This is a genomic window from Plantibacter sp. ME-Dv--P-095 (assembly GCF_030209365.1).
Lineage (GTDB): Bacteria > Actinomycetota > Actinomycetes > Actinomycetales > Microbacteriaceae > Plantibacter.
On sequence record NZ_JARVSB010000006.1, the window covers coordinates 1 to 108011 of the forward strand.

Below are 108011 nucleotides of genomic sequence, written 5' to 3' on the forward strand. Positions count from 1 at the left end.
TGTCGAAGGGTTCCTCGTGCGCACTTCGACAGGCTCAGTGACCGGGGCGAGGTGTGCTCAGTGATCGGCGGAGGTGTGGCCGGATCAGCTCGGTCCCTGAGCTCGTCGAAGGGCGGCAAGCCTGCCCCTGGACTCCCCAGCCTGCCGCCGGCGTCAGGTCACCAGACGGACGAACCGCTACCGTCGACGACCTCACTCGGACGCCGCACCTCGGCGAGCCGCGACGTCCGCAGCGGCGTCGTCTCCCACCACGCGTCGAAGGTGCCCGCCGCCGGATCGACGACGAGATGCATCCGATGCGGAGTCTCGACGAAGATCACCTCGACCCGCAGCACGCCACCGTCGGCACCCCACCCGGCACTCGCCACGACCGGCCCGTGCGTCCGCCACTCGCCGAAACCGGGGACGACCTCCACCCGGTCATCACCCTCCTGCACGACCAGCAGCACCTGACCGCCGTCGGCCGACGCCACCTCGAGGGCCGTCAGCTGCGGCAGGGCGGAACCGGGATCGGCAGCGAACGTCCGCCCGACCAAGTCGCGCAGTGACGCCTCAGCTGCGCCGTTCTCCGCGGCAGAGCCGCCCTGATCTGCCGACACCGGCGGCAGCGCCAGGCCGGCGAGTCGCTCGAGCAGCGCCTGATCCGCGTCCATGTTCGCGTCCGCGTCCGTGCTCACGCCCTCCACCGACTCGGCCTCATCACCACGCCCGAACGCCGGCAACAGGTGCTCCCACGCGGCGTTCAAGACGGCCTGCATGTCGAGGCTCTGACCGGTCACCGCCAGGACGACGTCGTGTTCCGGCAGCACGACGCAGTACTGGCCGTACGCACCATCGCCTCGGAACCCGTGGCGCGCGATCCAGAACTGGAACCCGTACCCCTGCGCCCAATCCGACTCCGGGTCGTCACCGTTCGCGATGTGCGACCTCGTCGCCTCGGCCACCCAGGACTCGGGCAACAGCTGCCGCCCCTCCCAGACACCGCGCTGCAGGTAGAGCTGCCCGAGCGACGCGATCGCCTCCGTGCGCGCGTGCAGCCCGCTGTAGCCGAGCTCGAAACCCTGGTCGTCCCGCTGCCAGTCGAAGTCACCGATGCCCAGTGGGTCGAGCAGGCGAGGACGCAGGTAGTCGGTGAGCGTCCCGCCGGTGATGCGCTGGATGATCGCCGCGGCCGTGTAGGTGCACGGCTGGTTGTACGCGAAGACGGTGCCGGGGTCCTCGTCGGGCGGCAGGAGCAGGAACCCGCGGACGAGGTTCGTCGGGTCGATCGCCGCCGCCCGCATGATCGTCTCCTCCCGGTGACCACTCGCCATCGCGAGCACATGCCGCACGAGCATGGCGCGGCTCCGGGGGTCGGTCACCTCGGCGTCGAGTTCCGGGAAGTGGCTGATCACGGTGTCGTCGAGGCTGAGGAGTCCCTCCTCGACGGCGAAGCCGACGGCGGTGGAGGTGAAGCTCTTACTCAACGAATACAGCAGGTGCACGCGCTCCGCGGAGTACGGCGCCCACCATCCCTCCGCGACGACCTGGCCGGACCGCAGCAGCATGAGGCTGTGCGGTTCGACGTTCGGCAGGTGCTCGAGGGCGTCGATGAAGGCTTCGATCCCGGAGGCGTCGATGTGCTGGGCTGACGGAGTGCTTCGCTGCAGGCTCATCCCTCTATGCTGCCACTTGCCGCCACCTGTCGCGCAGCTGCCGCGCTCAGTCCTCGACGGCGTCGAGCCGATCCTGCAGTCCCCGATTGGCGTCCTCAAGGTCGAGCACCCGGGCGATCCCCGCGATGTTGACCCCGTCGTCACGCAGGTCGGTCACGCGTTTGAGTCGCTCGAGATCGTCCTCGCTGTACCGCCGCGTGCCGCCCTCCGTCCGCGACGGCGTGAGCAGTCCCTTGCTCTCGAACAGCCGCAGGGTCGCCTCGGGAACGCCCGCGAGTTGGGCCGCGACGGCGATGCCGTACACGGGTGTCGTCGAGTCACGCTCAGCCATGCTTGAGATCTCCTGAAAACGGGTTGCAACGGAATCTGCGTTCGATGTATAAAAAATCTACACCACGAAGTGCAGATCCAAAGCCCCGGATCTCCACCTCCTGGACAGCGACAACCGATGAGCCCGACCGTCATCGGGCGACAGGGAAGGAGAACACTCATGGCAATGACCCTCGATCCGATCAGTCAGCTGGACCGCTTCGCAGCCTCCGTGCTGGACTCCGTCCGCGCTCCCCGGCCAATGCCGGTGGACCTCTACCGCGACGGCGACCGCTACGTGATGCTGGCCGACCTCCCCGGCATCGACCCCGGTTCGATCGACGTCGACGTCGACGGCGGCCAGCTCACCATCCGCGCCCAGCGCACGGCCGACAGCCGCGAGGGCGTGCGCTGGCTCGCCCGTGAGCGAGGCGGCGGACACTTCCTCCGGCAGTTCACGCTCGGCGACGGCCTCGACCTCGACGGCATCACGGCGTCGTACGACAGCGGCGTGCTCTCCGTGATCATCCCGGTGAGCGAGCGGGCGAAGCCCCGGAAGATCACCGTCGACTCGGTCGACCACCCGGAGGCGATCAACGCCTGAGCGGCGACCGGCACTCGTCCGAACGAACGGCCAGAACGCCCCACCCACAGCTCCATGGGTGGGGCGTTCGTCTGTCCAGGGCCCGACGCTCGCCATACTGGTGGCATGTCCCGTGCCAAGCGCATCGTCGCAGCCTCAGTCCTGCTCGTGATCGCCGCGCTCGGTCTGCTCGCCGCGGCGATGCAGATGACCACGACGTACTACCTGCCCCCGGCGGACGACGACAGTTTCGCGACCGAGCGCGTCGTCGCGTTCGAGCCAGGCGTGGTCGGTACGGTCATCGGCGCGGTGGCGGTCCTGGCGCTGCTGGCACATCTGGTCGTCGTGATCCGGCGGGCGGCACCTCGGATCCAGTGGTTCATCGCCGTCGCGGTCACCATCGCCGCCGTGGTCGGCGCTGTCGTCGTGTCCTTCGCGGACCGCCCCACGGGCTAGCGCGCGTCGGGTCTCGCGCGTCGCCCTCAGCCGAGCAGTTCGGCCAGCAGGGCGCGCGTGGTCTCCGCGCCGGCTCCGGGTGCCCGGAGGCTGACCCAGTCCTCGCCGCGCTGCGCCGTCTCGGACGAACCCTCGTCGTCGGCCGACCCCGATCTGGCGCCGGCGATCGGAGCGTCGTCGCGGAACAGCCACGCACCTCCGGGCAGCACGGTGAACCGGAGCAGCTCGCGCGAGTCCGCGGAGAGCAGGCGGCAGTCGAGGCCGCCGACGCGGGTGAGGGCGTCCTGGGCGAGGTGGTAGCTCGGGGTCGCGGTGCTGACATAGCTCGCGCCCCCGGCACTCGCGCCGAGGATCGCCTGCACCGATGCCTCGGGCAGCGCGGCTGCGCACGAACGCGAGCCGGTGCCGGTGCCGGTGCCCGAGCCGGACGCCACCGGACGCGGGGTCGGTGCCGGCGCCGCCGCGAGCGCGGCCCGGGCGATCTCCTCCGTGCGCTGCCCGTCCGGGTCGTCGAGGCCGACGGTGTCCACCTCGATGAACCGCTCCCCGTCGAGGGCATGGACCGAGCAACCGTCGTCCGAGCACCTGGTCCCGGTGATCTCGCCGACGGTGTCGGTCCAGTCGGTGTGTTCGTACCAGTGGTTGAACGCCGCCCAGTGGTCGACACCCTCACCGACGAGGCGGATCGTCAGGGCCGCGCCGGTCGCCTCGTCCGACCATGCGCACACGGTGCCGCCGTCCTGGAGGACAGGCGCCTCCGCGATGGACGCCGCCACCGTGGCGGCGCGGTCGCCGAGGAGCGCGGCGACGGCGTCAGGCTCGGCGAGTTGCTCGCAGGCGAGCCCGGGGAAGTCGGCGACCGGTAGGTCCGGGAGGTCGCTCGACGGCGGCTCCGAGGGAGTCGAGCCTGCCGTCGGGCCCCAGGATGCCGGGTGTGGCGACGGCCCGACGCACGCCGTGAGGACCGCGAGGGTGATGCCAGCGACCAGGGCCGCCCGTCCGAGACGTCCCACACGCCCGGCCGCCACGAGCCTCCTGGTCCGCTCGCCGCTCATCCTCGCCGGAACAGTCCGCGCTTGCGGCGGTGGAACGGCGGGACGCCCTGCAGCAGGTGCTTCGCGCCCGGCGCGGCGTACATCACGTCGATCGGCACACTCGCCGAGTACGTCGCGAGCGCCCGGGCGAGGGCGCCACTGACGACCTCGCGTGCGTTCGGAGCGCCGACGATGACGAGCAGGTAGCTCTCGTCGAAGGAACCGCCCTCCTGCGGGGTGACCTTCCAGCCCAGGATCGCTTCGTCGACCTCGCGGTACTCGGCGAGGGCCGCCGTCAGTGCCTCGGTCATCCCCGGTGGGACGCGGGCCGGCTGTCCCACCATGACCTCGGTCTCGCGCTCGACCACGCGTGGGGTGAGCACCGCCTCGCCGTCGAGCAGCTGGGCGATCTCGCCCGGGAGGAACTCCTTGCCGTGCGCGGAGTGCGGGTTGAGGACGAGCCTGCGGCCTCGGGTCATCTGCCAGAGGACCCGGCAGGGCAGCGCGAGGATGTTGCGTTCGAAGGTCGGAACGACCTGGAGCGTCTCCTGGAAGCGCTCCTTCGAGGTGTAGAACGGCTGCACCGAGCTGCCGTCAGCGTCGAGGAGGTCAGCCAGGGTCGCCATGCTGTCGTCGGTCACGGTCCCCGCGACGATCACCGTGCTCTCGAGCAGTGCCGTCACGAAGGCCGGCGCCTGCGAACGGTCGGTCGCCGCTGCGGCGAGGAGGGCTTCGATGTCGGGAGCGTCTGCGGCGTCGGCTGCTGGCATGAGTGCAGGCTATCCCGCCCCGGTGACGTCTCGCACGCGTTCAGCAGCAGTCGCAGGCGTCCGAGCCTTCCGAGGTGAGCGAGGAGACCGGTCGCTTGCACGCGTCGCCTCGCCACGCTTCGAGCCCCTCCTTGACGGCGAAGACGGCGATGACGAGGGCGGCGACGGCGTCCGCCCAGGCCCAGCCGAGGGTGCTGTTGAGCACCAGTCCGATGAGGACCGCTGCCGACAGGTAGGAGCAGATGAGCGTCTGCTTCGAGTCGGCGACGGCGGACGCGGAGCCGAGCTCGTTCCCGGTCCGGCGCTCGAACAGCGAGAACGCCGGCATGATGACGACGCTGATCGCCGCGAGGACGATCCCGACGGTCGAGTGCTCGGCGGTGGACAGGCCGACGAGTGATCGGACCGCGTCGACCGTGACGAAGGCCGCGAGGCCGAAGAACGACACGGCGATCACCCGGAGGGCGACTCGTTCGCGACGATGCGGCTCCGGGCTCGAGAACTGCCAGGCGACCGCTGCGGCGGACAGCACCTCGACGATCGAGTCGAGCCCGAATCCGATGAGTGCCGCCGAGGACGCAACGGCCCCGGCGGACAGGGCGACGACCGCCTCGACGACGTTGTACGCGATCGTCGCTGCCACGATCCACCGGATGCGCCGCTGCAGGGTCGCACGTCTGGCGGGGGTCAGCTGGGCCCGGAGGCGGGGGCTCGGCAGACCGACGGCGCTCATGCGCAGGTGCACTGCTCGCCGGAGCAGCAGTCGGGGTCGACGACCAACACGAGGCGCAGGAGGTCGTCGAGCGCCGGCGCGAGATGCGGGTCCGCCAGGCGGTACCAGGTGTTCCGTCCCTCACGGACGCCTTCGACGAGCCCGCAACCGCGGAGGCAGGCGAGCTGGTTCGACATGACCTGCCGCGAGACACCGAGTGCGTCGGCGAGATCGGACGGGAACGCCGGGGCCTCTCGGAGCGTGAGCAGGATGCGGGCCCGTGTCTCGTCCGACAGGGCGTGCCCGAGTCTCGCGAGCGCAGCGGTGTGCGTCAGGGTCGCGGTCGGTGTCATGGTGTCGGTCACGGAGAAAACAGTACACGCTTGGCTGTATTGACAACAGCTCACGGTGGCCCGAACTGCCGCGTTAGGCGACCCGAAACGCTGACAATCACGCACCTCGGCTTGCCGCTCACCTGTCGCCCTGGCAACGTTGACGGGTCCTCGAGGCGCCCCGCCCGACCACGGTTCCGCGTGCAGGACGCCCCGCAGAGAAAGACCCCCGCGACATGACGTTCTGGCCGCTCCTCCTCATCGCGCTCGGCGTCTCAGCCGACGCCTTCGCCGTCGCCCTCACCAAGGGCCTGCACATGCGACGATTCAACGTGCGTCACGCGCTCGTGATCGCCGGCACCTTCGGACTCTTCCAAGCGGTCATGCCGCTCATCGGCTGGGTGCTCGGCACGCAGTTCGCGCGGTACATCACGGAGGTCGACCACTGGGTCGCCTTCGGCCTGCTCGCCCTCGTCGGCGGGAAGATGCTCTGGGAGGCGTTCTCGAGCCACGAGGACACCGAGGTCGACTCCGACCGCATCGACGTCCGCCGACTGCTCGTCCTGGCACTGGCGACGAGCATCGACGCCCTCGCCATCGGCATCACACTCGCCTTCCTCCCGGGCTCGATCATCGAGGCCGTCGTCCTCATCGGACTCACGACCTTCGTGCTCGCCTTCCTCGGCGTCTTCATCGGCCGCCGGGTGGGGGAGCGCTTCGGGAAGCCGGCCGAGATCGCGGGCGGTGTCATCCTGATCCTCATCGGCACGAAGATCCTGATCGACCACCTCACCGCCGGGTGAAGATCGCCCCCGTCGTGACGTCCGCACCGAGCGCCTCGAGGCTGCGCCCACGGGTCTCGGGCACCTGGGTGGCGACGAACAGGAGCGCGAGTACCCCGACGCCGGCGAACAGGAAGAAGGTGCCCGTGATGCCGAGCCCGTCGACGAGCGACGGGAAGTACAGCGACAGGAATCCGTTGCCGACCCACAGCATGAAGATTGAGACGCCCATGCCCAGGCCGCGCATCCCGAGCGGGAACACCTCGGCCAGGTAGACCCACACGGCGACGTTGAGGAACGTCTGCATGGAGCCGACGAACACGACCACGAGGAACAGGATGACCCAGGGGCGGGCCGGGTCGCCCGGCGCGAGCAGCATCGACGCGCAACCGATGAGCAGGTGGCAGGCGGTGGTGAGGGAGAACCCGATGATGAAGGTCTTCCGTCGGTCGAGTCGGTCCATGTAGGTGAGGGCGATGAAGCCGCCGATCACGGCGATGATCCCGGGGGCGATGTTGGCGATGAGCGCGCTGCTCTCGTCGAAGCCGGACTCCACGAGCACGGTCTGGCCGTAGTACATGATCGAGTTGATACCGGTGAGCTGTTGGGCGATGCCCACCCCGACGCCGACGAGCAGGATGCGGACGAGCCACGGGTTGCGGAGGACGGCCCGCAGCCCGATCCGCTGTTCGTTCCGGTGCTCGATCGAGGCCGCCTCGACGTCCTCGAGTTCGGCAGCTGCGCGCTCGTCGGAACGGACGGTCCGCAGGACCTCAAGTGCCTCATCGCGGCGTCCGTGGTCGACGAGCCACCTCGGCGATTCGGGCATCCGCAACATCCCGACGAAGAGCGCGACCGCGGGGAGGGCGCAGACGGCGAACATGATCCGCCACACGCTCGGGTGCTCGCTGAAGACGTTGCCGATCACCGCGTTGACCACGAAGGCAGACAACTGGCCGATGACGATCGCGACCTCGTTCCGGCCGGTGATGGACCCGCGGATCTCGTACGGGGCGAGCTCGGCGAGGTAGACCGGGACCACGGCAGACGCGCCGCCCACGGCGAGGCCGAGGAGGATACGCCCGGCGACGAGCAGTTCCACGTTCGGCGAGCAGACGACCGCGAGCGTGCCGATGAAGAAGAGGACGGCCAGCGCGACGATGCTCGGGCGGCGGCCCCACGCGTCGGACACCCGACCGCCGAGCAACGCGCCGACGGCGGCGGCGAAGACGAGTGAACTGGTGACGACGCCCTCGGTGAGCGGGGTCAGCCCGAGCTCCGCGGTCATCGGACGCAGCGCCCCGTTGATCACGCCGGTGTCGTAGCCGAAGAGCAGCCCGCCGAAACAGGCGACGATCGAGATGAGGCCGAGGTGTCGCCGGTGCGGGCCGGGGGTGAGGGGCGGCAGCGTGCTCGCCGTCCGTCGAGCTGTGGGGGATCCGGCCATCGCACTTCCTCGTCTGCTGGGCCCGCACGCCGAACGGCGTCGTGGACAGGACGACAGTACCGGTTCAGCCGTCGGCGCCTGGCCGGAGCAGGGTGCTCAGTCGTCGGCGCCCGGCCGGAGCAGACCGCTCTCGTACGCGAGGATCACGAGCTGGGCGCGATCGTGGGCGGCGACCTTCGTCATGATGCGGTTCACGTGGGTCTTCGAGGTGTGCGGTGAGATGACGAGTTCGTCGGCGATCTGCTGGTTGGAGCGTCCGCGGGCGACGAGGAGCAGTACTTCGAGTTCCCGCTCGGTGAGCAGCGTCAGTTCGGCTGGGACCGTGCGCGGACTCGACGGTCCGTCTCCAGCGACGACGTACCTGGTGATGAGACTCCGGGTCGCCGCGGGGGACAGCAGTGCGTCCCCGGCGTGCACCGCGCGCACGGCTCGGACGATCTCCTCAGGCTCCGAGCCCTTGCCGATGAACCCGCTCGCGCCGGCCCGCAGCGTCGCGATGAGGTTCTCGTCCTCCTCGAAGGTGGTGAGGATGAGGACGCGCGTGTCCGCGAGCCCGGGGTCCGCGCAGATCGCGGCGGTCGCGCCGATGCCGTCCAGCACGGGCATGCGGATGTCCATGAGCACGACGTCCGGTCGCAACTCCCGGGCGAGCGCCACCGCCTGAGCGCCGTCCACGGCTTCGCCGACGACGTCGAGGTCGGACTCCGACGCGAGGATGTCGGAGACGGCCTGTCGGATGAGCGACTGGTCGTCGACGACGAGCACGGTGGTCATGCGGAGGACTCCTCGGGGTGCGTCGGATCGGTGGTCGGGAGCGTCGCGGACAGTCGCCAGCCACCAGGGGTCGCGCCGACGTCGACGGTCCCGCGGACGGCGGCGACACGTTCGCGGATGCCGAGGAGCCCGTGCCCGGTGGTCGGCGTTCCGTCGAGCTGCCCGCTCGGGACGCCGGGAGCGGTCGGGTTGCTCACGCTGACGACGATGCTGCCGTCGCCGCTCTCGACGAGCACGTGCGCACGACGCTCGGGACCGTGCTTCAGGGCGTTCGTCAGCCCCTCCTGGACGACGCGGTACGCGACCGTGTCTGTGGCGGTCGACAGCTTCGGTGCGTCGGGGGTGATCCGTGTCGTGATGTCGAGGCCTGCGGTGGTGAACTCGGCGATCAACGCGTCGAGTCGGTCGAGTCCCGGCTGCGGCAGCGTTCCACGGAAGCCTGCGCCAGCGTCCCCGCCGTCGTTCCGCAGGACCTCGAGCAGATCGCCGATCTCGCCGAGCACCGTCCGCGACGCCCGTCGGATCGAGACGAGCGCCTCCTTCGCCTTCTCCGGCCGCGACTCCAGAGAACTCGACGCCACCCCGGCGTTCAGGCTGATCACCGAGATCTGGTGGGCGACGGTGTCGTGGAGGTCGCGGGCGATGCGGAGTCGCTCCTCGGTCACCCGACGCCTCGCCTCGGCCTCGCGGGTCTGCTCGGCCCGCTCCGCGCGCTCGGTGATCGCCACGATGTACGCGCGGCGCGAGCGTGTCCCGTCCCCGGCCGCAGCGGCGAACGCGATCATCACCGCGAACTGGACCGTCCGCGGATCGAAGCTGCCGATCGACGCGAGCAGGCTGAGGAGGGCGACGGCGACCATCGTCGCGACGGCCGTGATCAGGGTCGTCCGCCGCGCGGAGCGCACGGCCACCCCGAACATCGCGATCGCGGCCGCGATCACGACCCCGGGAGCGAGGGTCCCCGTGATCGCCGCCGCCCCGTAACAGGCGATGACGGCCGCGAGCACCGGGATGGGCCAGTGTCGGCGAAGGGGGAGCAGGAGCGCCGGCGCGACGACCAGGGCGATGACGAGTGGGCTGCCGGGCCGGAACTCCGCATTCGGGAACGGGATGAAGGCCGAGGCGATGATGAGGACCGCGGCGACCACGTCGCCCACCCATGCCGGAGGTCGAGGACGCGGATCGCGCACCCGGCGATCCTGCGTCGCGGTGGTCATGGCCCCAGTCTGCCGGGAACCCGCGCCAGGCGACTCCTCCGCACGTGCCATTCCGCGGTACCACGGACGCGGTACGCGGGTGTCCGCCGGTGGGGGACGCGTCAGACGGGCGTCGCGGCGAGTCTGGACTGGTGCCGGAGCACCCGGCCCCAGACGAGGAGACACCATGCAGAACACCACAGCGCCGCCGATCATCTCGGTCCGGGACGTCCGGCGTTCCTACGGTCGCGGACAGAACCGGTTCGACGCGCTGAAGGGGGTGAGCTTCGACATCCACGCGGGCGAGAGCGTCGCGATCGTCGGGAAGAGCGGCTCCGGCAAGTCCACGCTCATGCACGTGCTCGCGCTCCTCGACGCACCGAGCTCCGGCACCGTCGAACTCGAAGGGGTCGACACGAGCACCCTCCGTGGTCGCCGCCTCAACACGACCAGGAACAAGACCTTCGGGTTCGTGTTCCAGCAGTTCTTCCTCACCGCCAACGCGACGGTGCTCGAGAACGTCCTCCTCCCGATGAAGATCGCCGGCGTCCGTCGCGGTGACCGACGTCGCCGGGCGCTCGCCGCACTCGCGCAGCTCCAGCTCGAGGACAAGGCGCGGAACCGCGCGGTGAACCTCTCCGGTGGGCAGAAGCAGCGGACGGTGATCGCCCGCGCGCTCGTGAACAACCCGCGGATCATCTTCGCCGACGAGCCGACCGGCAACCTCGACACGGCGACCGGCGCCGTCGTGGAGGACATCCTCTTCTCCCTCAACCGGGAGAACGGCATCACGCTCATCGTCGTGACGCACGACGAGGAGCTGGCGGCACGCTGCGATCGGCGGATCCTCATCCGCGACGGACTGCTCGTCGAGGACGAGGCGGTGGCCGCATGAACACCATCGACCTCATCGGGACCGCCGTCGCGAACACCTTCCGATCGAAGACCCGCACCATCCTGACGATCCTGGCGATCTTCGTCGGAGCGTTCACGCTCACGCTGACGAACGGGCTCGGTACCGGCATCAACGCCTACATCGACGACACGGTGTCGAGTGTCGGCGCGTCCGACACGATGACCGTCACGAAGACGGCCGACACCGGGTCGGGCATCGGCGCGGCCACGAGCGGGCCGAAGGAGTACGACCCGGACGCGGTCGCCACCACCGGTGCCGGAGCGCCAGGATCGACCGTCGTGGCCCTCACGCCGGCGGACCTGGACGAGCTCGGCGGGATCGACGGCGTCCTCGACGTGCAGGCGGTGAAGTCGATCTCGACCGATTACATCGAGGCGGGCGGCGGTACGAAGTACGTCGTCGGCGTCGGCGGACTCATCTCCGGGCAGAGCGTCACCCTGCTGGACGGTGCACAGCCCGACGACGACTCCGACACGCTCCAGCTCGTGCTCCCCACGTCGTACGTGGAACCGCTCGGCTTCGGAAGCGACGCCGACGCGGTCGGGAAGACGGTCACGGTCGCGATCACCGATGCGCAGCGCACGCAGCACACCGTGGACGCGACCGTCGTCGGGGTCGCCGAGGAGAGCCTCGCCTCGCCCACCGGTGCCTCGATCGTGCCGAACGCCGCGCTCACCGACCTGCTCTACGAGACGCAGAACATCGGCGTCCCGTCCGACCAGGTCGAGCGGTACGCGCAGGCGTCCATCCGGTTCAGCGCGGACGCCACCGACGAGCAGGTCACGGCGTTGAAGGACCGACTGGCCGACGCGGGCTACACGGGAACGACCGTCGCGGACCAGCTCGGCACCATCAAGACGGTGATCGACGGCATCGTCCTCGTCCTCAACGCCTTCGCGATCATCGCCCTCCTCGCCGCGAGCTTCGGGATCGTGAACACCCTGCTCATGTCCGTGCAGGAACGCACCCGCGAGATCGGGCTGATGAAGGCGATGGGGATGGGCAGTGGGAAGGTCTTCGGGTTGTTCAGCCTCGAAGCCGCATTCATCGGCTTCCTCGGCAGCGCGATCGGCGTCGGCATCGCGGTGCTCGCCGGCACCGGCATCAGTGCTGCGCTCTCCGGATCGCTCCTGGCCGACCTGCCGGGCCTCGACCTCATCGCGTTCGACCCGGCGTCGCTCGCGATCATCGTCCTGGTCGTCATGGTGATCGCGTTCCTCGCCGGAACCCTGCCCGCCGCCCGTGCCGCGAAGGCCGATCCGGTGGAGTCGCTCCGCTACGAGTGATGCGCGGATGACCGGCGCCGGGTGACGGCTGTGGGGCGTGGCGGAAGCGACGCCCCACAGCCGCGCCGGCGCCAGGTTGAGGAGCAGCGCCGGCACAGACGTTCAGGTCTCGTCTGCGACGTCCACGCTACGACCGCCGGTCGACGATCGTCCAACCTTGAGGACCTTCGACCGCTGCCCTATCCTTCGCGCGCTGGCTCGGTGACGTGCTCGGGCCGGAGCCCGATCCCGATGAACCTCGCCGCAAGCGGTCGGACGAGGGGGGTCGCGAGCCGCAGGAGTCGGATCGCCCACCGCGGTGCGATGCGCTCGCCGGTGGTGGTGCGGGAGATGACCCGATGCCCGGCCCGCTGGATGCGCTGCATGATCCTGACCGGTCGCTCGCGGCGGCGTTGGACCGCAGCGAGCACCTCGGACGGGGCGTCTCCTGCGGCGAGGCGACCGGCGAGAGGAACCCTCCCCGGTCCCTGAGCCTGTCGAAGGGCCAAGCCCCGGTCCCTGAGCTTGTCGAAGGGCCCACGAGTGGACGTCCGCAACCAGCGCAACTCAGCATCTGGAATGTCAGTGGTCCATGGTGGACTTGTTCCCTGACCGAGAGCACCACGTCCGGAGTTCGAGCTGGCGATGCGTACGCCGCGCAGCTCGCGGAGTTCTCGGATGAGTGGGCTGAGATTCACCGGCAACAGGCCGTTCTGGACGCACGCAAAGCGCGCCTCCTCGCCCGCTCGGCGGCGCACGCCGACGCCCTCGCCGACTCCGTGGTCCCGGCCGTGTACCCGCCCGCGGAACGGCAGGCGCTCTCCCGCCGGTCGACCTGTGCAGCCCTTGCGATGGCGACGCGGACGCCCGAGCAGACCGTCCAGCGCGCGACGAACGACGCGGAGCGTCTCGTGAACGAAGCCCCGTCCGTGCTCGCATCGCTCGAGGCGGGTCGCATCTCCGCCCAGCACGCGCAGACCATCATCGATCAACTCAGCGACGTGCCAACCGCCGGGCGGGCGGCGTTTCTCGAGGCGGTGTTGCCGGTCGCGGAGCAGCTGACCAACGCCAACCTCCGGAAGCGAGCCCGCGTCCTCCGCGAACGACTCCACCCCGAGTCGATCACCGCTCGCACTATCCGCTCCGAAGCCGACCGTCGGGTGGAGTTCGAGCCCGCGACGGATGGCATGGCGTGGGTGCACCTGTTCACCACCGCACCCATCGCGCAGGGCATCATCGAGCGGGTCGAAGCAGCGGCCACGGAGTCGCGCAAGGCCGGCGATACGCGCAGCTGCGCCCAGCTGCAGGCGGACGCCCTCGCCGCACTCGCCCTCACTGGAGTGACCCCCGACGACGTCATGTCGAGCCCGGTGGTGCCGCATCCGATCGAGGTCCAGGAGCACATCACGCCGACCGTGCAGATCACGGTGCCGGCGCTCAGCCTGGCCGGTGTCTCCGACGCACCCGCCACGCTCGACGGCTACGGGCCGATCGACCCTGAGACCGCAGCTCGCATCGCGGTCAACGCGCCCAGCATGACTCGCATCCTCGTCCAACCCGAGACCGGTGCCGTCCTCTCTGTGAGCCGCGACCAGTACCGGGTCCCGACCGACCTGCAACGCGCGGTCCGTCTCCGAGACGGCACCTGTCGAGCACCCGGCTGCGGGAGACGCGCCAGAGCGTGTGACCTCGACCATTCGGTCGCGTGGGAAGACGGCGGCACGACGGATGTCGGGAATCTCGCGTGCCTGTGCCGACATCATCACCGGATGAAGCACTTGCCGGGATGGAACCTCGACCACGGGCCCGGTGGCGTCCTGGACTGGACGACACCCGACGGCAAGCGCCACCGAACTGAGCCGGACCCTGCGCCGTTCTGACCACCCCCGGTCCCTGAGTGTCGGAGGGTTCTTCGTGGGCACTTCGACAGGCTCAGTGATCGGAGGGGGCACCAGACGCGCTTCGGTCCCTGAGCTTGTCGAAGGGTTTCTCGTGCGCACTTCGACAAGCTCAGTGACCGGAGGAAGTTCGCCGGACGCGCTTCCGGGACCGCCTCCGCACCCCGCCGGGTAGGCTCCAACGGTGGGCACCGACGAAGACCAGATGCTGTCACTCGTGTACGCGAGCACGGCGACACAGCCGTTCAGCGACGAGGACCTCACCGCCATGCTCGCCACCAGCCGCGAGAACAACGCCCGCAGCGGGCTCACCGGCATGCTCGTCCACCGCGACGGCCGGTTCCTGCAGGTCCTCGAAGGACCAGAGGCCGCCGTCCGCGGGCTCATGGACACCCTCAGCGCCGACCCCCGCCACACCGGCATCCGGGTGATGTTCGAAGAACCCATCCGCGAACGCCAGTTCGCCGACTGGACCATGGGCTTCGAACGCGCCGACAGCGGATCCGCCGCCGACCTCGACGGCTACCGCGACACCTTCGACGACCTCGACCGCGACGACCCGACTGCCACCATGCGCGCCCTTCGCGAACTCGCCCGCTGGTTCCGCAGCCGCGCCAGCCGCTGAACGAGACGGTGGCGACGGCGCCCGCTACGCCCTGAGCTTGCCGATCGGGCTGTCCTCGAGGTTCGCGAGCAACTCGGCGACGTCACCGTAGACCGCGACCGCACCCGCATCGCGCAACTCCTGCTCGCCGAACCCGCCGCTCCGCACCCCGATGCACTCCACACCGGCCCGCGCCGCTGCCTCGATGTCCCAGACGGCATCGCCGACCATGACGGCCCGCGACGCCGGCACCCCTGCGCGGTCGAGAGCGACCTCGACGATGTCGGGCTCCGGCTTCGCGGTCTCGACGTCACCGGAGGACGTCGCGGCGAAGACCGCCTCGTCGACGTCGAGCAGCTCCCGCAGGATCTCCAGCTCGTTCTCCGGCGCCGAGGTCGCCAGGACGACCGCGATACCGCGCTCAGCCAACTCGCTGAGCAGCTCGCGCGCCCCACCGATCACCCGCAGCCGGGACGTGTTCTGCAGGTAGTACTCGCTGTGCAGCTCCTTCGCCCGCTCGCCGTACTGCTTGACCTCCTCGGAACCGTCCAGCAGGGACTCGAGGAGCTCACCGCCGTCCTTCCCGATCGACCGGTGGATCCGCCACGCGTCGACGGGTCTGCCGGCATCGGCGAACGCACGATCCCATGCGTCGACGTGCAGGTAGTTCGAATCGACGAGCGTGCCGTCGATGTCGAAGAGCACCGCGATGCGGTCGTCGGTGTTGTCGGGGACGTTGGTGTCGGTGGTCTCAGTGGTGTCAGCAGTATCGGACATGCGCCCAGTCAACCCCGCTCCATCCGTGCTGGGAAGCGGTGGCGGTCCGCCGGAGAACGTGCTCTCGTGCGGGCCCGGTCGGACCTGACCCGGCCTCGCCGCTACTGGAACCGGCTTGTCAGGATCACGGTCCGGGTCGCGTCGTCGAGGACCACGACCGTCGAGCGCCCGTCCACGGAGAACGCGTCGTCGATGGCCTGCGAGCGCACGAACGGCCTACTCGGCAGCGCGTCGTCGAGGCCGGGGTCGAGCTCGGGGAGCTGGGCGTCCTCGTCGAGTTCCGTCGACCCTGCCTCCGCGCGCACCGCGGCGTAGCTCGCCTCGTCGAGGGTCACGACGGCATCGATCCAATACGTGCTGGGCCCGGGTACCCGGTCGTCGCCGAGGGTCCCCGACATCCAGGTCGCGTCCGTCGCCCCTTCGAGCTGCGGGAACCGCTCGGTGAGCGGGGCGAGGTCGTGCCGGATCTCCCCGGTGCCCGAGCGGGTGGCTGCATCCGACGCCGATGCGGATGGCGCGGTCGTGCGGTCCGGCGACGGCGATGGCGCGCATGCGGACAGCAGACAGCTCAGCGCGACCGCCAGGACGGCCCCACGCAGGGCGAAGCGACGAGTGGGAGCATCCATGCCAGCAGCCTAGAGGTCGTCGACGACTGTCCATTCGGCCAGGCGTGGACTGGACGTCGGGCGGGGGTGCCGGAAGCCGCCAGCGCGGAGGCTGAAGACATGACCACGACACACCCCCATTCGATCGAGGCGCGCGGGCTCCGGAAGACCTTCCACGGCAGCCCCCGCGTCGACGACGTGTCCTTCACCGTCGACCCCGGACGGGTCGTCGGACTCCTCGGCCCGAACGGTGCCGGGAAGACCACCACCATTCGCCTGCTGCTCGGCCTCGCCCGCGCCGATGCCGGAGAGGCCCGCATCCTCGGCCGACCGTACCGCGAGCTGGACCAGCCGGCGCGCGCCGTCGGAGCCGTGCTCGACGCCGGTGGGCTCCACCCCGCCCGCACCGGGCGGCAGCACCTCCGCATCGCCGCAGCGCGCATCGGAGTCGACGCCGCCCGGATCGACGCGGTCCTCACCGAGGTGGGGATGAGCCGCGACGCCGACCGCCCCGCCGGCGGGTACTCGCTCGGCATGCGCCAGCGCATCGCGATCGCCGCAGCACTCCTCGGCGAGCCGGCCGTGCTCATCCTCGACGAGCCCTCGAACGGCCTCGATCCGGCCGGCATGCAGTGGTTGCGCCTCCGGTTGCGCGCGTTCGCCGACGCGGGTGGAACGGTGCTGCTCTCGTCGCACCTCCTCTCCGACGTGCAGGACATCGCGGACGACGTGGTCGTCATCGCCGAGGGGCGCGTCCTGGCCCAGTCGTCGATGGACGAGATCCTCGCCGCAGCGGAAGGCGACCTCGAGGCGTACTACCTCCGGGTCACCGGAACCGCCCAGCTCGCCGGGAACGGGGAGGTGCGCTGATGCTCCGCGCCGAACTCCTCGGGCTCGTCACCACGACCGCCACGAAGGTCACCGCCCTGGTGGCCGTCGTCGGACTGATCGTCACCCAGCTCGCCTTCGTCACCCTCATGCCCGCCCTCGCCGACGGCGACATCGGGCCGGGGCTCGACGCCCTCGGCAGCGACTTCCCCGTCCTGGACCTCGCGTCCCGAGCCGTCCAACTCGACGCGCTCAACCCCCTCGGTGCGTCGATGGGCAACGGTTCCATCGGCGTCGCGCTCCTCGCGATCACCCTGTTCGGTGTCCTCGCCGGCACGAGCGACGACCGCTACGGCGGCATCGTCGGTGCCGTCCTCGCCTCGCCGAAGCGGTTCCGCATCGTCGCCGCGAAGGCGGGTGCGGTCGCCCTGATCGGCGCCGCCCTCGGCGTCGTCCTCGCCCTCGTCAGCCTCGTGACGTTGCTGATCACCCTCGCCACCTCCGGGACGCCGTTCGTCCTGGGGTTCGCGGACCTCGCAGCACGGTTCGGGCTCGGCATCCTCGCGGTCACCGCCCTGGCCGTCATCGGCCTCGCGATCGGACTCATCGTCCGCACGCAACTTGCCGGCGTCCTGACGATGATCGCGATCCTCATCCTCGAACCGGTCGTCGTCTCCATGATCCAGCTCATCACCGGCGGGGTGCTGCCGGTCTGGACGCAGTTCCTGCCCGTCGCCCTGGCGCAGGGCGTCATCCACGGCGGCGCGGCCGGGCTCGGACCGTCCGTCGTCATCATCGCCCTCGTCACCCTCACCGCCGCCCTGACCGCGGCCGCATCCGCTGCACTCTCGCGCCGCGACATCTGAAAGGACCCACCCACATGAACGCCCAGAACCAGACCCAGAACCAGACGCAGACCCCGAACCGTCACCGCACCCTCATCGCCGTCTCGGCCGCCGCGGCGCTCCTGGCCGGAACCGTCTCCCTCAGCGCTTGCACCGCTGTCACCGAGCAGGCCACCGACACCGGCTCGGAGTCCGGCCCGCTGCAGGACCGGATGCAGTCGCTCGTCGACGCCGGCTACCCCGCGGCGCTCGCCTCGGTGATCGGACCGGATGGCACCGCGATCGACGTCGCGGCCGGCATCGGCGACCTCGCGACCGACGAGCCCGCCCAGGTCGACGGTGAGGTGCGGATCGCGAGCAACACGAAGATGTTCGTCTCGACCGTCGTCCTCCAGCTCGTCGAAGAGGGCAAGGTCGCGCTCGACGCCCCGATCGACACGTACCTCCCGGGGCTCATCACCGGCGACGGCGTCGACGGCACCCGCATCACCGTCCGGCAGCTGCTGCAGCACACGGCTGGGCTCCCCGAGTACGCCGACCAGATCGCCGCCGATGCGTTCGCCGCCCAGGAGCGTTACACCTCGCCCCGCGACATGCTCGACATCGCCCTCGCGAAGCCGGCCGTGTTCGCGCCGGGGGAGCGGTGGGCGTACAGCAACACGAACTACCTCGTGCTGGGGCTCATGATCGAGAGTGTCACCGACCGGGCGCTCGGCCAGCAGATCGACGAGCGCATCGTCAAGCCGCTCGACCTCGAGCACACCTACTTCCCGGCGCCGGGCGAACGCGAGCTGCGCGGCGAGCACCCCAAGGGGTACCACGCGAAGACCGTCGGCGAGCTCGTGGACTTCACCGCCCTCGACACCTCGTTCGCCTGGTCCGCCGGCGCGCTCGTCTCGACGCCGCACGAGCTCAACGTCTTCATGAAGGCGCTGCTGGACGGCGAGCTCCTGAACGAGGAGACCCTCGCCGAGATGCAGACCACGGTCCCGGCGGGCGACGAACTCTGGCCGGGAGCGGGCTACGGGCTCGGCTTGCAGAGCTACCCGCTGAGCTGCGGCGGCGTGGCCTGGGGTCACGGCGGCGACATCCCCGGAACCCAGACGCGTAACGCGGTCGGCCCCGACGGCACCGCCGTCACCATCGCCGTCACCTCGCTGCCGTGGGCGGTCGTCTCACCCGACGACACCGAGCGACTGATGGAGCAGTACCGGATCGTCGTCGACGCCCTCGACGCGAGCCTCTGCGAGCGATGACCGTCTCCCACCGGCAGCCGAGCGTCGACCCCCACCGGGGTCGGCGCTCGGCGTGGTTGACTCGACCCATGACCTCCTCCGCACGGCCCGCACCTGTCGCGGCCCGGCTGCGCGCGGCGCTCCCGCCGGTCCTGGTCCTCGCCGGTGCGGTGGGGTACCTCGGGGTCGTCCCGTGGGTCGACGAGCTGCACGCCGTGCCGGGACAGGTGTCGCCGTGGGCGCACGCGGCGCTGGTCGTGTTCCAGGCCGTCGCCCTGCTCTTCCGGCGGCGGCACCCCGTCGCGGTGTTCGGTGTGGCGGTCCTCCTCGACCTCATGATCCTCGGGTCCAGTGGTGGCGAACTCGGGATCGGCTCGTTCGGCGTGATCCTCGCCACCTATGCGCTCGCCCGTCACGAGGAGCGTCGGACGGTGATGACCGCGCTCGTGACAGGCGCGGTGGCCACGACGGTCGTCGGCGGCATCGCCATGGCCTTCGGGTCCTCTGAGCAGCCGCTCATCCTCGTGTTCGCAGCCGTCGCGCGCATCGTGTTGCAGTACGTGCTCCCGGCCGGCGTCGCCGAATACACCAGGGGTCGCGAGCGGTTGCTGTCGGCGATCGAAGACCAGGCGCGCATGGCTGAGAACGAGCGTCGGATCAGCGCCCTGAACGATCTCCGTTCGGAACGCACCGCCCTCGCCCGGGAACTGCACGACATCGCCGGGCATCACCTGTCGGGGATCATCGTCAGTGCACAGGCGGCGACCGCTCTGATGGAGCGCGACCCGGAACGTGCTCGGGCGATGCTCCAGACCGTGCAGTCCGACGCCCGCACCACCCTCGTCGACCTGCGGCGGACGGTCGGCCTCCTGCGCAGCGACGATGCGGACTCCCTGGGCGGCGGCGACGGATCGACCCTCGGGCCGGCGACCATCCCGACGATCGCGGCGATCCCGGAACTCGTCGAGGCGGCGCGGTCACGGGGGCAGCACGTCGCGTACACCGTGACCGGCGAGCCCCGTGTACTGGGCCCGCTCGCGGAGACGGCCGCGTACCGGACCGTCCAGGAGTCGCTGGCGAACGCCGCCCGGCATGCGCCCGGAGCCACCGCTCACGTCGTGGTGCGGTTCGAGGCGGACGCGATCGAGCTCACCGTGACGAACGCCCCGTCGTCGCAGCGGCCAGCGTCGCCGTCCCGTGACGGGTACGGCCTGTGGGGCATGCGCGAGCGGGCCGAGCTCATCGGAGCGCGATTGACCTCGGCGCCGACGGACGGCGGCGGGTGGCGCAACCGCCTCACCATCCCCGACGAACAGCGTCCCGACCAGCCCCGGAGTGACACATGATCCGCCTCCTCATCGCCGACGACCAGGCCGTCGTCCGCGCCGGCCTTTCGGTGATTCTCGGTGCCGAGCCGGACATCGAGGTGGTGGGCGAGGCCATCGACGGTGCGGACGCGGTGCGGTCGGCGAGGGAGCTGCGTCCGGACCTGATCTGCATGGACATCCGCATGCCGGGCACGGATGGGATCGCGGCGACCCGCACGATCACGGCCGACCCGGAGCTCGACGCCGACGTCCTCATCCTCACGACCTTCGACGTCGACGCGGACGTCTTCGCCGCGCTCGAGGCCGGGGCGGCGGGCTTCCTCCTGAAGGGCGCGGACGAGGCGACCTTGCTCGCGGCGATCCGGTCCGTCGCAGCGGGGGAGGGCACGCTCGACCAACGCCTCACGCGCCGCATCCTCCGCGAGTTCTCGGAGCGCCGCAGCACGACCGTGCCGGCCACCGCGGCTCCGGCCGAGTCACCGCTCACCGACCGCGAGTTCGACGTCCTCCACTTGCTGGCGGAGGGTCTGTCCAACGCGGAGATCGCGGACCGGCTCTTCGTCGAACCCACCACGGTGAAGTACCACCTGGCCGGTCTTCTGCAGAAGACCGGGGCGCGTGACCGCCTGCAGGCCGTGCTCTGGGGCATCCGAGCGGGGCTCGTCGACCCGCGGTGAGGGGCGGGCGCGGGTCGTGCGCGCACGTCGGTGTCCTGTCGTATCGACCCAGGGGGTGATACGGAGAGACCGTCGGGGTAGTCATCCAGAGGCGGGCGGCTTTCGAGCCACCCCGTTTTCATGCCCGGCATCCGCGTCAGTCTGAGCGCACCGGTAGGGTCGAACCATGAAGAACACACTGGTCGTCGTCGCTCTCACGTCCATGTTCGTGTCTCTGGTGCTTCGGCTTGTGTGGCCGCAGGTGGAATTCCTCGCCGGGCTGTCGCTCGCGCTCCAGATCAGTGGAATCATCCTGCTCGTGATCTACATCGCCGGGTACGCGCGCGGCCGCGCTCGATCGCGGGCCTGAGACACCGTCCGCCGCGTCACACGCGCTGGCCGGCCGATACTGTTGGGCAATGCCCCACGCGACGTTCGACACCGTCTTGATCAACGGCAGCGTCGGCACCGGGAAGACGACCACCGCCGAGAGGCTTGGTGGCGAGCTGGAGCGGTGCGGTATTCCCGGCGCGGTCATCGATGCCGACTGGTTGCGCCGATCTTGGCCTGCGCCCCCTGGCGATCCGTTCCGGACCGACCTGAGTCTCGAGAACATGCACGCGATCGCCTCGAACTTCCGACGCGCCGGCGCCCGCGTGGTCGTGGTCGCCACTGTTGTCGAGTCTCTCGACGAGCTGCAGCGCAGCGCTGCTGCGCTGGCCTCAAGAAGGCTGTTGCATGTTCGTCTGACAGCGACTTCCGATGCAGTGCTCCCGCGATTGACCAGACGACACGATGATGACGAGGCGGCGCTGCAGTGGCACACACAGCGTCACCCCGAATTGGCCCGCACTCTCGACTGAGCCGGCTTCACCGATGAGCTGCGCATCGACACAACCTGCAAGCAAGCCCCGGAGGTCGCGCGAGAGATCCTCGCGGCCATCGTCGGATGAGCTACAGCGAGGCTCGGAGGACCGTACAGGGCCGATTCGCCCCCACCAGTCAGGTAAGGCTATCCTTCCTAGGTCCCCGCCCTGAACGAAGGAGTCGACGTGCACCAGCGCGCCGCCAGCAGTCTCGCCCTCGCAGCCGTCCTCGCCCTCGGACTCTCCGCCTGCGGCGCCTCCGAAGCCGTCGAACCGGCGTCCACCGCCGCCGCAGGGCAGGGCGCGACGGAGTACCCGCTCACGCTCGACAACTGCGGCGCCGAGGTCACCATCGACGCCGCACCGCAGCGGGTCGTCTCACTCGACCAGAACTCGACCGAGATTCTGCTCTCGCTCGGCCTCGAGGACCGCATCGTCGGCACCGCCTCCTGGACGGACCCCGTCCTCGACTCGCTCGCCGCCGCCAACGCCGAGGTCCCACGCCTGGCCGACAACGCCCCCACGTACGAGGTCGTCCTCGGAGCCGACCCGGACTTCGTCACCGCCTCCTTCGGCCGCCACTTCAACGAGGGTGGCGTCGCCCCACGCGACCGCTTCGCCGAGACCGGTGTCGCCAGCTACCTGTCGCCCACCGACTGCGACAACGGCACGAGCATCAACGGCGGCGGCACGCGCACGACGCCGCTCACCATCGACGCGCTATACCAGGAGATCACCGAGATGGGCGAGGTCTTCGACGTGTCCGACCGCGCAGCAACACTCGTCGCCGATCTGCAGGCCAGGGCCGCGAAGGCGACCGAGGGTGTCGACTTCGACGGCACGACCGTCGCGTTCTGGTTCGCCGACACGAAGACGCCCTACGTCGGTGGCGGACTCGGCTCAGCCGCGCTCCTCGCCTCGACCACGGGCCTCGAGAACGTCTTCACCGAAGCCACCGACGACTGGCCGGCGACCACCTGGGAAGACCTCGTCGACCGCGACCCGAAGGTCCTCGTCCTCGGCGACCTGCAACGCGACCGGTTCCCCGGTGACCGCCTCGACGACAAGATCGCGTTCCTCGAGTCCGACCCGCTCACGAAGACCATGGACGCGGTCCGCAACCAGCGGTACATCGCCCTCCACGGCGCCGAGTTGAACCCGTCCATCCGCTTCGTCGACGGCCTCGAGAAGATCAAGGCGTGGTGGGTCGAGCACGAGGACGAGCTCTGAACCCCCACACGGTGACGAAACCGGATACAGCGACGAACGTCGACACCGCCCGGCGGCCCGCGCCCCGAGCCCGCCGCGCGGTGATCGCCGGACTCCTCGTCCTCGTCGGCGTGCTGCTGCTCCTCATCTCGGTGGGGGCGGCCATCACCCTCGGCCCGGCCGACATCCTGCTCGTCAACGTGCGTGACATCGTCACGAACCACCTGGGGATCACCGACATCCCGGTGAAGCTGTCGAAGGACGCGATCGTCTGGGAGGAGCGCCTGCCCCGGGCGTTCGTCGCCGCCGCGTGCGGAGCCGGACTCGGACTCTGCGGCGTCATCATGCAGTCGCTGCTCCGGAACCCCCTCGCCGACCCGTTCATCCTCGGCATCTCCTCCGGTGCATCGACCGGTGCGGTCGCCATCGGGATCCTCGGACTCGGCGGCGCATCGATCGGGCTCTCGGGTGGCGCGTTCATCGGAGCCCTCGTCGCGTTCGGACTCGTGCTCCTGCTGGCCCGGCTCTCCGGCGGCGGCACCGATCGGGTCGTGCTCGCGGGCGTCGCCAGTACGCAACTCTTCTCGGCGCTGACGTCGCTCGTCATCTTCGCGTTCGCCGACTCCGACGAGACCCGCGGCGTGATGTTCTGGCTGCTCGGCTCACTCGAGGGCGTGCGCTGGGACGACGTGATCCTGTGCGCGATCGTCGTCGTCGCCGGCTCCCTCCTGTGCCTCCGGTACGCCCACGCGCTCGACGCCTTCGCATTCGGTGAAGACGTCGCCGCGTCCCTCGGCATCCACGTGGGCCGGACGCGCGCGATCCTCCTCATTGCGACCGCGCTCATGACCGCGACCCTCGTGAGCGTCGCGGGGGCGATCGGGTTCGTCGGCCTCGTGCTCCCGCACGCCGCCCGCCTGCTCGTCGGACCGCGGCACGGCCGGCTCATCCCGGCGACCGCGATCATCGGCGCCATCTTCATGGTGTGGGTCGACGCCGGCTCGCGGGTCGCGTTCTCGCCGACACCGCTGCCGGTGGGCGTGGGGACGGCACTCGTCGGGGTGCCCGTGTTCATCGCGCTGCTGGCACGGAGGAGGAGGCGCGGATGACGCTGCACGCGGAGAACGTGACCTGGAACCGCGGCGGTGCGCTCGTCGTCGACGGCGTCACCCTGCACCCCGAGCCGGGACAGACTGTGGGACTCCTCGGGCCGAACGGCTCGGGCAAGTCGTCCCTCCTGCGAGTGCTCCACGGCCTCGTGAAGCCGACCGCCGGGCTCGTGACGCTCGACGGCGTCGACCTCGCCTCCGTCGGGCGGCGGCGCATCGCGCGTTCGGTGGCCTCGGTGACCCAGCACGCCGAGACCGACGTCGACATCACGGTGCGCGACATCGCCCGGCTCGGACGGATCCCGCACCGCTCGGGACTCGGCGGCGACACCGCGGCCGACGACGCCGCCGTGGAGCGTGCGCTCGCGCATGTCGGGCTGCTCGACCAGGCCGGGCGCCTCTGGCACACCCTCTCCGGAGGTGAACGTCAACGTGCGCAGATCGCGCGGGCCCTCGCCCAGGAGCCGCGCGAGCTGCTCCTCGACGAACCGACGAACCACCTCGACATCCGACACCAGCTGGAGCTCCTCGACCTCGTCTGCGCGCTCCCGCTGACCACCGTGATCGCCATCCACGACCTCAACCTGGCCGCGATGTACTGCGACAGCGTGGTCGTGCTGCGGGCCGGTCGGGTGGTCGCCGCCGGCGCACCGAGCGAGGTGCTCACGGCGGAACTCATCGCCGACGTCTACGGCGTCGCGGCCGAGGTGACGCTGGACGCGGAGCGCGGGTACCCGGTGGTCACCTTCACCCGATCGGGCTCGCCGTCCCGGACACGGTGATGCCGCCGGTCGCCGGCACGTCGACCGTCAGCAGACTGGGCGCACCGACATGGTGGCCCTGCCGCACGAGGATCCGCGCCAGAGGGGTGAGGAGACCGAGCGCACGCAGGTAGCCGCCGAGGGAAGCCGCTGCGGACCCGGTCGCCGGGTCCTCGGTGATGTCGCCGACGGGGAAGAGGTTGCGCGCCTCGACGTGCAGGATGCCGCCGTCGTCGAAGCCGTGGCTGTGCACGACCGTCGCGGTTCCGGCCCACCCCTGCTCGTCCATCAGCCCGCGCAGCGTGGCCGGGTCGAAGGTGAAGTCGTCGAAGACGTCCTGCTCGCGGACCGCGACGACCGGGTGCCGGTTGCCGGCGAACGACTCGCGGAGCGGCCACCGCTCGTCGAGGTCCGACCGCTCGAGCCCGAGGATCGCCAGCAGCCGGTCGGCGACCTCCGGGTCGAGATCACGCACGGTCGGCTCCACGCTCGTGAACGACGCGGTGATCGAGCGGGTCTCGGGGTCGTTCGTCGTCTCGACGACGAGGGGTCCGACGTTCGTCTCCAGGGTGAACCGACCGACACCTCGGCGTTCGGCGAGCACGACGGCCGTCGCGATGGTGGCGTGGCCACAGAACGGCACCTCGGCGCCGGGGGAGAAGTAGCGCATGCGCACGTGGCGGTCGTCGCCGTCGATTGCCGGGTCGACGACGAACGCCGTCTCGGGGTACGCGACCTCGGTGGCGATCCCCTGCATCTCGGCGTCCGACAGCGCAGAGGCGTCGAGGACGATTCCGGCAGGATTCCCACCACCCGGTTCGGCGGCGAAGGCCGTGAAGCGCAGGATCTCGGGAGGTGCGGTGGTCGACATCCGACGATGCTATCCCGCGGCCTGCGACGCTCGTCGGTCAGGCGCGCTTCCCTCCCCGCAGGGCGAGGAAGTACCAGGCGAGGATCGCCACGACGTCGGCGACGAGGGCGCCGAGCAGGAGGCCGCCGAAGGGGTCGTCACCGTCGATGGCGTCCAGCTCGCGGATGCCGAGCACCATCGCGGCGACGAGCGCCGCCGGGGTCAGCCACCGCACCGCGTCACGGAGGAGCCCCGGCTCCCGCACCCGACCACGGCCCCGCACGGTGCCGATCGCGCCGATCACGCAGCCGAGGATCGAGACACCGGCGAAGAGGAGGGTGAGGAGCCCGGGTGCCAGCGCCGCCGTCCGAGCCCAGGCTGCAGCACCGGCGTCAGTTCCGGCGACCGTGCCGGCCGGGAGGTCGAGGGCCACGCCGAGATCGTCGGAGCGGGCGTCGAGCGGCCACCTGCCGTCGTCAGGCACGAGGTCGAGCGTCGCCGTCTCCTGCCCGGAACCACCCTCGGCCGCCGCCGGTCGCCAGGCCGCGGCCTCGGCGGGGGTCCAACCGGCGGTGACGGCGTCGTCGAGGAACGCGGCGTCGGCGGTGAAGCTGAACCGGAACGGTTCCGGCGGGTCGTCCTCGTCGAATTCGGTGCTGCTCGACCAGCCGTCGAGGAGGGCGACCCAGTGGATCCGGTCGACGTCGCGGCCGTCGATGGTCGCGGCGACCGCGGGCTTCGTGGCGGTCGTCCGGATGACGACGTCGTGCAGTCCGGTCAGCACCTCACCGAAGGTCGTGCGGAGCAGCAGCCGCCCGTCCTCCTGTTCCGTCGTGAAGGGTGCGTCCTCGCCGTCGATCGTCACGGAGTCCACCGCGAGACCCAGGTCCTGTCCGTCGACGACGGCGGGCCACTCGCGGACCACCTGTCCGGGCACCGCACCCTCGTCGGAGAAGTCGACGCCGAGCCGTTCGGTCGTCCGCAGTCGGGCCCGATCGCCGTCGGCGCGCTCCAGCACGGCGTCGAACTCGGCCGAGGCGACCCTCGTGAGGGTCGATCCGGCGATGTCACCGGTGTAGGAACGGGGCGTCTCGGACTCCGTCGAGGGGGCTGGGAGGACGTTCACCGCGACGATCGCACCGGCCACGAGGAGCAGGGCGAGCACGCGGACGGCGATGCGCGGCGCGGTGAGGAAGCCGGTCCGCGATCCCTCGGCACGCGAGGCACGATCGGCCGCGGCCGCCGGCATCGTGATCTCCGGGGCGATGAGCGCGGCCACCCGTCGGCCGGTCGCGCGGGGCGGCGCGCCGAGCACGGCGTAGGGCAGGAGCCGGTCGCGGAGGCTGGTGCGGTCGAGCAGCTGCGTCCGCTCCGCGAACACCCGGATGCCGAGCAGGTGCTGCTTCACGAGCGCACCCTTGCGGGTCAGCGGCCGGGCGGTCAGCGCGATCGCGAGGACGATGACGGCGAAGACGGTCGAGAGCGCGACGAACGCGAGCGGCCACCACACCACCGCGAGCACGGTCTGATGCGACAGCTGCCGGACGATGCCCCACTGGAGGAGGGTCAGCGCGATCGGTGCGGCGATGAACCAGTCGCGGACGAAGCCCTTCGGCACCCGCCGCAGGCCCTCGCGCACCTGGCCGGCGCGTTCCGGCCCGGTGAGGTACCGGCGCAGGGCGCGGGGGCGGTCGCCCAGACGACCGGCCCGCTTGGCGGCACCCGCCGTCGCGATGAGGCGCGCCTGTCGCTTGGCCTGCTGCTTGGTTCCACTGATCGCCGCGTCTTTCAGGCGTTCGGCGAGTTCCATCGTCGCGGGCGACCGGAGGAGGTGTGCGGCGGTGCGCGGCGAGATGCCGGCAGGCGGTTCCGACTGGGCCACGTACCACGGGCGTCCGCGGGCGTCGCCCCACGCGACGGCCCGCGCCGCGAACGACAGGAGGAGCGTCGCGGCGAGGACGAGCATCGGGAGGACCGGACCGAAGGTCTGCAGCCAGAAGATCCACGACTGCGGGGGCATCGTGATCGATCCCGCCTCGAACGGCATGGTGAACCGCGCCTGCGAGTGGGGCGGGGCCGTGTCGTCGACCGTGAAGCCGTAGGTGACCTCGCCCGGTGCCGCGTCGGGCTCGGGGGTGAGCCACTGCCCGGCACCCACGAGAGTCCAGGCGAAGGAGCCGCGCGGCTGCCGGACGAGCCGGTCGTCGAGCTCCTGTGGGATGGTCACCCGCACGTCGAGTTTCGCGACGGCCTGCTGCAGGTCGGGTCCGAAGACGTCCCACCGGAGCAGGTCGACGGGCTGCCCGGTGGCGGTGTCCTGGGTGACGTAGGCGAGGTCGGAGAGCCGGTACCGGATGACGAGGTCGTGATCTCCCGTGAGCCGCTCGCCGGGTTTCACGACGAGTCGCAGGAAGACCGCCGCCCGCTCCCGGGTCACGTCCTGCTCCACGCCGTCGAGGGTCACCGTGATGCCGGACGGGTCGAGGGCGTGCCCCTCGTACTCGGTGGCGAGCACCCGTTCGATGGTGGAGTCCTCGAGGTCCTTCGGGAAGAAGGCGTCGATGCGTTCCTCGACGTCGGTGACGAGCCGACCGTCCTCGTCGGTGGTGACGTGGTAGTCGGCGGAGAAGGAGCGGGCGATCCAGCTGTCCGTGACGTCGGACGCCTCGTCGGTGAGGTCGTCGAGGGTCAGCGGCGGGTTGATGACCGGGCCGACGAGGAGCAGGATCCCGCCGATCGCGACGAGCCCCCAGAGCTGCCACAGCACGCCCCGCAGGCGGGAGCCGCCGCGGGACTGCAGCCAGCGTTCGACGCGCAGCAGCCAGGCGGACAGGACGGTCCACAGTGGCGTGTGCTTCGGGGCCGGGTCCGCGATGCGGGTGTCGGTGCCGTCAGGTGCGTCGGTGCTCTCAGGTGTGCCGGGCTCGCCCGTCCCGTCCGATCCGATCACGTCGTCGAGTGTATCCGCGAGACGCCTAGTGGCTGGTCGCGAGGGCCTCGTCGAAGTCGAGTTCCGGGTCGTCGAGCATCCGGACGGTGGCTCGGGCGTGCGAGCGCGCCGGCTCCGGGGTGGTGTCGGTGGTCGCCGCCTCGGCCGCGTCGCGCCCGAGCTCGCCGATGGAGAGGAACGCACGGGTCAGGCTGAGTCGCACGTCACGGTCGCCGCGCCCGAACTGGCGCGCGAGCAACTCGGAGAGCGCCGGCGCCTCGCGCTCGGGGACGACACCTGCGGCGGTGCGCCATGCGGCTCGGGCGACCTGGTCCTCGTCGTCCTCCAGGAGTGCGAGGGTGATCGCCGACCAGGTGCGCGGGTCGCCCGTCTTCGACAGGGTGTGGAGCGCTTGGCTGCGGGCCTGCGGGAACACCGAGCCGAGTTCTTCGACGAGGCGTGGCACGGTCACCTCGGGGTCGTGCCGCACGAGGGCCCAGGTGAGCATGTCGCGCACGAAGAAGTCGGGTTCGACGGCGCACCGGTCGACGAGCACCTCGATGTAGGAGGGCTTGGGCGTGGTGCCGGCGGCGAGCGCGGCCTGGAGTCGGTCCGAGGAGGCCGGCACACGCAGGGCGCGGGCGAGCCCGTTCGCGGCCGCGTCGTCGTACTCGGAACTCATCTCGATCACCTTCCGTGGCGTGCTGGGGACCGTTCCAGCGTAGGTGTCGGGCGGTCCCGCGGGCCCCGTATGACGACGGTCGTCGGGGAACCGCCAGACTGGGACGCATGATCACCATCCACCTGCGCTACCGGATCGACCCGGAGCAGCTCGACACCTTCACCGAGTACGGGCGGCGCTGGATCCGTCTCGTCAACCGGCTCGGCGGTGATCACCACGGCTACTTCCTCCCCGCGGAGGGCGACAACGACGAGGCGTTCGCGCTGTTCACCTTCCCGTCGCTCGCCGCCTACGAGCAGTACCGCATCGCGGCCGAGACGGACCCCGAGTGCATCGAGGCCTACGAGCTGGTCCGCGGTACGGGCTGCATCCTGCGGTTCGAGCGACGCTTCCAGCGGCCGCTGTTCGGCGACGAGCGCGATGAGGAGGTGGAGGCATGACCGTTCCGACGGTGGACACCTCGAAGCTCGCGGAGCTCGACATCCTCACGACGTCGCGGCTCCGGTTGGTCCCGCTCGGCCCGGTCCACCTCGAGCCGACCCTTCGCGGCCTGGCCGACCCGGAGACCCTGCGTCTCACTGGGACGCATGGACCCATCCCGCGCGAGGCGATCGAGCGGCACCTTGCGACCGTCGGCGCGCGGGACGACCGGGCCGACTGGGCTATCACAGCGAGCGATTCGGGCGAGTACCTCGGTGAAGTGGTGCTCAACGAGCTCGACGAGGACAACGCGTCGATGAACTTCCGGATCGCGCTGGCTCCCGGCCGGACCGGGCAGGGCTTCGGGACGGAGGCGACGACGGCGGTGCTCGACCACGCGTTCGACGTCCTCGGGCTGCACCGGGTGGTCCTCGACGTGTACTCGTTCAATCCCCGGGCGGAGCGGTCCTACCTCAAGGCAGGGTTCGTGGTCGAGGGGCGTCAGCGCCACACCCTCCACTGGGACGGCGAATGGGTCGATTCGATCCTGATGTCGGTGCTCGCCACTGACGACCGCGCGAGCACCCGCTAGTACGGAGCGCGGAACGTCAGGGTGAAGGAGGTGGGCGCGTCCTCGGTGAGGAGCGTCCCGTTGAGGAGTTCCGCCCGCTCGGTGAGGCCGACGAGCCCGTGGCCCGCCGACGACCACGTGGTCCCCGCCGACCGCGCCGGACGAGCGTTCCGGATGACGACGGTGACCTCGTCGGGTGAGGCACTGGCCCGGAGCTCGACGGGCGCTCCCGGGGCATGCTTGCGGGCGTTCGTGAGGCCCTCCTGCACCGTCCGGTAGATCGCCCGCTGCAGCGGCGCCGGAAGCCCGTCCGGCAGCTCGATCCCCGTGGTGACGTCGATCCCACTGTCGGCGATCAGCCGGCTGAGGTCCTCGACCGTCGGTTGCGGCGCCAACGGTGCATGCCCCGTCTCCGCGCGGAGCAGGGTGACCATGTCGCGGAGCTCGTCGAGGGTGCGCGAGGCGAGGGAACGGATCGTGACCGCCATCCGCTTCGTCCCCGGCTCCTCGGTCTGCACCTGGATCGCCCCAGCCTGGACGGCGATGAGGCTGACCTGGTGGGAGACCACGTCGTGCATCTCCCTCGCGATGCGCGTGCGCTCCTCGACGAGGACGTCGGAGGCGATGCGCGCGCGCTCGGTCCGGCGAACCTGCTCGAGATCGCGGATCCGGTCGAACAGCTCCCGTCTGGTGCGCACGAGCAGGCCCAAAGCGATCGGCGCCGCCGCGTACAGGCCGGCGTAGACGATGGACAGGATCGTGTAGTTGGCGGAGTTCCACCCCCACCACGGCACGGCCGCGAGGACGAAGACGACGATGCCCGTCGCGACGAGCCGCCAGCGTCGGCGCTCCCGGACCGCGACGGAGAACAGCGAGGCGAGGCCGGCGAGGGTCGCGAGGTTGAGGGTGAACGCCGGCACGGCGAAGAGGAGCGCGATCCACGGCCACCGTCGCCGGAAGATCAGTCCGACCGCCGCCGCGATCGCCAGCCCCGACTCCCAGGGCGACGCCCATTCGAGCGTCGCGAGGCTCTCGACGACGGCCGCCGCGATGATGGCGAGTTCGATGAGGACCGACCAGAGCCGGGATCGGCGGGTCATGCGTGATCCGTCTCGTCGACACGGACACCGGCGCGCTCCGCGATGATCGCCGCCTCGAGCCGGGTGGTGACGTCGAGCTTGCCGAGGATCGCACTCACGTGGTCCTTCACCGTCGCCCGGCTGAGATGCAGCGCCTCGCCGATCTCCGTGTTCGACGCACCCGTCCGCAGCGCCGCCAGCACGTCCTGCTCGCGGCCGGTCAAGCCGGACAGTCGCCTGGCCGCCTCGCGGTCGGCGCCCCTGGCGAAGCCGCCGACGAGGGTCCGGGACACCTGCGGCGAGAGCACGATGCCGCCTGCCGACAGCGAGCGGAGCAGCATGGGGAGCTGCTCCGGGTCGGTGTCCTTCACGAGGAACCCCGCGGCGCCACTGCGGAGGGCGCGCGCGATGTAGTCATCGGAGTCGAAGGTGGTCAGGATCGCGACGACGGGCGGGTCGTCCCAGGTCTGCAGTTCGTCGAGGATGTCGAGCCCGTTCCGGCCGGGCATCCGGACGTCGAGGAGGACGACGTCGGGACCACTCGCGCGGATGGCGTCGACGGCCGCGACCCCGTCGACCGAGGCGACGACCTCGATGTCCTCGACCGCGCCGAGGATGAGTTCGAACCCGGATCGCACCAACGCCTCGTCGTCGACGACGGCCACTCTGATCACGGGGTCTCCTCAGCTCGACTCTCACCCTACGAGCCCACGGGATGGAGCGGTGACGGTCCGGCTTCGGAACCCGCCAGGTGGCGGGGGTGGAGTAGCCCGCAGCAGGATGTGGGCCGATCGACGCGCGACCGATACTGGAGCACCCGGGCGGGCTCCAACGTGCCCGGTGGGTCGGTGCGAACCGCCCGATCGACATCCGGGGGGATCAGCATGAGGAACGACACGTGAGCGCAAGACGACGGGACGGTGAGCGTCGCGCGACCGTCGAGGACTCACCGACGGTCGGCATCGGGATCATCGCCACCATCGTCATCGTCGCGGTCGTGATCGTCGCAGCGGTCTTCATCGTCGCGCTGCTGCTGGGTGGCCGATGATGGCGGAGGTCGGGATCTCGCCGCGCATCCCGCTGTCGAAGCCCTACCGTGCCGCCGGTGAACTCGCCCAGCTCGAGCAGGTGCTCGCCTCCGACCACGTCCACGGCGACGGCCGGTTCACGGCATCGGCCTCCGACCGACTCCGGCACCTCACGGGCGCCCAGCACGTCCTCCTCACCACCTCGGGGACCCACGCGCTCGAGATGATGACCCGGCTGATCGGCGTCGGGCCCGGTGACGAGGTGATCCTCCCGAGCTTCACATTCCCCTCGGCGGCGAACGCGGTCGTCCTCGCCGGGGCGACGCCGGTCTTCGTCGACAGTGACCCGACGACGGGCAACCTGGACCCGCAGCACGTCGCCGACGCCATCGGGCCCCGCACCCGGGCGATCTCGGTCATGCACTACGGCGGCGTCCCCGTGGACGTACCGGCCTTCCTCGGTCTCGCCGCCGAACACGGACTGCACCTGCTCGAGGACAACGCGCACGGCCTCGGCGTCAGCGGCGCTGGTGTCCGGCTCGGCACGGTCGGGACGATGGCCGCGCAGAGCTTCCACGACACGAAGAACGTGCACTGCGGCGAGGGTGGTGCGCTGCTCATCAACGACGAGTCCGTGCTGCTGCGAGCCGAGATCATGCGTGAGAAGGGGACCGACCGCGCCCAGTTCCTCCGCGGCCAGGTCGACAAGTACAGCTGGGCGGACCTCGGCTCCAGCTACCTGCCGAGCGAACTGAACGCCGCGGTGCTCGACACCCAACTCCGCGACTTCGTCGTCATCCAGGCGCACCGGCACCGGATCTGGGACCGGTACGCGGTCGAGCTCGCCGAGTGGGCGCACGATCGTGGCGCGACGCTCATGGACCCGCCCGGCGGCGTGCACGCCGCACACCTCTTCTTCCTGCTGCTGCCGGACGCCGAGGTGCAGCAGGAGTTCCTCCGCCACCTGCAGGCGCACGGCATCGGTGCCGCCTTCCACTACGTGCCGCTCCATTCGAGTGCGGCCGGTCGGCGATACGGTCGGGTGGTGTCGGAACCGCAGCACGCGGTCCGGTTCGCCGAACGCCTCGTCCGGCTGCCGCTATGGCCGGCGATGACCGACGCCGAGGTGGACCGGGTCGTCGCCGCGGTCCGCGCGTTTGGGGCGAACTCCGACCTCACGACGGCGACCACGGCATCGACGGGACAGGATTCCATATGGGCATGATCGAGCAGGGGCTCCGCGCCATCCGTGGCGAGGGTGTCCGGTCGACGCTCTGGCGTGCCGCGCACTTCGCCGACGGACGCTTCAACCCGATGCGCCGGAAGCCCACCGACCTCTACCCCAGCGACGCGATCGCCGCCGACTGGACGGTGCCGCGGCACTTCAACGTCGCCGAGTTCCCCCGGCGCCCCTACGACGTGGCGTGGTTGATCTCACCGCCGAGCCGCACCTCCGGCGGGCATCAGAACGCGTTCCGCTTCATGGAGTTCCTCGAACGCGCCGGTCACCGCCTCACGATCTACCTGTACCAGGCGTCCGCGCAGCCCGCCGTCGACATCGCCGGGATCCGCGCGATGATGGCGGCGAGCAGCGCCTACCCGGAGCTGCAGGCCGACATCGTCCGGTACGACCCCGTCACCGGCATCGCGCCAGGGGCCGACGTCGTCGTGTCCTCCGACTGGCAGACGGCGTACCCCGCGTTCCGCTACCAGGGGCCGGCGAAGCGGTTCTCCTTCGTGCAGGACTTCGAACCGTGGTTCTACCCGGCCAGCAGTGAGTACGTCCTCGCTGAGAACACCTACCGCTTCGGGTTCCACGGGTTCTCGGCCGGACCGTGGTTGGCCAGGAAGGTCGCCGACGAGTACGGCATGAGCTGCGACCACTTCGACTACTCGGTCGACAAGCAGCACTACTCGCACGTGAACGACGCACCCCGCACCGAGATCCTCTTCTACGCCCGTCCGCCGACGCCACGGCGCGGCTGGGAGATCGGCGAGCTCGCGCTGACCGAGTTCCACCGGCTGCGCCCGGACATCACGATCAACCTCGTCGGCTGGGACATGTCGGGCTACGAGACCGGGTTCCCGTTCGTGAACCGCTCGGCCATGGACATCTCCGAGCTGAACGCCGTCTACAACCGCTGCGCCGCAGGCCTCGTGCTGTCGCTCACCGACATGTCGCTGCTCCCGCTGGAAATCATGTCCTCCGGGGTGGTGCCCGTCGTCAACGACAGCCCGAACACGACCGGGGTGCTCGACAGTCAGCACATCGAGTACGTGCCGCTGTCGCCCGCTGCGATCGCCAGGCGACTCGTCGACATCGTCGAGCGTCCCGACGCGATCGAGCACGCCAAGCGGATCTCGGCGTCGATCACGGCCGCCGACTGGTCCGACCCCGGCGCGCAGTTCGTCGAGCAGTTCGAGCGGGCGATGCGCTCGTCCCTCTGACGCGCAGCGCGCTCGGCTGACGCCCGCCGCGGCGTCAGCCCACCCGCGCCTGCCGACGGCGGGCGTCGAGGTCGGGGAGCATCTCCGCAACCGGCGGGGTGACCCGCCGCCCGTCCTCGGCCTCCGGTGGGGTGCTCATCGACCGCAGCGCGTGTTCGACCGCCTCGCGGATGCTCAGACCACTCGCGGTGATCGCGTGCAGCTGCGCCAACGCTTCGGGATCCACGATGACGACGGAGACGGGCGTCTCCTGCTCGGGTGCGTCGACGCCGGAGCCGGCCCGCGCCCGTCGGGTGGCGAGTCCGTGCGCGATCCACGCACGGTTGCGCTCCACGTCGACCTTCAACAGGCGGGTGTTGCGCCGCACCCGCTCGGCGATGAGCTTGCCCTCGTGGATGTCCGAGTACACCTGCCAGCGCGGGTACAGCAGCCGGGTCGCGAGGTCGGACGGACGGGTCGGGACCGGGAGGTCGTCGATGAAGTCCTGCACCACGGCATCGGAGAGCGCCTCGCGCAACCCACGTCGTTGCACGCTGTCGTCGGACGACGGAACGGGGAACGTCAGGGTCATGGGGATCCGGTGGTCAAGGGGCGGGTGGTCGATCGGAACAGCAAAGACCGGATCAGTCTTGCGCCGAACCCTGGGCGCAAGGCGTCCGGCGGCTGGAAACCACCCCGGAACCAACCCTGCAAGTGCTTGATCGCGCGAGTCCCGTTCCAGCCCGGTGAGGCCGGATCCGGTCGAGCGCCCACCGGCGGGTCGCTGTTACCCTCGACGCACGAACACCACCGTTGAGGGAGGAATCGTCATGGGCAACGACGCCGGACGACAGGACCGAGCACGCGCAGGATCGAACCGGCGCGGAGCACAGCAGCCCGCCGGCGGGGGTGAAGCGGAACCCGTCGTGGTGCAGGATCCTGAGCTGCCGCCCACCGCGGTCGACGAGGCCGAGCACGCCCCTCGCTGGACCCCCGCCAAGGTGGTCCTCTGGGTCGCCATCGCCCTCCTCGGCGGGTTCGCGTGGACGATGCTGGCACTTGTCCGTGGCGAGACGGTCAACGCGATCTGGTTCGTCTTCGCGGCGGTCTGCACCTACCTCATCGCCTACCGCTTCTACTCGAAGCTCATCGAACGGAAGCTGCTCCGCCCCGACGACCGGCGGGCGACCCCGGCCGAGTACCTCGCCAACGGCAAGGACTTCGTCCCCACCGACCGCCGCGTCCTCTACGGGCACCACTTCGCCGCGATCGCCGGTGCCGGCCCCCTCGTCGGCCCCGTGCTCGCCGCGCAGATGGGGTACCTGCCCGGCACCATCTGGATCATCATCGGCGTGATCCTGGCGGGTGCCGTGCAGGACTACCTCGTGCTCTTCTTCTCGATGCGTCGCGGCGGCCGCTCCCTCGGCCAGATGGCGCGCGATGAGCTCGGCGTGATCGGCGGGACGGCGGCGATCATCGCGACGCTCGCGATCATGGTCATCATCGTCGCGATCCTCGCCCTCGTCGTCGTCAACGCCCTCGGCGAGAGCCCCTGGGGCGTCTTCAGCGTGTCGATGACGATCCCGATCGCGCTCTTCATGGGTGTGTACCTGCGGTTCATCCGGCCGGGCAAGATCACGGAGATCTCCATCATCGGCTTCGTCCTCCTCATGTTCGCGATCGTCGCGGGCGGCTGGGTCGCGGAGACCGAGTGGGGCGCCGCGGCGTTCACCCTCGACCGCACGGTCATCGCCGTCGGCATCATCGTCTACGGCTTCGTCGCCGCGATCCTGCCGGTGTGGCTGCTGCTCGCACCGCGCGACTACCTCTCCACCTTCATGAAGATCGGCACGATCGTGATGCTCGCCGGGGCGATCGTCCTCGTGCGGCCGGAGATCACGGTTCCCGCGTTCAGCGAGTTCGCCGGTGGTGACGCCGGCCCGGTGGTCAGCGGCTCGCTCTTCCCGTTCCTCTTCGTCACGATCGCGTGCGGCGCCCTCTCCGGCTTCCACGCGCTCATCGCCTCGGGCACCACGCCGAAGCTCGTCGAGAAGGAACGCCAGACCCGGTTCATCGGCTACGGCGGCATGCTCATGGAGTCGTTCGTGGCGATCATGGCCCTCGTCGCCGCCCTGTCCATCGACCGCGGCATCTACTTCGCGATGAACTCCTCCGCGGCGGCGACCGGTGGCACCGTCGAGGGCGCGGTCGCCTTCGTGAACTCGCTCGGGCTCGCCGGAGTGAACCTCACCCCCGACGTGCTCACGCAGACCGCCGCGAATGTGGGGGAGGAGTCGATCGTGTCCCGCACCGGTGGTGCACCGACGCTCGCCCTCGGCCTCGCGCACATCATGCAGCAGCTCATCGGCGGCACCGCGCTCATGTCGTTCTGGTACCACTTCGCGATCATGTTCGAGGCCCTGTTCATCCTCACCGCCGTCGACGCCGGCACGCGTGTGGCCCGCTTCATGCTGCAGGACACCTTCGGCAACATCATCCCGAAGTTCCGCGACCCCGACTGGCGACTCGGAGCCTGGATCTGCACGGCCGTGATGGTCGCGGCGTGGGGAGCGATCCTCATCATGGGCGTCACCGACCCGCTCGGCGGCATCAACACCCTGTTCCCGTTGTTCGGCATCGCGAACCAGCTCCTCGCTGCGATCGCGCTCGCGGTCTGCATGGCGATCGTCGCGAAACGCGGGAACTTCCGGTGGCTGTGGATCGTCGCCGTGCCGTTGGCCTTCACCGCGGTCGTGACGATCACCGCGTCGATGTTCAAGATCTTCTCGCCCGTCCCCGCCGTGGGCTACTGGGCGCAGAACGCGGCGTTCCGCGAGGCGCTCGCCGCCGGCGAGGACAGCTTCGGGAACGCACCGACGCGGGCGGCGATGGAGGCCGTCGTGCGGAACACCACCGTGCAGGGCGTGCTGTCGATTCTGTTCGTGACCCTCGCGATCATCGTCATCTTCTTCGCGATCCTCCACACCGTACGGTCGTTCCGCACGGGTGGTGGGCCGAGCTCGGAGGACCCGGCGCTCCCGTCGCGTCGATTCGCGCCCGCGGGGATCGTCGCGACGAAGGCGGAGAAGGCGCTCGAGCGCGAGTGGTCGACGGTGGACGCCGACAAGCGCCCAGCACGGTCGGGGCACTGATGTCCGGCACCGGGTCGGCGACCGGACCGGGAGCCGTGGGGCTCGCGGTCCGGCGGGGCTGGGCGTCGGTGCGGTGGTTCGTCACCTCGCTCATGGGCGACACCGCCTACGCGACCTATGTCGAGCATCATCGGCGCGTGCACCCGGACACCCCGGTCCCCGACGAGCGCACCTTCTGGCGGGAGCGCTTCGCGGAGCAGGACCGAACGCCCGGTTCGCGGTGCTGCTGAACTCCAGCACCGCCTGGGAGAATGGGGCCGGACCTCCACCACGCCCCATGCCGAAGGAACCCCCATGAGCATCGACGACCGCACGCTCGGCCGACGCGAACGCAACAAGCTCGACAAGCTCGCTCGCATCACGGCGGCGGCGGGCGAGCTGTTCGCCGAGCGCGGCGTCGACGACGTGACGACGCAGGAGATCGCCGACCGCGCGGACATCGGCACGGGGACGCTCTTCCTCTACGCGAAGACGAAGGGCGAGCTGCTGCTGCTCGTGCAGAACTCGACGTACGCCGACGCGCTCGCCGAGGGACGCGCGGCCGCCGCGGCCGCCGGGACGATGACGGACGGGGTCCTCGCCGTCATCCGCCCGGTCGTGGAGTGCAACCGCAAGCAGATCGACAACGGCCGCACCTACCTCCGGGAGATCGTGTTCGGCGACCCCGAGGAACCGCACCACCGTGTGGCGCTCGACCTCACCCAGCAGACCGAGGCGCTCATCGCCGAGGTCCTCGTCGACCGCGGCGGTGTCGCCACCGAGGTCGCGAGCACGCTCGCCCACGTCGTCTCCGCGATCATGTTCGTGAGCATGGCCGCGACGGTGAACGCGGCCCGGACGGTCGACGAGATCGTGGACGAGATCGCCGCGCAGGTCCGTGTGATCCTGCCTGATCCGGTGTGATCCAGCTTGATCCGGTGTGATCCGGCGGCCTAGGGGCGCGCCCGCCGTTTCCAACCGGTGAGCCGTTCGAACCGCTTGCCGTCGATCGGGACCGTCCGGTCGATCATCGAGACGGAGGCGTTGCGCGTCCCGCCCACCAGCTGAGCAGCCCGCTCGGCGGCGGCCGCGACCCGTTGCGCGACGAGGCCCACCGTCCCGCCGTCGCCGCGGAACCCCCAGACCGTCGTCGTGTGGAGGACGGAACCGTGCTCCGTCGCCCGGACCGCGACCGGTGCCGCGCAGCGGGCATAGGGCCGACGCACCCCGACGAGCGACAGGAGCGGGACGAGCTCCAGGGCGTAGGAGCTCAGGCTCGATGCGCGGTCGTCGCCGATGACGGCGTACCGGATGCTCCAGGCGTCGGCCGCGAACGACTCGGGTGCCACGGCGAAGCCGTCCGCCTGCAGTGCCGACAGCATGGCCGCCAGGGTGTCGGCCGGCGGGAGCGGCGAGACGATCTCCTGGAAGCGCACCATCGACCCGATGGCGAACGCGTGTCCGCTCATGCCCGTGCCCTCACTGGTCCACGGCGTGGACCGAGAGCACGACCTGCTCCTCGGGGACGAGCGCCTCGAGCGCCTTCCGCGCGGTCGGGTAGTCGCGACCCTCGGCCTCGATCGTCCGTGTGGCGACGGGCCGGTAGACGGCGGTGCCGACGAGGTCGCCGTTCACCCGTCCGCCACCGTGCAACGCGGCGAGCGTGTGGCCGGGCGGGGTGGCGGCGAGGACGGCCGCGCGCAGACCCGCGACATCGGGTGCGGCTGCTTCGGTGGTGATGGTCGCGCGGTCGCGGAGGGTGGCGATGAGCTTCACCCCTCAAGCCTACGGAACACCGCCGACGGCTCGGTAGCCTGGGCGGATGACCGAATCGATCAACGAACCGATCGCCGAAGCGCCGGGGCTCGAACTGCTCGCTGACGGTCTCCGGATCCTCGACACGATCTCGGCTCTCCCGCCTCGGCAGGCGGCGACGCACCCCTCGCTCTGGCCGCTGCTCGGTGTGCCGGCGATCGACCGGGGTGCGCTCGTGATCTTTCCCCTGGCCGTCGCCACGATCAGCGCGACGGACCGATCAGCGCTCGAGCGGCTGCGCGAGGTCTGCGCCGCCCTCCAACGCGACTGCATCCACGTCCACGGCGGCGACTTCATCCACGGGGAGACCACGCTCGACCCCGAGGAGGATCCGTATGGACGACGCCTCGCCGAGGTGGGCGCGCTCACGACCACACCCCGGGGCGTCGTGGTGTGGCGTGTCCGCGATCGCGGCGCGGCGCTCGTCCTCGTGGTCGACGAGGCCCGCGGCCAGGCGACGCTCGCCTTCCACCTGGTGCCGAAGGACTGGATCTGGAATGGGCCGTCCGAGCCCGCGACCAAGCGCGAGGCGTCCCGTCGCCGGACCGCGGTGAAGGAGCAGTCGGCGGTGGACGTCGTCTGGTCGTGGCCGGCGGCCGACCTGGCTCAGGTGCCCTGACCGGCGGCGGCTCCGCGCGGCTGGTCCGGTCGAGTCGAGCCATTCAGTGCCGCATCTCGTTCGGTGCCGCATCTCGTTCGGCGTCGGCGGTGCGAGCGGCGAAGAGTGCGAGCGACACCACGATGCCGGCCACCACAGCGAGGATCGGCGGGAACCAGAACGACAGATCATCGACTTCGGCGGCGCGGATCGCCATGCACACGAGGGCGACCGCCGCGAAGAAGGCGGTTCCACCGGCGATCTGCACGGCGCGGGTGCGGACGGCGCCGTGGTCGCGACGCCCGATGCCCCACTGGAGGAGGACGTTGATGAACGCGAGGCTGTAGCAGGCCGCGACGACCGGGAGGCCCGTCTCAGCGGGGAAGATGAATTCGCCCAGGTCGCCCGAGTTGCCGGTGCCTCGTGTCTCCGCCCGGGAGAAGGTGAACGGCGACATCCACAGCCACCCTGCTCCCGTGACGAGCCACATGACGGCGGTCACCGTGCCGAGCACCCCGATGCGTCGAAAGCTCTCGACGATGCTCGGCTGGATCCGCTGCGTCGACTGCTCGCGGAGCTGCTCGTACATGTCGTCGAACGCCGCCTCCTCGGTCGTGAACCATCGCCGGGTGGTCTCGACGGGGCTCGACGTATGGTCGGTCGTGTAGACCGTCCACCCACCGTCCATCGGGGCGAAGACCACCGACTGCGGCGCGATCGTGTCGCCCTCGTCGAGGAACAGCGCGTTCCCCCGGTCGGCAGCCGCGACGCCGAGCGCCGTCAACTGCTCCCGCTTCACGACTCGTCCGTCGGCGGTCGGCCCGTCACGACCGCGGAGCGTCCCGGGCGGGCATCGGCTCCACCGAACGCGGCGACGCGGTCCCACAGCCAGTCCGTCAGGCTGGACGCGATCTCCTCGTCGTCGCTGCCTGCGCCGCGTCGGTACAAGCGGCCACCGGCACCCTCGAAGAGGTAGGCGTCCGCATCGTCGGTGAAGAGCAGGGTGAAGTATTCGTGCTCCGCGTCCCACTGCGGCCATGCCGCAGGATGCTGTTCGATCGCCGCGTCCAGGGCTGCGACCTCGGCGCCACTGAGCAGTCGGAAGGGCCGACCGTCACCCCACAGGCCGCCGGATCCCGGACGCTGTCCGTCGCGCCAGGCGAGGACCTTGTCGTCTCCGCCGCTGGCACGCGCCGCATCACGGTCGAGGGGCGGGCGCAGCGACGCCGCCAGCTCCGCCGGCAGCAGCGGGTCCAGCGCGGCGAGCGCCTCGGCGAGCCCGGCTCCGAACACCTTGTCGCGCAGGATCCGCCACGCGATCTCGCCCATGCCGGCTCGTCGCAGGTCGTCCATGGTGCCGGCCCCGCGTTCGATGGGGTCGAGGAACCCGCGGGCGACGATCATCCCGCCCTGGGCGACCTCGTCCGTCGGGTCCTCGCGAAGCACGCGGGCCAGCAGTTCGGCGGCCTCCTGCGGACGGTAGTCGTAGAGGTAGGCGAAGGCCAGAGCGGTCGACAGGGTCGTCTCGCTCGGGTCGGCTTCGATCGCCTGCTGTGCGGCCACGAGGAACCGTGCCGGCGGGGCTCCGGTCGACAGGAAGTGGAGGGCTCGGAGCCCCAGCGCCCCGGCGTACGCCTCCGGCGCGGTCCGACCGGCCAGTTCGACGGCGCCGTCCATCGACGTCCAACCGCGCTCGGGGTCGTCGGCCATCGCGACGGCGGCCGCGAGGTCCATGTGGTCGAACCAGTCCGCGTCGGGATCCTCTCGGAGCACGAGTTCGCCGAGGCGCATGGCCTCCGTGAAGTCACCGGCGGACGCCTCGAGGTCGCGGAGTCGCCGGAGTGCCCCGAGGAACTGCCGGTCCCGGCGTCCGAGCAGCTCCCGCAGGAGCCGTCGGGCCTCCTCGACGTCGCCGCACGCCTCGCGGTGCATGGACAGCAGGATGATCATCCCGGTGAACTGCGGCGCCCGGGCCAGGACGCTCATCGCGAGTTCGGGGATCCGCGGGTGGTGCGGCTGGAACTCGAAGAGTTCCCAGGCGAGGTCGCGGTCGTGTTCGATGGCCTCGCGTTCGACGCCGACGGGCTCGCTCATCGGAGACCGTGCTGCACGCGGTAGGTCCGGAGTTGGGCGAAGGTGCCGTCGTCCACGCCGTATTCGAGCACGGGCGCGACCTGGTCGAACCAGGACGCCGTCGACGGGATGAGGCCGGCGGCGGCCTCGAGCAACCCCTCCGTGGTGACGGGCACGATCGCGCCCGCCTCCATCGACGCCGACAGTGACCGTTGCAGGGCGACCCGTGAGACCTGCGCGATGTCGGCACCGGAGAACCCATCGGTCGCCGCAGCCACCGCGATGACGTCGACCCCCTCGGCAGGTTTGCCCTCGAGGTCGCCCTGGAGGATGGCGGCCCGAGCCACGGCATCCGGCGGGAGCACGAGGACCGTCTTGTCGATCCGCCCCGGACGACGGAGCGCCGGGTCGATGTCCCAGGGACGGTTGGTCGCGGCCAGGAAGTACACGCCGTCGTTCTCGTTCGCGACACCGTCGAGCTCTTCGAGCAGCTGGGTCACGATCGTGCGCATCGACTGCGACCCGCCGCCCGAGGTGCGTCGGCCACCCAAGGCGTCGAACTCGTCGAAGAAGATGACGCAGGGCGCGGCTGCGCGGGCGTCGTGGAAGACGCTCTGGATGGCCTTCTCGCTGTCGCCCAGCCATTTGCTCAGGAGGTCGGCGAGGGTGACGTGGATGAACGAGGCGCCCAGGTCTCCGGCGATCGCCTTCGCGATGAAGGTCTTCCCGCACCCGGGCGGCCCGTACATGAGGAGTGACCCGCCCGGCTTCTGCCCGAACGCGGCGGCGAGTTCGGGGTTGCGCAGCGGAGCGAGGAACGTCGAGTCGAGGTGCTGCTTGACGTCGGCGAGACCCGCGACGTCGGCGAGGGTGATCGCGGGCCGCTCCGCGTCCCAAAGGCTCGGTTGCCCGATCCGGACGGGCGCCTGGTCGGGTGTCGACGCGTTCGGGACCGCCGTCGGCCGGTTCGGTGTCGACGAGCTCGCTGTCGGGTCGCCCCCGGGGGTCTCGGCGGGCGCACCGCCCGTCGTGCCACCGCGCAACCGTGCCGCCATCACCCGCGCTCGGAGCAGCCGCACGCGCGCGGGGTCCCCGCCGAACCGTTCGAAGGTCGACACCTCCTCGGCCGCGCGGTCCACGTCGTGCTGGAGCAGCAGCGTGACGAAGTCCTCGCGTAGTGCCGCGTTCTGTGGATCCTGCGCCACCTCGGCAGCGATCACCTCGAGGAAATCCCCGTCCTGTGTCATCTCGTCCCCCCCACGGTCCGTGTCAGATGCCGACCATCCTGCCAGCGGGACGCCGATGAGCGACAGGCGTCGGCCCGGATCGGTCCGGATCGAGCATGGGGAGGGGTGCCCATCCGTCACCCTGGGCTGGTGTACCGTCGACAGCGGGCCGAACCTGAAGGCGGCTTGAGGTCGGATCGAGGAAGGCGGGTGGTGCGACGTGCACCGTCCCGGCGAGCTGCTGAGCGTCGGCGAGATGAGCCGCCGCACCGGCGTCGCCGTCTCCGCCCTCCACTACTACGAACGCCTCGGCCTCATCGCCTCCGAGCGGTCGACCGGGAACCAGCGACGGTACCCACGACACATGCTGCGCCGCGTCGCCCTCATCTCGGTCGCGAAACGCCTCGGCATTCCGCTCGAAGACGTCGCCGAAGCATTCGCCGACGTTCCCCTCACCAGCACCCCCAGCCACGAGGACTGGCAACGGGCCTCACGTCGCTGGCAGAAGGTCCTCGAACAGCGCCGACGCGGCATCGAACAGCTCGAACGAGAACTCACCGGCTGCATCGGCTGCGGCTGCCTCTCGATGAAGGCCTGCACCCTCCTCAACCCGGACGACGAACTCGGCGACACCGGCACGGGCGCTCGCCGCATCCCGGTCTGAGCGCGCCGTCGGGCGGCACGCGCACCGCCTGAGCTCAGGCGTCGCCGCGCTGCCCGAAGGTGGCGGGATCGACCGGCCGCAGGCGCTTCGGCAGCCCCTCCACGACGAGGAGGTACGACTCCGTGACGAGGTCGTCGACGAACGCCGGTTCGAGCTCACCGTCCGGCTTGAGCGAGATCCAATGCCGCTTGTTCATGTGATAGCCGGGGATGATGTCGGGGAACGCCTCACGGAGGCTGCGGCTGTCCTCGGGGCGCGCCTTCAGGGTCACGATCGGTTCGCCCGTCGCGCCGGTCTGGAGCATGAACACCTTGCCCCGCACCTTGTACACGTCCCACTCCTCACCGAAGGGATGGGTGAGCTCCGCGCCCGGAAGCTCGTCGGCCCGGCGGGCGGCGCGCTCCTGCAGCTCGACACCGTGCATCGTGATCCTCCCGGGTGGACGGCTCAGCGCTGTTCGGACGCCGGACGGAACCGCGCCAGGTTCGGCAGCGGGACCCACGAGCCGAGCCGCGGGTAGTCGAGGGCCACGCCGACGACGCCGCGTTCGCCGAAGGCGAGGACCCAGTCGATCGCCGCAGGGATCGGGACCGCGAGGAGGGAGACCGTGGCGTCCGGGGGGACGAGGCCGTTCGCGTAGGCGGCCTCCTGGGCACGCGTCCCGCTGCTGTAGACGCAGAGCAGGTTCCCCGGCTGGGCGGCGAGCGCGTAGGGACGCGGTTCGTCGTCGGTGCCGCGGTTGATGAAGACCCAGCGGTCGAGGGACGCGACCGCCTGCCAGAGGCGGATCTGCGGGTCGATCTCATCCGGTGCTGCGCGGCAGGCGGCGTCGAGGGAGTCGAGCTGTGCCAGGACGTCGGGGCTCGGTTCGAGGGTGCGGCCCTGGTGCGGCTGGTCCGTGGCGTCGGGCTGAGCGTCGCTCGGGCCGGTTTCATTCGGGCTGGTGTCGGACGGGCTGCCGTCGCGGCGGAACGGGTTCTGCATGGTCACTTCCTCGTGGCTCGGCGTGCGGGTTCGGGACCCCGCCAACGCTAGCGCAGGCGTTCCGCGGGCGACCAGGGGCTCAGAACGCGCTGCCGAACGCCAGCGCTTCCGCTGCTGCCTGTGCGGGCGAGCCGAAGAACGCCGGCCCGTGCCCGGGCAGCACGATCGACGCGGGGAGCCCGGCCAGCTTCGTCAGCGACTGTCGGGCGCGCTGCAGGTCGCCGTGGAACATCTCCGGGAGCAGCTGCGGTCCGTCGTGCGGGCTCGTCGGGTGCGCGGTGATGAGGGCGTCGCCGGCGATGAGGACCCCGTGCTCGACGAGCAGGAATCCCAGGTGGCCGCGCGTGTGCCCGGGGAGGGGGATCGGCCGGATCTCGACACCGAGGGCGTCTCGGAGTTCGGGGACCGCTTCGACCGCCACGACCGCGGTGGGTGGTACGACTTCGAGTCCGCCGGCCTCCACGGCGTGGTTCAACCAGCTCGCGACGCCCGGACGCTCCAGGTGGGGCTGGACGTCGGCGAGCCCGACCTGTTCGAGCACGTCTCGTCGCACGTTGGGGATCTCGTCGTGGGCGGCGAGGACGTCGCAGTCGGCGAGTCCGGCGATGAACGCGGCGTTGCCGATGTGGTCGCCGTGTCCGTGGGTGAGGAGGATCGCCTGGACGTCCTCGACCGCGTAGCCGAGGGCGCCGAGGGTCGCGGTGACGGCGGCGCCGTCGCCCGGGTAGCCGGTGTCGATGAGGATCGGTCCGAGCTCGCCCTCGACGATGATCCAGTTCACGGCAGGGCCCTGGACGAAGTGGACGCCGTCGGTGACGGTGCTGCTGCGGGTGGTCGTGTTCGGCACGGCACCGGGGTGCGCTGCGTCGGGGTGCACGGCGTCGCTCTGGGACATGGGCGTCCTTCCGATTGCGGAGACGGGGTTCAGGGGAGGGTCAGTGCTCGGCCGGTCCGTTCACGAGCTCGTGCGAGGCGGCGGCGGCGGTCGTGGCCGCAGCGCCGGCCGGGTCGACGGTCGCGAGGATCGGGCGGATGAGCGTGATCAGTCGGTCTCGGAGCTCGGCCGCGTCGTCGTCGCCCACCGTCGTGGTGACGAGGCCGAAGCACGCGTCGAGCAGGACGTCGGAGACGCCGTCGAGGTCGGGCAGGTCGAGGTCGTGCGCGGCGGCCTCCATGCGGAGGTTCGTGCGGGTGTAGGCGCGCCAGTCGAACACCGTGTAGACCGGGTCGTCCATGCGGGGGAGTTCGTGCAGCAGCCGGATGGCGCCCATGGCGATCGGGGACCGCTGGGCCTCCCGAGCCGAGGCGAGGATCATCGTCACCCACCGGAGCGCGCCGTAGGGCACGCCGATGGTCGCGTCCGCCGCCTGCCATCGTTCGTCCTGCTCCGCGATGACGGCGTGCGCGAGGCTCCGCTTGGACGGGAAGAGATGGTACCCGATGACCGACTTCGGTTTGCCCATGACGGCGGCGATGCCGGAGAACGAGGTCCCCGCATAGCCGTTGCGCCCGAACTCGAGGCCGGCGGCGTCGATGATCTCGTCGCGGACCTGGTTCATCGCGTACTGGCGCAGACCGCTCACCGGCGCTCCTTCGAAGTGGGTGACCATCCGGTCTGGTGGGTGTCCGAGGCCTGATCAGACGATCGTCTGAGGAGGACGCCGTCCAGCTTAGACGATCGTCTGGGAAGAACCTGGGATGACGAAGGAGCTTGGAGTCGAGAAAACTGAGTAGACTCAGAAAAGCTGACAGCGATGGATGTCAGCCCCTACGAGAACAGGAAGACCGTCATGAGAGCGTTCGTCGTCTCGAGCTACAAGACCGCACTGCACGAAGCCGAGGTGCCCGAGCCGACCGTCGGCGACCACGACGTCCTCGTCCAGGTGCAGGCCGCCGGGCTGAACCAACTCGACGAGAAGATCCGCATCGGCGAGTTCAAGCAGATCCTGCCGTACCGCCTGCCGATCGTGCTCGGCCACGACGTCGCCGGTACCGTCGTCCGCGTCGGTGGATCCGTCCGCGCCTTCAAGCCCGGCGACGAGGTCTACGCCCGTCCCCGCGATCACCGCATCGGCACCTTCGCCGAGCGCATCGCGATCGACGAAGCCGACGTCGCCCTGAAGCCCGCGTCGATCACGATGGAGGAGGCCGGATCCCTCCCGCTCGTCGCGTTGACGGCCTGGCAGGCACTCGTCGAGATCGGGAACGTGCAGCCCGGTCAGAAGGTCCTCATCCACGCGGGTGCCGGAGGCGTCGGGTCGATCGCGATCCAGCTCGCGAAGCAGCTTGGGGCCGAGGTGGCGACCACGGCCAGCGCCGCCAATGCGGGATTCGTCCGGTCGCTGGGGGCCGATGTCGTGGTCGACTACCGTTCGGAGGACTTCGCCGAACGGCTGTCCGGTTACGATTTCGTGCTCGACAGCCTCGGTGGCGAGAACCTGGAGCAGTCGCTCCGGGTCCTGCGTCCGGGTGGCACGGTCGTCGGCATCTCGGGCCCTCCGACGCCGGAGTTCGCGAAGGCGGCCGGGCTGAACGCGGTACTGCGGCTCGCGATCGCCGCCCTCAGCGCGAAGGTCCGTAAGCAGGCCAAGCGGCTCGACGTGCAGTACCGGTTCCTGTTCATGCGGGCGAGTGGCGATCAGCTCCGTGAGATCACGGCGCTCGTCGAACGCGGCGTCCTCCGACCCGTCGTGGGGCGCATCTCCCCGTTCGACGACACCGTCCAGGCGCTCGAGGCGCTGGCCTCCGGTGGCATCCGAGGCAAGGCCGTCATCAGCAACCCCTGAGGGGGACTCGGCCGTCGGGGCGCTCCGCTCAGGCCGGGAGCGGCTCGATGAGGTGCGGCCCGGTGTTGCGGACGTTGTTCACGTCCCGCGTGACCTCGTAGTGGGTGAGGTCGTGGGCGACGGCGAAGGACTCGCGGTCGAGGAGCTGCAGCAGCTGGTCGGTGTCGAGGTGGTCGCCGAGCCAGTCGTCGTAGCCGTCCGGGGTGAGGCAGGCCGGCATGCGGTCGTGGACCTCACCCGGCGAGACGTGGGCGTCGCGGGTGATGATCGCCATCGACAGCCGCCACTTGTCGGGGTCGTCCTCGCCCTTGGTCGGGTCCGGCCAGGCGCTGATGATGCCGGCCATCGCGAGTTCCGCATCGGGGTCGTGGATGAAGTGCGGCTGCTTGCCCGTCTCGGTCACCACCCACTCGTAGTACCCGCTGGCCGGCACGATGCAGCGCGCCGAGGTGAACGCCTTCCGGAACATCGACGCCGTCGCGACCGTCTCCATGCGGGCGTTGATGGGCTGCGGCCGTTGCTTGGCGAAGTCCTTCGCCCAGCCCGGTACGAATCCCCATCGGGCCGCGGTCGCGGTCCGTTCGTCGTGACGGGTGCGGACGACGGTCACCGCCGTGGTGGGCGCGACGTTGTAGTCGGGCGCGGGCGCCTCGAACTCGGCCACGAGGTCCGCGAGGAGGGTGGACGTGGAATCGGTGACGACGAAGCGACCGCACATGCGCTCAGCATAGGAGTGCAGCTTCGGGCGGTCGAGCCCTTGCCGGTGACGGGAGGCGCGGTCAGGCGAGTCGCTGCCGCCGCCGTGCGAGGAGCAGGAGACCGCCGCCGATGAACGCGGCCGCCGTCCCCATGGTCAGGAGCAGCGCCACAGCCGACAGCCCGGTCGGCGGGAGGACGTCCGTCGCCGCCGCCCCGGAGTTCGGGGGCGACGACGGCGACGGTGCCGCGGACGCGAGGGCCTGCAGGCTCGCGCCGACGTCGATCAGGCCCGCGCCGACCGAGCGTTCGGTCGGGATGCTCGCATCCCACGGGATCGTGATGGTGTCGAGGCGGGCGTGGTCGGTGAGCGCTGTCCGCACCTGCTCTGGCGTGAGGTCCGGTCGGAGTTGGCGGACCAGTGCGGCCGCTGCGGCGACGGTGGGTGCGGCGGCGGAGGTGCCGCGGAAGTTCCCGGAGCCGGTGAGGACCGTCGTCGACACGGGCAGGTCGTCGACGCCGGCAGCGGTCGGGCCGGAGACGGTCACGGGCGCCTGGACGCCGAAGAGGATGGTCGAGGGTCCGAGAGAGGAGTAGGTCTCCAACGTCGAATCCGCGGCGTCGACCGCGGCGACCCGGAACGCCGCCGGGTACGCCTGGTGGCCGAAGAGTGCCGAGCCCACGGTGTCGGTGGCCGTCGAGCGGAAGTACTCCTGCGAGGACAGCTCGGGCCGATCGGGGAAGGGCAGCCAGGTCAACGCCACCGGAGGGGTGCCCGAGGTGGCGGTCACCTGGCGCACGACGCTGACCTGGACCTCCGACACCTCGGTCTCCGAAGGGTTCTGCAGCGGAGCCGTGCCGGTCGCGAGGTCCGGGTCGGACGGCGTGAACGGGATCGTGCGGTCCGCCAGCGACAGGACGTACTCGAACCGCGTCGCGACGGCGCCGTCCGGTTCGGCCCAGTCCAGGACGCCGAACATCAATGCGGCGGGTGGCAGGGTGACGCCCATCGTCGGATCGGCCGGGTCGCCGGGATCGAAGTCGAGGCAGTCGACGGAGGCGGCGGGGAAGAGGTCGGCGACGTTCTGCGGGCAGCTGGTCGGGCGGTACTGCTCGGTCGCCCAGGAGCCGATCGGGAAGCCGGCGCTCGGCGAACCCGGTGCGCCGGGGACGCCGAAGTTGCCGGTGGCGGTGGTGTAGAAGACACCGGCGTCCACCGCCCGCTGGATGGCCGCTTCGCCGGCTCCGGTCCGGTATCGGCGGTCGTCGCCGCCCTGGACGTCGTCGACGATGATCGTCGCGCCCGCCGCGGTGAGGCGGTCGATCGCGCCGGGGAAGTCGGACGTCCCGGAGGCGAACAGGAGCTCCGCCCCCGGCGCGATCCCGTGCACCAGCTGGGCCATCGCGCGGCCCTCGTCGTCTTCGTCCCCGGCCGGGTCGTCCACGAGCGTGACCGGTGTCCGGTAGCCGCACGGGTTCCCGGGCCCGGGCAGCAGGCCGGCCGTGACGTCGGCCGCGACGGCCTCGTCACCGGCGTTCCCGAAGGAGCCGGAGATGATCCCCACGCGGACGCCGGAGCCGTCGACACCGAACGTCGTCGCCGCATCACCCGCGTTCAAGAGCTCGACGGCGGGTGCCGGGAGTGAGCGACAGGCGGCGGTGGCTGCTCCGGCCGGTGCCGCTCCCGCACCGACGACGCAGCACGCGAGGGCGACCACGATCACCCCGGACATCCGGTCCCGCAGCACACCCATCGTCACTCCTCGTCGCGGTGGACGCCCCCGCGACGACCACCCTGAGGAGATCGTGGCAGAGGTGCTCCTCAGGGTGGCGGCCGTTTCGGAAAACGGATCGCCGGTGTCCGCGTCCCGTGCGGGAGGGTGGCGCCGGTTACTTCGCGAGCTGCGGGTACACGGCCTCGAGTGGCGCGCTCAGCCCGGCGCGGAGGTGGCGGGAGGTGTCGTCCGCGAGGACCTCGTACTCGTCGGCGGCCATCGCGTCGTAGACCTGGGTGACGAGCAGCGCCGGGTCGAGCTTCGCGTCCGTGGTGTGGGCCGCCATCGCGGTGTCGACGTAGCCGACGTGCACGCCGATGACGTGGACGCCCGCGGGCAGCAGTTCGAGCCGGAGCGAGTTCGTCGCCGACCACAGGGCCGCCTTCGTCGCACTGTAGATCCCGTTGACCGCGTACCAGCTGAGGGCCGAGTGCAGGTCGATGATGGTCGCGCCCTCGCGCCCCGAGAGCAGGGGTGCGTAGGCGCGGGCCAGGAACAGCGGGCCGAGGAAGTTGGTCTCCACGTTGCTGCGGATCTCCTCGTCCGTCTGGGTGAGGATGCCGGGGGTCGTGACGGCGACCCCGGCGTTGTTGATGAGCACGGTGACGTCGGGGGCCGCCTCGACGAGCGCGGCGATCGACGTCGGGTCGGTCACGTCGAGCGTGAGGGGGACCACCCGCTCGTCGTCCCAGGTGAGCGGATTGCGGGCGGTCGCGTAGACCTTCGCGGCGCCCCGGGCGAGGGCTTCGTGGACGAAGTGGGTGCCGATGCCGCCGTTCGCGCCGGTGACGAGGACGACTGCTCCAGTGAGTGAGGGCATGAGGGGGCTGCTTTCCGATCGATGACGACTGTGCTCAATACTGACTCTAGTCAGATATTGAGCACAGTCGCCCCGTAGCGGCGAGGTGCTGCGGATGCGCCTACTGCTCGAGGCCCGCCCGTGCGTCGCGGCGGGTCTTCGCGAGCGAGGCGACCGTCGCCACCGTGATGGTCAGTGCGATGAACAGTAGCGAGAACCAGATCGGGATGTCGGGGATCCAGTCGATGTGCTGCCCGCCGTTGATGAACGGCAGTTCGTTGACATGGAGGGCGTGGAACACGAGCTTCACACCGATGAAGGCGAGGATGACCGCGAGGCCCTGCGCCAGGTAGACGAGGCGCTCGAGCAGGCCGCCGATGAGGAAGAACAGCTGGCGCAGCCCCATGAGGGCAAAGGCGTTCGCCGTGAACACGATGTACGCCTGCTCGGTGAGGCCGTAGATCGCCGGGATGGAGTCGACCGCGAAGACGAGGTCGATGAAGCCGATCGCGACGATGGTGAGCAGCATCGGGGTGAAGAAGCGCTTGCCGTCGATCTTCACCGAGAGGCGGTCGCCGTGGTACGTGTCGGTGATGGGGAGGATGCGGCGGGCGAAGCGCACGAGCTTGCCGTTCGCCGGGTCGCTCTCATGGTTGCTGAACGCCTGACGGTACGCGAGGAACAGCAGCAGCGCGCCCATCAGGTAGAAGATCCAGGAGTAGTTCTCGATGAGGGCGGCGCCCACGGCGATGAACGCGCCGCGCATGATGAGGGCGATGATGATGCCGATCATCAGCACCTTCTGCTGGTACGCCTTCGGCACGGCGAAGCCCGCCATCACGATGAGGAAGACGAACAGGTTGTCGATCGACAGCGCCTTCTCCGTCAGGTAGCCGGCGAAGTACTCGCCGCCGTAGGTCCAGCCGGACACGAGCCCGATACCGACGCCGAAGAGCAGCGCGAGGCTGACGTAGAAGATCGACCAGCGGGCGGACTCGGCGATCGTCGGCTCGTGCGGCTTCCGCACGTGCGCGAAGAACTCGTAGACGAAGAACAGGATCGTGACACCGATGGTGATGATCCAGATGAGCGGGGTGACGGCCATGACGGCTCCAAGGGGTCGAGGGACACGAAGTTCCGGCGACGGCGCCGGAACAAGGTCTTCTCCACTCTCGATGAGAGCCGGCACCCCGGGATCCCGACGGTGGGTCCGTATTGACGAGCATGCCGCGAAGGAGTACTCCCCTTGCTCCGTCCATGGTACGGGCGGGATGGAGTCCGACCTCGGGTCGGAGGTCGGACTCTCCGGGGTTTCCCACCGGATTGCGGGTTCCTCCCAGGATCACGGTGGCACGACGATCGCCTTGCCGGTCAGCCGCCCGCCGCCGGAAGGCGTGATCGGCGGCTCAGTAGCTGAGGTCCGGGAGGAGCAGTCCGCCGACGACGGCGACGAATCCGAGCCCGACGAACGCGAGCGCGGTCATCCCGCTACCCGTGACGCGCGCGGCCGTGGCCACCCGACGGCGCGGGCGACCGTCGCTCGTGCCCGGTTCCGTCTCCGTTCCGCGCGCCGCGCGGACCGCCCGCCAAACGCTCGGGACACACCCGAGCACCGCGAGGGCCGTGAGAATCTGGGCGATCCGGATGACGACCGGCGACGGGGCTGGTCCGTCGGAGATGAGCGCCTGCGCGACGACCGACCAGAACGGTGCGGCGGCGATGAGCGCGAGCACCGATCCGCGCGTCCACCACGAGAGCGCGCGGTCCCGTCGGTCAGATGAGACGGGCCGAGAGGTCTCCGCCCGACGCAGCGCGCCGAGGGGCCACGCGAGCAGGGTGATCACGAGGATGACGAGCGAGCCGGCGGCGATCGTCGGGACCAAGGCCCGTTCGGTCGGCATCGGTTGCATGGTGAACGCCGGATCGAAGCCGACGGCGGTCACCGTGTCGCCATTGGTCGAGGCCGCTACCCGGCGTTGACCGTCGACCTCCTGCCAGACCCACGGTTCGACCTCGACGAAGCGGAGCGGCGTTCCTGCGCTGTCGGTGATCGCCGAGATCGTGACGACACCGTCCTGCTCGGCGGCGACCTCCACACTCGACAGGACGTAGAAGAGTCGGACGAACGTCGACTCGCCACGTCGCGACAGCTGATAGGTGCCGGCCAGTGCTGCGGCGTGCGCCGCGGCCGTCTCCTCGACGCGTGGGGCGGACCGCTCCTCCGGGAAGTACCGGTCGGCGAAGCCGGTGGTGACCGCGTCACGGATCGCCGTGCTCGAGTCGCCGTTCACGCCCGTGCTGTTCAGGGAGATGAAGATCCCGGCGTCGTCGTCGGGGTAGATCTCGAGCTGGGCGTGGAACGCGGTGAGATCGCCGGCGTGACTGAGGATGCGGTGTCCGTTCCGGTCCCGTTCGAAGAATCCGAGGGTCATCCGCGGACCGTTCGCGAGGTTCCCGAGGTGTTCCTCGTCGAGGGCCGGGGCGTGCATCCGCTCGAGGCTCTCCGGTGTGAGGAGGGTGCGACCGTCCGCCGACGGGTGGCCGAGCTGGGCGTTCATGAAGTTCGCAAGATCGCCGGCGGTCGCGCTGATCGCCCCTGCCGGTGCCGGACTGACGACCTCGAACGGCACCTCGGGTGACCCGGCGAAGCGGTACCCGGCCGACATGTCGCGTCGGCGTTCCGGCGACAGGGGTTGCTCGTACGTCGCGTCCGTCATGCCGGACGCCGTCAGGACGTGCTCGGTGGCGTACTGCTCGAAGGGTGTGCCGGTGACGCGCTCGACGACGTACGCGGCGAGCCCGTTGGAGTAGTTGGAGTAGGACGGCGTGGTCCCCGGCTCGAAGATCTGCTCGGGTGGGTCGATCGTGACCGTGTCGCGGAGCGGCTTCGGCTCTGCGGGCGCCGAGGCGATGAGTCCGGCGAGTTGGTCTTCGAAGCCGGCAGTGTGCGTCAGGAGATGACGGAGGGTGATCGGGGTCTCGAACGCCACCGGCAGGGTGACGTCGAGGTAGGACTGCACAGGTTCGTCGAGGTCGAGGACTCCGGCCTCGACCTGCTGCATCACGGCGGTCGCCGTCATGAGCTTCGACACGGACCCGATGCGGAAGAGCGTCCGGTCGACGTCGACCGCGGCCGGTTCGACCGTCGCGGTGCCCGCCGTCGCCAGCCCGTAGCCGCGCTCAGTGACGATCTCGCCGCCGCTCACCACCGAGACGATGGCGCCGGTGATCCCTTCGCGTTCGAGCGCGGCGGGCAGCAGTCCGTCGAGCCATGCCGTGGTGTCCTCCGGTGACAGGGATGCGGCCACCGTCCGGGTCGTCGTCGGCTTGGACGGCTCCGTCCCGGCGGCCGTCCCGGCGACGGCGAGTGGGCCGCAGACGATCGCGATCAGGGCCGCGAGGACGACGGGCGTCCGACCGCGGGATCGAGTGGCCGTTCGGGCAGGGCGGCCGGGGGTTTCGCGGCGACTGTCGTTCACAAAGTCAGTCGACCACCATTCGAGCGCATCGCCAAAACGAGCGCACCCGCTGTCCGCTATCCGAAGCGGTTCACCGCCGGGCTTCGAGGAGGGAGACGAACTCGTCGGCCATCGCGAGCTGCTGCTGGAGCTTGGCGCGGCGCTCGGCGGCGTCCGCGATGAACTCGTCGAGGATCGCCCGGGTGTCGTCGTCGGGCGCCGTGTCCATGGCGTCGATCACGCGGAGGAGTTCGGCCATCTCCTCCAGGGAGAATCCGAGCGGCTTCATGCGCCGGATGAGGATGAGCCGGTCGTAGTCGTCCTGGGTGTAGAGGCGGAACCCGCCCTCGGTGCGTGCGGATGCCGAGACCAGGCCGACGTCGTCGTAGTGCCGCAGGGTGCGGAGCGAGAGGCCGGTGCGCTCGGCGAGTTCACCGATGTGCATGGTGGTCGGTTCGCTCGTCACGATGGCCTCACTTCAAATCAACCCTTACGTTAGGGTAGAGTTACGGATGACGGCCGATGCGGCCGCAACCCCTCCATTCTTCCGCGCGCGACCGTTCCGCGCGGCCGGTGACGCGCGCCTCGCCACACCGGACCCCTGACGCACCCATCCGGTCCTCGCGCTGAGGGCCCCGACTCCGACAGGAGACCCATGGCCATCGGCCAGACACCCCTCACGCCCATCACGCCGCAACCGACCGTCCTCACAGCCCTCCGGAGCCCGCGGATCCTCACCCGGGAGGTGCTGGCCGGCCTCGTCGTCGCCATGGCACTCATCCCCGAGGCGATCTCGTTCTCGATCATCGCGGGCGTGGACCCGCAGGTCGGGCTGTTCTCCTCGTTCGTCATGGCCACCGCGATCGCCTTCCTCGGTGGCCGACCGGCGATGATCACCGCAGCCACCGGCGCGATCGCCCTCGTCATCGCCCCCGTCGCCCGGGAACACGGCCTCGACTACTTCATCGCCACCGTCATCCTCGGCGGGATCTTCCAGGTGGCCCTCGGCCTCCTCGGTGTCGCGAAGCTCATGCGGTTCATCCCGCGCAGCGTCATGGTCGGCTTCGTCAACGCGTTGGCGATCCTCATCTTCACCGCACAACTCCCGAACCTCATCGGGGTGCCGTGGCTCGTGTACCCGCTCGTGGCGGTCGGCATCGTGGTCATGGTCGTGATGCCGCGGTTGACGACCTTCGTCCCGGCTCCGCTCGTCGCCATCGTCCTCATCACCGCGGCGACGGTGGTGACCGGCCTCAACGTCCCCACCGTCGGCGACCAGGGCGAGCTCCCGAGGAGCCTGCCGGGCTTCCTCCTCCCCGACGTGCCGTTCACGATGGAGACCTTCGCGATCATCGCGCCGTACGCCGCCGCGATGGCGCTCGTCGGGCTCCTCGAGTCGCTCATGACCGCCAAGCTCGTGGACGACATCACCGACACCCCGTCGGGGAAGACCCGCGAGTCGCTGGGTCAGGGGATCGCGAACGTGCTCTCCGGCTGCTTCGGGGGCATGGGTGGTTGCGCGATGATCGGGCAGACGATGATCAACGTGAAGGCGTCGGGTGCGCGGACACGGATCTCGACCTTCCTCGCCGGCGTGTTCCTCCTGGTGCTCGTCGTCGCCCTCGGTGACGTCGTCGAGCTGATCCCCATGGCCGCCCTCGTCGCGGTGATGGTCATGGTGTCCGTCGCGACCTTCGACTGGCACAGCATCCGTCCCCGCACGCTGCGCGCCATGCCCATCGGCGAGACCGTGGTGATGGTGGCGACGGTCGTCGTGGTGGTCCTGACGCACAACCTCGCGATCGGCGTCGTCGTCGGTGTGGTCGCGGCGATGGTGGTCTTCGCCAAGCGGGTCGCGCACGTCGCCACCGTCGAGCGGACCGTCGACGAGGCTGCGGAGACGCCCACCGCTCGTTATACCGTCACGGGCGAGCTGTTCTTCGCATCGAGCAACGAGCTCACGACGTGGTTCGCCTACGCCGACGATCCGGAGCTCGTCGTCATCGACCTCTCGCAGTCGCACGTGTGGGACGCCTCGACCGTCGCCGCGCTCGACGCGATCACGACGAAGTACGTGCGCCACGGCAAGCGCGTCGTCATCGAAGGGATGAACGACGCGAGCACCCGGATCCACACGAGGCTCGCCGGCAAGCTCGGCGGCGGTCACTGACGGACCGCGGCTCCGTACCCGAGGAGGTGGGGGAGTCGGGTCGCGATCGTGACCGGGCCCCGGCGTGGATGCCGGTGATCAGGCCGTGGTCAGCCCGCGGAGGACGGCGGTGACGACCACGCGTTGCGTCGTGGACGTCTCGGCGTCCACCGGCGACAGGCCCACGGCGCCGACGTGCGCGGCGATCACGGCCTTGGCCAGGACGGACGCGTCGACGACCGGGGTGCGCCCGTGGACGGCGGCGAGGGCGGCGAACCGGCCCCCGAGTTCGGAGAGTCGTCGTCCTCCGTCGGTCATGATCATGTCCTGTGCGAACACCGGATCGGCGCCCGCCTTCGACAACAGGACGGTCCGCAGGGAGAACCAGTCACGGCTCGCCGGGAGTGCGTCGAGGAGGTGCCCGACCGCCTCGTCGAGGCTCCCTGCCGGGTGCGCTCCGAGCAGCTGCTCGTCCAGGGCGACGCTGAGTCGTTCCCACACCGCCGCCGCCTGCTGCTGGTGCAGGGCGAGGTAGAGCTGCTCGACCGAGGCGAAGTTCGAGTAGAACGCGCCGCGCGTGAAGCCGGCTCGACGCGCGATGTCCTCGACGCTCTGGGCGATGGTCCCGCTCGTCTCGAAGAGTTCCGCGGCGGCAGTGAGGAGACGGCGTCTGGTCTCGCCCCGGTTGCGCCCCGTCGACCCGCTGTCACTCATGCCCCCAGCCTATGGCCGGGTTGGTGCTCTCCTCCCGAACTCGATACGATCTGTATTCAATACACATCGTATCGAGGAGGATCATGCAGCAGCGCCGCCACAAGCCGACCTGGGTGAGGATCGGGGTACCGCTCCTCGGGGCGGGGCTGCTCGGCGCACTCGTCGCGTGGCTCAACGCCGCGCCGTGGTGGGGGTGGTTGCTCCTCGGCGGGATCCTGGCCTTGAGCGCCTTCGCTGCCCGGACCTGGCTCCGCAGGCCGTGGTTCGTCCGCGCCTCCGCCTGGCTCGTGGTCACCGGGATCGTCGTGGGTACCGCCTTCGCGGCAGGGCCGGTGCCGACCACGCGCACGCTGAGCGGGACGCACACGGATCCGGTGAGCACGGCGCAGGGAGCGGTCGTCGGGGTGCGGGACGACCGCGCTCAGGTCGACGCGTTCGCGGGCATCCCCTACGCGGCACCACCGGTCGGGCCCCTGCGATGGCGACCGCCGGCTCCCGCGCCGGACCGGGACTCGGTCTTGATCGCCGACGACTTCGGTCCGTCCGCGATGCAGGCGGAGCCGACGTTCCTCTCCCGGGCGGCGACCCGCCTGCTCGACCTCCCGCTCGAAGAGACCCTCCTCGGTGGATACCGGACGAGCGAGGACAGCCTGCGGCTGAACATCTGGCGCGCGTCGGCACCATCGACCACCGGACCGCGCCCCATCCTCGTGTACCTGCACGGAGGCGCGTTCATCGCCGGTTCGGGCGCGTTCCCCGCCTACGACGGCGCCGCGCTCGCTGCCCGCGGCGACGTCATCGTCGTGACGCTCAACTACCGACTGGGTGTCTTCGGGTTCCTCGCCGACGACGCGATCGGCGGCTCGACGCCCGGGAACCAGGGGCTGCTCGATCAGCTCGCCGCGCTGCGGTGGGTGCAGGAGAACATCGGTGCGTTCGGCGGCGATCCGACCCGCGTCACCGTCGCCGGCGAGTCGGCAGGTTCCGGGAGCGCCTGCATCCTCGGGGCGTCACCGCTCGCCGCGGGCCTCGTCCACGGCATCATCGGGGAGAGCGGCGGATGCCTCGGAACGGCAGGCGACCGCGACGCAGGCGACCTCTACGACGACCGGCCGACGGCGGGCGAAGCCGCTCGCGAGCTGCGTGCCGCACTGGGCGGGGCGACCTTGGAGGAGATGCGGGCGATGCCGGCGGAACGCATCGCGTCCGCGGCGGCCGAGCTGTCGGCGCACTGGTGGCCGTCGGTCGACGATGCCGTGCTCCCCACGACCCCGTCCGCGATCTACGCCGAAGGACGACAGAACGACGTGCCGCTGCTGCTCGGAAGCAACGCGGATGAGACCTCGCTGGACCAGGTGACCGGGGTGGACTCGGATCCGGAGACCTACCGCCGCGAGGTCCGGGCGGAACACGGCGCCGACGCCGACCGGTTCCTCGAGCTGTATCCCGGTGGGGATCCCGATCAGGTCGTCGACTCCCGCCTGCGTGCCGGTACCGACGAGTCGATGACCGCGCCCATGCGCGAGTGGGCGCTCATGGCGGCCCAGACCGGGCGTTCGCCCGTCTACACCTACTTCTTCTCCCACGTGCCACCGGCGAAGGGCTTAGAGAAATTCGGCGCATACCACGGCGCCGAAGTGATGTACGCCTACGGCAACCTGGGCGCCGACGGTGACGCCGACTACGGGGCCGTGGATCGACGGCTCGAGTCGGAGATGACCGCCTCCTGGCTGGCCTTCACCCTCCGACAGGACCCCCGCAATCCGACCGTCGAGCGCTGGCCGACCGTCCAGGAGTCTCCGGAGGTGGTCCTCGAGTTCGGTGATACGACGACGGTCACGCAGCGTCCGTCCCCGCGTGCCGTCGACTTCTGGTTGGACGCGTCGGCGAGGCACGCCCGATAGCTCGGCGGCGGTCACTGACCGCCGGAAGCTCCAGCGCCTTCGGTGTGCCGCTCAGTCGAGCGGGACGCCGAAGTCGCCGGCGATCCCGGCGAGGCCGGTCGTGTAGCCCTGCCCGACGGCACGGAACTTCCACTCGCCGTTGTGACGGTAGATCTCGGCGAACAGCATCGCCGTCTCCTGCGAGGCGTCCTCGGTGAGGTCGTAGCGGACGATCTCCTGCTGGTCCTGGTCGAGGACGCGGCAGAAGGCGTCGCGGACCTGACCGAAGTTCTGGCGACGGTTGTCGGCGTCGTGGATGGAGACCGCGATGACGATGCGCGAGACGTCGGCTTCGACGGTGCGGAGGTCGATCGTGATCTGCTCGTCGTCTCCGTCGCCCTCACCCGTGCGGTTGTCGCCCTGGTGCACGACCGAGCCGTCCGGCGTCGACATCTGGTTGTAGAAGATGAAGTCCGCTGGGCTCCGGATCTTGCCGTTCTCCGCGACGAGGATCGCCGAGGCGTCGAGGTCGAACGCCACGCCGACGGTGGTGCGCGGATCCCAACCGAGACCGACCGTTGCGATCGTCAGACCAGGACTGGTCTTCGTGAGGGAGAGGTTGCTGCCTTTGGAGAGGCTGAGGCCTGCCATGGGTTGTTCCTTCGGGAGTGCTCGTGTGGTGTTCGAACCTCCATCCTGCCGTGTTCCGGCTGAGAGTGGAGGGGGTTGCCACGGATTTCCCGCCGATGCCGCCCCGCGCAGTGCGGCGGACTACTCGTCCCCGGCCACCGGTGTGCTGCCGACGACCTCTTCGAGCGGTACCTCCTCGCGGGCGACCGCGGCGGCCACGTCACCGAGCCGTCGCTGCCGGGAGCGCGCGTACTGCCGGATCATCCCGAACGCGGTGTCCATGTCGACGCCCGCCGCACGCGCCAGGTACCCCTTCGCCTGTTCGATGGTGATGCGGGTGTCGAGGGCGCGCTGGAGTTGTGCGGTGGCGAGGGTCGCGCTCTCGATCGTCCGCTGCTGCAGGAGGCTGATCGTCGCGACGTCGGCCAACGCCTGGGCTGCTCGGGCGTCGGCGCCGTTGAGCGCGCCCTCGGTCTCGCGGAAGAGGTTCAGCGACCCGACGATGGTGTCGCGGAGTCGCATGGGGATGGCGTGGACACCGGCGTACCCGTGCTCGCTCGAGGCCTCCGCGAACCTCGGCCAGTGCGCGCGGAGGTCGTCGACGGTCTCCGCGGTCACCAGGTCGCCCGAGGTGACCGCGGTGATGCACGGGCCCTCGCCGGCGTTCAACTGGAGGAGTCCGAAGAAGCTGCTGCGCTCGCTCGTGGAGGCGACGACCTTGAGGGCGCCGTCGCGGTCGGCGAGGTGGATCGCCCCGGCCGCGGCGTCGAAGAGTTCGACGGCCCGATCGACGAGGATCTGCAGGACCTCGACGACGTCGTAGTCGTCGACGAGGCTGTCGGTGAGTGTCACGAACGTCTCGATGAGTCGTGCTTCGCGCGTGTCATCCATGGCTGGGTTCGTCCTCATCTGTCGAGTAGCGGATCAACCGTAACCGAGCCGGAACCCTTCCGTGGCACCGCGGGGACATCTCTTCCGGCCTGATTTGCATCGATCGCCGGGGCCGTCCTACGCTGAACGGGCGCTGCCCCAGACCCCGGTCGCCGGACAATCCCTCCACATCCGTCCATGCCCAGGGAGCATCATGCGCACGCACCGATCAGGCCCGTTCTCCACGCGCCGTCGGCGATCATCGACCTCGACGACACCGCCCGTCCACCTGGCGGAGCGGGTCCGGTGACGGTCGAACGCAGCAGCGGGTTCCGCAAGACCGGACCGAGCAGCACGCCGCGGGCCGGCGGTACGTCGAGTTACTCCGCGATCCTCGCGCAGGTGAAGTCAGCCGGTCTCCTCCGGCGGCGGTACCAGTTCTACTGGACCCTCTTCGCTGTACTCGTCCTCGCGACCGCCGGCTGCTGTGTGGCCTTCGCGATGCTCGGAGCGTCCTGGTGGCAACTGCTCGTCGCCGCGGCGCTCGGCGTGCTGTTCACGCAGTTCGCGTTCCTCTCGCATGAGGCCGCGCACCGGCAGGTGTTCGAGTCGCGCGCGTGGAACGACCGGGCCGGTCGCTTCCTCGGGACGTTCCTCGTGGGTCTCAGCTACTCGTGGTGGATGAACAAGCACACCCGTCATCACGGCAACCCGAACACCGTGGGCAAGGATCCCGACATCGAGCCGGACACGATCCGCTTCCTGCCGGAGGACGTCAGCGCGGTGCGCAATCGGGCCGCGAAGCTCTTCTACCGCCACCAGGGCTGGCTGTTCTTCCCGCTCCTCACGCTCGAGGGCCTCAACCTGCACTGGCTCGCGATCCGCTCGGTGGTGAGCGGCGTCGGGACGAGGGCCGGCGGCCGCGATCGCGCGATCGAGGGGGCGCTGCTCGTGGCCCGGTTCGGTCTCCTCCTCGGCGTCGTGTTCAGCTTCCTGCCGTTCGGCATCGCGTGCGCGTTCCTCGGCGTGCAGTTCGCGGTGTTCGGCGTCATGATGGGCGCATCCTTCGCGCCGAACCACAAGGGCATGCCGACGATCGCCCACGACGCGAACGTCGACTTCTTCTCCCGCCAGGTGCGCACCTCGCGGAACGTCACGGGTGGCCTGTGGGTGTCGTTCCTCATGGGTGGCCTGAACTACCAGGTGGAGCACCACCTGTTCCCGTCGATGCCGCGGCCCGCGCTGAAGGAGGCGCGACGGCTGGTGCGTGACCACTGTGCGGCGCTCGACGTGCCGTACACGGAGACCACGCTGCTGCGGTCGTACGGCATCGTCATCCGCTACCTCAACCGGGTCGGCCTCGGGGCCCGCGATCCGTTCGCGTGCCCGCTCGTCGCCGAGCTCCGCATACACTGACCCCCATCACCGAGCACCACCACCCCACGGAAGCAGGAACCCACGCCCATGCAGATCATCATCGTCCTCCTTGTCCTCTGGGCGATCCTCTCCGTCGTCGGGTTCGCGTTGAAGGGCCTGCTCTGGCTGGGCATCATCGGCATCGTCCTGTTCATCGGGACGATAGTGTTTGGTGCCATCCGCCGAGCTGCGAGCAAGCGCAAGTAGCGCTGAGGCGTACCGCGCCGAGCCGCACGGCGCAGGCCGGTCGGGTACGCTCTGCCGGATGCGGAACCTGGACTGGGACGGCCTGCGCAACCTGAGAGACCTCGGCGGCCTGCCGACGCCGTTGTCGTCCACCGGCGTGACGGTCAGCGGGCGGATCGCGCGAGGACCACGACGGGAGCTGCTCACCGAAGCCGGGTGGGCGGCGGCGACGCGATGGGGGCTGCGCTCCGTGGTCGACCTCCGCAGTGCCGACGAGGTCGGTGCCCGAGACGCCGACCCGGACGCCCGGCCCCCGGCGGATCTCGTCATCACGCTGGCGCCGACCGAGGACCAGGCGGATCCCGAGTTCCGTGAGGTCTGCCTGCCGATCCTCGATTCGCCCGAGTACTGGCAGCACAACGTGCGCATCCTGCCGGACCTCGTCCGCGTCGCGTTGGAGACGGTCGCCACGAGCGAGCCCGGGATCCTCGTGCACTGTGCCGCCGGACGGGACCGCACCGGCCTGATCAGCGCCCTCCTCCTCGCCAACGCCGGCGTCCCCGACGACGCGATCGTCGACGACTACGCGGCGTCGGTCCGGGCGATGGCGGGGGCTGCGCCGCACGGAGGACCGACGCACGATCGCCAAGCCACCTGGACGGCGGAGCAGGTCGACGCCTTCCTCGACGAAGTCACCCCGCATGTGCGCGCGTTCGTCGCCGAGGTCGACGGCGTCTTCGACCTCCTGGGTCTCGACGAGGAGGTTCGGACCCGCCTGCGACGGCTCCTCGTCGGGTGACCGGTTCCGGCCGACGCAAAGGCCGTCCTGCTAGGGTCCTGCCTGATCGTCACCCGATCCCGTCAGCCGCCATCACCCCCGGAACAGGAAACCCACACCCGTGCAGAAGTTCGCCGTCGTCATCGTCGTCCTCCTCGCCCTCTGGGCGGTCCTCTCCATCGTCGGGTTCGTGCTGAAGGGCCTGTTCTGGCTCGGCGTCATCGGCGTCATCCTCATCGTCGGCACCATCGCGTTCGGAGCCGTCCAGCGTTCCCTGAACAACCGGCGGTAGCGCTCCGTCGCACCGCGAACGGCGATGCTGCCATGATGTCCACTCGTGGCCGGTGGCGCGGAATGGGGTGGCATGATGCGATTCGAATCGTCGGAAGCGCTCATCGCCGCGCTCCTCGATCTCAGGGCGAAGGGTCGACCGGAACGCGCGTGCGCGCTCGTCCGGGCCTCCCTGGCCGCACTTGGGCACCCGTTCGCGGAAGAGTACTGGGAGACGTTCTTCGACCCGGAGGAGTCCTTCGCCAACGCGATGTATGACTGCGGCACCGCCCTGTGGGAGCTCGACTGGTCCGATCGGGACGACATCCGCCCGCAGGCGGCACTCCTCGCGTTGGAAGTGTCTGCAGCCGCTGGGCTCGACCTCGCCGGATTCGCCCTGGCACAGTCGCTCGACTGGCTCGGCGATCCTCGCGCCGAGGCGGTGCTCCGCGACTTCGTATCGCGCCACCCCGACTGGGAGGATCCCAGGCTCTTCGGAATCCTCGGCGGTCTCATCGCGGACCACTACGACGACGCGGAGCACATGGACGAGGCGCTCGCCTGTCTCGACCGTGTCGGGGACAGCGAGGACATCTGGGTGTGTTGGCGGGCGTTGGCGATCGCCAAGCTCGGCCACGTGGAGGATGCGGTCGCATTGCTCGGCGACCGGGTGGCGGCAAACGACTTGGACGCCTTGGCCGTGCTCGGAGACATTCACGACTGGGCGGGCGATGTGGACCGGGCGCAGGACGCCTACCTCCGGGCGATTGCCGTCGGAGATGCCCGCTCGGCGCGCATGCTCGGCAACCTGCTCCACACGCTCGGCGACGATGCTGCGGCGAGGCAGGCCTACGAGATCGCGGCAGCGCGCGGCGACGGGTACGCGACCGAGCTACTGCGCGATCCGCTGTGGGAGCTCCCCGGCTGACGGCGGAGGGTCCTGAGGGGAGTGGCTCTCAGTGCCCCGACCCAGGCATGCGTGTCGGCGCGGGTCAGAGCCCGTCGTCCCAGGGGACCGGCGTCGTCGTGCCCGACAGCCAGTCGCTGCGCAGCACGGCGTAGGCGACCGAACCGAGCGCAGGTCCACCGGCCACGGGCCAACCCTCGCGGAAATGGGCCTCCTTCACCCAGCCTGCCCTGCGGAAGGCGCGACGCATGGCGACGTTGTCCTCACGGGTCTGCCCTTCGAGCCTGCGGACGGACGGAAACTGCCCGAACACCTCGGTGACGATGGCCGGCAGCACCGCGGTGCCGACACCTCGTCCTCGGGCGTCCGCCGCGAGCCGAAGGTCGATCATGGCGGTGTCGTCCTCGAGGTCCTCGAGCATGACGATCCCCACGGCCTCGCCGTCGGCGAGCACCCAGCAGCCCAATGCACCCGGTCCGTCGATGATGCCCGAAGCCAGTCGGGCGCGTGCATCCTCCGCCGTCGGTCGCGTCTGCACGTGCAAGGGGAACTCGTGAGTGCTCAGGAACGCGACGAACGCGTCGTCGTCACGAGGGCGCTCGATCGTTCGCAGGGTCAGGGCAGGCATGGGTTCAGTATCGCAAAGCGGCCGCCGCGCGCACCCGGCCAGGGGGCTCCCGAAAGCCCTCGCTGTCCAAAGAACGCAACAGCCCGTCCCGCTTCCGGCTCCGTGATTACGCTGATGCCGACAGGACCCTTTCGCCCTGTCGGGGTTCCCGGCCGACGTTCCCTCGATTTCGGCCGGGACCCACCCCGCCGCGAAGACGGTCGTCCGGGTCAGTCGGGTTGCTCGGCGCTCGCCGCGAGCAATCCACTCGCTCCGGCGACCATCGCGGCCTCGGTCCGGGTCGACACACCGAGCTTCCGCAGGATGGCCGAGACGTGGACGCTGGCCGTCTTCGCACTGATGAACAGGCGCTCACCGATCTGCGGGTTGCTGAGGCCCTCCGCGACGAGCTGCAGCACCTGGCGTTCGCGCGCGGTCAGCTCCACGGACCCGCCCGAGGTGCGTGCCCGAGGTCGGCCGTCGAGGTTCAGTGATGCCCGCGCCGCCAACGCCCGTGCACCGTCGAGGACGAGGCCGGCGCCGAGTGTCGTCGCCTCCGCGACGGCGGTGATGAGGGCGTCCTGCGCCCGGGGACGATCGCCGGCGGCCACCAGCGCTTCCGCGAGTCGGAGCGCCGTGTAGGGCGCGAGCGCGGCGGGCGCGAACGGACGCTCGGCCATCGCGCGAGCCGTCTCCCAGGCGCCCACGTCGTCGCCGATGCCGTCCGGCCCGCCGAGTTCAGCGTCGACCAGGGCACTCCACAGCGGTGCGGTCGGCCAGAACCGCTCCTTCGCGATGAGTGCTCGCCAACGCGTCTCCTGCTCGCGGAGCCGTGCGTCGTCGAGGCCGGCGAACGGCCCGGATCCGAGATCGAGCGTCCCCGCAGCCATGGCGACCCGCACCCGGGCCATGACCCGGGCCGCGTCCGCCAGCGCAGGAAGGTCGTACGCCGGCATCGGGCGGTGGTCGGGGGCGTCGAACACGCCGACACCGGCGGGCGACCACGCTCCGGCGAGGTCTCCGGTGGCGAGGCCGACCTGCATCACGACGCGCGCGACGCCGAACCGGGTCTGCACCTCCAGGCCCGACAGTGAGAGCATCCCCTTCCGCCAGCGGCGGTAGAGCGTCGCTGCGGTCTCGGCATCGCCACGCCACAGCATGAGGAGGATGAGCGACTGGCGGAGGTACACGGAGAACGCGAGCGGCGGCTGCAGGGCGAGGGCCCGATGCACGCGCTCTTCCGCCTCGTCCCATCGACCGAGCGCCACCAGGGGGTCGACCGCGTTCGACGACAGGATGAGCCCGGAGCTGCGCTCGACGCCGAGTGCCCTCGCCCGCGCGACACCTTCGAGCGCCGATGCGAGCGCCTCCTCGTACGAACCGAGCAGGTTCGCCATGTCGGAGGCGTTGACCCGGTATCGGAGGAGCGCGCTGCCGTCGCCGTCGGCGAGCGACTCCGCGGTCGCGAGCATCGGCCTTCCGGCGTCCAGCTCGCCACGGTGGATGCGGGCGATGCCGCCGATGTTCGCCGCGACCGAGGCGTTCCGCGCCGAGCCGGTGCGCGCGGCCTCCTGCGCGGCGGCGTCGGCGTACTCGATCGCCCGCTCCAGTCGGCCGACGATCATGTGCCGTGCGGCGAGGCTCGTGAGCAGCACACCGCGCAGCTCGCCGGGGGTGTCGGCGGGGACACGCGCGAGCGCCTGTTCGAGAAGCTCCACCGACCCTGGCCGCCCGAGGTTCGCGAGGTAGAACGCCTTGTCGCGCAGCAGCTTGGCCTGATCGAGGTCGTCGCGGTCCTCCGGCGTGGCGAGCACCTCGTCGACCATCGCGATCGCACGGTCCGTCCAGCCCGCGTTCCGCAGGGCGCTCGCCGTGCGTCGCATGAGCTCAGAGCGTGAGCGGCCGACGAGATCCTGTGCCTCGGGGATCTGGTCCCAGATCTCGAGCAGGCGTTCCCCGAGCTGCGCCTCCGTGCTGTAGGCGAAGGCCGCGTGCGCCTGCTCCATGGCCCGCACGGTGGCCGGGAACGCCCGCCCGACGTCGCGAGCGAGCATCCAGTGGTACGACACTTCGGCCGCAACCGGTTCGACCCCGCCCGCGGCTTCCAATGCCTCGGCGAACCCCGCGTGGAAGCGCGTCCGTTCGCCCGGAAGCAGGTCGTCGTGGATCGCCTCCCGGACGAGCGCGTGACGGAACGCGTAGGTGGTCGTGTCCGCGACGAGGACGTTCGCCGCGATGGCCTCCCGCACGCCGGCGTCGAGGGCGTCGTGGTCGCCGGTGAACACGCGCTCCAGGAGCGCATGCTCGACGCGGACACCGCCGGCGGAGATCACGCGCAGCAACTGTTGGGTGGTGGGCGTGAGCCGTTCGTAGCGGGCGAGGAGGAGCTCGCGGAGGGTGTCGGGCAGATCGTCGCCGACATCGTCGCCGTCGTCGCCGAGTCCCAAGAGCTCCTCCACGAAGAAGGGGACGCCCTCGCTGCGGGCGTACACGCTGTCGATGGAGACCGTGTCGAGCGAGCTGCCGCGGATGGCGATGGCCTGACGCAGCACATCGCCGCGGCTCAGACGCTCGAGGCCGTGCCGTTCGACCCGCCTCGTACGGTCGAGTTCGGCCAGGAAGCCGCGCAGGGGGTGTCCGCGCGACACGTCCTCGTTGCGGACCGTGAGCACGATCATCACGTGGGCATCGGTCAGGACGCGCACGAGGAACGCGAGCAGGCTGAGGGTCGCGCCGTCGGCCCAGTGGACGTCCTCGATCGCGACGACCACGGGCTGCTCTCGGGAGAGCGCCTCGAACAGGACGGCGACGGTCTCGTGGAGCCGCCCCACGCCGCCGTCGCGCTGGTCCTCCGGCTCCACACCGGGCGACGGCAGGAGGGTCTCGAGCGAGGCCCGGCCGGGCCCGGCGGCGTCGAGCACGGCCTCCCGGCCCCGTCGTGCGACGAGGTCCTTCATGAGGCCCAGCACGGGCGCGTACGGCGCGGCGACGTCGCCCAGGTCGACGCACTGCCCCGTGATCACGAGCGCCGACGAGCGGACCGACCGGGTGAACTCCGTCAGCAGTCGGGTCTTCCCGATGCCGGCTTCGCCGCTCAGCACCAGGCTGCGCGATCCGTCCGCGGCGACGGTGTCGAACACGGACCGCATCGCAGCGAGGTCGGACGCGCGCCCGATCATCGTCGGGCTCGTCGCGGGCAGGGTCACCGCTCCATGGTCCCACCCTGGTCGTGGTGGGGAGCGCCTTCGTCGAGCAGGCGCTCGCGGTGTCGCCGCCGCCGTTCGAGGTCCTGTTCGAGCTGGCGCTCGAAGAACCGTCTCGTCTCGGCCGACATGGCCGAGCTGTAGGTCGCGCTCGTGATCATCATGACTGTCCCTCCACGAGCCGGCTGCGGATGCCGTGCTCGGACACCAACGTTCCGCTCTGAGGTGCCCCCACTACCTCGGGCACCTGCCCTATTCCGGCCGTGGGGCGCGGCGGGCTTCGCGATGAGGGGGCAGTGCGCTGACGGATGGCGTACGGTTGCCGTTCACGCACCATGACCTCATTGAGGACATCACGATGGAAAGCAGCACTCTCACCCTCGGTGGGCTCGTCTACGACCTGGACCCGAGCACCGTCCTCACGAAGCTGAAGGACACGATGGAGCGCACGGCGCTCTCGGGCGGCGGCTTCGTCGATCTGGACGTCGTCGGCCAGGACTCGGCGAGCGTCTTCGTCAGTCCGGGGACGTCGATCTACTTCGCGACCAACGAACGCCGTGGACCGCGCCCGGTCCGACCGCGCGAGCCCGCCGGCGTCGCCCTCAGCGCGACCGAGGCGGACGACTGGGAGCTCGGCTTCTACGGCCTCTGATCTAGGCGGCCGGGCGGCCGGCGCTCAGGGACGGACGCGGAGGCGGAATCAGCCCGCGTTCGACCGAAGGTAGGTCTCCAGGTCCATCGGTGGCACACCGGTGATGTCCTCGATCGCCGGGCTCACCTCGGCCATCACGCCGCTGCCGATGGCCGTGTAGGTGCTCACCCAGGCGTCGACCTCCCAGTCGGGCGCGCCGTAGGAGGCGCGCGACGCGTAAGCCTCCTCGATCGTCTCGTCGTGGAAGGTGACCTCGCGATCGCGGACGCGGCTGATCGTGGCCGCGACCTCGGTCATCGTGAGCGCTTCCGGGCCGGTGAGGTCGTAGGTGCGACCGGCGTGGGGCGCAGGGTCGACGAGGATGGCTGTGGCGGCCCGGGCGATGTCGGCGCGGGCGACGAAGGAGGCGCGACCGTCGCCGGCCGGCCCACGGATGACGCCGTCCTCACCCACGAGGGCCTCCATGATGTCGAGGTAGAAGCCGTCGCGGAGGAACGTCCACCGCATGCCCGACGCTCGGATGTGCTCCTCGGTCGCATGGTGGTCGCGCGCCAGCGTGAACACCGCGTCCGGTGCCGCCGCGGCGAACGAGGTGTACACGAGGTGCTGGACGCCGGCGGAGGCCGCGGCATCGATGAACGAGCGGTGCTGGTCGACACGGTCGGCGCTCTCGGCCCCCGACACCATGAAGAGGGTGTCGACGCCCTCGAGGGCCGCGCGGGCCGCCGCCTGATCGGTGTAGGTGAACCGGTGCACGGTGCTGTCCGGGTGCTGCGGGGCCTTCGCGGGGGTGCGGACGAGCAGACGTTGCGGGATCCCGCGGGCGGCGAGGTCCTGCGCCACGAGGCCGCCGAGCGCGCCGGTCGATCCGGTGACGGCGATGGGACGGGGTGTGCTCGGGTTCACGGGGTTCCTCTCAGTCGGGCGATCAGGGACGGACGCGGACGCTGCGCCCTTCGAGCGACACGACGTCGTCGAGCTGCAACTGCCGACCGCGTCGGCGATCGACCTCGCCGTTGACCTGCACGGCGCCGTCGGCGATCGCGGCCTTCACGTCTCCACCGGAGTCGAGCAGACCCGCGAACTTCAGGAACTGCCCGAGTCGGATGCCCTCGCCGCCGATCGGGACGTCGGTGATCTCTGCCGGGTTCGTCATCCCCGAATGCTAACAAGGTCCTGGGGGTGGGGTCCCCGGACGGGATGTGACGGTACCCTCAGCGGTACAGGGTCACCGTGGCTCGCAAAGGAGCACCAACATGGGCGAGAAGTCAGCACGTAAAGAGGGCGGCAAGACCGCACCGGCGAAGACGCTGAAGGAGAAGCGGACCGCGAAGGCCGACAAGAAGGCCGGCAACGCGCGTTCGGAGAACACCGACGCGGTCACGCGGGTCAAGAACCGCTAGTCCCGTTCGACGACCCCCGTGGTCGGCGATGAGCTCAGGCGCCAGTCCCCTCAGGGAGACGGGCGCCTGTTCTGGTCTTCGGGCCGTTCCCGGCGATCCGCCCCGCTATCGTCGTGGCATGTCCGACCTCAGCCCCGGCGACGACGCGCTCGAGCTCGCCCGTCTGCTCATCTCGATCGACTCCGTCAGTCCGAGCCTCGTCTCGGGTTCCGCCGGTGAGGGACCGATCGCGGCCGTCATCGCGCAGCGGCTCGAGCGCGCCGGCTTCACGGTCGACCTCGTGCCGGCACTGGAGGACCCGCGACGCGTCAGTGTCGTCGCCGTCCACGAGGGCTCGGAAGCGGGACGGACCGTCGTGTTCAACGGGCACCTCGACACCGTCGGCGTGGAGGGCATGGACGATCCGTTCACACCCCGCGTCGAGGGCGGTCGGCTCTTCGGACGCGGCGCCAGCGACATGAAGTCCGGCCTCGCAGGACTGATCGTCGCCGCGGAGCGACTCGTCGCTGCGGGCCACCCCGGCACCGTCGTCTTCACCGGCGTCGCGGATGAGGAGGATGCGAGCGTGGGAGCCGCGGCCGTCCTGCAGCACCTCGCCGATCGTGGTGTGCCGGCGGACGTGTGCCTCATCGCCGAGCCCACCTGGCTCGACCGGGTGTCGGCGCACCGGGGATATGCGGTCGTCGAGGTCACCCTGCAGGGTGTGGCCGGGCACTCCTCGCAACCGGCGTTGAGCGTCGATACGATCCGTGCTCTCGGCCACGTGCTGCAGGAGGTGGAGCGGGCTGACGAGGAACTCCGTCAGCGGCCGGCGCACCCGCTGCTCGAATCCGGTTCGTTCACCGCGACGGTCGCCAGGGCAGGGAGCGCCCCGTTCACGATCGCCGCCGACGCGACCCTCGTCATCGAGCGACGCACGCTGCCGGGCGAACGCGCTGAGGACGCCCTCGTCGAGGTGCGGGCCATGCTCGACGCGGTCGCGGCGCGGACACCGGGGCTCCGGACGGATGCCCGGCTGACGCATCAGCGCGAGGCCTGGGAAGCCGATGAGCAGGGTCCGGCCGCGCGATTCGCCGAGTTCCTGGCGGCCGCGCTCACCCGTGATGGTGAGACCGTGCCCGCCGCCATCGGTGCGCCCTACTGGATGGAGTCGGCGCTGTGGCAGGCGGCGGGGATCCCGACCGTCGTGTGCGGCCCTGCCGGCGGCGGACTGCACGCGGCGGAGGAATGGGTCGACCGCGAGCAGCTCCGGCGGTTCCCTGAAGCGGTCATCGCCGCGACGATCGATGCGCTGTCCGGATCGAGCGAGACGTGATGCCAGGGGGACCCGATCGCGTCGCAGTGATCGGGCCGGGCGCGATCGGCACCGTGGTCGCCGCAGCGCTCCACGAACAGGGACGGACGCCGTTCATCGCAGGGCGGTCGAAACGGCCGGAACTCCAGCTCCAGGTCGATGACGAGACGGTGACGGTCCCCGGGCCGGTCCACACCGATCCGGCGGAGTCTCCGGGCACGGCAGGCATCGTCTTCCTGGCGGTCAAGGCGACCCAGACGGCTGCCGCTGCCGACTGGCTCGCCGCGTTGTGCGGTCCGGACACGGTCGTGTGCGTCCTACAGAACGGGGTCGAACAGCGCGAGACGGTGGAGCCCCTCGTCCGGGCCGGAACGGTCGTCCCGGCCGTCGTCTGGTTCCCGGCCACCCGCCGACCCGACGGTCCGGCCACGCTGCTGAATCCGCCACGCCTGTCCCTGCCGGAGGCACCCGGTGCCGCCGTGGTGGCAGACGTGCTGCGCGGCTCCCGCTGCACCGTCGAGGTCTCGACCGACTTCACGACCCTCGCCTGGCGGAAGCTCCTGCAGAACGCCGCCGCCGGACTCATGGCGTTGACCGGTCGCCGATCCGGCATGTACCGGCGCGACGACATCGGCCGTTTGATGCTCGCCTACCTCGAGGAGTGCGCGTCCGTCGCACGAGCGGAAGGTGCGCGATTGGCCGACGGCGAACCACGGCGGCTCCTCGACCAGTTCCGAGCCTCGCCGGTCGACCGCGGGACGTCGATCCTCGCCGACCGCGAACAGGGGCAACCGCTCGAATGGGACGTCCGCAACGCGGTCATCCAGCGGCGGGGGAGCGTGCACGGCATCCCCACGCCGATCAGCGACGTGGTCGTGCCGTTGCTCGCCGCGGCGAGCGACGGACCGGGCTGAACCGCAGCGGTCGTGCGATCGAGCGCTTCGATAAGGTCGAAGGCATGCTTCGTCTGATCGCCTTCGCGGCTCTCGGTGCTCTCCTCGGCGGCATCATCGTGATCGCCGTCGGTCCGCCCGACATCGGGTACGCGGTCGCCGGTGTCGCACTCCCGGTCTGCATCTTTGCGACGGTGCTCTCGCTCGTCGGACGGTCGTTGGGAAGTGCGATCGGCGCCTCACCACAGGCCGTGCAGCAGGCCAAGGACGCGAGACGGCTCGGCCTCGCCCGTATCGACACCCTCCGTCAGACCGGCACCCAGATCAACGACCAGCCGCTCTGCGAGCTCGACCTCTCCGTCCAGCCGCTGAACGGACCGGCGTTCGCGACCACGATGCGCACCGTCGTCCCGGTGACCGCCATCCCGACCTTTCAGCCCGGCACGGAGCGCGATGTCGCGGTCCTGCTCGACGGAGGACCGGAGGTCGCGTTCATCGACGCCGGCGAGATCCCGGCCGACGAGCGTTCGCGATTGCGCGTCCCGGCTCGGGCGTCCCTCCCGTTCCGCCCCGTTCAGCCGCACCAGCGCATCGTCGACGGACGTCGACGCGGACCGTTGCTCGGCGTGGGCCGGGCCGGTCGCCCCGGCCGCTTCGCCCTGTTCGCGATCGTGGCGGTCGCGGCGGCGGCGATCGTGGTCGCCCCGTATCACCAGTCCGTGGCCCAGTCGATCACCGCCCTCGAGGACGGACGCCTCCGACCCGACCTCCGTCGCCCGGAGGCGCTCGCGGAGGCGCAACGGGCGCTCCAGGAGGCGATCGGTCACGGCCGGGTCGTGTCGATCACGGTCACTGCCGATTTCGTCATCGCCCAGGCGCCGCTCACCGTGGGGGACACCAAGACCGATCGATGGGAGTACCGGTACGGTCAGGTCACCCACCAGGGCGCTGCGAGCGGCCAACCCGAGTCGGCCGCCGAGCAGTTCTCGTGGTCGGATGTCGCGCTCGACCGGATGTGGTCGCTCCTGGAGGAGGGGGCCGAGCAGGTCGACCGACCGGTCGGCGACGCGTCCCTGTACCTCGTCCGCTCGACCGACACCGACGTCCACAGCCCCACCTTCGCCCGTCCGGCCGGACCGCCGCAGGTCACCTTCAGCATCGGGGACGACTACGGCAGCACCTCGTTCGTCGCCCCGGCCGACGGTTCTGCTCTCTCGGCACGGTGAGCGGGCTTCCTGGACACCGCAGTCCTTCTGGCAGTATCGCGGACATGAGCTCTCCGAGTGAGACTGCACCGGTTGCAGCGCCCGACCGTGACGCTGCGACCGCGATGTGGCGCGCGTACACCGAGCATCGTGGCGGTGCGGGCCTGGACGACGCCGACTACACCGTGGAGCACTTCGGCGACACGGCCGGACTCGCCGACGGACTGCTGGAGATCATCCTGAGCGGACGCAAACGCGCCACCGCCGAACTCGTGTCGGAGTTCGCCCATCGCGGCGATCCGCTCCCTCGGATCGGCTCGCACTGGATCGCCTGCGACAGCACGGGGGCGCCGCGGATCGTCATCCGCAGCACCTCGCTCCGCATCGGCCCGTTCGCGAGTGCCGATGCCGCCTTCGCGTTCGCGGAGGGCGAGGATGATCGCACGCTGGCGAGCTGGCAGCGCGAACACCGGCGCTACTGGGAGCGGACCACGGCGGCGCGCGGTGCCGTGTGGTCCGAGTCCGAGGAGATCGTGTTCGAGTACTTCGCCGTGGTGTGGCCGCCGGAGCACGCCGACTGACCCGTTCCGATCAGACCGGTTCCGTAGACTCCCCGCATGCCGATGTCCGATTACGTCGCCTCGATCCGCTCCCACATCGGAACGGGGCTCCTCATGCTCCCGGGGGTCACCGCCGTCATCAGGGACGGCGACCGGTTCCTGCTCGCCCGCCATCGCCACTCCGGCCTCTGGAGTCTGATCGGTGGCGGCGTCGAGCCCGGCGAGGAACCGGCGGACGCGCTGCTGCGCGAGGTCCTGGAGGAGACGGGTGCCCGCATCCGCATCCGCGGCATCGTCGGGGCGTACGGCGGCGAACCGATGATGGTGCGCTACCCGAACGGCGACCACGTGGGCTACGTGACCACCGCCTACGACTGCGAGCTCCTCAGCGAGGCGAACCCCGATCAGGAGGAGCTTCTCGAGCTCGGTTGGTTCGCCAGGGACGACATCCAGTACCTGTCACGACGGGACTGGATCGACCGCGTCATCGCCGACGCTCCCGGTAGCGCACCGGCGGACGAGGCCTGAGCCGCCCCGCTCAGGCCGAGGCGAGCTCCTGGGCGGTGAGCACGCCGGTCTCGAGTGCCGAGAGGGCGACGACCTTGTAGCCCTCGCCGTCGAAGAAGACGGTGACACGGTCGGGCTCGACGCCCATCACGGTGCCCGGGCCCCACTCGCGGTGGAGTACCCCCTGGTCGACGTGGAGCGGCGACGTTCCGGTGGTGTCGGCGGAACCGAAGTGCTGCTGCTCCTGCTGCGCCTCGTGCCGCTCGCAGCCGTCGCAGTTCCCACACCATTCGGGGGCGTCGACGCCGAAGTACTCGAGCAGGACCCGGCGGCGGCAGTGCGAGGTCTCGGCGTACGCGCGCATCATCGCCAACCGTGATTCGGCGATGCGTTCCCGCGATTCCAGCATCTCCCGCACGGCACGGATCGCACGCTTCGGGCCGATCTCGTCGACCGCCCGGACGCCGTCGGTGGTGTCCGCCAGCTGGGCGTCCGCGAGGTCGTTCACGATCCTGGCGATCGTGCGTCGCGGCCGGTCGAGTTGCAACGCGAGATCGGTGACCGTCAGCCCCGGTGTGGCACGGACCGCGCGCCACACCGCGCGCACCGCCGACTCCGACACGGAGCGCTTCGTGAAGAAGCGACGGAGTCCGAGGTCTTCCGCGCGGTAGTGCAGCACCGTCGTGGCGGGCTCGCCGTCGCGGCCAGCGCGGCCGACCTCCTGGTAGTACGCGTCGAGCGACTCGGTCGTCGTGGCGTGCAGGACGAACCGCACATCGGCGCGGTCGATCCCCATCCCGAACGCCGAGGTCGCGACGACGACGTCGAGCTCGCCGGCCCGCCAGCGGTCGTGGACCGCGCGACGTTCCGTCGTCTTCAGGCCGGCATGGTACGCGGCGACCCGGCGTCCGTCGGCGGCGATCTCCTCGGCGTACCGTTCGGTCTCCCGACGCGTCGCGACGTAGACCAAGCCGGGAGCCGTCCAGCTGCGTGCCTCCTCGACGACCGCGGCCCGCTTCTCGGGCTCGCGCTCATGGCGGTGCACGACCAGGCGGATCTCTGGGCGGTCGACCCCGTGCACCTGCACGTCCGGGTCGTGCATGCGCAGCCGTTCGATGATCTCCTCGCGGACGGGACCGGAGGCGGTGGCCGTCATGGCGAGCACGGGCGGGTCGCCGAGCTCATGACGGACGTCGGCCAACCGCAGGTAGTCGGGCCGGAAGTCGGTTCCCCACGACGACACGCAGTGCGCCTCGTCGACGACGAGGAGGGAGACGCCGGCCGCTGCGAGCCGTGCGACGGTCTCCTCGTTCGCGAGCTGCTCCGGAGCCAGCAGCACGTAGACCGGGCCACCCTCGTCGATGCGTTCCCACGCCGCCTCGATGGCCGCTGTACCGAGGGAGGCGTTGAGTGCGACCGCCGGAGGGGCCGCCGGTGCGGCCTCGATCGAGGCGAGCTGATCGGCCTGCAGGGCGACGAGCGGCGAGACGACGAGGGTCACCCCGCCACGCTGGGCGCCGGCGATCTGGTACACCGCCGACTTCCCGCCACCCGTGGCGAGGACCACGAGGGTGTCGCGACCGGCGACGGCCGATTGGATCGCCTCACGCTGCCCCGGCAGGAGCGTGTCCCAGCCGAAATCCTCGCGCGCGATGCGATCGATGGAACCGGTGGCCGGACGTGAAGTACCCATGTCCAGGACGGTACCTCCGCCCACCGACGTCGTGATTCCTCTTGACGCGTGCGACGCCGTCTGCAACACGGTGCCGCGGTGTCGGTGGCTCCACCTACGCTCGGACGTGGTCGACGTCGCATCCCCAGCTGACAGTCCTCGGTCCTCACCGGTGAGGGTTGAGCGAGACATCTTCGCGACGTCGGCCCGGCCCCGCCCGAGCCACCGCAGCGCACACGACCGGCGGCCCCGCCTAGGCGTCGGCGAGGAATGCGGACACGGAGGCCGCGATGCGGTCCGCGCCCTCGTGGTCCTCGGCGGTGATGGTCACCACGGCGTCGCCGGCGAAGACGAGGAGCTGCCCGTACGCGCCGTGGAGCCGCCAGGCGGAGCCCGGGCCGTCCCATCCGGCGAGCGCGTACCGCTCGTAGCCGGGACCGGTGCCGGCCGGCACCCACTCGGTGTGCATCGCGTCGACCCACTCCGGCGCGAGGAGCTGCACGTCGTGCCAGCGGCCACGATCGCGGATGAGGCGTCCGACACGCGCGAGCTCCGTGGTGCGCAGCGCCAGGCCGCCGCCGGCGGCGATGAACCCGTTCGGGCATCGCTTCCATGCGGCGTCGTGGATGCCGAGCGGTGCGAGCAGGCGACGGTCGAGGTACGCGCCGACATCGCCGACGCGGGTCTCGAGCGCGCGCATCGCCGTGTAGGTGCTCGCGTTCGAGTACTGGAAGACCGCTTCTCGTGACGGTCGGCGCAGGAACTCGAGGGTCAGATCCGGCCAGTCCGAGAGCAGGGTCGGCGACCACGGGAGGTCGACGCCGCTCGTCATGTTCAGGAGGCGTCGGAGGGTGACGTCGGCTGTGCCGTCGCCGAACTCGGCGTCCGGGAAGACGGCGCCGAGTGTGGTGTCCATGGTGATGAGCCCCTCGTCGACGGCGAAGCCCACCGCGAGGACGCAGACACCCTTGGCCGCCGAGTGGACGTCCTCACGGACGTCCTCGGTCCACCGGTGCCCGGCCTCGTCGTCGCCGACGAGCACGTGCAGGCCGTGCGCGCCGAAGCCCTGCTCAACGATCTCCCATACGATGCGGTCGCGGAGCAGGCCTGCCCGGCTGGTGTCGGCTTGGGCGGTGACAGCTCGGCTCATCGGTCCAGTCTGCCCGACGGGTGTCCGCTGATCACGTCGGTGAGCCGATCGCACGCTGCGCTCACCGGCGCCCGGCGGTAGCGGCCCCTCATCTCGCTGATGACCGATCGTGTCTCCCGAGTCCCGCGCTGAAGGCGGTCAGCAGTCGTCGGCCCTCCGGCCAGGCGCCGAGTCCACTGGCGGAGTTCAGGTGGCCCCGGCGCCCGATGCCGACCCGAGGCACGCCCCACGTCGTGGCGAACTCGGCGGCGCGATCCTCCGAGCAGTAGGGGTCGTCCTCGCTCGTCACGAGGAGCGCGGGTGCGGACGGTCGGACGTCGAGACCCTCGGCGAACGCTGCTGCGACCGTCGGGAACAGCGGTCCGTCGGGGTCGGGTGCGGCGACGAGGAACAGCCCAGCGACCCGAGCGGGGTTCGCTGCAGTCCAGCGGACGGCAAGCAGACAGGACAGGCTGTGGGCCACCAGGATCGCCGGTTCATCGGCCACCGCCCGGTCGAGCGCGTCGGACCAGTCGTCGAGGTCCGGTGCGTCCCAGGACGCCGGCACGATCCGACGGATCGCGAGCGTCTCCCGCTCCCACTGTGATTGCCAGTGGGCGTCGTCGGATCCGCCGATCCCGGGCATGGTGATGATCGACATGGGATTCCTTCGTCGTTGTCGGGAGATGTGACCTCAGCGTGCCAGCCGAACCCATGCAGTCAGCGTCTGAAGCATCGTCTCCGTTGTTTACTAAGCAGATGACGGACGATGCTTCGCTTTCCTTCGATCGCACGGATCGGACGATCCTCGACGTGCTCCAGGTCGACGGGCGTACCACGATGACCGACCTGGCCCGGCTCGTGCACCTGTCTCAGCCGGCCGTCTCGGCGCGGGTCCGCAAGCTCGAGCGTGCCGGCTACATCACCGGCTACGGAGCTCGGGTGTCGCCGCAGAGGCTCGGGCTCACGACGCACGCCGTCGTCCGACTCCGGACGACCCACGCGCAGATCCAGTCGTCACTGGCAGAGTTCGACGAGCTGCCGGAGATTCACCGGATCTACCGTGTCACCGGCGAGGACTGTTTCGTCCTCGACGTGCACGCCTCCTCACCCGAGCGCCTCGAGCAGATCATCGACGCGATCGGGCGGTTCGGTCCGGTCAGCACCGCCCTGGTGCTGCGCGAGTACCCGGCCCACCCCATCGTCAGCCCCTGAGTCTCGCTCAGCGGTTCAGCTTCGCCGTTCGCGTCCCCCTGAGCCGGCGGGAACCGGACGTCGCATCGGGCTGGTGCAGGACCACAACCGCTCTCACGTGATCCTGCGCCGCCGACCGTCCGGGTGCACACTGGGGTGATGACACACGCCCGGATCGTCTCGGTGAGCAGCGACGATGAGCACGGCTTCTCCAAGCCTCGACGCGAGGCGATCACGCTCGTCGCCGGTCTCGGCGTCGAGGGGGATGCGCACTTCGGGGCGACGGTCCAGCACCGGTCCCGTGTGCGACGCGACCCCACGCAACCCAATCTCCGCCAGGTGCACCTGATCCACCGCGAACTGTTCGAGGAGGTCGACGCCGATGTAGCGCCGGGGGAGCTGGGTGAGAACGTGACCACCGAGGGGCTGGACCTGCTCGCCCTCCCCACGGGCGCGGTGCTGCGGCTCGGATCGGACGCCGTCGTCCAGGTGACCGGCCTCCGGAACCCGTGCGTTCAGATCGACCGCTTCGAACCCGGCCTCCTCAAGCAGCTGGTGGGCACGGACGCCGAGGGTCGCACCGTCCGCAAGGCGGGGGTCATGAGCGTCGTCCTCGCCGGGGGCGTCGTGCGTCCTGGTGACGACATCGTCGTCGAGCTCCCGGACGGAGTCGGGGAACCGCTCGCACCGGTGTAGCGGCAGGCCACCGCCGGCGGCGATGAAGCCGTTCGGGCACCGCTCCCGCACGATGCGATCGCGGCGGAGCTCGGCCGTGGTGATACCCGCTCGGGCGGTGTCGGCTTCGGTCGCGTCGGGTCGGACTGCGACATTTCGGGTCACCCGTCAAGTGTGCACGCGAGATCCGTTCAATTCCCGTTCACCGGGAAACGTCACGCTAGGTTGAAGACTGCACCAGCGGTCACAACGTCGTTACTCATGCGCGGCGACCCCGGCAACCCCGGGCGTTCGTCCCGAAAGGAATCCCGTGAAGCGTTCAGCGCCCCGTTCCCTCGCCATCGCAGCCCTCGTCATCGGTGCGCTCGGCCTCAGTGCCTGCTCCGCGGGAGGCGACGCCGGATCCGACGGTGGGGGAGACGCCTCCGGCCCCCTGATCGTCTACACGAACTCCAACGGCGACGGACGCGGCGAGTGGGTCACCGCTGAGGCGAAGAAGGCCGGCATCGACATCGAGATTGTCGGGCTCGGCGGCGCCGACCTCGCGAACCGCATCGTGGCCGAGAAGAACAACCCCGTCGGCGACGTCGTGTTCGGCCTGAACAACATGTTCTTCGAGACGCTCAAGGCCGAAGAGGCCATCACCGCCTACAAGCCGGCCTGGTCCGGCGAGGTCGACCAGGCGTCGGGCGACCCGAAGGACGGTGCGTTCTGGCCGCTCGTCGAGCAGGCGATCGTCACCGTCTACGACACGAACACCATCCCCGAGGCCGACGCGCCGACCGAGCTCTCCGAGCTCTGGGAGGACTCGAAGTACCAGGGCAAGTACGAGGTCAACACCGTCCTCGGCCAGGCCACCCCGCAGCTCGTCCTCGCCGGACTGCTCGCCCCGTACAAGGACGCGGACGGCGACCTGGGTATCTCCGACAAGGGTTGGAAGGTCGTCGAGGAGTACTTCAAGAACGGTTCGCCCGCTGTCGAGGGCACCGACCTCTACGCCCGGCTCACCCGCGGCGAGGTCGACTTCGGCACCATCCCGAGCAGCGGCATCACGAGCCGTGACGCCGAGTACGGCACGAAGACCGGCGTCATCGCCCCGAAGTCGGGCGTGCCGTACGTGACCGAGCAGATCGCCGAGATCGCCGGCACGAAGCGTGAGCAGCAGGCGCAGAAGTTCATCGACTGGTTCGGCAGTGCCGAGACGCAGGGTGCGTTCGCGAAGGAGTTCTCCGCCTACCCGGTGAACGAGCAGGCGAAGGCCGAGGCCCTTCCGGAGGTCGTCGCGCTCATCGACTCGCTGCCGAAGCAGGACATCGACTTCGAGTTCGTCCGCGAGAACATCGGTGCCTGGGTCGAGAAGACCGAGCTCGAGTACCTCCCGTAGATGATCACCTACGACGGCATCCAGGTCGCGTTCGGCGACCACCTGGCGATCCCGGACCTCAACCTGACGATCGAGGAGGGTGAGTTCTTCACCCTCCTCGGCCCGTCGGGCTGTGGGAAGACGACCGCGTTGCGCACCCTCGCCGGCTTCATCCAGCCGACGGCGGGCGAGCTGATCATCGACGGCAAGACCGTCACGCGCCTGCCGAGCGAGCAGCGTCGTGTCGGCATGGTGTTCCAGAACTACGCGCTCTTCCCGAGCATGAGCGTCCGGGAGAACATCGCGTTCGGGCTGCAGGTGCGGAAGACGAAGCGGCCGGAGACGACGAAGCTCGTCGACGAGATCGCCGAGCAGGTCGAACTCACCCCGGAACAGCTCGAGAAGAACGTCGCCGAGCTCTCCGGTGGGCAGCAGCAGCGCGTCGCCATCGCCCGCGCACTCGTCCTCAAGCCGCGCATCCTGCTGCTGGACGAGCCGCTCTCGAACCTCGACGCGAAGCTGCGCGTGCAGTTGCGCGAGCAGCTGAAGCGCCTCCAGAGCGAACTCGGCATCACGACGATGTACGTGACCCACGACCAGGAAGAGGCGCTCACGATGAGCGACCGGATCGCCGTGTTCAACCAGGGCGTCGTGGAGCAGCTGGGCACGCCGGAGGAGATCTACAACCACTCCGCCACCGAGTTCGTGGGTACGTTCATCGGCGCGATCAACCAGCTCTCGCCGGAGACGGTCCGGGCGCTCGCGGGTGCGGGCGCGCCGCTCGACCCGTCCGCGTCGGCGTACCTGCGGCTCGAGAAGGTCGCCGTGGTGGCGGCCGATGACCACCGCACACCGCCGCCCGGTCTGGTCGCGCTGCAGGGCACCATCGTGGAGCGCTCCTACCACGGCGCGTACTCGACCTACACGGTCGAGACCGTCGGCGGTCGGCTGCGCGCCATGGTCGTGGAGAGCGGCACGGACGCCCTGAGCCCCGGGTCGCCCGCCGAACTGCGCATCGACCCGAGCCACGTGCTCCAGTACTGAGGCCGACATGACCACCTCGACCCGTCCTGCAGCAGCCGCAACGGACGCGGGCGCCGGCAAGCCCCGTCGTCGTCGGCGTTCGGGGAAGCCCTCGACGCTCGGACCGATGTTCCGCTCGCCGCTCGCCATCATCGTGATCGTCGTCCTCACCTGGTTCGTCGTCACGTTCCTGCTGTTCCCGAACCTCAACCTCCTGGTCGGGACCTTCTTCCCCGACGGGAACTTCAGCGCACGCGCGGTAGAGAAGCTGTTCAGCTCCGAGCGGGCCCTCAAGGCGCTCGCGAACAGCTTCCTTCTGGCCGTGACGCTGTCGGTCACGGTCAACGTCGTCGGGATCTTCATCGTCCTCGTGACGAAGTACTTCGTCGTGCGTGGGGCGCGGGTGCTCTGGCTCGGGTACGCGACGACCCTCATCTACGGCGGCATCGTGCTCGCCGCCGGGTACAACTTCATCTACGGCCGCTACGGCTTCGTCACCAACGCGGTGCGGAACGTCTTCCCGGACATCGACCCCAACTGGTTCTCGGGCTTCTTCGCCGTCGTCATCGTGATGACGTTCGCGACGACGACGAACCACATGCTCTTCCTCTCCTCGGCGCTCGCCAAGATCGACTACCAGACCATCGAAGCCGCCCGGAACATGGGCGCGTCGACGTGGACGATCCTGTGGCGCATCGTGCTCCCGGCGCTCCGGCCCATGATCTTCGCCGTGACGGTGCTGACCTTCCTCATCGGCCTCGGGGCCCTCACCGCGCCGCTCGTGCTCGGCGGTCCCGACTTCCAGACCGTCGCGCCGATGATCGTGACGTTCTCGAAGAGTTCCAGCTCCCAGGACCTCGCAGCACTGCTCGCGATCATCCTCGGCTTGGCGACGATCGTGCTGCTCGCGATCATGAACCGCGTGGAGAAGTCCGGCGTGTACTTCTCGGTCGCGAAGGTGGCGACGCCCCTGCAGAAGCAACGGATCCAGAGTCGCCTCGGCAGCGTCGTCGTGCACGTCGTGGCCTACCTGCTCTTCCTCCTGTATGTGACGCCGGTGCTGCTCATCGTGCTGTTCTCCTTCCTCGACTCGACGGCGATCCAGCGCGGCGTGATCACCCCCGGTGACTTCACCCTGGCGAACTACGTGACCGTGTTCGGGACCCCGTCGGTGCTCCGACCGTTCATCGTCAGCATCGTCTACAGCGCCCTCGCCTCCGTGATCGTCGTCGGCGGGCTGCTCTTCGTCTCCCGGATCATCCAGCGCTACCGCAACCGGGTCACGGCGACGTTCGAGTACCTGCTGCACATCCCGTGGATCCTGCCGACGATCCTCATCGCGCTCGGGCTCATCATGACGTTCGACCGGCCGAACCCGCTGCTCGGCGGCGCGGTCCTGACCGGCACGACGGTGCTGCTCCTCGTCGCGTACATCATCGTGAAGATCCCGTTCACGCTCCGCCTGCTGAAGGCGGCGTTCGCCGGGATCCCCGACTCGCTCGAGGACGCCGCGCGGATCCTCGGCGCGAAGTCGCTGTTCACGTTCCGCAAGGTGCTGTTCCCGCTCGTGCTGCCGACGGCTGCGGCCATCACGGCGCTGAACTTCAACAGCCTGCTCGACGACTACGACGCCGCGGTGTTCCTGTACCAGCCGCTGTTCGAACCGCTCGGCATCGCGATCAAGGCGAGCACCGAGGGCGAGAACAACCTCGACTCGATGTCGATCACCTTCGTCTACACCGTGCTGCTCATGATCATCATGGGTGTCGCGATGTACCTCGTCTACGGGCGCTCGGCCGGCGGGCGTCGGTCGCGGAGCGGGTCGCGCGGGGCGCGGGTGCGTCCGGTCGCCGCGGCGGCCACGGCATCGACGCCCACCACCGCGACGACGACGGCTCCGACGGTCGGCGCGGACCGGCCCGAGGAGGATCCCGGCTTCGACCGTCGGTGAGGTGGGGCGGTGCCGGTGGTCGGTGCCGCCGGCCCGCCACGATCGCCTCACCCCAGGAGGTCGCGGACCGCTCTGGCGAACACCCGGGTGCCGGTGCCGATGAGTTCGTCGGGGAAGTCGAAGTCCGGGTGGTGCAAGGCGGGTGATTCCGGCGTGCGCCGCGAGCCGATGAAGAACATGGCCGATGGGGCGATTGTCCGGAATAGGCCGAAGTCCTCGGACCCCCGCTCGAGGACGCCCGTCGTGTGGGAGACCCCTTCGCGGTCGAGTGCGCCTCGGAGGAGCGCGACGGCCTCCGGGTGGTTCTCGCAGTGGTGGAAGACGTCCGACTCCTCGAACGTGACGCGGAGGCCGTGCTCGTCCGCTGCTCCGAGGGCGAGGCGTTCGACGTCGGCACGGAGCGCATCCATGCCCGCGTCGGTCATGGTGCGGAGGGTCGCCCAGAGCTCGCCGTGCCCGGGCGCGACACCGAACGCCTGCTCGCCGAGGACGGCGTGGGTCACCGTCACGAGGCGGTAGTCCGAGTCGATCCCGTCCCCTCGCGCGAGCGCCGGCAGGGCGGTGAGCAGGTTCGCGAGCGCCGATGCGGGGGAGATCCCGCCTTCCGGCGCCGACGCGTGGGTGGGCTCGCCCTCGAGGATCACCCGCAGCCCGCGTGAAGCGCAGTTCACGACCCCCTCGTCGAGCACGACCTGGCCGAACGGCAGGGAGGAGAGGTTGTGGAGCGCGAGGGCCAGATCGGGACGCACCCGTTCGAAGGCCGGATCGGCGAGGACCGCCGCGGCGCCGACGGCGTTCTCCTCGGCGGGCTGGAACAGCAGGACGACTCGGCCGCGCGTCGGTCGGTGACGGCCGAGCAGAACGCCGACCCCCGCGAGGATGGCCATGTGGCCGTCGTGTCCGCAGTGGTGGCCGACGCCCTCGTGCACGGAGCGGTGCGGCACCTCGGTCACCTCGGTGATCGGCAGGGCGTCGAGTTCTGCGCGGAGGAGGAGGGTGGGGCCGGGTTCCGCACCCGAGTAGACCGCCGCCACTCCGTGTCCGCCGAGTCCCGTCACGACCTCATCGGGTGCGGTGTCGGCGAGGAAGGCGGTGATGGCCGCCGCGGTGCCGTCCTCCTCGCCGGAGAGCTCGGGGTGACGGTGCAGCCACCGACGGAGTGCGGTCAGGCGATCGAGGTCGGCGGGATCGAGCGCGGTCGGGCGGTGCATGCGTGCTCCTGTCTGTGCGTGTCGCCGAGCGTCAGTCTGACCCGACGGCTCCGGACGGCGTAGGTGTCCCCGGCCCATGCATGCGGCGTTCGGATGTCGTCTTCGTACACGGACCGCGGGCTTCGGCGGTGTCCCGGCTCACTCCACCGGGACCCCGGCGGCGATGCTCGACAGGGCGGCGAGGTGGGCTTCGAGGGCGACCGAACCGGCGGGGGTGAGGGCGATCCAGGTGAGGCGTCGGGAGTCGGTCCGTGTCGACGACCGCTCCTTGCGGAGGGCGATCAGCTCGGCGTCGACCAGCACCTTCAGATGCTTCGAGAGCTTGGCGTCGTCGATGGCGAGGGCGTCGCGGACGACGGAGAACTCCAGTTCGTCGACGGCGCGGAGCAGCCCGCAGATCCGGAGCCGCAGGGGCGCGTGGATCACCTCGTTGAAGGCGGGTGCCGGTGTGCTCATCGTGTGGGTCGCGCCGCTGGAGCGGCGATCTCCTGGCGGAGCGTTTCGTCGTATCGGCGTCCGAGGACGACGGTCGCCACGAACGTCACGCCGGCCGGGATGAGCGCCCACCAGGGGGAGACCCCGAGGAACTTGAACGCGATGCTGCAGGACATGGCGGCGACGAGCACGAGGAGCGTCGCCAGGAGCAGCCGTCGGCTCCGCGGGCCGGCCGGCTTCGTCACCACGACACCCGCCGTCCGCGCGTACGTCGTGGTGAGGACGGGGATCGCGGCGATGCCAAGGGCGATCGCACCCAGCGGCCAGGCGCCGGGGAGGGCGTGCGCACCGGCGAAGACGGCGGTGATGAGTCCGAGCGCCGGGTGGTACCACCACGGCGTGATGATGCGGGTGGCGAGGTGCTCCTGATCGCGGGTCATGTCGTCGAGTGCGGTCTGCGCCTCGGACGGCGAGGTGCTGGACGATGCCGGGCGTCGGTCCGGCGCGGGGTCCTCGAAGTGACTTTCCATGATCGCAACTCTACGTCGAGGGTTGCGATCATCGCAAGTGAATCTACTGAGGTCGGGCGACCGCGGCGCTAGTGCTCCGATACGGGGCTCGTCCCTCCGTGCTGCGCGGGTGCCTTCGGGACGGACGACTCCCACCGGACTTCGCCGTCCTCGACCGTCGACGTCGGACGCAGGCCCTGCCGCTGCGCCACACGCTGGGACGCCGTGTGCTCCGGGTGGATCGACGCGGCGAACCACGCCACCCCGTGGGCGTGCAGCCAGGTGACCATCGCGTCGGTGGCCTCGGCGGCGAACCCGAGTCGCTGGTGGGCCGGGTCGATGACCCAGGCGATCTCAGCGAGCGTGCCCTTGTCCACACCACCCTCACCCTCGGCGCGCACCGTGGCCTGGACGAACCCGATGAGGGTGTCGGTGTCGTGGCGGCGCACCATCCAGTTGAGCCAGGCCTCCGAATCGTCCGCCGGCCCCCGCAGCTGCGATCGGTACCGCGTGGTGAGCGTGTCGAGCGACGGCGGTTCCCCACCGGTGAACGTGTACAGGGCCGGGTCGGCGAGCACGTCGACCATCGCGGCGGCATGGTCGACCGAGAGCGGCTCCAGCGTGAGGCGGTCCGACGTCAGCGATTCGATCTCGGGGAGGGGCATGCGTCGAGCTTTGCATCCTCCCGGTGGATGACTCGCCGGCCCCACGAGACGCTGCACGTTTCGGCGCCGTCGGCGGACAGGTGCTGTCCTCGTTCCTCCCTATCGTCGCCAGCGTGGTGCGGCTCATCGGAGCCCACCCGCGAGGGAAGGAAACCATGATGCACACCGACATCCACCCGTTCCGGATCGACATTCCGGAGGACGCGGTGGCCGAGCTCACGCGTCGACTCCGGGCCACCCGCTTCCCGCCGCCGCTGCCGGGCGATGACTGGTCGACGGGGGTTCCGGTCGACTACCTCCGGCGCGTGGTCGAGCACTGGGCAGGCTCCTTCGACTGGCGTGCGCAGCAGGAAGCGCTGAACGCGTTCCCGCAGTTCACGACGGTCATCGACGGGCAGACCATCCACTTCGTCCACGTCCGCTCGGCGGTCGAGGGTGCGCTCCCGCTGGTGCTCACGCACGGCTGGCCGGGATCGTTCGTCGAGTTCCTGGACCTCGTCGGCCCACTCACCGACCCCGAGGCTCACGGGCGGGAGGCGGCTGACGCCTTCGACGTGGTCATCCCCTCGCTGCCCGGCTTCGGGTTCTCGAGCCCCGTCGTCGAGGGCGGGTGGGACGCGGCGAGGATCGGGCGGACGTGGGCGACGCTCATGGAGCGGCTCGGCTACGAGCGGTACGGCGTGCAGGGTGGCGACATCGGCGCGGCGGTGTCACCCCAGGTGGCGAGGGTGGCACCGACGCGCGTGGTCGGCGTGCACGTCAACGGCTCGCTGGGGATGCCGCTGCAGGCGCCGAGCGAGGCGGAGCTGGCGAGCTTCGCCCCGCTGGAACTCGACCGTCTCGCGCGGGTCCAGACCTTCATGCGTGACGAGTACGGCTACATCGCGATCCAGTCGACCCGGCCGCAGACGATCGGAGCGGCGCTGGTCGACTCGCCGGTCGGCCTGCTCGCGTGGATGTTCGACAAGTTCCACGCGTGGACGGTGCCGTACGAGGCGCTCCCCGAGACGGTCGTCCCGCTCGATCGTCTGCTGACGAACGTCTCGCTGTACTGGTTCACCGAGACCGCCGGCACCGCCGCCTACGTCGGGTACGCGCAGCACACGGCCTGGGGTGCGGTCGACGAACCGTCTGGCGTTCCCACCGGCGTCATCATGTTCGCCCACGACGTCGGCATCCGTGCCTACGCGGAACGGGAGCTCACCATCACCCGGTGGACCGACGTCACCGACCGCGGTGGCCACTTCGCCGCCCTCGAGGAACCGAAGGCGCTCATCGACGATCTGACCGAGTTCTTCAGACCGCTCCGCTGACCGGCGGCGGGTCGGCCTCCTGGGTCGGCCCGCTCGGAAGCGGCGCGTCCACATTCGACCTGGCAGCCCGGCTCGCCTGCTCCGCCACCCTCCCGAACGCGGCCCGCAAGCCGTCGGGTTCGATCACCTCCACGTCGGCCTGCACCAGGAGCAACCACCGGGCGATCGCGTCGTGGCTGTCCGCTCCGGCGCGCACCACCGTGACCTCGGGCGACACCGCTTCGACGCTGCCCCACGCCGGCGCGACCCACCGGCGCACCGCCTCGATCGGCGCGTGGACGCGGACGGTGCCGGTGACCTGCTGCCAGCCGACGGTGAGCCGTCGGGTGACCCATCCCTCGACATCCGGATCCGGGAGCGGACGTTCCCTCGTGGGCAGCTCGGTCGCCGCGAACCCGGTGATGCGGTCGACGCGGAACGTGCGCCACGCGTCGGCGTCGAGGTCGAAGGCGACGAGGTACCACCGCCGTGCCGTGTTGACGAGTCGGTGCGGGTCGACGCGGCGCGGGGTTGAGGTCCGGTCGCGCCCCGTGTATGCGAACCCGACTCGGCGCCGCATCAGGCATGATCTCGCGAGGTCGCCGAGGAGGCCGATGTCGACCGTCGGATGGTCGATCGGCTCCAGGGCGTCTATCGGGGCGTCGAGGGTGACGGCTGCGACCGCGTCGACGATCCAGCGCGCCCGAGGTGGCAGCGACGCGACGATCTTCCCGAGCGAACCGGCCGCGAGAGTCCCGTCGACGTCGTCCTGCCAGCGCCGGAGCGCCAGCGCGCAGGCGAGCGCCTCCTCGGTGGTCAGGTGGATCGGGGGCAGCACCGCGCCCGGTTCGATCGAGTATCCGCCGTCGACACCGAAGCGCGTGTCGACCGGGTACCCGAGATCGCGGAGCCGTGCCACGTCGCGGCGCACGGTCCTCGTCGTCACGCCGAGGTCACCGGCCAAGCGTTCGGTGGCCATGAACCCGTTCCGCTGGAGCAGCTCCAGCAGTCGGAACGTCCGTGACGTCGTATCCCACATGGACCAAGCATGCTCCAGGCCGAGGACACGTCCTGTCCGCCGGCGGTCAGGCGACCGGGTGTCCTGTCCCGGCCTGGTCGGGGCGGAGGCCCTCGAGCACGACCTGCAGCATCAGCGAACTGTCGGGGTCGTCGCTCGCCATGCTGGCCGTGCGAGCGGCGTGGGCGATGCCGCACAGGAGCAGCAGCACCTGGGTCGGGCCGACGTCCGGTCGCAGGTGACCGAGCGCGGCGGCGCGCTGCATCAGCGTCCCGAGGTCCTCGATCAACGCCGTCTGCAACTGCGTCGTCCGTTCCAGTGCCGCCTCCTGCCGCGAGACGACCTTCTCGAACAGGGAGTCTTCGACGAGGAGGCGGAAATGCGCGGAGAGCGCCTGGTCGAGGTGCTCCGGGCCGGCCTGGCGGAGGATCGTCGCAAGGGCGTCGAACCGGTCCCAGACCAGTGCCTCTTCGAGTTCGGCGACCGTCGCGAAGTGGCGATAGACCGTCCCGACACCGACGTCGGCCGTGTGGGCGACCGTGTTGAGAGCGGGCGTCTCCCCTGCGGCGACCAGGGAGCGAGCCGCCTCGAGGATGTGCAGCCGCGTCCGAGCAACGTCTCGCCGAGGGGTACCCATCGTCACAGCGTACCCGGATCACGCGTGTCAGCGGATAGAGTATCCGTGCGGATAAGTTATCCGCATTCCGACTGAAAGGCCCATCGTGCCTCACTCCTCTCGCCCCGTGGCCGTCATCACCGGGGCCAGTTCCGGCATCGGCGCGCAATTCGCACGCAGGTATGCAGCCGAAGGATTCGACCTCGTCCTCGTCGCCCGCTCCGGCGAGGCGTTGCGGGCGCTGGCGGACGAGCTCGCCTCGGCCCATCAGATCGTCGCGCAGGTGCACGTCGCCGACCTGACCCGCACTGCTGACGTCGATGCGCTGGTCGCCGAGCTCCGCGACGGGCTCGTGCGCGTCGACCACCTCGTCAACTCAGCCGGAATCGCGCCCGAGGGGGATCTCTCGGACACTGCGGAGCGCGACCTTCGCGACCTGGTGGCGCTGAACGTCACGGCGCTCACGCTCCTGAATCGTGCGGCGGTCATCCGCATGCGGGCCCAGGGCACGGGCACGATCATCAACATCGGCAGTGCGGCCGGCTATCAACCGATGCCGCACTTCGCTGCGTACTCCGCGACGAAGTCCTATGTGATCAACCTCTCCGAGGCCCTGTCCGAGGAGAACCGCCCCTTCGGGCTCCGGATCTTCGCGGTCTCCCCAGGCGACACGGACACCGGCATGGGGTCCAATCCCTCGACCGACAAGCGCACGCCCGAGCAGGTCGTCGACACCGCGTGGCGCGCGATGCGCGGGGCGGCACCGTCGGTGGTCGACGGTGCCGCGAACAGCATCCTGGCCGTGGTGTCCTCGCGCGTCCTGCCGAAGCGGTTCGGCCTGCGGATCGCCGAACGGATGATGCGCCGCATGGTGTGAGCCTGGTCTCCGCGAGCGGTGATGACGCCGCTGACCCTCAGCTGTAGCAGGCGCGGTTGATCGCCACGAGGAATCGACCGTCGGTGGCGTCACCGCCGGCGTTCATGTAGTCGCCGATGACCGTCATCGCGAGGTCCCGGCGTCGCGGCACGCGGTCCTGTTCCGCCGCAGCCAGCCAGTCCGGCATCTCCGCACGCGTGCGGTCGGTGCAGTAGACGGGGGCGCCGGGCTGCTGGCGCCACGACTCCGCCAGAGCGCCCGCGTCGACGGCGTCGAAGCCGGTGTCCTCCACCAGCCGCATGGCGACGGCGCGGTCGGCATCGCGGTCGGCGGCCACGGGGATGGCCACGCGGGCCGGGTCGCCTGGGGTGGAAGCCTTCGCGTCGAAGGACTGCGACGTGATCGCGTTCCAGGCCTTGATAACGGGATGCCCGAACAGCTCGGACACCCACACGCTCTCGGGGACGCCCTGTTCGAAGGCGACCATCGAGCCGTCGCGCATCGGGTAGTAGTTCGAGGTGTCGATGACGACCGCGGATTCCGGTGCCGAGCGGACGTGTTCGGCGATGTCGGCGTTGCGGTTCATCGGGACCGAGACGATGAGGACGTCGACGCCCTGAGCGACCTCGGCGGCGGTCACGGCCCGTGCGCCGGTGCGGAGTGCCGCGTCGCCGATGGTCTCGGGGCCGTGGGAGTTCGCGATGGCGACGTCGTGCCCGTGGCGGGCGAGGCGGCGGGCGATGGTGGAGCCGATGGATCCGGCGCCGATGATCCCGATCTTCAGATGGTTCTCTCGTTCAGCAGGCATTCCACTATCATCGACATTCACATTAGTGTGAGGGTCAAGTCGGAGGAGGACGCATGCGAATCGGGGAGCTTTCGAAGCGGACCGGGGTGGCACCACGGATGCTCCGGTACTACGAGGAGCAGGGGCTCATCACGCCGAGGCGACTCGACAACGGGTACCGGGAGTACGACGACTACCTCGTCGACCGGGTCGGCAAGATCAGGGGCTTGATCGACGCCGGCATCCCGACGCGGATCGTGTCGGACATCCTCCCCTGCCTCGGGCAGCCCCAGAAGATCGTCGTCGAGAACGCCGAACCGGGGCTCTTCGAGTTGCTCGAGACCGAACGCGACCGCATGAACGACAAGATCGACTTCCTCACCCACAACCGCGATGCCCTCACCAGCTACCTCGCCGCCCTCGAACGTGCCGGCGTCCGGGCGCCGGAGAGCCAGGCCGGCTGAGCCCCTCCTCGCGCGATGGGGACCGTGCGGAGCGAGGTTCCGTTGCGTGCATCACGACGGTGACCCCTCGGTGGGCGGTTCGCCCATCGTGAGCTCCGGTTCGATGCCGGCCGGCACCGGGAACCAGGCGAGGAAGGTGACACCCTCGTCGGTCGCGTCGAAGCGGGTGATCGTCTCGTTCGCCGGTTCATGGAACGTGTCGCCGGCGCGGAGGACGGTCTGCTCTCCGGTTCCCACTTGGAAGAACACGGACCCGGATTCGACCACGCCGAAGACGGGCCCGTTGTGCCAGTGCGCACCGGGGTGGACGTCTGCCGGGATGGTGATGCGTCGCACCTCGACGGAGGCGAAGGACGGCGCACCCTCCAGGTCCACGGTGGCCAGCGTTTCGCGGGTGATCGGGGGAGTGGTCATGGGTCGATGATGTCATCGCGAGGCGAGCACGAGGGATCTGGCCGGTCGACGATGCGCTACTCTCATCCCAGAGGGAAAAATCCCGTCGCGCCTCGGCCGACGGAAACGCACAAGCGTCTCGTGGGAGTCGCCACTTCTTCATCGAAGGAGTGCGTCCATGCTCGAACCCTCAACCTCCCCGGCGGTCCAGCCACCACCACCGGCTCGCCTCCGCGACGCGTGGGTCGCGCTCGCCGGTCTCTCGGCGGTGTTCCTGTTCGAGATGCTCGACAACTCCGTCCTGAACGTCGCACTCCCGACCATCGGGCGCGAGCTCACTGCCTCCACGTCGTCACTGCAGTGGGTGTCGGGGGCATACTCGGTCGCCTTCGGCGGATTGATGCTGCTGTTCGGTGCGGTGGCCGATCGGTTCGGTCGGCGACGGATCATGCTCATCGGCCTCGTGCTGCTCACGATCGTGAGCGTCCTGACGGTGTTCGTCACCTCGGTGGAACAGTTGATCGCGGTGCGTGCGCTGATGGGCGTCGCCGCGGCGATGACGACCCCCGGTTCCATGGCGTTGGCGTTCCGCTTGTTCGACGCGGACGATCTGCGCGTGCGTGCCCTGACGGTCATCTCGACCGCTGGACTGGTCGGTCTCGCCGCCGGACCCACGATCGGTGGGCTCGTCCTCGCTGTCGCACCGTGGCAGGTGCTCATCGTCGCCAACGCGCCCATCGCGATCGTCGCTCTCATCGGGATCCGCGCCGGAGTCGCCGCCGACCAGCGAGACCATCTGCACAATGAGCGCATCGACGTGGTGGGCGCCTCCCTAGGCACCGCGACCATCGTCGGCGCCCTCCTCACGCCGACCCTGTTCGTCGCAGGCGCCGACCTTCCGCTGGCGTGGGGCGTCGCTGTGGCGACCACGGCGGCCGCGGTCGGGTTCGTGGTCCGCGAGCGCACCGCGCGTCGCCCGGTGCTTGATCTGCGGCTCGTCGCCCAGCCTCTGGTGGCGTCCGGTTTGGCCTACAAGGCCGCCTCTGGACTCGCGATGGCGGGGCTGTCCTACCTGACGACGCTGCAACTGCAGTTCGCGTGGGGGTGGCCGCCCGCTTTCGCCGCGCTCGGCACGCTCCCGCAGGTCGTGGTGTTGCTGGCGAGTGGTCGCTTCGTCGGTCCGTTCGTGCAGCGGTTAGGCCTCGATCGCGCCGCTTGGATGAGCGCTGCCGCGGTGGTCGCGGGGCTCGCCATGTTCGCGCTCCTCGGCCGATTCGGGTACCCCTGGGTGCTGGTCGCGTTGGTGCTCGTGGCCGCCGGGATGCGCGTGGTCGGGGTAGTCGCCGGCAACAACGTCCTCCGCGGCCTCCCGTCGGACCGCACGTCCATCGGTGCGGCCCTGGTCGACACGGCCAGCGAGTTGGCCACGGCTGTCGGGATCGCCGCGACCGGCACCATCCTCGCCGCGCTCGTCGGCGGCCGCATCACGACGATGACGTCCACCTCCGATCGGCTCGCGTCGTTCGAGGATGCGATCCTCATCGCCGGACTCACCATCACCTGCCTCGCCGCGGCCCTCGTCGCCGTCGGCATTCACCGTTCACGTCGCACCCCGTCCGAACCCACCATCCAGGAGCCCTCCCATGTCTGACCTCTCGCCCCGACCTCCGTTCGATCCCGAACTGGCCACCTTCCTCACCGCCCTCGAGGCGCGCGGCCCGTTCACCCTGACGGCGGAGATGCTGCCGCACATGCGTGCCCTCGAGCTGACCGAGGAGGCCCTCGACGAGCGGTTGCGCTCGCGGGGATACGAGCGGCGCACGCTCACCGTTCCCGGCCACCTCGGGGATCCGATCACGCTCGCGGTCATTCAGCGGATCGGTCGCACGGGAGCGACGGCCGCGGTCTACACGATCCACGGGGGTGGGATGATGTTCGGCCACCACCTCGGGAACCTCGACTCCTACGACGACTGGCTCCTGAACGACCACGACGTGGTGCTCGTGAGCGTCGACTACCGTCTCGCCCCGGAACATCCGGACCCGTACCCCGTGGAGGACTGCTACGCCGGACTCGTGTGGGTCGCGGCGCACGCTGACGAACTCGGCATCGATCCTGAGCGCATCGTGATCGCCGGGCAGAGTGCGGGCGGCGGACTCGCCGCGGGCACCGCCCTCCTCGCCCGGGACCGCAACGGGCCGGCGCTCCTGGCGCAGATCCTGGTGTCGCCGATGCTCGACGACCGTGACGCCACGGTGTCGACGCAGCAGATCGACGGTGTGGGGGTCGCGGATCGACAGCTGACCCGGTTCGGTTGGGATGCGTACCTCGGATCCCGGCGTGCTGGTGACGACGTCTCCATCTTCGCCGCGCCGGCTCGGGCGACCGACCTCACCGGGCTCCCGCGCACGTACCTCGACTGCGGCAGCGCTGAGGTGTTCCGCGATGAGACGGTCGCCTACGCCAGTGCGCTCTGGGCTGCGGGTGGTGACGCGGAACTGCACGTGTGGCCGGGTGCGTTCCACGGTTTCACGAGCATGATGCCGGACGCCACCATCTCCAGGACCGCCACGGCGGCTCTGGCCGACTGGACGGGGCGGTTGCTCGGGACGTAGCCGCGCTGGCAGCCGTCGTGGAGCCGACGTGACCCGAGCCCAGCCTGGCTTCGCCGCGGTCGAGTGCGACCCTGACCCGGCGAGGTCGGCGCAGGCTGCGGGTCTGTCCAGCGCGTGGTGGAACACGGAGAACAGTGCCTCGTGCGGTGCGGTTAGGCTCGAATCATGGTCGCATGGAGTCGCTACGTCTTGGCCGCCTCGCTCATCGCCGGCATCGCAGGGATCCTCTTCGCCCGGCAGTTGCCCGTGTGGTGGGGTCCGATCTCCCTCGTGCTCATGGTCGTCGCGGCTGTCGTGTTCTTCGTCGTCTCCATCGTCGAGTACCGACGCCGGCGGGTGGTGCAGAACTCCCCACGGTGACGTGGCTCGATGCCGAGTGGGCGCCGTAGGCCTGCCGACACGGCCGCACGGCGGTCAGTGGCCGATGACGCCCTGGAGGTCGACGGCGACCTGGATCGCGGCGATGATCTCGCGCTTGTGCAGGTTCTCGACCGTGGCCGTGCCGCCCAGCGAGAGCAATGGCTCGAAGACGAACGACTCCTCGTAGGGCAGGTCGCCGTGCGCCGCGACCGCCTCGGGGAAGATGTCCCAGTGCAGGGTGTCGGACAGTTCGTCGGGTCCGTCGAGATCGACCATGAAGAGGAAGTTGTCGACGGAGGAGTTCAGTCCCACCGCCCGGCCTTCTCGGAAGAGGATGCCGACGACGCCGATGCTCGGCTCCCAGGTGATGAGGTCACCGAGACCAGTGACCATGATCGGGATGGCGATGCCGTCACCCTGCGTCTTGCCGATGCAGTCGCCGACCTGGTCCTCGTAGCGTTTCGGATCGATGACGCGCAGGAAGCCGTGGCCGAAGGTCCCGTACCCGTAGCGTTCCCACACCTCGACGAGTTCGTCCGGGACTCGGCCCCGATATTCCTCGATGAGCTCTTCCGGGACAGGGCCGTGTGTGATGAAGTCGGAGATCTCAACCATGATGTCCAAGCTACCGGGCGCGTGCCGGCACTCCGCGGGACCAGGCCGCCTACAGCGCCCCGGTCGGATCCGCCCGGGCATCGGAACAGGACAGCGGAACGCGACACCCGTCGAGGGTGCCGCGCTCCGCCGCGACCGAATCCGCCACTACCGATGAGGCGACAGGCCTCAGAGGTCCGTCTGCGGTGCCGCCACCTGGACGGCACGGCTGAGCGCCGTCGTGGCCCAACCCAGGAGGGCGAGGATGATGCCGACTCCGATGGCGAAGACAGCGACGCCGAACGACACGACCGAGGTGAAGAGCGAAGCGCGGAGGAACGACGCGTCCATCACGGTCGCTCGGATCGGGTCGTCCTTCTCGAGCTGAGCGTAGGTCTTGCCGTCCGCCATCGCGGTGGCGTGCATGTTGATCGCGTCAGCCTGCGCCAACGCGCTGAACGGGCCCGTCACCGGCGCGTTGGCGAGGAACGATGCGTCCTCGCTCACCGTGATGTGCTGGTCGGCGAGCTGTGAGCTGACGACGCCCCACACCACGCCGCCGGCGACGATCATGACGATTCCGGCGACGATGGCGAGGATTCCAGCCCACCGGGCGAGCAGGCGGGTGCGGGACGTGAGCGTGGTGGCTGCAGCTCTGGTGGTGGTCGTGGTGCTCATGGTGTGTGCTTTCTGTTCGTTCTGCGCGGGCGGGGGAGGGGCGGCGCCTTCGAAGACCATCGTCGTCGCTCGGTGTTCGTGAGGTGAGGGCCGAAAGTCCCATGGGTTTCCTCACCTGGTCTCCCAGGGGCGGAGGGTCGAACGGCCCTACCGCGGCAGGTCCGGGCGAGGTTGCCTGAGAAGACACGACGACAGATCGAGGAACGCATGACGGTACGAACGGTGGACACCGCACGATGGCAGCAGCTGTGCCACGCCACCCGCGAGCGGCTCGCACGCAAGGGCACGCTCGACCGACACCGCGACGGCACGCTCGACGAGGCCGCGGCAACAGACGGTCCTCCGCTGGAGACCGGCCGTCGTTCAGCTCCGTGACCGCGGTCACCCTTCGATGCCGCGGACCTCAGGGCCTCGGACGGTTGGCGTGCGTGAGCCCGTAGACCGCAGCCTGGGTCCGCCGCTCCACACCGATCTTGCCGAGCAACCCCGACACGTAGTTCTTCACCGTCTTCTCGGCGAGACCGAGATCCACCCCGATCTGCCGGTTCGTCATGCCTTCGGTGATGCGCGACAGCACCTGGCTCTCGCGCAGCGTGAGACGCGCCTCGTCGGTCGCCGGGTGATCGAGCAGTCGTCTGCGCGCACGAAGGACGAGTTCCGCGTCCATGAGCTGGGCGCCCGCGCTCACCTGACGGATGGCGCTCACGAGACCGGCGCCGCGGATGTCCTTCAAGAGCCATCCCTGCGCTCCCGCGAGCACCGCGGCTTGCTGGGCGTCGTCGTCGTCGAACGCGGTGAGCATGATGCAGGGGAGGTCCGGATGAGCCGAGCGGATGTCGCGGCAGGCGTCCACCCCTGATCCATCCGGAAGTCGCACATCGAGCACCACCACGTCGGGGGTCGTCGCATCGACCCGGGAGATCGCGTCGTGGACCGTGCCGGCTTCGCCGACCACCGTCAGGTCCGGTTCGCGTTCGATGACGTCGGTGATGCCCCGTCGGACCAGTTCGTGGTCGTCGAGGAGGAAGACACGGATCATCGGGAGGAGTCCTTCGAAGGTTCAGGGAGCGGCGCACGCCAGGTCAAGACGGCGCCGTGTTCGGCACCGGGGGTCAGCTCGCTCGATCCGCCGTGCGAGGCCGCCCTCGCGGCCAGATTGGCGATACCGCTCGCCGCACGGGGACCGTCGCCGCCGAGCCCGAGCCCGTCGTCGGTGACGCGCACCACGACGGCGGACGAGCTCGCCGGTGATGCCGCAGTCGGTTCGATCGTGATCGAGACGGTGACCGAGGTCGCCTGAGCGTGACGAGCGGCGTTCGACAACCCCTCGCGGACGACCGCCTCGACGTCGTCGAGCAGCACGCCCGCCACGAGGAGGTCCACCTCTCCCTCGAAGATGATCCGTGGCGACGTCGGGAAGGAACCGGCCGCTTCACCGACGACATCGAGGAGGCGGTGACGCGCGTCGGCTTCCGGTCGATGGGTCGCTCGGAGGGCGAACACGGAGGTCCGTATCTCGGCGATCGCCTCGTCGAGCAGGTCGGAGATCCCGTCCACGCGAGCGCGCGCCGACGGAGGGAGGGCGTGCAGGTCCAAGCCGTTGAGCGCCAGGCCGGCCCCGAACAACCGTTGGATGACGTTGTCGTGCAGGTCGCGGGCGATCCGCTCCCGATCCTCCAGGAGCGCGACGCGTTCCCGCGCCTCACGGGCGCTTCGGAGCTCCAAGGCGACACTCGCCTGTGCGGCGAAGTCCGTGATCATGTCGAGGTCCAGCTCGACGAACCGAGCAGAACCGGTGGGACGGGCCACGAGGAGGACGGAGTCGGCACCACCTGGCCGGGCCAGGGGGACGATCATGGCGCTGCCGGTGAAGTCGCTCTGGTCTGGGGACCCGGGACGGGGAAGGCCGAGGGACAGGGCGGGGTTCCCCGAAGCGATGACCTGGGCTGCCGGTGTCGACGCGGCGCTGAAGACGCGACCGAGGTACGCCTCCGCGTCGTCACCCCAGGCCATGTCGGTGGCGAACGCGTCGGAGTCGGTGCGGGCGACCAGCGCCACCACGGCGGCCCCGGTCAGACGGATCACGGAGGCTGCGATCAACCCGAGCGGGTCCGCACCGTCCTGATCGAGGAGCGCGGAGGACACTTCGGCCGAAGCGAGTGCCCAGCGCTGTCGGCGTTGCGATTCGCCGAACAGCCGGGCGTTGTCGATCGCGACGCCTGCAGCGCCGGCCAAGGCCTGCAGGAGCTCCTCGTCCTCGGCGCTGAACGGGCCGTCCGCCCGTTCGGTGAGGTAGAGATTGCCGAACACCTGTCCTCGGACCTGGATGGGCACGCCCAGAAAACTCTCCATCGGGGGGTGCCCGTCGGGGAAGCCGACGAACCGGTCGTGGTCGGCGAGGTGGTCGAGACGCACCGGGCTCGGGTCGTCGATGAGCGCACCCAGGACACCGAGCCCGCGGGGGAGATGACCGATCGACCGTGCCGCTTCGGTGTCGATGCCGACGTGGATGAACTGTTCGAGCGTTCCATCCGGCCCGATGACCCCGAGCGCACCGAACCGCGCGCCGGCGAGATCGACGGCTGCTTGCGTGATGCGCCGCAGCACGACCTCCACGTCGAGGTCCTCGGTGATCGCTCGCGTCGCCGTGAGGAGGTCCCGGAGCCGCCCCTGCGTATGGAGCACGCTCTGCGCCTTCTGGACCAGCTCGTCGATGGCCTTCTCGAGTTCCGACCTCGGCAGCTCCGGAAAGCCGATGGATGGGTCCGTGCGCACAGGGCTCCTTGGGAAGGGTTCGATCCGATGGGACTTCCGGCCCTATGGCAGGCGCTCGCGTCGCTGAAGAGTGAATCTACCAGGACCGTCAGAACGAGGGGAGAACGACTGTGGACAAGACGACGACGCTGCCGCAGCGGGCACGGATGACGGTGAGCGGACCGCCGAGCGAAGGAGGTGGCCGGTGCGTCGTCGGGTTCGACGGATCCTCGGCAGGGGTCACGGCGCTCGACTGGGCGGTCACCTGGGCAGCCCGGAACCACCGTGACGTGCACCTGGTGGGGGTCGTCGACGACGACGCCGGAGCCATGAGTGGCACGAGCGCGAGCGACAGCGACCACGCCCGTGCACAGCTGTTGTCGGAGACGGTCGCGCTCCTGACGGAGCAGCACCCCGGAGTCGCCGTCACGACCCGGCTCATCGCCGGGCCGGTCGCCGCATCGTTGGCGGCCGCCGCCCGACCCGACGACCTCGTCGTGATCGGGTCGGACAAGACGGGATACGCTCACGGTCGACTCTTCGGCGCTCGCAGTGTCCAGCTCGCCGCCCTCGTACCCGGCCCGCTCACGGTCGTCCCCGCGGCGGATCTCCGATTCCGAGCAGGCGTCCTCGTGGCGATCGACGGGACGCCGGAGTCCTCGCGGCTGGCCCGCGTCGGTGCGGAGGAGGCCGTGGCTCGGCAGTGCGCCCTCGGCCTCGTCCATGCCATCGCCGTCGACGCCACGTCCGAGCGACGACAGCTGGGCGAGGCGGTCCTGCGCGAGGCCTTCGAGGCTGCCCGGGCAGTGGCGCCCGGACTCGAGATCAGCCGCCACCTGGCCAACCGGCGACCCGCTGAGGCGATGCTCAACCTCGCACGGGATCGTGCACTCCTCGTCATGGGTCGCTCTCGTCGCGTCGCCACCGCCGGAGTCGGCGGCACCCTCCACGAGGTGCTCATCAACGCGAACGTCCCCGTCATGGTCCTGCCCTGACGTCCGTCCCTCCACCAGCGCAACGACAGGAATGAACATGGCCACCAGAGAGAACAGCAAACTGACCGTCGTCGGTGCCGGAAGCGTCGGCGCAAGTGTCGCCTACGCTGCCTTGATCCGAGGATCCGCACGGCACGTCGCCCTCTACGACATCGCGACGGACAAGGTCGAAGCCGAGGTGCTGGACCTGGCCCACGGCACCCAGTTCGTCGGCGCGAGCGAGATCACCGGCGGCTCGGACCTCGCCGTGGCGGAGGGTTCGCACGTCGTGGTCATCACCGCCGGAGCCAAGCAACATCCCGGGCAGTCGCGCACCGAACTCGCCGACGTGAACGCAGGGATCATCGAGGGCATGATGCCCGGCCTGCTCGAGGTCGCGCCCGACGCGGTGTTCATGCTCGTCACCAATCCGTGCGATGTGCTCACCGTCATCGCCGCCGAGGCGTCCGGCCTCCCGCACCATCGGATCTTCTCCTCGGGCACCGTGCTCGACACGTCCCGCCTGAGGTGGAAGCTCGCGCAGCGCGCAGGCGTGTCCACGAGCAGTGTGCACGCCAACATCGTCGGAGAACACGGCGACACGGAGTTCCCGCTCTGGTCGGAGGCGATGATCGGGCCGGTGCCGATCCTCGAATGGCAGACCGACACGTGCCCGAGGATGACGGTGGAGGAACTGGACCGGATCGCCATCGACGTGCGCGACGCCGCGTACCGGGTGATCAAGGGCAAGGGTGCCACCAACTACGCGATCGGTCTGTCCAGTGCGCGGATCGTCGAGGCCGTCCTGCAGGACGAACGAGCGGTCCTGCCGGTGAGCACCGTGTTGACGGACTTCCACGGGATCGACGGCGTCGCCCTGTCGGTGCCGTCGATCGTGGGCGCCACCGGCGCCGAACCCGTGAGGAACACCCCCTTCTCCGACTCGGAACTGACGCTGCTCGGACGGTCTGCGGATGCGTTGTCGTCCGTCATCGCCGGACTGGCACGGTGACGACCATGTCACCTCAGGACACCTGGCTCCAAGGCCTCGACCCGCTCGGCGCGCCCTGGCTGTCCGCCCTCGTCGCCGCCGTCCCCATCGTGATCTTCCTGCTCTGCCTCGTCGTCTTCAAACTGACGGGGCTCCAGGCGGCAGCCGTCGCGCTCGCCGCCGAGCTCGTCGTCGCCATCGGCGTGTTCGGTATGCCAGCGCCCTCGGCCGCGGGTGCCGGACTCCTCGGCGTGCTGAACGCCGTCTGGCCGATCGCGTACATCATCGTCATGTCGGTGTGGTTGTACCGGATGGCGGTCGCAAGCGGGAAGTTCACGGTCATCCGCTCGTCGATCGCGCTGATCTCGCCCGACCAGCGGATCCAGGTGCTCCTCATCAGTCTCTGCTTCGGAGCGTTCCTCGAGGGCGTCGCCGGCTTCGGGGTCCCCATCGCGATCTGCGCGGCCATGCTCGTCCAGCTGGGGTTCCGGCCGGTCCGAGCGGCGATGGTCAGCCTCGTCGCGAACTTCGCGGCCGGCGCGTACGGCGCGGTGGGCATCCCCGTCATCGTGGGTGCTCAGGTCGGCGGCGTCGACGTCATGGACCTCTCCCGCGATCTCGCCTTCATCCTGCAGCCGGTGACGTTCTTGATCCCGTTCCTCCTGGTCGTGATCCTGGACGGGTTCCGCGGACTCCGCGAGACCTGGCCTGCGACGCTCGCCGTCAGCGTGGTCTTCAGTGGCAGCCAGGCCGCCGTCCTGCTCTTCTTGGGCCCGGAACTCGCGGCGATCCTGCCGGGGCTCCTCGGCATGCTCACCCTCGCCGCGCTGCGGTTCGTCTGGTCGCCGCGGCGGGTGTTCCGTGAGGACGGCGCCGAGGTCGTCGAGATGGATCGTCACACGCCTCGTGAGGTCCTTGCGGCGTGGAGCCCGTTCTACGTCCTGACGGTGCTCGTGTTCGTGTGGAGCACCCCGGCGTTCAAGGCGCTGTTCGCACCCGGGGGTGGGTTGGCGTGGTCGGTGGTCGACGTGCCTGTCCCAGGAGTGACGGGAGGGATCACGACCGCGGGAGGGACGGTGGTCCAGACCGTGTGGAGCTGGTCCCCACTCGGAGCCACCGGTACGGCGATCCTCCTCGCGGTGATCATCACCGCCCTGACCACACGGTCACTGACCGCGGCGGTCGTCTGGGCGGAACTCCGCTCCACCCTTGCGGACCTCTGGCGGGCATTGATCCTCATCGCCGCGATCCTCGTCCTCGCGCAGATCGCGAACCTGTCGGGTGGTTCGGCCAGTATCGGCACCGCTCTCGCCGGGGCGGGGGCGTTCTTCCCCCTGCTGGCACCCGTCATCGGATGGGTCGGCGTCTTCCTCACCGGTTCCGTCGTCAACAACAACACCTTGTTCGCCCAGCTCCAGGCGACGACAGCCGGACGCATCGGTGTCGACGCGACGCTCCTGGTGGCGGCGAACACAGCGGGAGGTGCCGCGGCCAAGGTCATCTCCCCGCAGTCGATCGCCATCGCCGCAGGTGCGGTCGGCTTGTCAGGTCGGGAGAGTGAGATCCTGCGTGCTTCCATCGCATACAGCGTCGGCATCCTCGCCGTGTTGAGCGTCTGGACGTTGGTGCTGTCGTTCGTGGTGGTCGGCTGAGTCGTCGGCGTCCAGGGGGGGGGGCACCAGTGGCGGCGAGCGGGCTGACCGACACCGTGCGAGCGCTGCGCGGGCGTCTAGCTCTGGAGCAATTAGCTCGTCGGCCGGGGCAGTGCGCAGGCGGGCGTGCCGCCGGGGAGGCGATGCCGGTAGCGGGCGACGAGGAAGTATCCGACTCGCGCGGCCCACGAGAACGGCGGTGTCACCAGCAGGTTGCCGAGGAACCGCCAGCCGAACGCGGGCTGCATGCGCAACAGGGCGGCGAAGGCGGCGTGTCCGCGGTGCCGTCGTTCGCCCGACAGGAACCAGGCCGCGGTCGTGACATCGCTGTTCGTGAGGCCGACCTCGTCCAGGTCGAGCCACTGCCACGGCTGTGCCTCCGGGAAGACGGCCAACACGTTCTTCAGTCGCTCCACCCAGGTGGTGCAGAAGGCGCAGTCGCCGTCGTACACGAGCAGTGAGCGGTTCAGGTCCATGACTGTCGATCCTAGATTGCGGGCGGGTGATTCAGGACGGATGCTGCAGAGAATCGCGGGCCTCCAGCGACCTCGGCTGCGCCACAGCCTTCTGGTCGTTCGGAATTGCGAAAGTCGTCTTCCAGACTCACGACCCACACAACCCAGCAACTCGAACACGGCGGTTTGCGAGATATCGGTTCATGGCTTAATCCGGCGCCTCGTACACTGCATTCGACCGGGCAAAAAGTGGGGACTGGCGATCGCGGATGACTGATGAATGGGGCGGCGTCCGCGTAGCGGGCTGGTCCGCCAGAACTCTGCGGAACGTCGCGCTTGGAATAGCGTTCTCCACGTTCGTCGAGGTCACAGCCGGACTCTGGCTGTGCTTCAACGGCTTCATGGGTGGAGCCATGGCAGTCCTCGTTCTCATGTTCATCGGGTACTTTGCCCCGATTCCGTTCAAGCGTCGCGAAGCCGAGGAGCTGAGCGCGGGTTACACGACGCTGTCCGTCGTGCGTCCAGATGTACCGCAACGCGATCCCCGGACCGGGGCGATCATCCGTCTGCCAGGCGAAGCCGCGTTGACGCGGAAGCTGTGGCGCGAACGCGTCGCAGCCGCGCGAGCGGGTCGCGTCCTCGATGGTCGAGTAGCCGGCGACCGGAAGCATGAGGCGAAGCCGGTGCTGTTCACCGCGCGCTTCTTCCGCATCATGACCGTGGCTGTCGTGGTCGCGAGCGGCCTGGCGATCGTGGTGTCCCTCGCGGTGACGTTCGCGGGCGCCTCCGTCGACTCGATCGTCGCTTGGGTCGCGCTCCTGCTCGGGATTGGGGCCGTATTCGTTCTTCTCCGCTTCTTCGTCATGCGCGGCTATCGGAGACGGGCGGCGCTCTTGCGCGAGTTCTTGAGAACCCGTCGACAATCCGGCGACCACGCGCAACTCGTGATTGGTGGCGACGAACTCGCGACCGCGTTGCGTGTCCTCGACGCAGACGGAGCGCGTCGGCTGCGGCGGTCCATGATCACGGTTGCATTCGTCATTTCGGCCGACACGTTGTCGTTCTGGGGTGTGACGTCGAATGGTCCTGGAGTCATCGCCTCGTTCCGGTCCGCGGAGATCGAGTCCGTCGGTGCCGCCGGTACGGAAGCGGTCCGCGTCGCAGTGAGAAACGCGGCCGGTTTCGTGTTCGTCAACATCGTGCCGGCCGTCGAGTCGAGCTCTGGAGCCGAGGTCGCTGGAGGGAGCGCGCTTCGGGCGCTCTCGAATGCGCTGGCCACGCTGCATCACGACGTGTAGAGCGGTGTGCCGCCTCAAGTGGGTCTAGCAGTGTGGCGTCAGGCAATGAACCGCAAGTTCATTTTCACCAGGAAATGGAGCGGATGACGGGAATCGAACCCGCGCTATCAGCTTGGGAAGCTGAAGTTCTACCATTGAACTACATCCGCGTGGCGCCGGAGCGTCCTGAGTAATCGTACATGAACCGGCGGGCCCCCGTTCAGCCCTGAGCTTGTCGGAGGGTGGGGCCTGTTCGTGTGCCCTTCGACAAGCTCAGGGACCGGCGCTGGGTGCCGGTGGCCCTGGCGATGCTCGGCCGGGTCACAGACCGCGACGACGCACGAAGCTAGGCTGGTTCACCGTTCCCCGAGTGGGACGGGACTGAGGAGGCGACGTGCAACGCACTGCGGGTATCGTCCTGGCCGGCCTCACGACCGCGGTCGTCACGGGATTCGGGGTGGCGAGCGCCATGGTCGCCCGCCGCGTCATCGCCGCAGGACGGGTGCATCACAGCGAGGTGCTACCGAGCTCGTCTCCGATCACCGTTCGCCTCGACCGGAACGCGGCCACCGGCCTGCCGGGTCGCTACGGGCTCGAATTCGACGACGGCTCCCGGGTCATCGTCGGCCCGGTGATCGGCCGCGAGACCGCAGACGGTTCCGTGATGCGCAGCGTGATCGCCGGCCGGGTTCCCGCCGGAGCCACCCGGACACGGTTCACCGGCGCAGCCGTGACGCCCGCCGACCTCGGGGTCGACGAGGCGCACCTGGCGACCACCCCGTCCGGCGCCTGGCGGTTCGACGGCGAGACCCATAGACATGGCGACGCGGTCACCGACACCGGCAGCTATCTCGACGATGCCACCGACAGCGCACCGCACGACGGCACCTGGGTCGTGCACACCCACGGACTCGGGGCGTCACCGCTGGCCACGCTCCGCTCGGTGCAGGCCGTGCAGCGCACGGGACTGCCGTCGCTCGTCACCAACCTCGGGTCCGCGTTCACCGAGCGCCGCTCCGGGGCCGACGCCGCGGACGTCGACCGTGTCGTCGCCGCCATCGACGACGCCGTGGCACTCGGCGCTCGGCGGGTCATCGTCTGCGGATGGTCCTACGGCGCCGCCCTGAGCCTGGCCGCAGCCCGACTCCGCCCCGAGGTGGTGCAGGGCGCGATCCTCATCTCACCGATGCTCAGCCTCCGCGAGACGGTGCGGCACGCCGCCTCGGTCGCCGGGGTGCCACGGGTCCTCGTGTGGTCGGCGCTCGGGCTGCTCGGGTCGCCGCTCCTCGCCAGGGCTGCCGGCGTGCGCGGCGCGGTTCCGGTCCGCGAGCTGTCCGCCGGGCTCATCCCGGGACTGCCGACGCTCGCGATCCACTCGCCCGGCGACACGACGATCCCCGTGGAACTCACGCGGGCGGTCGTTCCCGGTTCGCCGTCGCTCGAGCTCGTCGAGGTCGCCGCTGCGCCACACGGGTTGGAGTGGAACGTCGACCCCGGCGCGTTCGACGCCGCGGTGCGGGACTGGCTCGAAGCGCGCTGATCGGGCGCACCTCGGTCCCTGAGCTTGTCGACGGCCGGGGGTTGCCCGTGGTGCCCTTCGACAGGCTCAGGGACCGGGGTGGTTGGTTCGCGGGGTCGGCCTGCGTGGTTGCGTGGGCCCTTCGACAGGCTCAGGGACCGAGGGAGCAGAACCTACTTCGCGTAGCGGTAGCGGGCCCCGGTGTGCTCCTCGGGGAGGCGGTCCCCACGACCGTGGAGCTTGTGCCGCAGGCTGCCCTCGACGTACTCCTCCGGGTAGGCGCCACGACGTCGCAGCTCGGGGATCACGAACTCGACGATGTCCTCGAAGGTGCCCGGCGTGATCGCGTACGCGAGGTTGAAGCCGTCGACGTCGGTCTCCTCCACCCACTCCTGCAGGGTGTCGGCGATCTCCGACGCGCTCCCGACGATCCGCGGCCCGAGTCCACCGATCGCCCCCATGCGCGCGATGTCCTTCACCTTGAACTCGCCGCCCTCCTCGTTGGCCGCCTGGTAGTTGGCGACCGCCGACTGGATGGCGTTGCTCTCGACGTTGCCGATCGGCTCCTCGGGGTCGTACTGCGACAGGTCGATGCCCATCCACCCCGACATGAACACGAGCGCACCCTCCTGCGACGCGTACTGCAGGTAGTCCTCGTGCTTGGCCTGGGCCTTCTCGCTCGTCTCGTCGGTGATGATCGTGAGGAGGGTGTAGATCTTCGCGGAGTACCGGTCGCGACCGGCCGCCTCCAGGGCGTCGCGGATCCGACCGACGGTCGCTTTCAGGCCAGCCTTCGTCGACGCACCGACGAAGATCGCCTCCGCGTTGCCCGCGGCGAACTGGATGCCGCGCGGCGACGCACCCGCCTGGTAGATCACGGGCGTGCGCTGCGTGGACGGCTCGGACAGGTGGATGCCTGGCACCGTGTAGTGCTTGCCGAAGTGGCCGATCTCGTGCACCTTCGTCGGGTCGGTGAACACGCCCGTCTCGCGGTCGCGCACGACGGCGTCGTCCTCCCACGAGCCCTCCCACAGTTTGTAGAGGACCTCGAGGTACTCGTCGGCGACGTCGTACCGCTCATCGTGCTCGAGCTGGTCGTCGTGCCCCATGTTGCGTGCCGCACTCGGCAGGTAGCCGGTGACGACGTTCCAGCCCACACGACCCTTGGTCAGGTGGTCGAGCGTCGACATGCGTCGCGCGAACGGGTACGGGTGCTCGTAGGCGGTGCCTGCGGTGACCCCGAAGCCGAGGTGCTTCGTCACCGCGGCCATCGCCGAGACGAGCAGGATCGGGTCGTTCACCGGCACCTGCGCGCCGTTGCGGATCGCGGCCTCGTTGCTGTCGCCGTACACGTCGTAGGTGCCGAGGACGTCGGCGATGAAGATGCCGTCGAAGTTCCCGCGCTCCAACAACTGGGCGAGGTCGGTCCAGTAGGAGAGGTCCTTGTAGGTGCTCGATCGGTCGTCGGGGTGACGCCACATGCCCGAGGCCTGGTGGGCGACGCAGTTCATGTCGAAGGCGTTGAAGCGGATCTGACGAGTCATGAGGACGATCCTGCATCACCCGTCCCGGACGCAGCCTGGCAATCCGGGTTCCCCGTAACAGGGCGTCATCTGGGCTGCGTGCGCTACTTGCGGGCGGTGTCCTCCGCCGCGAGCGCCTCGGCGTACTCCGCGTCGCTCAGGGCACCGACCGTGGAGTGCCGGCGGCCGTACGCGAGGTACAGGGCCGCCCCGGCGAGCATCCACACGAGGAAGACGAGCCAGGTCGTGCCGCCGAGCGACACCATGAGCCCCAG

At 70.1% G+C, this 108011-nt stretch carries 118 protein-coding genes and 1 tRNA gene (1 of these 119 running past the window's edge); 59 read left to right on the forward strand and 60 right to left on the reverse strand.

Annotated elements, in window-relative coordinates; translation table 11 throughout:
- Positions 1-158: 158 nt before the first annotated feature.
- Together QRN26_RS08220 and QRN26_RS08225 are read right to left on the reverse strand one after the other, a co-directional pair.
- A complete protein-coding gene (locus QRN26_RS08220; protein WP_056009557.1) occupies positions 159-1655 on the reverse strand; it encodes a serine hydrolase domain-containing protein in 1497 nt (498 codons plus the stop codon).
- 46 nt (positions 1656-1701) lie between these two features.
- A complete protein-coding gene (locus tag QRN26_RS08225) occupies positions 1702-1986 on the reverse strand; it encodes a MerR family transcriptional regulator (RefSeq protein WP_056009556.1) in 285 nt (94 codons plus the stop codon).
- Positions 1987-2145: 159 nt separating this feature from the next.
- Here QRN26_RS08225 and QRN26_RS08230 point away from each other — a divergent pair, with 159 nt between their 5' ends.
- The gene (locus tag QRN26_RS08230; RefSeq protein ID WP_056009554.1) at positions 2146-2568 is read left to right on the forward strand and encodes an Hsp20/alpha crystallin family protein; all 423 of its coding nucleotides are present in this window, start codon (positions 2146-2148) and stop codon (positions 2566-2568) included.
- Positions 2569-2673: 105 nt separating this feature from the next.
- Complete coding sequence (locus QRN26_RS08235) at positions 2674-3003, forward strand: hypothetical protein (RefSeq protein WP_056009552.1); 330 nt, start codon at positions 2674-2676, stop codon at positions 3001-3003.
- 26 nt (positions 3004-3029) lie between these two features.
- On the opposite strand, the gene QRN26_RS08240 is transcribed toward QRN26_RS08235, so the two are convergent.
- The 4 genes from QRN26_RS08240 to QRN26_RS08255 are packed head-to-tail and all read right to left on the reverse strand — an operon-like array spanning position 3030 to position 5872.
- Entirely contained in the window at positions 3030-4031 is a 1002-nt protein-coding gene (locus tag QRN26_RS08240) for a hypothetical protein (RefSeq protein WP_157580287.1), read from the reverse strand.
- A gap of 23 nt (positions 4032-4054) precedes the next feature.
- Positions 4055-4807 (reverse strand): enhanced serine sensitivity protein SseB C-terminal domain-containing protein, encoded by a 753-nt coding sequence (locus tag QRN26_RS08245; protein WP_056009548.1) that lies wholly within the window; start codon positions 4805-4807, stop codon positions 4055-4057.
- Positions 4808-4847: 40 nt separating this feature from the next.
- Positions 4848-5540: a cation efflux transmembrane domain-containing protein gene (locus QRN26_RS08250; protein ID WP_285036196.1), complete on the reverse strand. Its 693-nt coding sequence runs from the start codon at positions 5538-5540 to the stop codon at positions 4848-4850.
- Positions 5537-5872 carry an ArsR/SmtB family transcription factor gene (locus QRN26_RS08255; protein WP_056009546.1) on the reverse strand — a complete coding sequence of 112 codons (336 nt, stop codon included), beginning with the start codon at positions 5870-5872 and terminating at the stop codon, positions 5537-5539. The genes QRN26_RS08250 and QRN26_RS08255 overlap by 4 nt, the downstream gene beginning before the upstream one ends.
- A gap of 215 nt (positions 5873-6087) precedes the next feature.
- On the opposite strand from QRN26_RS08255, the gene QRN26_RS08260 reads away from it, so the two are divergent.
- The gene (locus tag QRN26_RS08260; protein ID WP_056779808.1) at positions 6088-6654 is read left to right on the forward strand and encodes a manganese efflux pump MntP; all 567 of its coding nucleotides are present in this window, start codon (positions 6088-6090) and stop codon (positions 6652-6654) included.
- Here QRN26_RS08260 and QRN26_RS08265 read toward each other — a convergent pair.
- The 3 genes from QRN26_RS08265 to QRN26_RS08275 form a co-directional block, all read right to left on the reverse strand.
- On the reverse strand, positions 6641-8080 hold the full coding sequence (locus tag QRN26_RS08265; RefSeq protein ID WP_285036197.1) for a sugar porter family MFS transporter: 1440 nt from the start codon (positions 8078-8080) through the stop codon (positions 6641-6643). The genes QRN26_RS08260 and QRN26_RS08265 overlap by 14 nt on opposite strands.
- 96 nt (positions 8081-8176) lie before the next feature.
- Positions 8177-8854 carry a response regulator gene (locus tag QRN26_RS08270; protein WP_285036198.1) on the reverse strand — a complete coding sequence of 226 codons (678 nt, stop codon included), beginning with the start codon at positions 8852-8854 and terminating at the stop codon, positions 8177-8179.
- Positions 8851-10071 carry a sensor histidine kinase gene (locus QRN26_RS08275; protein WP_285036199.1) on the reverse strand — a complete coding sequence of 407 codons (1221 nt, stop codon included), beginning with the start codon at positions 10069-10071 and terminating at the stop codon, positions 8851-8853. Before QRN26_RS08275 ends, QRN26_RS08270 begins: the two co-directional genes overlap by 4 nt.
- 166 nt (positions 10072-10237) lie before the next feature.
- On the opposite strand from QRN26_RS08275, the gene QRN26_RS08280 reads away from it, so the two are divergent.
- On the forward strand, positions 10238-10945 hold the full coding sequence (locus QRN26_RS08280; protein ID WP_285036200.1) for an ABC transporter ATP-binding protein: 708 nt from the start codon (positions 10238-10240) through the stop codon (positions 10943-10945).
- Positions 10942-12252 (forward strand): ABC transporter permease, encoded by a 1311-nt coding sequence (locus QRN26_RS08285; RefSeq protein WP_285036201.1) that lies wholly within the window; start codon positions 10942-10944, stop codon positions 12250-12252. The genes QRN26_RS08280 and QRN26_RS08285 overlap by 4 nt, the downstream gene beginning before the upstream one ends.
- A gap of 179 nt (positions 12253-12431) precedes the next feature.
- On the opposite strand, the gene QRN26_RS08290 is transcribed toward QRN26_RS08285, so the two are convergent.
- Positions 12432-12617, reverse strand: coding sequence for a hypothetical protein (locus QRN26_RS08290; protein WP_157580285.1), 186 nt, complete (start codon positions 12615-12617; stop codon positions 12432-12434).
- On the opposite strand from QRN26_RS08290, the gene QRN26_RS08295 reads away from it, so the two are divergent.
- Positions 12591-14111, forward strand: coding sequence for an HNH endonuclease signature motif containing protein (locus QRN26_RS08295; RefSeq protein WP_285036202.1), 1521 nt, complete (start codon positions 12591-12593; stop codon positions 14109-14111). The two genes, QRN26_RS08290 and QRN26_RS08295, sit on opposite strands and share 27 nt — an antisense overlap.
- Positions 14112-14313: 202 nt before the next feature.
- A complete protein-coding gene (locus QRN26_RS08300; RefSeq protein WP_285036203.1) occupies positions 14314-14754 on the forward strand; it encodes a BLUF domain-containing protein in 441 nt (146 codons plus the stop codon).
- A gap of 24 nt (positions 14755-14778) precedes the next feature.
- Here the strand turns inward: QRN26_RS08300 and QRN26_RS08305 are convergent, their stop codons facing one another.
- Entirely contained in the window at positions 14779-15510 is a 732-nt protein-coding gene (locus QRN26_RS08305; RefSeq protein WP_285036204.1) for an HAD family hydrolase, read from the reverse strand.
- Between the two features lie 101 nt (positions 15511-15611).
- A complete protein-coding gene (locus tag QRN26_RS08310; protein WP_285036205.1) occupies positions 15612-16136 on the reverse strand; it encodes a hypothetical protein in 525 nt (174 codons plus the stop codon).
- Positions 16137-16235: 99 nt separating this feature from the next.
- On the opposite strand from QRN26_RS08310, the gene QRN26_RS08315 reads away from it, so the two are divergent.
- From QRN26_RS08315 to QRN26_RS08360, 10 genes are all read left to right on the forward strand, one after another.
- Positions 16236-16985, forward strand: coding sequence for an ABC transporter ATP-binding protein (locus tag QRN26_RS08315; protein WP_285036206.1), 750 nt, complete (start codon positions 16236-16238; stop codon positions 16983-16985).
- A complete protein-coding gene (locus tag QRN26_RS08320; protein WP_285036207.1) occupies positions 16985-17809 on the forward strand; it encodes a hypothetical protein in 825 nt (274 codons plus the stop codon). Before QRN26_RS08315 ends, QRN26_RS08320 begins: the two co-directional genes overlap by 1 nt.
- Positions 17810-17823: 14 nt before the next feature.
- A complete protein-coding gene (locus QRN26_RS08325) occupies positions 17824-19044 on the forward strand; it encodes a serine hydrolase domain-containing protein (protein ID WP_285036208.1) in 1221 nt (406 codons plus the stop codon).
- A gap of 68 nt (positions 19045-19112) precedes the next feature.
- The gene (locus QRN26_RS08330) at positions 19113-20369 is read left to right on the forward strand and encodes a sensor histidine kinase (protein ID WP_285036209.1); all 1257 of its coding nucleotides are present in this window, start codon (positions 19113-19115) and stop codon (positions 20367-20369) included.
- Positions 20366-21028 (forward strand): response regulator, encoded by a 663-nt coding sequence (locus QRN26_RS08335; RefSeq protein ID WP_285036210.1) that lies wholly within the window; start codon positions 20366-20368, stop codon positions 21026-21028. The genes QRN26_RS08330 and QRN26_RS08335 overlap by 4 nt, the downstream gene beginning before the upstream one ends.
- A gap of 166 nt (positions 21029-21194) precedes the next feature.
- Positions 21195-21377, forward strand: coding sequence for a hypothetical protein (locus tag QRN26_RS08340; RefSeq protein WP_285036211.1), 183 nt, complete (start codon positions 21195-21197; stop codon positions 21375-21377).
- A 49-nt stretch (positions 21378-21426) separates the two neighbouring features.
- Positions 21427-21870, forward strand: coding sequence for an ATP-binding protein (locus tag QRN26_RS08345; protein WP_285036212.1), 444 nt, complete (start codon positions 21427-21429; stop codon positions 21868-21870).
- A gap of 189 nt (positions 21871-22059) precedes the next feature.
- Positions 22060-23103 (forward strand): ABC transporter substrate-binding protein, encoded by a 1044-nt coding sequence (locus QRN26_RS08350; protein WP_285036213.1) that lies wholly within the window; start codon positions 22060-22062, stop codon positions 23101-23103.
- Between the two features lie 11 nt (positions 23104-23114).
- On the forward strand, positions 23115-24191 hold the full coding sequence (locus QRN26_RS08355) for a FecCD family ABC transporter permease (RefSeq protein WP_502927375.1): 1077 nt from the start codon (positions 23115-23117) through the stop codon (positions 24189-24191).
- Positions 24188-24973, forward strand: a complete 786-nt coding sequence (locus QRN26_RS08360; protein ID WP_285036214.1) for an ABC transporter ATP-binding protein — start codon at positions 24188-24190, stop codon at positions 24971-24973. Before QRN26_RS08355 ends, QRN26_RS08360 begins: the two co-directional genes overlap by 4 nt.
- Here the strand turns inward: QRN26_RS08360 and QRN26_RS08365 are convergent.
- Genes QRN26_RS08365 through QRN26_RS08375 form a run of 3 tightly spaced genes read right to left on the reverse strand, consistent with a single transcriptional unit; the run spans position 24939 to position 29413 of the window.
- A complete protein-coding gene (locus QRN26_RS08365; RefSeq protein ID WP_285036215.1) occupies positions 24939-25823 on the reverse strand; it encodes a PhzF family phenazine biosynthesis protein in 885 nt (294 codons plus the stop codon). The two genes, QRN26_RS08360 and QRN26_RS08365, sit on opposite strands and share 35 nt — an antisense overlap.
- Positions 25824-25860: 37 nt before the next feature.
- Positions 25861-28752, reverse strand: coding sequence for a hypothetical protein (locus tag QRN26_RS08370; RefSeq protein WP_285036216.1), 2892 nt, complete (start codon positions 28750-28752; stop codon positions 25861-25863).
- A gap of 25 nt (positions 28753-28777) precedes the next feature.
- Positions 28778-29413, reverse strand: coding sequence for a HEAT repeat domain-containing protein (locus tag QRN26_RS08375; RefSeq protein ID WP_285036217.1), 636 nt, complete (start codon positions 29411-29413; stop codon positions 28778-28780).
- Positions 29414-29520: 107 nt separating this feature from the next.
- Here QRN26_RS08375 and QRN26_RS08380 point away from each other — a divergent pair, with 107 nt between their 5' ends.
- Positions 29521-29853 carry an NIPSNAP family protein gene (locus tag QRN26_RS08380; protein WP_285036218.1) on the forward strand — a complete coding sequence of 111 codons (333 nt, stop codon included), beginning with the start codon at positions 29521-29523 and terminating at the stop codon, positions 29851-29853.
- Positions 29850-30425 (forward strand): GNAT family N-acetyltransferase, encoded by a 576-nt coding sequence (locus QRN26_RS08385; protein WP_285036219.1) that lies wholly within the window; start codon positions 29850-29852, stop codon positions 30423-30425. Before QRN26_RS08380 ends, QRN26_RS08385 begins: the two co-directional genes overlap by 4 nt.
- Here the strand turns inward: QRN26_RS08385 and QRN26_RS08390 are convergent.
- Together QRN26_RS08390 and QRN26_RS08395 are read right to left on the reverse strand one after the other, a co-directional pair.
- Positions 30422-31504 (reverse strand): sensor histidine kinase, encoded by a 1083-nt coding sequence (locus QRN26_RS08390; RefSeq protein WP_056009488.1) that lies wholly within the window; start codon positions 31502-31504, stop codon positions 30422-30424. The two genes, QRN26_RS08385 and QRN26_RS08390, sit on opposite strands and share 4 nt — an antisense overlap.
- The gene (locus QRN26_RS08395; RefSeq protein ID WP_056779749.1) at positions 31501-32157 is read right to left on the reverse strand and encodes a response regulator; all 657 of its coding nucleotides are present in this window, start codon (positions 32155-32157) and stop codon (positions 31501-31503) included. The genes QRN26_RS08390 and QRN26_RS08395 overlap by 4 nt, the downstream gene beginning before the upstream one ends.
- Positions 32158-32381: 224 nt before the next feature.
- Between QRN26_RS08395 and QRN26_RS08400 the strand changes: the two genes are divergently transcribed.
- The 3 genes from QRN26_RS08400 to QRN26_RS08410 are packed head-to-tail and all read left to right on the forward strand — an operon-like array spanning position 32382 to position 34959.
- Positions 32382-32531, forward strand: a complete 150-nt coding sequence (locus QRN26_RS08400; protein WP_157579901.1) for a hypothetical protein — start codon at positions 32382-32384, stop codon at positions 32529-32531.
- A complete protein-coding gene (gene rffA / locus QRN26_RS08405) occupies positions 32531-33736 on the forward strand; it encodes a dTDP-4-amino-4,6-dideoxygalactose transaminase (protein WP_285036220.1) in 1206 nt (401 codons plus the stop codon). The genes QRN26_RS08400 and rffA overlap by 1 nt, the downstream gene beginning before the upstream one ends.
- Complete coding sequence (locus QRN26_RS08410) at positions 33733-34959, forward strand: rhamnosyltransferase WsaF family glycosyltransferase (RefSeq protein ID WP_157580277.1); 1227 nt, start codon at positions 33733-33735, stop codon at positions 34957-34959. The genes rffA and QRN26_RS08410 overlap by 4 nt, the downstream gene beginning before the upstream one ends.
- A gap of 34 nt (positions 34960-34993) precedes the next feature.
- Here the strand turns inward: QRN26_RS08410 and QRN26_RS08415 are convergent, their stop codons facing one another.
- Entirely contained in the window at positions 34994-35530 is a 537-nt protein-coding gene (locus QRN26_RS08415; RefSeq protein WP_285036221.1) for a hypothetical protein, read from the reverse strand.
- A 238-nt stretch (positions 35531-35768) separates the two neighbouring features.
- Here QRN26_RS08415 and QRN26_RS08420 point away from each other — a divergent pair, with 238 nt between their 5' ends.
- From QRN26_RS08420 to QRN26_RS08430, 3 genes are all read left to right on the forward strand, one after another.
- A complete protein-coding gene (locus QRN26_RS08420) occupies positions 35769-38090 on the forward strand; it encodes a carbon starvation CstA family protein (protein WP_285036222.1) in 2322 nt (773 codons plus the stop codon).
- Positions 38090-38320 (forward strand): YbdD/YjiX family protein, encoded by a 231-nt coding sequence (locus QRN26_RS08425; RefSeq protein ID WP_056009478.1) that lies wholly within the window; start codon positions 38090-38092, stop codon positions 38318-38320. The genes QRN26_RS08420 and QRN26_RS08425 overlap by 1 nt, the downstream gene beginning before the upstream one ends.
- A 64-nt stretch (positions 38321-38384) precedes the next feature.
- On the forward strand, positions 38385-38993 hold the full coding sequence (locus QRN26_RS08430) for a TetR/AcrR family transcriptional regulator (RefSeq protein WP_285036223.1): 609 nt from the start codon (positions 38385-38387) through the stop codon (positions 38991-38993).
- A gap of 29 nt (positions 38994-39022) precedes the next feature.
- Here the strand turns inward: QRN26_RS08430 and QRN26_RS08435 are convergent, their stop codons facing one another.
- The gene (locus QRN26_RS08435) at positions 39023-39538 is read right to left on the reverse strand and encodes a hypothetical protein (protein WP_285036224.1); all 516 of its coding nucleotides are present in this window, start codon (positions 39536-39538) and stop codon (positions 39023-39025) included.
- Positions 39539-39548: 10 nt separating this feature from the next.
- Positions 39549-39845, reverse strand: coding sequence for a hypothetical protein (locus tag QRN26_RS08440; protein ID WP_056009472.1), 297 nt, complete (start codon positions 39843-39845; stop codon positions 39549-39551).
- A gap of 46 nt (positions 39846-39891) precedes the next feature.
- Between QRN26_RS08440 and QRN26_RS08445 the strand changes: the two genes are divergently transcribed.
- The gene (locus QRN26_RS08445) at positions 39892-40503 is read left to right on the forward strand and encodes a hypothetical protein (protein ID WP_056779737.1); all 612 of its coding nucleotides are present in this window, start codon (positions 39892-39894) and stop codon (positions 40501-40503) included.
- A 43-nt stretch (positions 40504-40546) separates the two neighbouring features.
- Here the strand turns inward: QRN26_RS08445 and QRN26_RS08450 are convergent, their stop codons facing one another.
- From QRN26_RS08450 to QRN26_RS08460, 3 genes are read right to left on the reverse strand one after another with little or no spacing between them, the layout of a single operon-like run.
- Positions 40547-41281: a hypothetical protein gene (locus QRN26_RS08450; RefSeq protein ID WP_285036225.1), complete on the reverse strand. Its 735-nt coding sequence runs from the start codon at positions 41279-41281 to the stop codon at positions 40547-40549.
- Complete coding sequence (locus QRN26_RS08455; RefSeq protein WP_285036226.1) at positions 41278-42576, reverse strand: tetratricopeptide repeat protein; 1299 nt, start codon at positions 42574-42576, stop codon at positions 41278-41280. Before QRN26_RS08455 ends, QRN26_RS08450 begins: the two co-directional genes overlap by 4 nt.
- Positions 42573-43802, reverse strand: a complete 1230-nt coding sequence (locus QRN26_RS08460) for an ATP-binding protein (RefSeq protein ID WP_285036227.1) — start codon at positions 43800-43802, stop codon at positions 42573-42575. The genes QRN26_RS08455 and QRN26_RS08460 overlap by 4 nt, the downstream gene beginning before the upstream one ends.
- A gap of 199 nt (positions 43803-44001) precedes the next feature.
- On the opposite strand from QRN26_RS08460, the gene soxR reads away from it, so the two are divergent.
- The gene (soxR, locus tag QRN26_RS08465; RefSeq protein ID WP_255353627.1) at positions 44002-44445 is read left to right on the forward strand and encodes a redox-sensitive transcriptional activator SoxR; all 444 of its coding nucleotides are present in this window, start codon (positions 44002-44004) and stop codon (positions 44443-44445) included.
- 34 nt (positions 44446-44479) lie between these two features.
- Here soxR and QRN26_RS08470 read toward each other — a convergent pair whose 3' ends face one another.
- The 4 genes from QRN26_RS08470 to QRN26_RS08485 all read right to left on the reverse strand — a co-directional run bounded on the left by QRN26_RS08470 (position 44480) and on the right by QRN26_RS08485 (position 47012).
- Complete coding sequence (locus QRN26_RS08470; RefSeq protein ID WP_285036228.1) at positions 44480-44869, reverse strand: MmcQ/YjbR family DNA-binding protein; 390 nt, start codon at positions 44867-44869, stop codon at positions 44480-44482.
- Positions 44870-44892: 23 nt separating this feature from the next.
- Positions 44893-45429 carry a hypothetical protein gene (locus QRN26_RS08475; protein WP_285036229.1) on the reverse strand — a complete coding sequence of 179 codons (537 nt, stop codon included), beginning with the start codon at positions 45427-45429 and terminating at the stop codon, positions 44893-44895.
- Between the two features lie 79 nt (positions 45430-45508).
- Complete coding sequence (locus QRN26_RS08480) at positions 45509-46324, reverse strand: MBL fold metallo-hydrolase (protein ID WP_285036230.1); 816 nt, start codon at positions 46322-46324, stop codon at positions 45509-45511.
- 40 nt (positions 46325-46364) lie between these two features.
- Positions 46365-47012 carry a TetR/AcrR family transcriptional regulator gene (locus QRN26_RS08485; RefSeq protein ID WP_285036231.1) on the reverse strand — a complete coding sequence of 216 codons (648 nt, stop codon included), beginning with the start codon at positions 47010-47012 and terminating at the stop codon, positions 46365-46367.
- 207 nt (positions 47013-47219) lie between these two features.
- Here QRN26_RS08485 and QRN26_RS08490 point away from each other — a divergent pair, with 207 nt between their 5' ends.
- Positions 47220-48215: an NADP-dependent oxidoreductase gene (locus tag QRN26_RS08490; protein ID WP_285036232.1), complete on the forward strand. Its 996-nt coding sequence runs from the start codon at positions 47220-47222 to the stop codon at positions 48213-48215.
- Between the two features lie 28 nt (positions 48216-48243).
- On the opposite strand, the gene QRN26_RS08495 is transcribed toward QRN26_RS08490, so the two are convergent.
- The 6 genes from QRN26_RS08495 to QRN26_RS08520 form a co-directional block, all read right to left on the reverse strand.
- Complete coding sequence (locus QRN26_RS08495; RefSeq protein WP_056779720.1) at positions 48244-48933, reverse strand: SOS response-associated peptidase; 690 nt, start codon at positions 48931-48933, stop codon at positions 48244-48246.
- Between the two features lie 61 nt (positions 48934-48994).
- Entirely contained in the window at positions 48995-50665 is a 1671-nt protein-coding gene (locus QRN26_RS08500; RefSeq protein ID WP_285036233.1) for a S8 family serine peptidase, read from the reverse strand.
- Between the two features lie 136 nt (positions 50666-50801).
- On the reverse strand, positions 50802-51506 hold the full coding sequence (locus QRN26_RS08505) for an SDR family oxidoreductase (protein WP_285036234.1): 705 nt from the start codon (positions 51504-51506) through the stop codon (positions 50802-50804).
- A gap of 100 nt (positions 51507-51606) precedes the next feature.
- Entirely contained in the window at positions 51607-52590 is a 984-nt protein-coding gene (locus QRN26_RS08510) for a TerC family protein (RefSeq protein ID WP_285036235.1), read from the reverse strand.
- 301 nt (positions 52591-52891) lie between these two features.
- On the reverse strand, positions 52892-54964 hold the full coding sequence (locus tag QRN26_RS08515; RefSeq protein WP_285036236.1) for a serine hydrolase domain-containing protein: 2073 nt from the start codon (positions 54962-54964) through the stop codon (positions 52892-52894).
- 70 nt (positions 54965-55034) lie between these two features.
- On the reverse strand, positions 55035-55388 hold the full coding sequence (locus tag QRN26_RS08520) for a MerR family transcriptional regulator (protein ID WP_056011660.1): 354 nt from the start codon (positions 55386-55388) through the stop codon (positions 55035-55037).
- A 210-nt stretch (positions 55389-55598) separates the two neighbouring features.
- Between QRN26_RS08520 and QRN26_RS08525 the strand changes: the two genes are divergently transcribed.
- A complete protein-coding gene (locus QRN26_RS08525; protein WP_056009446.1) occupies positions 55599-57113 on the forward strand; it encodes a SulP family inorganic anion transporter in 1515 nt (504 codons plus the stop codon).
- Positions 57114-57191: 78 nt separating this feature from the next.
- On the opposite strand, the gene QRN26_RS08530 is transcribed toward QRN26_RS08525, so the two are convergent.
- On the reverse strand, positions 57192-57806 hold the full coding sequence (locus tag QRN26_RS08530; protein WP_056009444.1) for a TetR/AcrR family transcriptional regulator: 615 nt from the start codon (positions 57804-57806) through the stop codon (positions 57192-57194).
- A gap of 83 nt (positions 57807-57889) precedes the next feature.
- Here QRN26_RS08530 and QRN26_RS08535 point away from each other — a divergent pair, with 83 nt between their 5' ends.
- Positions 57890-59710: a carboxylesterase/lipase family protein gene (locus QRN26_RS08535; protein WP_285036237.1), complete on the forward strand. Its 1821-nt coding sequence runs from the start codon at positions 57890-57892 to the stop codon at positions 59708-59710.
- Positions 59711-59761: 51 nt separating this feature from the next.
- Here QRN26_RS08535 and QRN26_RS08540 read toward each other — a convergent pair whose 3' ends face one another.
- Both QRN26_RS08540 and QRN26_RS08545 read right to left on the reverse strand, forming a co-directional pair.
- Positions 59762-60340: a TerD family protein gene (locus QRN26_RS08540; RefSeq protein ID WP_056009439.1), complete on the reverse strand. Its 579-nt coding sequence runs from the start codon at positions 60338-60340 to the stop codon at positions 59762-59764.
- 120 nt (positions 60341-60460) lie between these two features.
- The gene (locus QRN26_RS08545) at positions 60461-61210 is read right to left on the reverse strand and encodes a GAF and ANTAR domain-containing protein (RefSeq protein WP_056779707.1); all 750 of its coding nucleotides are present in this window, start codon (positions 61208-61210) and stop codon (positions 60461-60463) included.
- A 177-nt stretch (positions 61211-61387) separates the two neighbouring features.
- Between QRN26_RS08545 and QRN26_RS08550 the strand changes: the two genes are divergently transcribed.
- The 5 genes from QRN26_RS08550 to QRN26_RS08570 all read left to right on the forward strand — a co-directional run bounded on the left by QRN26_RS08550 (position 61388) and on the right by QRN26_RS08570 (position 64767).
- Entirely contained in the window at positions 61388-62605 is a 1218-nt protein-coding gene (locus QRN26_RS08550; protein WP_285036238.1) for a fatty acid desaturase family protein, read from the forward strand.
- A gap of 48 nt (positions 62606-62653) precedes the next feature.
- Positions 62654-62812, forward strand: a complete 159-nt coding sequence (locus tag QRN26_RS08555) for a hypothetical protein (protein WP_164488334.1) — start codon at positions 62654-62656, stop codon at positions 62810-62812.
- A gap of 58 nt (positions 62813-62870) precedes the next feature.
- Positions 62871-63590, forward strand: coding sequence for a tyrosine-protein phosphatase (locus tag QRN26_RS08560; RefSeq protein WP_285036239.1), 720 nt, complete (start codon positions 62871-62873; stop codon positions 63588-63590).
- Between the two features lie 100 nt (positions 63591-63690).
- On the forward strand, positions 63691-63861 hold the full coding sequence (locus QRN26_RS08565; RefSeq protein ID WP_200936405.1) for a hypothetical protein: 171 nt from the start codon (positions 63691-63693) through the stop codon (positions 63859-63861).
- Between the two features lie 72 nt (positions 63862-63933).
- Positions 63934-64767 carry a tetratricopeptide repeat protein gene (locus QRN26_RS08570; RefSeq protein ID WP_285036240.1) on the forward strand — a complete coding sequence of 278 codons (834 nt, stop codon included), beginning with the start codon at positions 63934-63936 and terminating at the stop codon, positions 64765-64767.
- Between the two features lie 64 nt (positions 64768-64831).
- Here QRN26_RS08570 and QRN26_RS08575 read toward each other — a convergent pair whose 3' ends face one another.
- From QRN26_RS08575 to QRN26_RS08585, 3 genes are all read right to left on the reverse strand, one after another.
- Positions 64832-65374 carry a GNAT family N-acetyltransferase gene (locus QRN26_RS08575; protein ID WP_285036241.1) on the reverse strand — a complete coding sequence of 181 codons (543 nt, stop codon included), beginning with the start codon at positions 65372-65374 and terminating at the stop codon, positions 64832-64834.
- Positions 65375-65583: 209 nt separating this feature from the next.
- Positions 65584-68559 carry a helix-turn-helix transcriptional regulator gene (locus QRN26_RS08580; RefSeq protein WP_285036242.1) on the reverse strand — a complete coding sequence of 992 codons (2976 nt, stop codon included), beginning with the start codon at positions 68557-68559 and terminating at the stop codon, positions 65584-65586.
- The gene (locus QRN26_RS08585) at positions 68556-68720 is read right to left on the reverse strand and encodes a hypothetical protein (RefSeq protein WP_157579893.1); all 165 of its coding nucleotides are present in this window, start codon (positions 68718-68720) and stop codon (positions 68556-68558) included. The genes QRN26_RS08580 and QRN26_RS08585 overlap by 4 nt, the downstream gene beginning before the upstream one ends.
- Positions 68721-68914: 194 nt before the next feature.
- Between QRN26_RS08585 and QRN26_RS08590 the strand changes: the two genes are divergently transcribed.
- Positions 68915-69208, forward strand: coding sequence for a hypothetical protein (locus QRN26_RS08590; RefSeq protein WP_285036243.1), 294 nt, complete (start codon positions 68915-68917; stop codon positions 69206-69208).
- A 48-nt stretch (positions 69209-69256) separates the two neighbouring features.
- Here QRN26_RS08590 and QRN26_RS08595 read toward each other — a convergent pair whose 3' ends face one another.
- Together QRN26_RS08595 and QRN26_RS08600 are read right to left on the reverse strand one after the other, a co-directional pair.
- Positions 69257-70114, reverse strand: coding sequence for an SDR family oxidoreductase (locus QRN26_RS08595; RefSeq protein ID WP_285036244.1), 858 nt, complete (start codon positions 70112-70114; stop codon positions 69257-69259).
- A gap of 22 nt (positions 70115-70136) precedes the next feature.
- Positions 70137-70364, reverse strand: coding sequence for an RNA-binding S4 domain-containing protein (locus QRN26_RS08600; protein ID WP_056009426.1), 228 nt, complete (start codon positions 70362-70364; stop codon positions 70137-70139).
- A gap of 100 nt (positions 70365-70464) precedes the next feature.
- On the opposite strand from QRN26_RS08600, the gene QRN26_RS08605 reads away from it, so the two are divergent.
- The 6 genes from QRN26_RS08605 to QRN26_RS08630 all read left to right on the forward strand — a co-directional run bounded on the left by QRN26_RS08605 (position 70465) and on the right by QRN26_RS08630 (position 75091).
- Positions 70465-70611, forward strand: coding sequence for a hypothetical protein (locus tag QRN26_RS08605; RefSeq protein WP_157579891.1), 147 nt, complete (start codon positions 70465-70467; stop codon positions 70609-70611).
- A 118-nt stretch (positions 70612-70729) separates the two neighbouring features.
- On the forward strand, positions 70730-71926 hold the full coding sequence (locus QRN26_RS08610) for a M20/M25/M40 family metallo-hydrolase (protein ID WP_285036245.1): 1197 nt from the start codon (positions 70730-70732) through the stop codon (positions 71924-71926).
- Entirely contained in the window at positions 71926-72819 is an 894-nt protein-coding gene (locus QRN26_RS08615) for an oxidoreductase (RefSeq protein WP_285036246.1), read from the forward strand. Before QRN26_RS08610 ends, QRN26_RS08615 begins: the two co-directional genes overlap by 1 nt.
- A gap of 44 nt (positions 72820-72863) precedes the next feature.
- Complete coding sequence (locus QRN26_RS08620) at positions 72864-74024, forward strand: hypothetical protein (protein WP_285036247.1); 1161 nt, start codon at positions 72864-72866, stop codon at positions 74022-74024.
- A 44-nt stretch (positions 74025-74068) separates the two neighbouring features.
- A complete protein-coding gene (locus tag QRN26_RS08625) occupies positions 74069-74584 on the forward strand; it encodes an ASCH domain-containing protein (RefSeq protein WP_502927376.1) in 516 nt (171 codons plus the stop codon).
- Positions 74585-74620: 36 nt separating this feature from the next.
- Entirely contained in the window at positions 74621-75091 is a 471-nt protein-coding gene (locus QRN26_RS08630) for an NUDIX domain-containing protein (protein WP_285036248.1), read from the forward strand.
- 10 nt (positions 75092-75101) lie between these two features.
- Here QRN26_RS08630 and QRN26_RS08635 read toward each other — a convergent pair whose 3' ends face one another.
- From QRN26_RS08635 to QRN26_RS08645, 3 genes are all read right to left on the reverse strand, one after another.
- Positions 75102-76763, reverse strand: a complete 1662-nt coding sequence (locus tag QRN26_RS08635) for a RecQ family ATP-dependent DNA helicase (protein ID WP_285036249.1) — start codon at positions 76761-76763, stop codon at positions 75102-75104.
- Positions 76764-76995: 232 nt separating this feature from the next.
- Positions 76996-77892, reverse strand: a complete 897-nt coding sequence (locus QRN26_RS08640; protein ID WP_285036250.1) for a serine hydrolase domain-containing protein — start codon at positions 77890-77892, stop codon at positions 76996-76998.
- Positions 77893-77980: 88 nt separating this feature from the next.
- Positions 77981-78532, reverse strand: a complete 552-nt coding sequence (locus QRN26_RS08645) for an RBBP9/YdeN family alpha/beta hydrolase (RefSeq protein WP_285036251.1) — start codon at positions 78530-78532, stop codon at positions 77981-77983.
- A gap of 98 nt (positions 78533-78630) precedes the next feature.
- Between QRN26_RS08645 and QRN26_RS08650 the strand changes: the two genes are divergently transcribed.
- From QRN26_RS08650 to QRN26_RS08670, 5 genes are all read left to right on the forward strand, one after another.
- Complete coding sequence (locus QRN26_RS08650) at positions 78631-79086, forward strand: Lrp/AsnC family transcriptional regulator (RefSeq protein WP_056779670.1); 456 nt, start codon at positions 78631-78633, stop codon at positions 79084-79086.
- A gap of 138 nt (positions 79087-79224) precedes the next feature.
- A complete protein-coding gene (locus tag QRN26_RS08655; protein WP_285036252.1) occupies positions 79225-79761 on the forward strand; it encodes an MOSC domain-containing protein in 537 nt (178 codons plus the stop codon).
- A 289-nt stretch (positions 79762-80050) separates the two neighbouring features.
- Positions 80051-81124, forward strand: a complete 1074-nt coding sequence (locus QRN26_RS08660; protein WP_056009408.1) for an extracellular solute-binding protein — start codon at positions 80051-80053, stop codon at positions 81122-81124.
- Entirely contained in the window at positions 81125-82147 is a 1023-nt protein-coding gene (locus tag QRN26_RS08665; protein ID WP_056009406.1) for an ABC transporter ATP-binding protein, read from the forward strand.
- Positions 82148-82253: 106 nt separating this feature from the next.
- A complete protein-coding gene (locus QRN26_RS08670; RefSeq protein ID WP_157580418.1) occupies positions 82254-84077 on the forward strand; it encodes an ABC transporter permease in 1824 nt (607 codons plus the stop codon).
- A gap of 47 nt (positions 84078-84124) precedes the next feature.
- Here the strand turns inward: QRN26_RS08670 and QRN26_RS08675 are convergent, their stop codons facing one another.
- The 4 genes from QRN26_RS08675 to QRN26_RS08690 all read right to left on the reverse strand — a co-directional run bounded on the left by QRN26_RS08675 (position 84125) and on the right by QRN26_RS08690 (position 86897).
- On the reverse strand, positions 84125-85288 hold the full coding sequence (locus QRN26_RS08675) for an amidohydrolase (protein WP_285036253.1): 1164 nt from the start codon (positions 85286-85288) through the stop codon (positions 84125-84127).
- Positions 85289-85426: 138 nt separating this feature from the next.
- Positions 85427-85744, reverse strand: coding sequence for a transcriptional regulator (locus QRN26_RS08680; RefSeq protein WP_285036254.1), 318 nt, complete (start codon positions 85742-85744; stop codon positions 85427-85429).
- A complete protein-coding gene (locus QRN26_RS08685) occupies positions 85741-86253 on the reverse strand; it encodes a hypothetical protein (RefSeq protein WP_285036255.1) in 513 nt (170 codons plus the stop codon). The genes QRN26_RS08680 and QRN26_RS08685 overlap by 4 nt, the downstream gene beginning before the upstream one ends.
- A 68-nt stretch (positions 86254-86321) precedes the next feature.
- The gene (locus QRN26_RS08690) at positions 86322-86897 is read right to left on the reverse strand and encodes a GNAT family N-acetyltransferase (protein WP_285036256.1); all 576 of its coding nucleotides are present in this window, start codon (positions 86895-86897) and stop codon (positions 86322-86324) included.
- Between the two features lie 158 nt (positions 86898-87055).
- On the opposite strand from QRN26_RS08690, the gene QRN26_RS08695 reads away from it, so the two are divergent.
- Complete coding sequence (locus QRN26_RS08695; protein ID WP_285036257.1) at positions 87056-88210, forward strand: epoxide hydrolase family protein; 1155 nt, start codon at positions 87056-87058, stop codon at positions 88208-88210.
- On the opposite strand, the gene QRN26_RS08700 is transcribed toward QRN26_RS08695, so the two are convergent.
- A complete protein-coding gene (locus tag QRN26_RS08700) occupies positions 88194-89228 on the reverse strand; it encodes a helix-turn-helix transcriptional regulator (RefSeq protein ID WP_285036258.1) in 1035 nt (344 codons plus the stop codon). The two genes, QRN26_RS08695 and QRN26_RS08700, sit on opposite strands and share 17 nt — an antisense overlap.
- Positions 89229-89274: 46 nt before the next feature.
- Positions 89275-89844, reverse strand: a complete 570-nt coding sequence (locus QRN26_RS08705; RefSeq protein ID WP_285036259.1) for a TetR/AcrR family transcriptional regulator — start codon at positions 89842-89844, stop codon at positions 89275-89277.
- 106 nt (positions 89845-89950) lie between these two features.
- Here QRN26_RS08705 and QRN26_RS08710 point away from each other — a divergent pair, with 106 nt between their 5' ends.
- Entirely contained in the window at positions 89951-90700 is a 750-nt protein-coding gene (locus QRN26_RS08710; protein ID WP_285036260.1) for an SDR family NAD(P)-dependent oxidoreductase, read from the forward strand.
- A gap of 37 nt (positions 90701-90737) precedes the next feature.
- Here the strand turns inward: QRN26_RS08710 and QRN26_RS08715 are convergent, their stop codons facing one another.
- Positions 90738-91508, reverse strand: coding sequence for an NADPH-dependent F420 reductase (locus QRN26_RS08715; protein WP_285036261.1), 771 nt, complete (start codon positions 91506-91508; stop codon positions 90738-90740).
- A 53-nt stretch (positions 91509-91561) separates the two neighbouring features.
- On the opposite strand from QRN26_RS08715, the gene QRN26_RS08720 reads away from it, so the two are divergent.
- Positions 91562-91951 (forward strand): MerR family transcriptional regulator, encoded by a 390-nt coding sequence (locus tag QRN26_RS08720; protein ID WP_285036262.1) that lies wholly within the window; start codon positions 91562-91564, stop codon positions 91949-91951.
- A 51-nt stretch (positions 91952-92002) separates the two neighbouring features.
- On the opposite strand, the gene QRN26_RS08725 is transcribed toward QRN26_RS08720, so the two are convergent.
- The gene (locus QRN26_RS08725; RefSeq protein ID WP_285036263.1) at positions 92003-92365 is read right to left on the reverse strand and encodes a cupin domain-containing protein; all 363 of its coding nucleotides are present in this window, start codon (positions 92363-92365) and stop codon (positions 92003-92005) included.
- Positions 92366-92522: 157 nt separating this feature from the next.
- Here QRN26_RS08725 and QRN26_RS08730 point away from each other — a divergent pair, with 157 nt between their 5' ends.
- From QRN26_RS08730 to QRN26_RS08740, 3 genes are all read left to right on the forward strand, one after another.
- Complete coding sequence (locus tag QRN26_RS08730) at positions 92523-93995, forward strand: MFS transporter (protein WP_056779636.1); 1473 nt, start codon at positions 92523-92525, stop codon at positions 93993-93995.
- Positions 93988-94959, forward strand: a complete 972-nt coding sequence (locus tag QRN26_RS08735) for an alpha/beta hydrolase (protein WP_056009373.1) — start codon at positions 93988-93990, stop codon at positions 94957-94959. The genes QRN26_RS08730 and QRN26_RS08735 overlap by 8 nt, the downstream gene beginning before the upstream one ends.
- Before the next feature lie 165 nt (positions 94960-95124).
- On the forward strand, positions 95125-95319 hold the full coding sequence (locus QRN26_RS08740; RefSeq protein ID WP_056779630.1) for a hypothetical protein: 195 nt from the start codon (positions 95125-95127) through the stop codon (positions 95317-95319).
- A 54-nt stretch (positions 95320-95373) separates the two neighbouring features.
- Here the strand turns inward: QRN26_RS08740 and QRN26_RS08745 are convergent, their stop codons facing one another.
- A complete protein-coding gene (locus QRN26_RS08745) occupies positions 95374-95934 on the reverse strand; it encodes a GAD-like domain-containing protein (RefSeq protein ID WP_285036264.1) in 561 nt (186 codons plus the stop codon).
- A gap of 168 nt (positions 95935-96102) precedes the next feature.
- Positions 96103-96591 carry an aromatic ring-opening dioxygenase LigA gene (locus QRN26_RS08750; protein ID WP_285036265.1) on the reverse strand — a complete coding sequence of 163 codons (489 nt, stop codon included), beginning with the start codon at positions 96589-96591 and terminating at the stop codon, positions 96103-96105.
- A 207-nt stretch (positions 96592-96798) separates the two neighbouring features.
- Between QRN26_RS08750 and QRN26_RS08755 the strand changes: the two genes are divergently transcribed.
- Complete coding sequence (locus QRN26_RS08755; RefSeq protein ID WP_285036266.1) at positions 96799-96966, forward strand: hypothetical protein; 168 nt, start codon at positions 96799-96801, stop codon at positions 96964-96966.
- 28 nt (positions 96967-96994) lie between these two features.
- Here the strand turns inward: QRN26_RS08755 and QRN26_RS08760 are convergent, their stop codons facing one another.
- On the reverse strand, positions 96995-97630 hold the full coding sequence (locus QRN26_RS08760) for a response regulator (RefSeq protein WP_285036267.1): 636 nt from the start codon (positions 97628-97630) through the stop codon (positions 96995-96997).
- Positions 97627-99366, reverse strand: coding sequence for a sensor histidine kinase (locus QRN26_RS08765; RefSeq protein WP_285036268.1), 1740 nt, complete (start codon positions 99364-99366; stop codon positions 97627-97629). The genes QRN26_RS08760 and QRN26_RS08765 overlap by 4 nt, the downstream gene beginning before the upstream one ends.
- Before the next feature lie 110 nt (positions 99367-99476).
- Between QRN26_RS08765 and QRN26_RS08770 the strand changes: the two genes are divergently transcribed.
- The 3 genes from QRN26_RS08770 to QRN26_RS08780 are packed head-to-tail and all read left to right on the forward strand — an operon-like array spanning position 99477 to position 102962.
- Positions 99477-100340 carry a universal stress protein gene (locus QRN26_RS08770; RefSeq protein ID WP_285036269.1) on the forward strand — a complete coding sequence of 288 codons (864 nt, stop codon included), beginning with the start codon at positions 99477-99479 and terminating at the stop codon, positions 100338-100340.
- A 37-nt stretch (positions 100341-100377) separates the two neighbouring features.
- Entirely contained in the window at positions 100378-101331 is a 954-nt protein-coding gene (locus tag QRN26_RS08775) for an L-lactate dehydrogenase (RefSeq protein WP_285036270.1), read from the forward strand.
- 5 nt (positions 101332-101336) lie between these two features.
- Positions 101337-102962, forward strand: a complete 1626-nt coding sequence (locus QRN26_RS08780; RefSeq protein ID WP_285036271.1) for an L-lactate permease — start codon at positions 101337-101339, stop codon at positions 102960-102962.
- 92 nt (positions 102963-103054) lie between these two features.
- On the opposite strand, the gene QRN26_RS08785 is transcribed toward QRN26_RS08780, so the two are convergent.
- The gene (locus QRN26_RS08785; protein WP_056009361.1) at positions 103055-103438 is read right to left on the reverse strand and encodes a thiol-disulfide oxidoreductase DCC family protein; all 384 of its coding nucleotides are present in this window, start codon (positions 103436-103438) and stop codon (positions 103055-103057) included.
- A 392-nt stretch (positions 103439-103830) separates the two neighbouring features.
- On the opposite strand from QRN26_RS08785, the gene QRN26_RS08790 reads away from it, so the two are divergent.
- Entirely contained in the window at positions 103831-104715 is an 885-nt protein-coding gene (locus QRN26_RS08790; protein WP_285036272.1) for a hypothetical protein, read from the forward strand.
- A 75-nt stretch (positions 104716-104790) separates the two neighbouring features.
- Here the strand turns inward: QRN26_RS08790 and QRN26_RS08795 are convergent.
- A tRNA-Gly gene (locus QRN26_RS08795) sits at positions 104791-104864 on the reverse strand.
- Between the two features lie 224 nt (positions 104865-105088).
- Between QRN26_RS08795 and QRN26_RS08800 the strand changes: the two genes are divergently transcribed.
- Entirely contained in the window at positions 105089-106234 is a 1146-nt protein-coding gene (locus QRN26_RS08800) for an alpha/beta hydrolase family protein (RefSeq protein WP_285036273.1), read from the forward strand.
- A 152-nt stretch (positions 106235-106386) separates the two neighbouring features.
- Here the strand turns inward: QRN26_RS08800 and QRN26_RS08805 are convergent, their stop codons facing one another.
- Entirely contained in the window at positions 106387-107757 is a 1371-nt protein-coding gene (locus QRN26_RS08805) for an LLM class flavin-dependent oxidoreductase (protein ID WP_056009355.1), read from the reverse strand.
- Positions 107758-107840: 83 nt separating this feature from the next.
- On the reverse strand, positions 107841-108011 hold the 3' portion of the coding sequence (locus QRN26_RS08810) for an APC family permease (RefSeq protein WP_285036407.1). The gene runs 1254 nt beyond the window's last position; 171 of the gene's 1425 nt are visible here — the last part of the coding sequence; its start codon lies beyond the right edge, outside the window; the stop codon is at positions 107841-107843.

Excerpts from the sequence above, each read along its gene's own strand:
- QRN26_RS08245 (WP_056009548.1), bottom strand. The coding sequence starts at position 4,807 with ATGCCAGCAGCCGACGCCGCAGACGCTCCCGACATCGAAGCCCTCCTC.
- QRN26_RS08295 (WP_285036202.1), top strand. The coding sequence starts at position 12,591 with ATGCCCGGCCCGCTGGATGCGCTGCATGATCCTGACCGGTCGCTCGCG.
- QRN26_RS08535 (WP_285036237.1), top strand. The coding sequence starts at position 57,890 with ATGCAGCAGCGCCGCCACAAGCCGACCTGGGTGAGGATCGGGGTACCG.
- QRN26_RS08740 (WP_056779630.1), top strand. The coding sequence starts at position 95,125 with ATGGTCGCATGGAGTCGCTACGTCTTGGCCGCCTCGCTCATCGCCGGC.
- QRN26_RS08280 (WP_285036200.1), top strand. The coding sequence starts at position 10,238 with ATGCAGAACACCACAGCGCCGCCGATCATCTCGGTCCGGGACGTCCGG.
- QRN26_RS08750 (WP_285036265.1), bottom strand. The coding sequence starts at position 96,591 with ATGAGCACCACGACCACCACCAGAGCTGCAGCCACCACGCTCACGTCC.
- QRN26_RS08780 (WP_285036271.1), top strand. The coding sequence starts at position 101,337 with ATGTCACCTCAGGACACCTGGCTCCAAGGCCTCGACCCGCTCGGCGCG.
- QRN26_RS08640 (WP_285036250.1), bottom strand. The coding sequence starts at position 77,892 with ATGAGCCGAGCTGTCACCGCCCAAGCCGACACCAGCCGGGCAGGCCTG.
- QRN26_RS08275 (WP_285036199.1), bottom strand. The coding sequence starts at position 10,071 with ATGACCACCGCGACGCAGGATCGCCGGGTGCGCGATCCGCGTCCTCGA.
- QRN26_RS08725 (WP_285036263.1), bottom strand. The coding sequence starts at position 92,365 with ATGACCACTCCCCCGATCACCCGCGAAACGCTGGCCACCGTGGACCTG.
- QRN26_RS08500 (WP_285036233.1), bottom strand. The coding sequence starts at position 50,665 with ATGGGTGTGCTGCGGGACCGGATGTCCGGGGTGATCGTGGTCGCCCTC.
- QRN26_RS08615 (WP_285036246.1), top strand. The coding sequence starts at position 71,926 with ATGCCAGGGGGACCCGATCGCGTCGCAGTGATCGGGCCGGGCGCGATC.
- QRN26_RS08785 (WP_056009361.1), bottom strand. The coding sequence starts at position 103,438 with ATGGACCTGAACCGCTCACTGCTCGTGTACGACGGCGACTGCGCCTTC.
- QRN26_RS08305 (WP_285036204.1), bottom strand. The coding sequence starts at position 15,510 with ATGTCCGATACTGCTGACACCACTGAGACCACCGACACCAACGTCCCC.
- QRN26_RS08260 (WP_056779808.1), top strand. The coding sequence starts at position 6,088 with ATGACGTTCTGGCCGCTCCTCCTCATCGCGCTCGGCGTCTCAGCCGAC.
- QRN26_RS08525 (WP_056009446.1), top strand. The coding sequence starts at position 55,599 with ATGGCCATCGGCCAGACACCCCTCACGCCCATCACGCCGCAACCGACC.
- rffA (WP_285036220.1), top strand. The coding sequence starts at position 32,531 with ATGGCGGAGGTCGGGATCTCGCCGCGCATCCCGCTGTCGAAGCCCTAC.
- QRN26_RS08760 (WP_285036267.1), bottom strand. The coding sequence starts at position 97,630 with ATGATCCGTGTCTTCCTCCTCGACGACCACGAACTGGTCCGACGGGGC.
- QRN26_RS08480 (WP_285036230.1), bottom strand. The coding sequence starts at position 46,324 with ATGTCCCAGAGCGACGCCGTGCACCCCGACGCAGCGCACCCCGGTGCC.
- QRN26_RS08320 (WP_285036207.1), top strand. The coding sequence starts at position 16,985 with ATGCTCCGCGCCGAACTCCTCGGGCTCGTCACCACGACCGCCACGAAG.
- QRN26_RS08530 (WP_056009444.1), bottom strand. The coding sequence starts at position 57,806 with ATGAGTGACAGCGGGTCGACGGGGCGCAACCGGGGCGAGACCAGACGC.
- QRN26_RS08695 (WP_285036257.1), top strand. The coding sequence starts at position 87,056 with ATGCACACCGACATCCACCCGTTCCGGATCGACATTCCGGAGGACGCG.
- QRN26_RS08495 (WP_056779720.1), bottom strand. The coding sequence starts at position 48,933 with ATGTGCGGTCGCTTCGTCGTCACCGATTCCACGTCCACCCTCCTCGCG.
- QRN26_RS08365 (WP_285036215.1), bottom strand. The coding sequence starts at position 25,823 with ATGTCGACCACCGCACCTCCCGAGATCCTGCGCTTCACGGCCTTCGCC.
- QRN26_RS08490 (WP_285036232.1), top strand. The coding sequence starts at position 47,220 with ATGAGAGCGTTCGTCGTCTCGAGCTACAAGACCGCACTGCACGAAGCC.
- QRN26_RS08520 (WP_056011660.1), bottom strand. The coding sequence starts at position 55,388 with ATGCACATCGGTGAACTCGCCGAGCGCACCGGCCTCTCGCTCCGCACC.
- QRN26_RS08455 (WP_285036226.1), bottom strand. The coding sequence starts at position 42,576 with ATGAGCGAGCCCGTCGGCGTCGAACGCGAGGCCATCGAACACGACCGC.
- QRN26_RS08690 (WP_285036256.1), bottom strand. The coding sequence starts at position 86,897 with ATGCCCCTCCCCGAGATCGAATCGCTGACGTCGGACCGCCTCACGCTG.
- QRN26_RS08425 (WP_056009478.1), top strand. The coding sequence starts at position 38,090 with ATGTCCGGCACCGGGTCGGCGACCGGACCGGGAGCCGTGGGGCTCGCG.
- QRN26_RS08575 (WP_285036241.1), bottom strand. The coding sequence starts at position 65,374 with ATGCCTGCCCTGACCCTGCGAACGATCGAGCGCCCTCGTGACGACGAC.
- QRN26_RS08445 (WP_056779737.1), top strand. The coding sequence starts at position 39,892 with ATGACCGAATCGATCAACGAACCGATCGCCGAAGCGCCGGGGCTCGAA.
- QRN26_RS08255 (WP_056009546.1), bottom strand. The coding sequence starts at position 5,872 with ATGACACCGACCGCGACCCTGACGCACACCGCTGCGCTCGCGAGACTC.
- QRN26_RS08380 (WP_285036218.1), top strand. The coding sequence starts at position 29,521 with ATGATCACCATCCACCTGCGCTACCGGATCGACCCGGAGCAGCTCGAC.
- QRN26_RS08675 (WP_285036253.1), bottom strand. The coding sequence starts at position 85,288 with ATGCACCGCCCGACCGCGCTCGATCCCGCCGACCTCGATCGCCTGACC.
- QRN26_RS08360 (WP_285036214.1), top strand. The coding sequence starts at position 24,188 with ATGACGCTGCACGCGGAGAACGTGACCTGGAACCGCGGCGGTGCGCTC.
- QRN26_RS08235 (WP_056009552.1), top strand. The coding sequence starts at position 2,674 with ATGTCCCGTGCCAAGCGCATCGTCGCAGCCTCAGTCCTGCTCGTGATC.
- QRN26_RS08560 (WP_285036239.1), top strand. The coding sequence starts at position 62,871 with ATGCGGAACCTGGACTGGGACGGCCTGCGCAACCTGAGAGACCTCGGC.
- QRN26_RS08325 (WP_285036208.1), top strand. The coding sequence starts at position 17,824 with ATGAACGCCCAGAACCAGACCCAGAACCAGACGCAGACCCCGAACCGT.
- QRN26_RS08790 (WP_285036272.1), top strand. The coding sequence starts at position 103,831 with ATGGCAGTCCTCGTTCTCATGTTCATCGGGTACTTTGCCCCGATTCCG.
- QRN26_RS08335 (WP_285036210.1), top strand. The coding sequence starts at position 20,366 with ATGATCCGCCTCCTCATCGCCGACGACCAGGCCGTCGTCCGCGCCGGC.
- QRN26_RS08340 (WP_285036211.1), top strand. The coding sequence starts at position 21,195 with ATGAAGAACACACTGGTCGTCGTCGCTCTCACGTCCATGTTCGTGTCT.
- QRN26_RS08475 (WP_285036229.1), bottom strand. The coding sequence starts at position 45,429 with ATGCAGAACCCGTTCCGCCGCGACGGCAGCCCGTCCGACACCAGCCCG.
- QRN26_RS08290 (WP_157580285.1), bottom strand. The coding sequence starts at position 12,617 with ATGCAGCGCATCCAGCGGGCCGGGCATCGGGTCATCTCCCGCACCACC.
- QRN26_RS08435 (WP_285036224.1), bottom strand. The coding sequence starts at position 39,538 with ATGAGCGGACACGCGTTCGCCATCGGGTCGATGGTGCGCTTCCAGGAG.
- QRN26_RS08620 (WP_285036247.1), top strand. The coding sequence starts at position 72,864 with ATGCTTCGTCTGATCGCCTTCGCGGCTCTCGGTGCTCTCCTCGGCGGC.
- QRN26_RS08510 (WP_285036235.1), bottom strand. The coding sequence starts at position 52,590 with ATGGCCGTCACCCCGCTCATCTGGATCATCACCATCGGTGTCACGATC.
- QRN26_RS08645 (WP_285036251.1), bottom strand. The coding sequence starts at position 78,532 with ATGTCGATCATCACCATGCCCGGGATCGGCGGATCCGACGACGCCCAC.
- QRN26_RS08630 (WP_285036248.1), top strand. The coding sequence starts at position 74,621 with ATGCCGATGTCCGATTACGTCGCCTCGATCCGCTCCCACATCGGAACG.
- QRN26_RS08805 (WP_056009355.1), bottom strand. The coding sequence starts at position 107,757 with ATGACTCGTCAGATCCGCTTCAACGCCTTCGACATGAACTGCGTCGCC.
- QRN26_RS08550 (WP_285036238.1), top strand. The coding sequence starts at position 61,388 with ATGCCCAGGGAGCATCATGCGCACGCACCGATCAGGCCCGTTCTCCAC.
- QRN26_RS08745 (WP_285036264.1), bottom strand. The coding sequence starts at position 95,934 with ATGGTTGAGATCTCCGACTTCATCACACACGGCCCTGTCCCGGAAGAG.
- QRN26_RS08570 (WP_285036240.1), top strand. The coding sequence starts at position 63,934 with ATGATGCGATTCGAATCGTCGGAAGCGCTCATCGCCGCGCTCCTCGAT.
- QRN26_RS08545 (WP_056779707.1), bottom strand. The coding sequence starts at position 61,210 with ATGGATGACACGCGCGAAGCACGACTCATCGAGACGTTCGTGACACTC.
- QRN26_RS08600 (WP_056009426.1), bottom strand. The coding sequence starts at position 70,364 with ATGACGAACCCGGCAGAGATCACCGACGTCCCGATCGGCGGCGAGGGC.
- QRN26_RS08420 (WP_285036222.1), top strand. The coding sequence starts at position 35,769 with ATGGGCAACGACGCCGGACGACAGGACCGAGCACGCGCAGGATCGAAC.
- QRN26_RS08505 (WP_285036234.1), bottom strand. The coding sequence starts at position 51,506 with ATGCCCTCACTCACTGGAGCAGTCGTCCTCGTCACCGGCGCGAACGGC.
- QRN26_RS08230 (WP_056009554.1), top strand. The coding sequence starts at position 2,146 with ATGGCAATGACCCTCGATCCGATCAGTCAGCTGGACCGCTTCGCAGCC.
- QRN26_RS08310 (WP_285036205.1), bottom strand. The coding sequence starts at position 16,136 with ATGGATGCTCCCACTCGTCGCTTCGCCCTGCGTGGGGCCGTCCTGGCG.
- QRN26_RS08720 (WP_285036262.1), top strand. The coding sequence starts at position 91,562 with ATGCGAATCGGGGAGCTTTCGAAGCGGACCGGGGTGGCACCACGGATG.
- QRN26_RS08735 (WP_056009373.1), top strand. The coding sequence starts at position 93,988 with ATGTCTGACCTCTCGCCCCGACCTCCGTTCGATCCCGAACTGGCCACC.
- QRN26_RS08555 (WP_164488334.1), top strand. The coding sequence starts at position 62,654 with ATGCAGATCATCATCGTCCTCCTTGTCCTCTGGGCGATCCTCTCCGTC.
- QRN26_RS08415 (WP_285036221.1), bottom strand. The coding sequence starts at position 35,530 with ATGACCCTGACGTTCCCCGTTCCGTCGTCCGACGACAGCGTGCAACGA.
- QRN26_RS08700 (WP_285036258.1), bottom strand. The coding sequence starts at position 89,228 with ATGTGGGATACGACGTCACGGACGTTCCGACTGCTGGAGCTGCTCCAG.
- QRN26_RS08610 (WP_285036245.1), top strand. The coding sequence starts at position 70,730 with ATGTCCGACCTCAGCCCCGGCGACGACGCGCTCGAGCTCGCCCGTCTG.
- QRN26_RS08315 (WP_285036206.1), top strand. The coding sequence starts at position 16,236 with ATGACCACGACACACCCCCATTCGATCGAGGCGCGCGGGCTCCGGAAG.
- QRN26_RS08715 (WP_285036261.1), bottom strand. The coding sequence starts at position 91,508 with ATGCCTGCTGAACGAGAGAACCATCTGAAGATCGGGATCATCGGCGCC.
- QRN26_RS08590 (WP_285036243.1), top strand. The coding sequence starts at position 68,915 with ATGGAAAGCAGCACTCTCACCCTCGGTGGGCTCGTCTACGACCTGGAC.
- QRN26_RS08655 (WP_285036252.1), top strand. The coding sequence starts at position 79,225 with ATGACACACGCCCGGATCGTCTCGGTGAGCAGCGACGATGAGCACGGC.
- QRN26_RS08265 (WP_285036197.1), bottom strand. The coding sequence starts at position 8,080 with ATGGCCGGATCCCCCACAGCTCGACGGACGGCGAGCACGCTGCCGCCC.
- QRN26_RS08220 (WP_056009557.1), bottom strand. The coding sequence starts at position 1,655 with ATGAGCCTGCAGCGAAGCACTCCGTCAGCCCAGCACATCGACGCCTCC.
- QRN26_RS08635 (WP_285036249.1), bottom strand. The coding sequence starts at position 76,763 with ATGGGTACTTCACGTCCGGCCACCGGTTCCATCGATCGCATCGCGCGC.
- QRN26_RS08285 (WP_285036201.1), top strand. The coding sequence starts at position 10,942 with ATGAACACCATCGACCTCATCGGGACCGCCGTCGCGAACACCTTCCGA.
- QRN26_RS08650 (WP_056779670.1), top strand. The coding sequence starts at position 78,631 with ATGACGGACGATGCTTCGCTTTCCTTCGATCGCACGGATCGGACGATC.
- QRN26_RS08665 (WP_056009406.1), top strand. The coding sequence starts at position 81,125 with ATGATCACCTACGACGGCATCCAGGTCGCGTTCGGCGACCACCTGGCG.
- QRN26_RS08585 (WP_157579893.1), bottom strand. The coding sequence starts at position 68,720 with ATGATGATCACGAGCGCGACCTACAGCTCGGCCATGTCGGCCGAGACG.
- QRN26_RS08430 (WP_285036223.1), top strand. The coding sequence starts at position 38,385 with ATGAGCATCGACGACCGCACGCTCGGCCGACGCGAACGCAACAAGCTC.
- QRN26_RS08670 (WP_157580418.1), top strand. The coding sequence starts at position 82,254 with ATGTTCCGCTCGCCGCTCGCCATCATCGTGATCGTCGTCCTCACCTGG.
- QRN26_RS08460 (WP_285036227.1), bottom strand. The coding sequence starts at position 43,802 with ATGACACAGGACGGGGATTTCCTCGAGGTGATCGCTGCCGAGGTGGCG.
- QRN26_RS08625 (WP_502927376.1), top strand. The coding sequence starts at position 74,069 with ATGAGCTCTCCGAGTGAGACTGCACCGGTTGCAGCGCCCGACCGTGAC.
- QRN26_RS08775 (WP_285036270.1), top strand. The coding sequence starts at position 100,378 with ATGGCCACCAGAGAGAACAGCAAACTGACCGTCGTCGGTGCCGGAAGC.
- QRN26_RS08225 (WP_056009556.1), bottom strand. The coding sequence starts at position 1,986 with ATGGCTGAGCGTGACTCGACGACACCCGTGTACGGCATCGCCGTCGCG.
- QRN26_RS08605 (WP_157579891.1), top strand. The coding sequence starts at position 70,465 with ATGGGCGAGAAGTCAGCACGTAAAGAGGGCGGCAAGACCGCACCGGCG.
- QRN26_RS08375 (WP_285036217.1), bottom strand. The coding sequence starts at position 29,413 with ATGAGTTCCGAGTACGACGACGCGGCCGCGAACGGGCTCGCCCGCGCC.
- QRN26_RS08685 (WP_285036255.1), bottom strand. The coding sequence starts at position 86,253 with ATGGAAAGTCACTTCGAGGACCCCGCGCCGGACCGACGCCCGGCATCG.
- QRN26_RS08730 (WP_056779636.1), top strand. The coding sequence starts at position 92,523 with ATGCTCGAACCCTCAACCTCCCCGGCGGTCCAGCCACCACCACCGGCT.
- QRN26_RS08470 (WP_285036228.1), bottom strand. The coding sequence starts at position 44,869 with ATGCACGGTGTCGAGCTGCAGGAGCGCGCCGCCCGCCGGGCCGACGAG.
- QRN26_RS08540 (WP_056009439.1), bottom strand. The coding sequence starts at position 60,340 with ATGGCAGGCCTCAGCCTCTCCAAAGGCAGCAACCTCTCCCTCACGAAG.
- QRN26_RS08330 (WP_285036209.1), top strand. The coding sequence starts at position 19,113 with ATGACCTCCTCCGCACGGCCCGCACCTGTCGCGGCCCGGCTGCGCGCG.
- QRN26_RS08250 (WP_285036196.1), bottom strand. The coding sequence starts at position 5,540 with ATGAGCGCCGTCGGTCTGCCGAGCCCCCGCCTCCGGGCCCAGCTGACC.
- QRN26_RS08410 (WP_157580277.1), top strand. The coding sequence starts at position 33,733 with ATGATCGAGCAGGGGCTCCGCGCCATCCGTGGCGAGGGTGTCCGGTCG.
- QRN26_RS08385 (WP_285036219.1), top strand. The coding sequence starts at position 29,850 with ATGACCGTTCCGACGGTGGACACCTCGAAGCTCGCGGAGCTCGACATC.
- QRN26_RS08680 (WP_285036254.1), bottom strand. The coding sequence starts at position 85,744 with ATGAGCACACCGGCACCCGCCTTCAACGAGGTGATCCACGCGCCCCTG.
- QRN26_RS08755 (WP_285036266.1), top strand. The coding sequence starts at position 96,799 with ATGACGGTACGAACGGTGGACACCGCACGATGGCAGCAGCTGTGCCAC.
- QRN26_RS08345 (WP_285036212.1), top strand. The coding sequence starts at position 21,427 with ATGCCCCACGCGACGTTCGACACCGTCTTGATCAACGGCAGCGTCGGC.
- QRN26_RS08705 (WP_285036259.1), bottom strand. The coding sequence starts at position 89,844 with ATGGGTACCCCTCGGCGAGACGTTGCTCGGACGCGGCTGCACATCCTC.
- QRN26_RS08270 (WP_285036198.1), bottom strand. The coding sequence starts at position 8,854 with ATGACCACCGTGCTCGTCGTCGACGACCAGTCGCTCATCCGACAGGCC.
- QRN26_RS08390 (WP_056009488.1), bottom strand. The coding sequence starts at position 31,504 with ATGACCCGCCGATCCCGGCTCTGGTCGGTCCTCATCGAACTCGCCATC.